We start from the raw sequence: 115343 nt of genomic DNA on the forward strand, positions 1-115343 counted from the left end.
GCTGTTTGTACATCATCGTTAGATACTACTGGAGCTCCAGTAATCGTTGTTAAACGTTCATTTGTCATAAGTAAGTTTCCCCCTAAATAAATTAATTTTGAAAAACTCTTCGTTAATAATCATAACAAATCTAAATCGGAATTGCTACTACATTATAATAATTCTTTTTAAGTAATGTTTATATTAAGATAACAATTATATATTGTGATAATTATTTGCTCTCTTAGTTTATTAAACTCATATGCCTTGTACCCGTAAGGATTATCCTATAAACATCTGTACTGGAAAGGTTTTTTTTCCAATGAAAGTGCAACAGTTTTGTTAATATTGAATGACTTCTGGGCGTTTCCACTATACTGGTATTGAAAATAGATTATTATAATTGAAAACGTTGTGTCTAATTATTGGTTGAATCCGCATCTTTTCTGTGACAACTGTTGAAAGCGGAAGAGATATTGAGTTCTATCCTATATAATGGTGGGCGAGTATATAGAAAGAAAGGAAATAACTATGCAATTAACGTTAACATTTATTATTTTAGCGCTGACAATCATACTATTTACAACAAATCGTTTTCGTGCAGACCTTGTTGCGATTATGGCGTTATTATCACTTGTTGTATTAAATATTTTAACGCCTCAGGAAGCATTGGCCGGATTTTCGAATTCGGTTGTTATTATGATTGCGGGGCTGTTTGTAGTTGGTGCAGGAATTTTACGTACGGGACTAGCTGGGATGGCAGGGAATTTACTATTAAAATGGTCGGGTGATAGTGAGTTACGGTTATTCATTTTGTTATTAATTATCGTAGCAACGGTTGGCGCATTTATGAGTAATACAGGAACGGTTGCACTCATGCTACCAATCGTTGTATCAATTGCGCTTAGTATTAAGATAAGTCCCTCGAAGTTTTTAATGCCGCTTTCCTATATTGCAAGTATGTCGGGATTGATGACATTAATTGCTTCGCCAACGAACTTAATCGCGTCTCAAACATTAGTAGATCATGGCTTTGAAAAGCTTGGTTTTTTTACGATTACACCAATTGGGATTGTAGCAACGATAACAGTCATCATTTATTTAGTTTTAGTGCGTAATACATTGATACCAAATGATGAAAAACGTTCACAATCTAATGAAGGTTATAAATTGTCACCCAAAAAACTTGCGAAAGAATATGATTTACAAGATAAACTTTTCCGCACGGTTGTAAGTGAGCAGTCAACAATTATGGATAAAAAGCTTGCTGATTTAAAATTACCAGCAACATACCATATTTACATTATGAAAATTAAGCGTGGTGCAGCGCAGGAAGGCATTAATTTGCGTCCGATGACCTATCAAGAGCTTGCAGGTCCTACAAGTGTGATTTACGCAGGGGATGAGCTATATGTTCAAGGATTAGCACAAGATGTTGAGCGCTTTGCACAGGATTTTGCGTTAACGATTCAACCGTATGAAGATAATGTAAGAGAATTGATTTCGAAAAATATTGGGGTAGCGGAAGTTCTGTTGACACCACAATCGCGTTTAATCGGTGAATCCGTAAGTAAAATTGGTTTCCGTGAAAAGTATAATCTCAATATTTTAGGAATTAACCGAAAAGGGGATTACTTGTTAAAAAATATGGCCGAGCAAAAATTGCGATTCGGGGATGCGATTTTAGTGCAAGGCACGTGGGATGAAATTGAACTGTTATCACGCGAAACACAGGATGTTGTTGTTGTTGGGCAGCCACGCGAACAGGCAGGTGCAGCAGCTGCGAGCGGAAAAGCACCGATTGCTGGTATGATTATGCTTTTAATGATTGGTTTGATGGTATTTGAAGTATTTGATGCGGTTATCGCAGTACTGATTGGCGCGGTATTAATGATTCTTACAGGCTGCCTACGAAACATGGATGATGCCTATGGTAAAATGAATTTTGAAAGTATTGTACTTGTAGCTGCAATGCTTCCAATGGCAACAGCGCTTGAAAATACAGGCGGAATGACCATTTTAGCAGACGGAATTATCCATTTACTTGGAGGTTTCGGTCCGTACGGGGTATTAATGGGTATCTATATATTAACCGTCGTCTTCGGTCAATTTGTTAGTAATACGGCAACGGCTGTATTATTTTCACCAATTGCGATTACAGCAGCACTAGCAATGGATGCAAACCCGTATACATTTATGATTGGCGTTGCAGCTGCGGCGAGTATGGCCTTTGCAACACCAATTGCTTCTCCGACAAACTCACTTGTATTAACTGCAGGTGGTTATAAGTTTATGGATTTTGTAAAAGTAGGCGTTCCACTACAAATCATTATGTTTATTGTCATGATGATTACAGTCCCATTATTATTTCCATTTTAACTTTTTAAAGCGAGTGTCCAAGCACCCGCTACACCGCCTCGGTTTTTCTGAGGCGGTTTTTTTGTTAAGGGAACTACAATTTGTAGTATCTTATATAATTTTTGTGCAAAATAATGTGTTGAATGGAGATGTTGGAAATGAAATTCCATCATTGAAGAATCATAAAAAAATTTGATATTTCTGTTTTAACTAAAGGGGCATATTAGCGCTTCCGTTCTTTTTCCATTCGGTAGCGATAAGGTGTGACATGATAATATTCACGAAAAACTTTAATAAAATAATTACTATCTGAAAAGCCCACTGATTCGGCAATCGTTCCAATGGGAATGGTTGTTTCAAGCAATAATTTAGCCGCCTGTTGTACACGAAATTGCTGTAAAAATTTTTTTAAAGGTACACCCAATTTTTTCGAAAATAAAGTGCTTAAATAATTGGCGTTAATATTTAAATGCTGCGCAATCATTGTTAAAGATAGCTCATTATTTTCATAAGACGACTCAATATATTCCACCGCCAGCTCCGCATAATTTGCAGATAAAGTTTGCTGCGAATCCAATTTAATTTGGATAAGCTGCTGCGTGAATAAAATAAATTCCTGCACAATCGCATATAAAATGGGATGCTCCAATATTAAGTGAAATAATGCACGATACTGTGTTTCCATTTTTGCTTGATGATGTAAATGATATTTCAACATAAAACGTCGGATTTGTGCAAGGATGCTTGTTAAATGAATACGCACTTCATCTTGTGAGTAATAGCAATTCGGTGCGGTCAATTTATATAAAAACTGCTTCACCGCAGTTAAATTGCCCTCCTCTAAAGAAGTAATCCAAAGTTGCTGTTCCTCGGGTGTGAGTAACGGATCCAAATACGATAAAGAAATAGATTGGGAAGTTAAAAAAACATGCTCATAACCTTTATAAAAGCGTTGTGTCAGTACTTGTTTTGCCTCAGTATACATGTCCCGTAAAGTGGCATCCGCTCCATCATAAATAGCGATATTTAGAAATTCCTCGGTCATCGTATACCATTCCCGTATAACTAAGCGTAAGTTTTTAATGAGTTGGGCTTGCTCCTGCCCTGAAATTAAACATATAATACGTTTTTGCAATGGAAATGCTGTGAGCTCTGAAAAAATAGGCGACTGCATAAGCCAATGATAAAGCTGTAAATTTGAATCGAAGTTAGAAGGCTCAATTAAAACGAATTTTGATTGTGCCGACTGAATAATTTGCGGCGAATTTAAAAACAAATCAACGTACATTTGGGCATCGGTTTGCATTGAATTAGTAAATGGGACGGTACTTTCGAGAGCTGGCAACGTCATCAATGTTGATTTTAATTGCTCTAAAGGAATCGGCTTCACAAATAATTGCTTTGCTTGCAATGAGATTGCTTTCATCGCGTGCTGAAAAATCGGCTGTGCGGTAAAACAAATAATGTGAAGTGCTCGATTTTTTAGTAGCTTCTCAACATGTGAAGTGACGAGTGCCACGTCGACCATAAGAATAGTTGGTTCAAATGAATGAAGCATTCGCTCTAAATCCATCGTATCTGTAATCCCCGAAAATTGCATACCACTTGAAAAATAATTTTTTAAATACCACTCAATGCCCTGTATTTCAGCTTGATCACGCTCCAATAATAAAATACGCATTAACTACATCCCACCTTATAAAAATACTATTTTATATAAAATTACTATTAATATTTAATAAATAACTCATTCCTATATAAATTTACTATAAAGACATGTTTTTTTCTATTTATTCTAAATAAAAAGAAATTTATAGTGTAGCAAAGGGGTGGAAAAATGACAAATTATCAACAGGAACAAAATCAAGAGCTTGGAAAAGTTGGAAAATCCGAATTGTCTTTATTTGTGAAAATGATTATTTGCAGTTTCATTGGTATTTTTAGTTTCTTTGTATCATTTGAATGGAATGGCAAAAAAACAATATTAGTTGACCACGTTGTAAGCGCTTTTTCTACGCATATGCCAACTCTAGTAAATGGTTATGTTTTAATTTTACTCGTGCTTGGTGCGTTCTATCCATTTGTCACTAAAAAATGGAAAACATCAGCTGTAACGATGGTGCTATCTATTTTTAAAATAGGTGGACTTGTAGCTGGGGTAATGCTTATTTTTGGCTTCGGTCCAGCTTGGTTATTTAATCCAGATATCGGTCCGTTTTTATTAGAAAAATTAATTAAGCCAGTTGGTTTAGTTATTCCAATTGGATCTGTATTTTTAGCCTTACTTGTTTGTTATGGATTGCTTGAGTTTATAGGGGTGCTCATGCAGCCGGTAATGAAGCCTGTTTTCAGAACACCAGGTCGCTCAGCGGTAGATGCGGTCGCTTCATTTGTAGGAAGTTATTCGGTAGGTTTAATTTTAACGAACCGAGTGTATAAAGAAGGAAAATATACAGCACGTGAAGCGGCAATTATTGCAACTGGTTTCTCTACGGTATCGGCAACATTTATGGTTGTTGTAGCGAAAACATTAGATTTAATGGAGCATTGGAATATGTTTTTCTGGGTAACGCTCGTTGTGACGTTTATCGTAACAGCCATTACAGCACGTATTTACCCGTTAAATAAAATTAAAAATGAATATTATGAAGATGCGACACCACAGCCAGAAAAAGTGGTGACGAAGGATCGCTTGAAAACGGCTTGGACAGAAGCGGTGGAGGGGGCAGCTGCCAATCCATCCTTAGGAAAGAACTTATATATTCATTTAAAAGATGGTTTGATCATGGCAATGGGTGTCATTCCTTCAATTCTATCGATTGGATTACTAGGCTTGGTTCTGGCTACTTATACGCCATTATTTGATTGGTTAGCATATCTTTTCGTGCCATTTACGTATCTATTGCAAGTTCCAGAGCCGATGTTAGCAGCAAAGGCAATGTCTGTATCAATTGCTGAAATGTTTTTACCAGCAGTAATTGTAGCGGGTGCTGATATGGTTACAAAGTTTATCATTGCGGTGATTTCGATTTCGGCAATTTTATTCTTCTCGGCGGTAATACCTGTAATTTTATCAACAGATATTCCATTAACGATTCGCCAAATGATTATTATTTGGTTTGAGCGTGTCGTATTAACACTTATCATCGTAACACCAATAGCATTTTTCTTATTTTAGAGCAGTAAATTGTGCTGAGAACAACATTATGTAATACGCCTGAGAAAAACTACCTTAGGGCGTAATTGAATAGTAATTTAAAAGGAGCGAATTAAGATGGTATTTAAAACAAATATTCGAGCACCAAGAGGAAATGAATTAACATGTAAAGGTTGGACGCAGGAAGCTGCGATGCGTATGTTAATGAACAACTTAGACCCGGAAGTTGCAGAAAATCCAGATGAGCTCGTTGTGTATGGCGGTATTGGGAAGGCGGCCCGTGATTGGGAAAGCTTCGATAAAATGATTGCTACATTAAAAGAATTAGAGAACGATGAAACAATGCTTGTCCAATCAGGAAAGCCGGTTGCGGTATTTAAAACACATGAAAATGCACCCCGCGTATTAATTGCGAACTCAAACTTAGTACCAGCATGGGCAAATTGGGATCACTTTTATGAATTAGAAGAACGCAACTTAATGATGTACGGCCAAATGACAGCGGGCTCATGGATTTATATCGGAGCACAAGGAATTTTACAAGGGACGTATTTAAGTTTTGTTGAAGCAGGGAAAAAGAAATTTGGTACAGCTGATTTACGTGGAAAGTTCATTTTAACAGGTGGTATGGGTGGTATGAGTGGTGCTCAACCACTAGCTGGAAAAATGGCGGGTGCAGTTATTTTAGTTGTAGAAGTAGATCGTACGCGCATCGAACGCAAAATTAAAGAGGGTTACTGTGATTATCTTGTTGAAACAGTGGATGAGGCGATTGCGCTTGTGAATAAGCTAACTGCTGCAAATGAACCGGCTTCGATTGGATTAGTAGGAAACTGTGCCGATGTAAACCGTGAATTATTAAACCGTGGCATAATCCCAGATTTCGTAACAGACCAAACTTCTGCGCATGACCCAATTAATGGATACGTTCCAAATGGTATGACGTTGGAGGAAGCGTTAAAGCTACGCAAATCAGATGTGAAAACATATGAGCGTCTTGCAAAAGAAACAATGGCAGAACATGTTCGCACAATGCTTGAATTCCAAGAAGCAGGCTCTGAAACATTCGATTACGGAAATAACATTCGTGCTTACGCAAAAGAAATGGGTGTAGAAAATGCCTTTGATTTCCCAGGTTTCGTACCAGCGTATATTCGTCCGTTATTCTGCGAAGGAAAAGGACCATTCCGATGGGCGGCATTATCGGGAGACCCTGAAGATATTTACAAAACAGATCAGCTTGCAAAAGAAATGTTTGCTGAGGATGAAGGTTTAGTGAATTGGATTGATATGGCGCAAAAAATGGTGAAGTGGCAAGGTTTACCGGCACGAATTTGCTGGTTAGGCTATGGCGATCGTCATCGTTTCGCATTAAAAGTAAATGAAATGGTTGCCAATGGCGAATTAAAAGCACCGATTGTTTTCGGTCGTGACCATTTAGATTCAGGTTCAGTTGCTTCACCAAACCGTGAAACAGAAGCGATGATGGACGGTTCAGACGCAGTATCAGATTGGCCGTTATTAAACGCATTAGTAAATACAGCAGGTGGCGCAAGCTGGGTAAGCTTACATCATGGTGGCGGTGTTGGTATGGGTTATTCTCAGCACGCAGGTCAAGTATTAGTAGCGGACGGCACACAATTAGCAGCAGATAAAATTAATCGCGTATTAGTAGCAGATCCAGGAATGGGCGTTGTACGTCACGCGGATGCAGGCTATGAAATCGCAATTCGTACAGCAAAAGAAAAAGGCGTTAATATGCCAATGTTAAAAGGATGATGAATCGTGGCAATTTTAATTAAAAATGCAAATGAAGTCATTACGATGCATTCGAATGTAGAAGGTCCTCGTCGAAAGGAACAGATGAATGAGCTGGGACTGCTGAAAGATGTTTGTGTGCTTTTAGATGGCGAGCAAATTGTCATGATTGCACCACTTGAAGAGCTTGAAGCAACATTTCCGCACTTAGTACAAAGTGCTGAAGTGATTGATGCAACAGGGAAAATTATTATGCCAGGTCTTGTAGATTGCCATACACATTTAGTGCATGGCGGTACGCGTGAGCATGAGTTAAATATGCGCCTTTCTGGAAAAACGTATATGGAAATAATGAATGCAGGTGGTGGCATTCATTACACAACGACAAAAACACGCGAAGCAAGCTTTGATGAACTGTATGAAAAAACGTACAATCATTTAAATGATTTTTTACGCTACGGTATTACAACGGTCGAGGCAAAGTCAGGCTACGGTCTTGATTGGGAAACGGAAAAAAGACAGTTAGAAGTAGCAAAAAAATTGCAAGATACACATGCGGTGGATGTTGTTTCGACCTTTATGGGTGCCCATGCAGTGCCAGCTGAGTATAAAGGGAATGAGGAAGCATTTGTTGAGCTAATCATAAATGACATGATTCCAAAAGTTGCTGAGCTAGGATTGGCGGAATTTAACGATGTGTTTTGTGAGAAGGGTGTTTTTACGCCAGAGCAATCACGCCGCATTTTAGAGGCTGGGAAAGCATATGGATTAACGCCGAAAATTCACGCGGATGAAATTGAACCGTATGAAGGTGCTGAATTAGCTGCTGAAGTAGGCGCTATTTCAGCGGAGCATTTACTCGTTGCTTCAGATGAAGGCATTGAGGCGATGGCGAAAGCCGGAACGATTGCCGTGCTATTACCGGGAACAGCGTTTTTCCTTCGCGCACCTTATGCAAGAGGACGCTTAATGGTGGACAGTGGTGTACCAGTTGCCATTTCGACTGATTTTAATCCGGGTTCTTCTCCTACGATTAGCTTGCCGTTCGTACAAAATTTAGCATGTATGAATATGGGCATGACGATGGAAGAAGTGCTTTGTGCGACAACGGTCAATTCAGCGTATGCGATCAATCGTGGGAACGAAATTGGCACGCTAGAGAATGGGAAAAAAGCGGACGTACTTATTTTAAATGTACCGAACTATAAGCAACTACAATATTTCTATGGCATGAATCATACGGATACTGTGATTAAAGCAGGGAGAGTGGTTGTGAAAGGTGGCCAACTACTGTGAGCGAGCTATTTGTAGCGCCAAGTGTGACGTGGAATCGCAAGTTGCATGAGGATATGAAGGTAAAAGACTGGATTGAGCCGAGTTTTGGGAATTTCCCGGCAGCTGTGGATGTTGTGTTAACTGGAATCCCATTATCACGTTCATCAATCAGTGCATCAGCAGCGTCCGAATACCCCGATTTTTTCCGTAAGGCGTGGCACTTATTTACAACCTATTCAATTGATGAAAACGTTGATTTTCGCGAAATGAAGGTGGTAGATGTAGGCGATGTGAAAATGCATGGCACGAATATTTTACAGTGCCATGCCAATATCGAAGCAGCAATGAAAAACGTGTTAAGTGAGTGCCCAAACAGTTTTTACGTGCAAATCGGAGGCGATCATTCCATAACTGCACCAATTGTTCGCGCATTTCAGGAGCATACGAACAAACGCATTGGCATTTTACAGTTTGATACCCATTTAGATTTACGTGCTACCGATTCAGATGGCCCAACAAACGGTACGCCAATCCGCCAGCTGCTTGATGCAGGTGTGGTGCGTGGTGAGGACGTTTACAATATTGGACTTCACGGCTTTTATAATGCACCGAGCTTAATTCGCGCGGCAGATCATTACGGCGTGAACCGTATAACATTAAAGGATTTTCGTCGTAAAGGTGCAAGTGTCTTAATTGCTGAAGTAATGGCCGAGCTTGCTACGAAGGTCGATATTGTCTATGTCACGGTTGACATGGATGTACTTGATATTACCTATGCACCAGGAGTTCCGGCATCTACACCAGGTGGTATGCGTACGGATGAGCTGTTTGATTTATTATTTGAGGTTGGGAAGTACGAACATGTATGTGGCATGGACTTTGTTTGTCTGGATCCTCACCGTGATTCGCGGGAGCAGCAAACTGTCAAGGCCGGGGTATATGCCTTTTTACAGGTGATGCTGTCGCGATTTATGCATGTAAAAAAATAATGGATTCAAGGGCTGTCCGGAAAGTTAGTTCAAGAGTAAGCTTCTTCAAATAAATTAATGTGAAGAGAAGGGGTGTTAAAAGTTAAATAGACTTATAACACCTCTTTTTTATTTGTTGATAAGCAGAAATTTTTGGATTTTTAGCAATGTCTAGGTACTTACGCTAGTTCCTCGTCCCATCAGCATGCCCCTTTAAAAGTGGTGGATCGTTTACTGAGTTTTGTATAATAATACTAATTTAACTGAAGAGGTGATATATCATGAGTTTACTATTAAAAAATGTCCGTCTTGAAACAGGATATCAGTTTGAAAATGAAGAAGTCATCAGAACAAATACCGAGCTAATGGATATTTTGATGGAAGATGGCGTTTTTAAAAAAATAGAAAAGCAAATAGAGCCATCAGAAAATGTGACAGTACTTGATGCAAAAGGTCGTTTATTATTACCATCATTAAAGGATATGCATATACATTTAGATAAAACGTATTACAGCGGGCCATGGAAAGCACCGACAATTGCTAAAAAGGGCATTTGGACACGTATTGAAGAAGAACAGCAGTTATTACCAAAGCAACTGCCCGTAATGGTTGATCGTGCACAAGCGATTATTGAACTCTTAATTAGTAATGGTCATACGCATATTCGAACACATTGTAATGTAGATCCACTAATCGGAACGAAACATGTTGAGTTGGTACTTGAGCTTTTAGAAAACTACCGAGATAAAATTACATACGAGTTAGTGGCATTTCCGCAGCACGGGTTATTGCACTCACAGGTGGAACAACAATTGCAGCAAGCGTTACAAATGGGCGCAACGCATATTGGGGGATTGGACCCAGCAACTGTCGATCAAGATATAAATCGCTCTCTCGAAACGATGGTCCGCTTAGCGCATGAGGCAGATAAAGGGATTGATATCCATCTACATGATGGCGGGACACTAGGGGAATATGAAATCCATCGTCTCATGGATTATTTAGAGCACTATCAGTTTAAAAATGAAGTAACAATTAGTCATGCCTTTGCATTGGCAGACATTTCGACAGCTTCATTAGAAAAATTAATGGAACGAATGAAGAAGCATCAAATTAATATTGCAACAACTGTGCCTTTTGGACAAAATCGCCCAACGATTCCAGTTTTCCACTTAACAAACAGTGGCATTGGTGTTGCCGTGGGACACGATAGCTTAACGGATCATTGGTCACCTTTTGGTTCAGGTGACACCGTTGATAAGCTGAAAATTTTAGCGGAGCGCTTTTATTGCAGTGACGAGCGCCGATTAGGACAGTGCTGGAAGTTTGGCTCTGGGAATATAACGCCGCTAAATGAGCAAGGTCTTCAGCAATGGCCAAAAATAGGTGATGAGGCAAATGCAGTGTTAGTTGAAGCAGTATGTAGTGCGCAAGTAATTGCACGTAATCGTCCAATTGAATACGTATTGTTTCGAGGGAATGTAACGTTTGAAAAACAGTAATTGTAGGGAGAGCTAAAAATAGCTCTCCTTTTGTTCGTTGATTGTATTAGTAATTTATTGGTAAAAATATGAAACTTAACCTTTTCCTTGACGTATATAGAAGGAGGAGGTGTGTGTATGTTTAAGCGTAAAATGTTGTTCTCGTTATTCGGAGCATTGATTATACATATCGCTTATGTTCTGATACAGCTATTAATTGGCATTATCCAAACGTTTTTCTATCAGCCTCAATTTGCACCGAACGATGTTGTATTGCAATCAGAGGTAGTGTTTGGGTTTATTATGCAGGGTACGCCACTAATATTACTCGGGAGTTATGTTATTGTCGCAGTCGTGTTGTTTACAATATTAAATACAAAGGAAGCATTAAAAAGAAAGGTGCGAGGTCATGATCGAAATTAACGGAAAATTTACCGACGCCAAAATTTATACGAATCGCCCACAGCAGGTAGCAATTGAGCAAATTGATGAGCTCGTAAATCAGTCGTTCATGTCGGGGACAAAGGTTCGTATTATGCCGGATTATCATGTTGGTAAGGGCTGTGTGGACAAGACGTGGATTTTGATAAAGCCTACAGTTCACATTATAAATAACTCGCAAATTTGAACAGCTTGATAAACCAATCAGTTTCCCGCTATACGAATGAATTTGAACACTTTTAGTCATGTATGAAAAATACATGTTTTAATTGCAAGCGTGTGCACTTGAGTTTCGCTAAAAAACAAGCCACAATAAGGTTTGAGGAGGCGTGACAATGACATTAGCGCTTACAGAACAACTTCAACAACGTATTGAATTTTTAACTTTATATAAACAAGAAACAAAGCAATCAGACACTTGGCTAAAACAGCGGATACAGCAGGCACAAGAACGGGATTTTTCATTAACAACCGATGAGCTCACATATGGTGCACGTGTTGCCTGGCGCAATAGCAATAAATGCATTGGCCGTTTATTTTGGAACAGTTTAACGGTGTTTGACCGCCGTGAATTACTAGAGCCTCAACAAATTTTTGAAGCACTAGTAACGCATATTGACTTCGCAACAAATGGCGGCAAAATCCGACCAGCGATTTCGGTGTTTGATCCGACGCGGGTGCGTATTTGGAATCATCAGCTTATTCGTTATGCGGGCTATGAAACGGAAGTAGGCATTATTGGTGATTCGGATTCACTCGATTTTACGAAAGTTTGCGAACAACTGGGCTGGCATGGGGAACGTACAAATTATGATGTACTACCACTTGTTATTCAAGTAGATGATAGTGTGCCGCAAGTTTTTGAAATTCCGAAAGAAGCTTTACTAGAAGTAACTATTACGCATCCTGATTATGATTTTAGTCAGCTGAACATGCAGTGGTATGCGGTTCCAATTATTTCGAACATGCGCTTTAACATTGCGGGTGTGGATTATCAGGCTGCACCATTTAACGGCTGGTACATGGGCACGGAAATCGGCGCACGTAATTTAGCAGATGATTACCGGTATAATTTTTTGCCGGATGTAGCACTAGTAATGGGGCTAGATACATCACGAAATGCATCATTATGGAAAGACCGCGCGTTAGTGGAACTCAATTTAGCGGTGCTCCATTCCTATAAACAAGCAGGAGTCAGTATTGTCGACCACCACACAGCCGCGCAGCAGTTCTTACTATTCCAACAGCAAGAACAGGAAAGTGAACGTGAAGTTACTGGTAACTGGGTATGGCTTGTGCCACCATTATCGCCTGCAACAACATCGATTTATCATCAACCAATCGACAACACATTAAAAAAACCAAATTATTTGTATCAAACACAGCCTTATTAAAAGAAGTCAGTGCAAAAAAAATGCACTGACTTCTTTTTTCATAAGGTTTTATAATAAACAATTTGAGCTGAGTTACTTTTTATTTAAGATTAATTGAATCAATTCTTCTCGATCGATTAAATATACATCGTTAATGTCTGCCAATTTTTCGGCTTGCTTAGTGAAGTGGGAGTTTGTAACAACCCAAGCTTCTGTTGCGTCGTACATTTTGACTGCACCGATAATTTCTTGTACAGCTTTCACACCAACAGTGCTTGAATAACGCTTTGCTTGTACTGCAATGATGTCATTACCATCTTTTAAAATCAAGTCTGCCCCATAATCACCACTTGTAGCGGTATAGTTCACTTTAAAGCCGCGACGTTTAAATAATTCCCCTAAAAAATATTCAAAGTTTTCACCGCTCATTTGGTCAACTTCCCGAATCCCTGATTTGCGAAGCTTGGCGGTTTTACGAGATTTGGCCCAAATTTTAAACCCAATATATAGCACGAAATAGCAAGCAATTCCATAACCTATACCTTCTAACGTGTTACTAAAATGCCAGCCAGCATATCCAGCGAGCGCAATGGGCATAAGCCGGAAAATGGGTATGCGCTTTTTATTTCGTCTTCTTTTTTTACGCAATGCAATTGTACTCCTTTAATTTACTTACGTTTAGTATAACATAAAAGGGTACATACGTTTGGTTATATGGTACGATTTTTTGCGCTTGTAAAGGAAGCAATAAATAATAGCAACGATGCCAGAACAAATAGCGCGAGCGGCACAAACCAACTATCCGTAACGTCGTGAACAAATCCAAATAACACTGGACCAATAGCCGCGACTAAATAGCCAAAACTTTGTGCAAAACCTGATAACTCGGCTGCTTCAAAGGCGGTATTAGTCCGCAGTGTAAACAGCATAAGTACAAGACCGAAAGAAGCACCACCTGCAAAGCCTAAGAAAATCATCCATACGACTGCAAGGCTTGTCCATTCGAATAATAGCCCACTAAAACCGATGAGGTAGCAAATTGTAAAGAAGACGACAATCGGACGTTGCGATTTCATTTTCTCTGCGATAATTGGAATAATGAATGTCATCGGAATTTGTGAAAACTGCATGATCGATACCATCCAACCAGCCGATGTCGCGTCTAAGCCCTGGCTAATAAATATTTCCGGAATCCATGCCGCACAACAGTAAAATATAAATGATTGAAAGCCCATCGCTACAGCAATTGCCCAAGCGAGTGGTTGTTGCCACATTTTTTTCTGCACAGTTTGTTCGGAAGGGGTGTGCATTTCTACTTTGGCATTACGTAAAAGCGGTAGCCAAATGATAAGTGTTAGTAACCCTAAAATAATGGAAAAGCTAAGGGCAATTTGCCAGCCAGCAGACTGAGCAATCGGAAAGCTTATTCCAGCCGCAATACCTGATGACATATTCATCGACACCGTATAAATACCGGTTAATAATCCAATATGTAATGGGAATTTTAATTTAAAATAACTCGGAATCAGTACATTACCAAAGGCAATTGCTACGCCAATTAATATTGTACCGAGTACGAGCAGTGACGTTACGCCAATCGAACGTAAAATAACGCCAGTACACAATAAAATTACCGAATAAAATAGTGTCCACTCCATGCCAAATTTTCGTGCAATACGCGGTGCAAATGGTGACACAACAGCAAAGGCTAATAGTGGAATCGTCGTTAGAAAGCCTGCTAGTACATTTGAAATTCCGAGTCCATCACGGATAAATGAGGTAATCGGACCAACAACAGTAATCGGTGCTCGTAATGTCGTTGCGAATAAAAAAATGGCGATTATAAAAAATAATAAAGCCTTGTTTGATAGTATTTTTTTGCTTTGATAATCTGCTTGTTCGGAATCCATAATCTAGCTCCTTCTTTAAATAATTTATATTATAACAACATATAACGTAAGGGTTAATTCTCTGAAAAATAAGAAAAATACTAATTCGTTGCGATCAAATAGTTGTTATGATAGACTATAAGTCGTTATTAAATTTAATAGATATACCTCATGAAAAAGTGAGGTAGAGGTCGCGACCATTATAATTAGTATAGCTGAGATTGAGGAGAATCGGTGAAGCTTTATGAAAGGAATGGTTGCCGAAGTGTTGTTTTTCTTCTTAAAAACAATGCTGGGGCTGTTTCCGATAAGGAACAGAACTGTCACATGTGTCGCGCATGTGTTGAGCTATCTTTCAAGTTTTGAGGTTTATAAAAGCCGTCACATAACTTGTGGCGGCTTTTCTTTTTATAAAAAAATCTAGAGTCGGTTTATTCGAGCCATAATAAATCGAAGGAAAACTAAATAAGGAGATTTTTTCATGAGTGAAGTTAAAATAGATCAGCTTGGCAAAAAAAATGAGCTGAAACGTAGTTTAAAAAGTCGTCATATTACAATGATTTCGCTAGGCGGAACAATCGGTACGGGGCTGTTTTTAGCTTCAGGTGGCGCAATTGCGCAAGCAGGTCCAGGTGGTGCGTTGCTAGCTTACGCATTAATCGGGATTATGGTGTACTTCTTAATGACATCACTAGGGGAGATGGCAGCATTCATGCCAACTTCAGGATCATTTAGTACGTACGCAACAAAATTCGTCGATCCGGCGTTAGGCTTTGCACTAGGCTGGAATTATTGGTACAACTGGGCAATTACGATTGCAGCTGAAATCGCAGCCGTTTCATTAATTATGAAATATTGGTTCCCAGATAGTTCATCATTAACATGGACAATATTATTTATCGTTGTCGTATTAACGTTTAACGTCTTATCCGTAAAAGCATACGGCGAGGCAGAATATTGGTTTGCGATGATTAAGGTTGTAACGGTTATTATTTTCATCATTGTCAGCTTCTTAATGATTTTCGGTCTATTAGGAGGAAATGATCCGGTAGGTTTCAAAAACTTCTTTGAAGGCGACGCACCGTTTAACGGCGGCTTCCTTGCAATGTTCGGTATTTTCTTAGCAGCAGGATTTAGCTTCCAAGGAACAGAAATGCTAGGAGTTACGGCTGGTGAAACAGATGATCCAGCAAAAAACATTCCAAAGGCAGTACGTTCAGTGTTCTGGCGTATTCTATTGTTCTACATTTTCGCCATTGGTGCGATTGGTTTATTAATTCCATATACGGATACACGTTTATTATCAGAAGATATTGCGACAAGTCCATTTACATTAGTATTTGAAAACCTAGGTGTCGCATTTGCAGCATCCGTGATGAACGCGATTATTTTAACAGCGATGCTTTCTGCTGGTAACTCGGGGTTATATGCAGCGAGTCGTATGTTATTCCAATTATCGGTTGATGGTAAAGCGCCTAAAATATTCCAAAAAGTAAATACGCGCGGTGTGCCAATTTATGCATTACTTGCAACATTAGCAGTAGGCTGTCTATCATTCTTAGCTTCATTCTTCGGGGATGGCGTTGTCTACATTTGGCTATTAAACGCTTCAGGTATGTCTGGCTTCATTGCTTGGTTAGGGATTGCAATTAGTCATTACCGTTTCCGTCGCGCATATGTCGCACAAGGCAATTCATTAAGCGATTTACCGTACGTATCGAAATTTTTCCCATTCGGTCCGCTATTCGCGTTCGCACTTTGTTTGATTGTCGTATTAGGTCAAAACTATATGGCATTTACAGGTGATACGATTGACTGGTACGGTGTCATTGTTTCGTATATTGGCTTACCATTATTCGCGTTATTGTGGTTAGGCTATAAAGTAAAATATAAAACGAAAATCGTGCCGTTAGATCAGTGTGATTTAACGCATAAATAAATCTAAAAGAAATCTCTTAACGGAGGTTTCTTTTTTTATTGAAATCTTTGAATGTTTTTACATTTAGTCACATAAAATTCTAAATGAAGATATTGGTAATGCTATAATAAAGGAGGGGGAGCTAATATGAATTTAGTAGACAAAGCAACACAATTTATTGCACTAAAATATGATGGGCAACGACGTACAGCCATGCAAATTCCGTATGTGACCCATTTATTTGGGGTAGCCCGAATGTTAAAAAACAATGGTTATCGTGATATTGTAGTTACAGCAGGGTTGTTACATGATATTCTAGAAGATAATTTAGCAAGTGATGCTGAATTAATCGAGCTTTTTGGTTCAGAGGTGCTAGAACTTGTAAAGGCAACTACCGAAATGTCAAAAAGCTATACATGGCAAACCCGTAAAGAATATGTAATAGCAACAATAAAAGATAAATCACCTGACGAGTTAGCGATTTTATTGGCAGAAAAAATACAGAATGTGAAATCTATTTTTGCAGAGTTAGAGCAATTTGGAGAAGGCCTATGGGAGAACTTCAATGCGCCAAAAGAGCGGCAAGAATGGTATTATAGAAGTATTATTAAACAAGTTGAAACCTACCATCCGAATGCGCTACTACTACCACAATTACAGCAAGCGGTAGATAAGCTATTCGTGAAGGTTGCTTATTAAGGAAGTGAAGAGACGGATGCCTATTTCAGTGGGGTTTTATAAAAAAATTTATCAATGGTTGATGGATGCACAAGGGCAAACGGTGAAGTTTAGACCCTTTTTAACAAAGGGCAATCCTTATAAATCACGCATTTTTTTAGTAAGTGCAAATGCAGTACCTCAGTTTCATGTAGAGGATGATGGTGAAAAGATCTTTGCAGAAGCCCTTATTAATCGTGCGTATTTAGAGGGTGAATATTTAGATGAACTAAAGTTAGCGCCGCGTGAATTTCAAGGTTCATTGCAATTTGAAGCTTGGCTAGAAAAACTTGGCGAATCGCTTATATATACGGCATTAAATGCGTATCAGTTAGATACACTTGATGATGCAAAGTGGGCAAAGCAAGAGGATATTGAAAATTATACTCGCGGTGAAGAAATATTCCATGAAGTATTAGAAGAATTTCAACCTGAGATTTTGATTTTACAAGGTACGACAGCGTTTAACCAATTCAAAAAGCAATTTGCTGAAAACCTTGTCATTTATAATCCAGCGATTACGAAAGTCCAGTTATTAGAAGAAGCTGGCCCATTTGCAGAAATGCATTTTGCGAGTGGTAAAAAGATGCTTGTGTTTGTTACACGAAGCATGAGCTACTTTGGACAAGACAGTGAGAAGTTTAAAAAGTTTAAAGAAAACTTAATAAAAATACTATGAATATACGCAAAAACCGAACATTAATATTCCAAAAACCGTATTTTTTATCAAATTTCCGAAAAATATGAATAATATTATTATTTAAAGGTTCTTGCAATTCGGTTTTCCCATGATTATAATTGGAACATTCATAAACTTAAATTTCATAACTTTACTCATATAATAGCAAGGATAGGCTTGCAAGTTTCTACCGATTTACCGTAAATAAATCGACTATGGGTAAGGCAGGTTTAACTAATGTATTTGTCCAATTATTTTCTAATATTTGAACCGTCATTCGTTATTACTTTTGAATCTACTCGAAAGTTCTTGCTTTACTCATTGATTGAGAAAGCAGGACTTTCGGGTTTTTTATTTGAGTTAAAATAAGGAGGAGCTCTTTAACATGGAACTGTTAAGAGAAAAAATTGAAAAAGAAGGCCAAGTACTTTCTGACACTGTATTAAAGGTAGACTCGTTTTTAAATCACCAAATTGACCCAATGCTAATGAAGGAAGTCGGCGAAGAGTTCGCAAATCGATTTTCAGACCAAGTTATCACAAAGGTGTTAACAATTGAATCTTCTGGTATTGCACCAGCTACGTTTTTAGGTTTAACAATTGGAGCACCAGTTGTATTCGCGCGTAAACGTAAATCATTAACACTAACAGATAACTTATACACTTCAAGCGTGCATTCATTCACTAAAAACGAAACGAATGAAATTTCGGTTTCGAAAAAGTTTTTATCAGCTGATGATAATGTTGTTATTATTGACGACTTTTTAGCAAACGGTGAAGCATTAAAAGGTCTAATGGATATTGTTAACCAAGCTGGCGCAACAGTCGTTGGTGCCGGAATTGTTATCGAAAAAGGCTTCCAACCAGGCGGTCAACTGATGCGCGACCAAGGCTTACGTATCGAATCATTAGCGAACATTAAATCATTAGCTAACGGTAAAGTTGAATTTTTTGATTAAGAAGTTTTGTATAAAAAAAAGTAAAATAGTTCAAGCGTGTTTTTAACTCAACATAGGGTACACATAAATTGGAGGAAAACTTTTTTTATGAATAACACAAAAGCAACGATGCTCGGAATTCAGCATCTATTAGCAATGTATGCAGGTGCCATTTTAGTACCATTAATTATCGGTGGTGCACTCGGTTTTGACTCTGCACAAATGACGTATTTAGTCGCAATTGATATTTTCATGTGTGGTGTTGCAACACTGCTACAAGTTTGGAAAGGTAAATTTATTGGGATTGGTTTACCGGTAGTATTAGGCTGTACGTTTACAGCTGTTAGCCCAATTATCGCCATCGGTACAGGTGGTAGCTTAGGTGATGTATATGGTGCGATTATCGCATCAGGTTTAATTGTTGTATTAATCGGTGGTTTATTTGGTAAATTAATTCCGTTTTTCCCACCAGTAGTAACGGGTTCGGTTGTAACAATTATCGGGATTAGCTTAATTCCAGTTGCGATTAACAATATGGGTGGCGGTCAAGGTGCACCTGATTTCGCATCTGGCTCTAATGTAGCATTAGCAATGATTACTTTAGTCATTATTTTAGTTGTTTACCGCTTCTCAGTAGGCTTCATTCGCGCAATTTCAATTTTACTTGGACTAATTGCTGGTACGATTATTGGTATCTTTATGGATAAGGTAGATTTCACACCAGTGGCTGATGCATCTTGGTTACACATGATGCAGCCATTCTACTTAGCAACACCAACATTTAGCGCTTCAGCGATTTTAACGATGACGTTAGTAGCGATGGTATCATTAGTAGAATCAACAGGTGTTTACTATGCGTTAAGTGATATTTGTAAAAAAGATTTAACTTCAAAGGATTTAGCAAAAGGGTACCGTGCTGAAGGGTTAGCTTCGATTATCGGTGGTATTTTCAACGCCTTCCCTTACACAACGTTCTCGCAAAACGTTGGTCTTCTCCAAATGTCTGGCGTGCGTGACCGCAAAGTGATTTACATTACAGGTGGGATGCTAGTTGCTTTAGGTTTCTTACCAAAATTAGCAGCCATTACAACAATCATTCCAACACCAGTACTTGGTGCGGCAATGTTAGCGATGTTCGGTATGGTAGTTACACAAGGTGTGAAAATGTTAGCACCAGAAATCGCAAAATCAATGGAAAATGCAATGGTAGCAGCACTTGCAGTTGGCTTAGGTGTCGGCGTAGCAAGCGTGCCAGGTGTATTTGCTAACGTAACACAGGGTATGCCTTCATGGTTATCGGAAGTCATTACAGTGATTACATCAAATGGTATCGTAGCAGGTGCGTTAACAGCAATCGTATTAAATATCTTATTTAACATGATTGGTCCTAAACGCCAAGATCCGATGCATGTAGAATAAAAACGAATCGTCTATTTAAACGGTGAAAATCGTCTAAATAGGCGATTTTTTTCGTTCAAAAATCCAGTTTGCTCAAGGGAGAAGGAATGGTTTTCTTAGGAGGCGAATGATAGGGAAAGGAGGTGGTGAGGTGGAGATGCTAATGGTATTTTTTATGGGTATTATTGGTGCAATTTTAGGCTCGTTTTTTAATGTTGTCGGATTGCGTATACCGGAAAAGGAATCGATTATTGCACCACCATCTAATTGTCCTAGCTGTGCGCATACGTTAAGTATTATTGATTTAATACCGGTGTTGTCTTATGGATTATTGCGCGGGAAATGTCGAGTTTGCGGTGTACGTATTTCGCCAATTTATCCGCTTGTCGAAGCAGCAACTGCGTTATTATTTGCTTTTGCGACATGGGAAATCGGATTGAAGTGGGAGTTATTAGTGGTACTATTGTTTATCTCATTACTAATGATTATTACCGTTTCAGATATCGCTTATATGCTCATTCCTGATAAAGTGTTGCTGTTCTTCTTGCCATTTTTTATAGTAGGACGAATATTGTCACCGTTAACGCCTTGGTGGGATAGTGTATTAGGTGCTACAATTGGCTTCTCACTCTTACTGTTCATTGCCGTTGTGTCGAAGGGTGGTATGGGTGGGGGAGATATTAAGCTGTTTTTGTTAATAGGTATTGTATTAGGGACGGTTAACACGTTATTAACACTGTTTTTAGCCGCGCTATTCGGCATTGTTTTTGGTGGGATCATGCACATTCATCGTAAACAGGGACGCAAAACGCCAATACCATTTGGACCAGCCATTGTTGTCGCTGCACTTGTTGTTTATTTTTACGGTGCGCAACTGATCCAAATTTACATAAAGCTATTTTTCAAGCTGTAAAAGCTTTTTGGGTACGTTTCTTACAGAGTATAGCCTGTCATTAATAATCACGAATAACTTGCTCGAGCGGATGATGCGCTAACAATTCCTTCGTCGCCATTTCTACCGCTTGTTCTTCTGAATCAGCCAAAATTAAAATTCGGTACTTATCAAAATCCTTGTAATACGCATCAGCCTCAATAATCGGAGAATCGGTTTCATTAGGGATTGTCACCACAATTTCATAACCATTTTCAATGAATTCAATTTTCTTCATAAAAACACACCCCTTCTATAAAAAAAGTATTTACCATTTGGCAAATGTTTATTAAACATTTGCTGGGAAAATATAAGCGGCAATTATTCAGAGTAAAAGTAGGTTTGGTCACCGTCATTAGTTAAAATGTACCTACGTATAGTATGCATATCACATTAAGTATACGGATAATCGTACGAAATTAGCGAAATCTATCATGCAAAAGAATTAGTGATTTTAGAGGCAATTTTAGAAAAATATATTGGGATTTTTAATGAGTTTCCTCGATATACTCCAATTTATTGGTTCGAAATAATATCGTAGAAAGTGTAATGATTTTCATCATATTTGAAGTATTCTTCTAAGTGAGTTGTATATAGAGTTCATTATCTTTGATATAATCATAATAATTGGAAATTTGCTTATAAGGGGGTGGCTAATTATGAATTTATTTTTGGATATGAAAACAATTATTCTATTACTTGGTATAGGCTACTTAATTACTTTAATTCTTATTGGTGCTTATGGGCATAATCATACAAAGGGTTTAACAGTTAGAACTTTTTTTTTAGCAAAATGCTTCCAGACCATAGCATGGTTTTGTATGATTTTTCGAGGAGATGTTCCCGACTTTCTATCCATCTCTTTTGCTAATTCGTTACTATTTATTGGAGCATCCTTAGAAGTTATAGCATTATTGTCTCTTCAAAATGCTTTCCGTCTAACGACCAAGATGATGATATATCTCGGTTTGACTCTACTCAGCATTATCGGTTTTCAACTCATTGTTCACTTTTCTAACCAGGAAAATCTACGGATTGCATATTTCTCCTTTGCTATCGTGGTAATCTTAATTCCCGTATATCGTATGGCTCTGGGGAAAACTTCCACGATACTTATGAGAATCATTGGTAGTCTATATCTCCTTGTTACCGCAGCTTTTTTAATCAGAGGAGTAACCGCTTTACTTTCAACTTCAGTTTCGACAAGCTTCTATAATCCTGGATTTTACCAATTGATTTCCTTACTAACTATTTATCTAGTTACGAATTTAGGCAATTTAGGTTTTATCCTGTTAATCAAGGAAAAAGCAGACCACGAGTTAATCCGTTTAGCTTGTTATGATGATTTAACAGGCACGTTGAACCGTAGAACCTTTACAGAAAAGGCGAATAAGTATCTTACTGTGTATTCTAAAAAAGGACAACCTCTATCCTATTTGCTTTTTGATATAGACAACTTTAAAACAATTAACGACACTTATGGGCATCACGTTGGTGACCAAGTACTGCAAGACTTGACTACACGAATTATGCTGCATTTGGGCAAAGAAGATTTGTTCGTACGTTATGGCGGTGATGAATTTGGAATACTAATCCCTGGTAAAGATGAAACCGATTCAAATGAGATTGCCGAGCAAATACTGCAGACACTTAATGGAGCTATCAGCCAAAGTCTTCCGGTGACATATACTATTAGTTTGGGTGTTCTCACCGTATATCCAGATAAGTACATGCAATTAGAAACACTATACACTACTTGCGACAAAGCCCTTTACAACGCAAAAAATAACGGCCGAAATGGTATTTTTCGAGGTCATATAGACATACATAATGCTGTTTCATAACTGGAAATTTGAACTTTAAAACCACCTAAAACATCGTCAAATCAACGTTCTAGGTGGTCTAATTTTATAAAACGCACCAAAGAGTCATTCCTTGGCACGCTCGTATCTAACTATTTCTTACTCTGCATTTGGGTAAATCATCGTTGCTGGGTCTACGTATTGATCGTATTGTTCTTCAGTTAATAAACCTGAAGCTAAAGCCGCTTCTTTTAATGTTGTTCCATCTTTGTGTGCTGTTTTCGCGATTTTTGCTGCGTTTTCGTAACCGATGTATGGATTTAATGCAGTAACAAGCATTAAAGAATTTTTTAAATTATTATCGAGTACTTCTGAATTTGGTTCAATACCAACTGCGCAGTTATCGTTGAAGCTTTGCATCGTATCTGCCAGTAAGCGAGCTGATTGTAAGAAGTTATAAATAATGACAGGTTTGAATACGTTTAATTCAAAGTTTCCTTGGGACGCAGCAAATCCGATTGCTGCATCATTTCCGAACACTTGGCAAGCGACCATTGTCATCGCCTCTGATTGCGTTGGATTCACTTTACCTGGCATGATGGATGAACCTGGCTCGTTTTCTGGGATGGTAATTTCGCCGATACCAGAACGTGGACCACTTGCTAACCAACGAACGTCATTTGCGATTTTCATTAAGTCAGCCGCTAACGCTTTTAACGCACCATGTGCAGTCGTTACTTCATCATGCGAAGTTAATGCGTGGAATTTGTTTTCAGCAGTAATGAAATTTTTCGCTGTATAAGTGGCGATTTCTTCAGCAACCATTGCACCGAATTTCGGGTGCGCGTTAATGCCTGTACCAACAGCTGTACCACCGATTGCTAATTCTTTCATGAAGTCGCTCGTTACCTGAATCATTTTTTCAGATTTCACAAGCATATGCGTCCATCCTGAAATTTCTTGACCTAACGTAAGTGGTGTCGCATCTTGTAAATGCGTACGACCGATTTTAATGATGTCTTTAAACGCTTCTTGCTTTTGTTGTAACGTTGCCTTTAATACGTTTAGTTTAGGTAATACTAAATCTTCTACCGCAATAACAGCCGCCACGTGAAGGGCAGTAGGGAATGTATCGTTTGAGCTTTGTGACATGTTGACATCATCGTTTGGATGTACCTTTTCTTCCGAGCCTTGCTCAGTTAAAAGTTGGTTAGCTCGGAATGACAGTACTTCGTTTACGTTCATGTTCGATTGTGTACCTGAACCAGTTTGCCAAACGACAAGAGGAAATTGATCATCGAGCTTACCTGCTAATACTTCATCAGCTGCCGTAACGATGGCCTTTGTTTTAACATCTGATAATTTGCCTAGTTTGTTGTTAGCGAGTGCACAAGAGCGCTTTAATATCGCAAAAGCATGAATAATTTCAATTGGCATTTTTTCTGTGCCAATTTTAAAATTTTCTAAACTGCGTTGTGTTTGTGCTTTCCAAAGCTTGTCTGCGGGTACTTTAATTTCACCCATTGTGTCTTTTTCAATACGATATTCCATTTTCAACAACTCCTTTTATATAGGTATGCCCAATATGTAGCTATGAAAAAATGGCAAATCTTGTGAGGAGATTTGCCACTTTTTCAGGAGAAAAGAATATGCTTCTTTTCGAAATATGAGTAAAGTAATTAATGAGTTTTCGAACCAGAACTGGGGGGAACGGTCTCGAAAGTTTGTTAACAACTAAGATGTCTTCCTTACAATGATAATGATAATCCTTATCAATTAGAAAGTCAACATTATTATTGAATTTTTTTAAAAAAGTTTTTAACATTAAACAACGTCTACCGTATCGAATTGTTATCGATGCATTAGACGTTGTTTAGACGAATATTCACGTAATTTGTCTCCTCATAATTAAATGATTTTCACATAAAAGTCGCGACCATTAGTTAATTCTAAAATCTCAGTTCCTTTTTTGCGTTTATAGTAGTCTGAAATAATAGTTGCTAGACCGCTATAGCCGTTTAAAAACGTCCCTTGTTTAATTTCCTTTGCAATGTTGTGGAACTCGAAGTATGCGATTACATCTTCGCTCATGCTGTTTAAAATATTCTCTATATCTAATAAAGGAATATGCACACCGCGTGTATAGCGACATTCGCGTTTGTACGTGTGGTGTTGAATGTTTACTGGTGTAGTTTCTGTAATCATCGTCATTTGATTCATAGAGTGTCCCCCTTAGATTGTATATATTTCTAAAAAAATTATACCAAAAAATGAAAAAATTAATTAGAAAATTATATTAATTTAGAATTTTGATAAAAATAATACTTTACCAATCTTCTCCGCGTTGCAAATCTTCAGCAACCATTTGCAAATCGTAGGCATTTATGATGAAAAGCTCGTAATCTTCGTGGATTTCTTGATACTTTTGCACAAGGCGATGCACGTATTTTGGGGAGCCTTCGTTTTCTTCATCGTATACGAGTAGGGTAGCATCGGTATTATCAATGATGAATTTATCCTTTTCGATAAATTGCCAAGGAGCTTCATAAGGACGCTTTGTCACGCTAGTCGTAAAATCGGCCTCACTTATTATATGCATGTAAGTTGCTTGTTTATGCTCATTCCAATTTTTTTCTTGCTCTAAAAATGGAGTAATAATAGAGTATTTGAGTTCGGGGTATTCTTTTTTTAATTCAATTACTACTTGAGCAGCCCATGTTTCAACACCTTGTTGGCCGCTAATGACGATCCATTCTAGCTCTTCCTCTAAAAAAAGGCGAAGTTGATTTTCAATAGCGGTTTTAATAATCACAACACCTGGATGCTTGTCATTGAAAATACCAAGCTCATGTGGTCGATAGCCTGTAATATAAAGTGATTTCATGTATATCCCTCCGAAAAAGTGAAAAGGGCTGTGCTGAAGTGTATCAGTACAACCCTGTTATGATGATAGTAAGAATTTCTTTTTTTCCTCGAGCTTATCCCGTATTAAGGGACAGTAAGACGCCCATTTCAAGCTGACAAATGAAAGCTAATGCTCGGTGGGAATGAGGAATACCCCCACCGATTAAAGTTTCACATTATCTGTACGAAGCAGGTTTTTTCCAAATAAGTGTTAATAAAATACCAAATACTAATACAACTGTAGCAAAGTAATATGGGTAGTTAATATCAATATCAAATAGGATTCCACCTAAAATGGGTCCGAAAATATTGGCAAGACTTGTAAACATGGAGTTCATACCACCAACAAAACCTTGCTCGTTGCCAGCAATTTTCGATAAATAACTCGTTACAGCTGGTCGGAATAAGTCAAAGCCAACAAATACGAAGCATGTTACGAGTAAGATTGCGAAATAAGAACTTACTGCCGTCATTAAAAATACTAAAATCGCAGATAAAATTAATGTATAACGAATGAGTTTAATTTCGCCCCATTTTTGTGCTAAACGGTCAAATAATGCAACTTGCGCAATCGCACCGAAAATGGCACTGCCTGTAATAATAATCGCGATATCCGTTGGTGTGAAGCCGAATTTATGGTCAACGAATAAGCTGAAGAATGATTCAAACGCCGCTAAGCCGAATGATGCGACGAAAATTAAAATGAAGGCAATGAAGTACATTGGTGCAAAAATTCGCTTAAAGCCTGACTTTTGGTCTGGTGCACTTTCAACATTTTCCGCATTACGCTGTGGTTCTCTCAGTAAAATAAATGACAAAATGGCAGCTGTTGTACCAAGTGCCCCTGCAAAATAGAATGGCACACGTGTACCAAAATCCGCTAAGAAGCCACCAATACCAGGTCCGATAATGAAGCCCGTACTAATTGCTGCACTCATATAACCAAGAGCTTTTGGTCGTGTTTCCATTGTCGTAATATCTGCAATAAACGCAGTAACGGCAGGCATAATAAATGCCGCACTAATCCCACCAAGAATACGAGAAATAAATAATACCTCAATCGTTTTCCCTAAACCGAATAAAAATTCCGAAAAACCGAAAATGAATAACCCTAAGACGATCATAATTTTTCGACCATATTTATCAACCGCTTTACCAGCAAGTGGTGAAACGATTAGCTGTGCAATCGCAAATGCAGCTGTTAAATAACCAACTGTTGTGCCGTTAATGCCTAACTCATTCATTAACGTTGGAAGTACTGGAATGACTAATCCGATCCCTAAAAAGGCGATGAATAAGTTTAAAAGCAGTAATCCTAACGTTACTTTGATTTCTTTCATAGCTGTTTTCTCCTTACTTATGTTGCTAGAAATTTCGTGTTTAACCCGCACTTTCTAACATAAACCCTATAGTTACTATAGAGTCAATGAAACAGCATTAAATTATTGTAAAAATTGTTAGGCAAGCTGTACCTTTAATTCAACGATAAATTTGTCCTCTTCATTTGGTGAATAATTAAGTGGCATAAAAATTTCATAGACGGTAGGCATAATTTGTAACTGCTCGCTCTCAATATAATTGTAGAGCTTGTCATATTGTGTTAAATACGCCTCACGCGTAAAGATAAAGGCGATACATACATAACGACCAGCTGGAATCATCTGTACATCCATATCGCTTGTTAAATGTGTAATATACCGATCTGTAAGCAGTGGCGTAAAAATATGGCTATAAAATAACGTATCTACATCATGGTACTGCTTATACGGATAAATACAGCCGTAACGACTACTTAAAAAGCTGTTTTCGGTTTCTAACGTCTTAATTAGAGAACTATAGTACACATTTGGTATATCAGAAACCGTGAGTCCCTTCGTTTGGATGGTTAATATACGCGAAGTTTCCTCAAATTTAATGTACACGGTATCCAATACATCGATCTCGAGCTGTTCTTGCATTTGTTTTTTCGTTTTATAGAGCGTTTGCTGAATCTCATGTAGGCGGCTCATGCGCTGTTCTATTACTTGTTCCTGCCGCTGTAAAAATGCAAGCAATTCATCAGGTGTAAACTGTTGTGCTGCTTTAATTTCATCTAGTGAGACGCCTATATATTTCAGTGATTTAATGATATCTAAATAGTAAATTTGAGAATCTTTATAATAGCGATAATTAGTTTCCGCATCGACATAAGATGGCTTAAATAAATCGATTTGGTCGTAATAGCGTAGTGTCTGAATCGAAATATTTGTCAGCTTGGCAACTTCACCGATTGAATAGTAGTTTTCTTCCATAATGTATGTACCCTCCAGTAATCGACGTAGTGTATAGCTCCACTATAGTCTTAACTTGATTCAGTGGGGGGTGAACCCCCACTGAATCAAGTTAAGCCCCGGCGGATGTCACAGATTTTTTAGAGGAGTTTTTCAAGTGAACTTGAAAACAATCTGGACGCAATTACGCCGAAGCGCAATTGATTTTAATTGTACAACTCTTGCGCTATCGGTACAGACTTTTTCTTACTATAATAATAGCCAATAATTAAAATAATAAGGGCAACGGTTACAGTTCCACCTGCAAAAAGTAACGGAGCCTTAAAGGTTACATAATACGTTTCAAGTCGGCCTGCAATGACAGGTCCAACAATTTGACCGAGTGCGTAAAATGTCGTTAACATCGATACTACGTAACCGCTTTGCTGAGGGTAAAGCTGACGTGCATAGCCAGTGGACATTGTGACAAGCCCAACGAATGTAAAGCCGTATAAAAATGCCGATAAAAGTACACTCCAAGCAGTTTGCGACAATACAGGCAGTAAAATACCGATAATTTGCATTGCATAGGCAAGTGCCATCATTGAAATGGTCGAAAAGCGCGACATTAAGTGCATCCAAACTGGAGCGGATGGGATAGCCGCAATACCAACAACAACCCAACTATAGCCCGCAAAGCTACGTAACGCCTCAATATTGTAAATGATATCGACTAAAAACGTCCCTGTAATGATGTAGCCAAGTCCCTCTAAACCATAAGCGATAATGAGCCACGGCATAAAGCCATACCAAATGGATGTTTGCTCACCTTTAGGAAGGGATGCTTGGTTTGGCACAGTCAAACGTCGCCATAAAAATACCGTTGTCACCAAAAAGATTGCTGATATCATACCAAGCCCGATCCATGAGCCTTGCCACTGGACACGTGCTTCAAAAAACGGTACAAGTAAACCAGAAAGCGCAATCCCAAAGCCAATACCACTAAATACATAACCACTCCAACGTGTCAGTAAGTGTGTAGCTAAATAATCCATTACAATGCTAGATGTCAAAACAAAAATAAAGCCGCTTGTGAGCCCCATAATTAATCGTAATACAATCCAAATTATGTAAGAATCAATGAACCCCATTAAAATAATTGATGTTACATTGATTACTACATTTAATAGTAGAAAATTCTTTTTAGCGCGGTAAATAAAGGCAGCTCCAAGTGCCCCGATAAAGTAACCTACATAATTACTCGATGCAAGCCAGCCACCTTGTGCAAATGATAAATTTTCATCTATGCGCATAAATGGCAACAAAGGTGTAAGAGCAAATCGGCTAATGCCCATCGCCACCACCAAAAACAAAATTCCGCCAACAATGACCCCCATATGTTGTCGATTCATGAAAATTCCCCCTTATCAAACAATCCTCTTTAACGAATTATAGCATTATTGAATTTGGTAATAATAGAAAGATTTAATGTATAAAAGAGAAAAAACCTAACTTTTCACCAAAAGTTAGGTTTCGATGTCATAAGCCAAATGAAAAAGCACATGAGTGCGATATATTTCCATGTTGCCACTTTGACCATATGAATATATGTATCTTTTGAAAAGTCGGCACTTTTTGCAAAGTTCCTTGCGGGTTTAAATGCGCTTGCCATAAAATAAAGAGATGCCGTCATCGCAATATAAGTCACGATTAACCACGAACTTCCCCATGACCAACCACTAAAATGAATGAGCATCAGTCCTGTTGGTACGACATAATGCCCACCGTGTGCAACAGCACGCAAAATACCTTGTAAGGCATTTACATAGCTCAATGCTTCAGCTTCAGGTGCTTTTTTCATGCGACTTAATAATGGGAAAATCGCAAATAGCGGACCGGTTGCAACGACCGCACTTACGACGTGTACAAATAATAGGAGTTTGTAAAGCAAATTCATCCCTCACTAAACAATAATTACAGTTAGTGTAACACGAATGAAAAAGGCAAGCTACGTCCCCTTAACGTAGCTTGTCTCTAAACCCTTATGAATGTGCAGGTTTGCTTTCTCCCACTTGTTGTGTTTGTTCTTTTGCACGCTGTTTTTTCATTTTGTTAACATCAGAACGTAGTAATAATGAAATACCGAATGAAATAGCGATTAAAACACTGAATACATAAAACACTGGTTCGTAGCTATTCGCTGCTTCATGAATCGTTGATACAATAATTGGACCAAAAATCCCGCCTAATGACCAAGTAGTTAGTAAGTACCCGTGGATAACACCAAGTTGTTTTGTACCAAATAAATCTGACGCAAAGGCTGGTAAGTTTGAGAATCCACCACCATAGCAACTAACAACTAAGAAAATAAATAGTTGGAATAATAGAACGTTTGTTGTGAATGGTAATGTAATGAACGCGATTAACTGAATGACAAAGAAGATAACAAATACATTTTGACGCCCAAAATAATCTGAAGCTGCCGCCCAAATTAAGCGACCACCACCGTTAAATAAGCCCATTAACCCAACCATTGTTGCCGCAGCTGCGACTGAAAGGCCTACGATTTCTTGTGCCATTGGTGAGGCAACTGAAATCATCATTAAACCAGAAGTTACATTAATTAAATGCATTGACCAAAGCATCCAAAACTGCTTTGTTTTTACTGCTTCACGAGCTGACATTTGCGCGATTTCTGTTGTTTTTACTTTACCTGAAGCAGTTGCTTCTTCTACATCACCCGGTTTTGGTGGGGCAATATATAAGGCACCTAGCATCATTAAAGTGAAGTAGCTAATCCCCAATACAAAATAGGTATTGGAAATACCAATAGAAGCCATTAAGCTAACAGCAACCGGTGCAGTAATTAACGAACCTGAACCAAATCCTAGAACAGCCATCCCTGTCGCTAAACCGCGACGATTTGGGAACCATTTTACGAGCGTTGATACTGGAGAAATATAACCAATCCCCATCCCGAGACCGCTTAATAATCCGTATGTTAGCCAATAAAGGACAACAGAGTCTGAAAGAATGGCAACTCCAGCACCAGCTTGACCAAGTCCGAATAAAACAGCCGCAACCATGGCAGCTTTGCGAGGCCCTAATTTTTCTACGATCCCACCAAATAATGCCGCGGAAAATCCGGCTAACCCCATCATGATTGTGAAAGCAATTGTAATTTGTGAAGCATCCCATCCAAGCTCTGTAGCAATTGGATTTTTATACACACTGTATGCATATGCTCCACCGATTGATAAATGAATAGAAATTGCTGATGCAGCAATCAACCAGCGATTCTTTTTCATGGAATTCCCCCTAATGCGTTTTATTTATCGTTTTGTACGATAATTTCTACCTGAAGTAGTTGTGTCGAAATGATGACTTTCCATGGCAATAACTTAACATCATTTTATTATGTTAGGCAAGTGAAATTTGAAAAATAAATTATGTCGAAAAAACATAAATATCTTTTTTGGAGAGTAAAAATTGTACTTTACGTTGTAGGTATTACGGGTTTTCCTTATGGATAAACCCTTTGTTTTCAACGTTTCTGAACATTTTTCGATAAAATAAAAATCGAGGATAAGAGTTTTTGAAATAATAATAAAAAATATAAAAAAATAAATTAAATTGTACTTAAATAATTAAAATAGCTTAGTTTTACTTATAAATTCTAAAATAACAACAAAAAAACTGCATGTTTAAATACTATTGTTTTAATAATATAACAGTTACTAATACACATAAAAATGAATGCTGAATATTATTATGCATTGGTAAATCAACGTTTTTAACGATAATCCACAAAAAAATAGCCATAGAAAATGAAATGTTTTTTTAAAAGGTGAAACTGTTTATAACAGTTTGATAAAAAGAGTATTTTTGAAGTTTCGATAAATAAATTTACTTTTTGTAGAAATTATTTTGTAGTTAGAAACAGTTGAATTGGTTGATTTTTGGGATTTTTAACTGGATTTAAATTGGTTTTTTAATGTAAACAACACTGGATTTATCTATTGAATAAATATGCTTTCGAGAAAAAGGAGGAAAAAAGAAAAAAATTGACGTTTGTTAGTCAGTTCTCTAAAGTCAAAATAGTAATAAGAAATGAGGTTGGTAAGATGAAACAATTAGATCCGAAACAACTAACAGAACGTGAAAATTATAAATTTTTGATTGGCTCGATTATTCCAAGACCAATTGCCTTCATAACATCAATGTCAGAAGGTGGCATAGTGAATGCTGCGCCATTTAGTTTTTTTAATATTGTATCGTCAAATCCCCCGATGATTTCGGTGAGTATTCAGCGAAAAGCTGGACAAATGAAGGACACAGCACGCAATATCAAACAAAACGGTCAATTTGTAGTGCATATTGTTGATCCAGACAATGTTGAGCAAGTGAATGAAACGGCTGCAAATATGCCCCCACATGAAAGTGAAGTGGAGCGCGCACAATTTACATTAGTGGAAAGTACAAAAATTGCCGTACCAGGTGTAAAAGAATCGAAAGTTCGCTTTGAATGTGAGCTAGAAACGGTATTAGAGCTTGGTGGCGACGAAAATAATGCCGGCTGTGACCTTATCATCGGCAAAGTATTGTACTATCATATAGAAGATGCCATTTACGAGGACGGAAAAATTGATCCTGAGGCATTAGCGGCGATTAGCCGTTTGGCGGGCAATGACTATGCAAAAATCGGAGAGCAATTCACGATTGAGCGCCCACAGTAATTATAGGAGGCAACACCATGTTAAAAATCCAATCAATTGAACTTTTTAATATCGAATTACCATTAATAGAGCCATTTATCGTTAGTTACGGCACCTATCCAAATATGCCGTCAATTATTGTGAAAATGACGACAGAATGTGGCTTAGTTGGATGGGGCGAGGCAGTTCCAGACGAACATGTAACAGGTGAATCATTAGAAGGTACATATGCAGTATTAAAGCATACGTTAGCGCCTGCTATGATCGGTGAAAACCCGATGAATTTTGAGCAAATTCATGCCAAAATGGATGCCTTAATTTATAGTGCTCCAGCAGCAAAGGCAGCAATTGATATTGCATGCTTTGATGTAGTCGGTAAAAAGCTAGGCGTACCGGCATATCAATTAACAGGCGGACGTTATCACGAAAAATTCCCAATTACGCACGTATTAAGTATTGGTACACCTGAAAAAATGGCTGATGAAGCAGCTGAACGTGTAAAAATGGGCTACAACTCATTTAAAATGAAGGTTGGCCGTGATGTGGCAAGTGATGTTGCACGTATTCAAGCAGTACGCGCGCAAGTGGGAGATGCAATTGCAATTCGTGTCGACGTGAACCAAGGTTGGGTGAATAGTTCGACAACAATGCAGGCGGTGCGTGAGCTAGAAAAATTAAATATTGACTGGCTAGAACAACCAGTGCGCGCTGATGACATTGACGGCATGGTTGAAATTAAAGCAAAAACATCCATTCCAGTAATGATTGATGAAGGCTTACGAGGCGTACGTGAAATGCGAGAAATTATCGCCAAACGTGCAGCCGATAAAGTTAACATTAAGCTAATGAAATGTGGTGGCATTTATCCAGCCATGAAATTAGCTCATATGGCAGAAATGGCTGGTATGGAATGTCAAATCGGTTCGATGGTTGAATCGTCAGTCGGCTCCGCTGCTGGTTTCCATGTGGCATTTTCGAATAAATCATTCACAAGTGTGGAGTTAACCGGACCATTAAAATTCTCAAAAGATATCGGGAATCTTCATTATGATGTGCCGTTTATCGAGTTAACTGAGCGTCCAGGTCTGGGTGTCGATGTTGATGAAGCGATTTTAGCCGAATTAACGCGTGAGCAATATGTGGTGCAGTAAATGATTGCTACAGGATATTTAGTGCAAGCTGTATATGAAGTCCATGTATTAACGGAAGCACATATTCCGCAATTGATGAAGCTGCAATTCGAAGTGGTGGATGCGCTTGAAAATAAGGCCATCTTGCAGCCGCTTGATGTAGGCGAGTTAGGCTTTATTTTACGTGGTAATGGTGTAATGATTGGGGTATTTGTCGAAGGGAAATTAATCGCATTCCGTGCCTTACTTCAGCCTGAACTGGATGACGAGCATTTAGGCTATGATATTGGCTTAACGACAGAAGCCGAGTTAAAAAAGGTGCTGTATCAGGAAATTTCGAATGTTCACCCAGATTATCGAGGGTTTGGTTTACAACGAACGATGGCGGATGTCATTATGCAGCAAATCGATTTATCGAAATTTACAGTTGTTTGTGCAACCGTGATGCCGGGCAATATTGCGAGCTTAAAGGATAAATTTTCGCAAGGGATGCATGTAGCAGCCTTGAAATATAAATACGGTGGGAAATTACGCTATGTGTTTATGAAGGATTTAGTGGGCAAGGAAAATGCTCTATGGCAAGAAGAAAAGTTCGTCGCGATGGATGAAACAGAAGAGCAACAACAATTATTAAAAGCAGGATTTGTTGGGCGAACAATGAAAAAAGATGGCGACAGCTGGCTTGTTCAATACGTGAAATAATAAAGGATGTGGCGAGATTTATTTTTTCGCCACATCCTTTATCGATTTACTAGACCTCATGTCGTGTGTTTGCTCCTTAAATATCGTTGTCATCAAAGCTGTCTAAATCGAAGAAATCGTCGTTGTCTTCGAATAAGTAAGATACATCATTTTCATCCGTTGTTAAGTATGTGTAGTTTGTCATATCATATCAGCTCCTTTTAATAACTATACAATAGTCAGAAAATTAAGTAAAGTCAAAAATCGTAAAGATTTTTTTGAATGATGGTTCATGAAAACGTTTTACATAAACGTTTTATCCTATTGGTTACGGTTACATTTTGCATAAAAAAATATTTAATAAAGCGTTTTCATACATATTTTCATACATAAATTGAGTGGAACAAAGTAGCTTTTCGCCACATAAATAGAAGAAATTATCGCCTTCGATAAATTATTCGGGTGACATTGCATATATATTTACTGGCTATACAAAATCATGATGAAAGAAAAAGCGTGCTGATGAAGGTGATTACGTAGAAAAAATACTGGGTGAAATTTCTATTAAAGTAAAATTATCTAATAATATGAAATAATATTCTGTTTTGTGTTAAGATATTGTTCAATAAATGAAATGTAGGGGATGGTCGCATGGAGCAACATGTTTTTGTATCTAAGTTAATTCCTCCAACACCAACTAATTACTATTTAAGAAAAGCAAATTTAATGAAGAAACTTACAGGTTGGCATCAAGCGAAATGTACAATTTTGCATAGTAGCGCAGGTTACGGAAAAACATCACTTATTAGCCAGTTTATCCAAGATAGCAATACATCCTGTGCGTGGTATCAAATTACTTCGGATGATGATTCGATTTTCCCTTTTTTAAGGCACTTTATTTATAGTGTTCAACAAAATTTCCCGTCATTTGGAGAAAATTTAAAAGGATGGGATTTGAACATAAAATTTCATAATGTAGAAGAATTACTTCAGCTTTCAAAACAACTAGTAAACGAGTTTCATAAAATTACAATACCGTTCATTATGGTGTTAGACGATTATCATCATGTATCGCATGTTTTTTCTATTAATTATGTAATGAATCAGTTGCTTCAATATTTACCACGGCAACATCATTTAATAGTGGCCTCGCGTAAAATGCCTGAATGGAGTTGCTTACTTCATTTAAGAATGAACAATCAGCTCATTGAGTGCTTTGAGCATGAATTTGTATTTTCCGAAGATGATGTGCAATTTTTATTCGAGACTTATTTTGAACGCAAGGTCTCGGACAAAGAATGTGAATTTGTTATGCAAATGACTGAGGGCTGGGCGATGGCGGTTATGTTACTTGCATATCAAGCAAAATATAGTCCTCAAAAATTAGTAGATATTGCACAAGGGAACGTTGTGAATTTTTTTGCTTATTTATCAGCAGAAGTATTTGAAAAATTGGATGAACAATTTCAGCAGGACTTGTTGAAAGTAGGCATTCATCAAGTAATCTCGCTAGAAGAATTGACCGAGTTATATGGGGCTGATTGGGTAAAGGGCTTGCAGGATAATCTGAAAAATTTAGCCTTTGTCATTCCATTAGCAGGTGGTACAAAGTATCGCTTCCATGCATTATTCCAGCATTTTTTACAGCAAAGATTACAAGAACATGCTCCGGCACTTTTTGAGCAATATCATGAAGAAGCTGCAAATTATTATGCAAGTCATCAGCAAGGAATACAAGCCGTTTCACATGCTGCCCAACTTAAAAATAAAACGTATTATGCAACACACTTATTACAGTTTTCGCAACAGTTTATTGAAGCAGGACAATTTGATTATTTACTTGATCGGTTAAAAGATTTGTCCCAGGATGAAAAAAACTATCAATTGCTGTTTTATGAAGGTGAGAGCCAGCGTTACCGAGCGCAATATGAAAAGGCGAAAAATGCCTATATGGAGTGCTTCCACAAAGCACAGTCTGAGCAGGATCTATTATATATGATGCGTGCCCAGTTTGGCTTAGCCAATATTTATTTGGATACATTACAGCCAGTTTTTGCTGAACACCACTTACAGCAAACAATCGAATTATTAATGCAAGTAGACGTAAGTGAGGAAGAAAGTCAGCAAATTAACAGCTATTATACGGAAAACTTGATTAATTTAGGGCGGGCAGGAGAAGCACAACGATGGAGTAATGGGCAAAATTTGAAGTTGAGCTTAAATAATATTGATGCGCGCATGTACTTACGTCAGGGGCAACTGGAACAAGCAAAGGAAATTTTACAACAACGTGTAGTGAAGCAATTTCGCTGGGAAGAGGCACATCGAACAACGGATTTATTGCTTGTACTCATTGATGTTTTAATGGGCGAAAATGAGCAAGCCTATGCCCGTATTATTGAAAGTGAGAAGGAACAATTAGTTGATATGCCATTCACACTTGCGATAATAAAGCTGAGAAAAGGTCTCGCGCTATTAAATATGGATGTGAAAGATTTGACCTTAGCAAAGCAGTGTTTAGACGAAACATTAGAATTAATGGGGCAAATTCACGTGAAGCGTGTAAAAGCAGAATGCTATATGGGTCTTGTATTATTTCATAGAGACAATGTAAATGAAGCGAAACGTTATGCCCAAATGGGTTTGAGAGAAACAGAAAAAGTGCAGGATTACTGGATGTCAGCGCTACTACTAACAGCTTTAACGAAAGTTTTAGTAGAAAACGAGCATTATGAAGAGGCGATTGAGACTGCGAAACAAGCACTTGCTTATTATACATGCAGCGAAGACAGCTATGGCCAAATGATTTGTTCGTTTTGGTTAGCTGTTTGTAATGAACAATTAGGTCGACGAACACAGGCAATTCAGGATTATGAAGTGTATTGGAATCTTTGCTCGGAAAAGTATCCTTACTTTATTAAAAGGCGCACTTTATTTGGTCCACAAAGGTCCTTGTTATTTATACGATTAGCGCAACGTCTAGAAAAGCAACATGAGCTTTTTGTAATGATGGCAGCAGAAAACGTTCCCAATACGCAACTACATTTAACGTTATTTGGACCCGTATCGATTCAACGAGAGCAACAGGTGGTTCATGATAAAGAATGGAAAAGAATGAAAGCAAAAGAATTGTTTTTATATCTGTACAGTTGTCGGGACCAATTTGTTACCAAACAACAGTTATGCGAAGTGATTTGGAATTATGATGAAGAAGCAATGGTAAGGGACTTTAAAGTAGTCTATAATGCTATGTTAAAAACACTAGAGCCAAATCGCTCAGCTCGCGAAGAAAGTCATTTTATTATTCGACGACAGCATCTTTACAAGCTAGATACGGCTTGGATTCAAAGTGACGTAGCATTATTTGAGTACTATATGCAAAAAGGGTTTGACGAGTCCATACCTAAAATTTCGAATGAATGGTTAAAGCTAGCGATACGCTTTGTTGACTCTCCATTTTGCTCAGATATTGATCGGGATTGGGTGAACACTTTACGGGTTTATTACGAAGAGCAAGCAATAAAAGTAATGGAACGTTTAGCTCAAAACTATGTAAGATTACAAAGTTTTACAGATGTAATTTACTATGCGAATCGAATGCGAACAATTGATGATGGCTATGAAGAAGCATATCGTTTACTGATTTTAGCTCATTATTATCTAGGGAATCGAAGAGAAGCGTTAAAAATTTATGACGAATGCGTAAAAGTATTAGATGAACAATATGAGCTACCTCCAATGGAAACGACCGAGCAACTATATGACCTTATTTTAAAAATGTAAGAAGCATCCCTTAAGTTACTTAAACTTAAGGGATGTTTTTTTTTGTAACTAATTTGTAACTAGGCATTGGTAAAGTATGCTAAAGCAGGAATTCATGCTGAAATTAATGCTAGGAGGGACAGTTAATGAAAAAGCATTTATGGTTAGTTTTTGCGGTATTATCTATGTTTTTATTAGTTGCGTGTAATAACGACTCAAATGAAAGCGCTTCAACGAGTACAGATTCAGGCGTACAAGGTGAAAGCGGTAAAGAAGAAGTTGTTTCAAGTGACCCAATTAAAGTAGGTGTTCTTGCTTCATTAACAGGTGCGCTTGAATCGTACGGCAAGCAAACGAAGAATGGTTTTGAACTGGGCCTAGAGTATGCAACAGGAGGCACGATGGAAGTTGAAGGGCGCAAAATTGAGGTTGTTTGGGAAGATACAGAAACAAAGCCAGAAGTAGCAGTTCAAAAAGCGACGAAGCTATTAGAGGATGATGCAGTTGATTTCTTAGTAGGTTCTTCAAGCTCAGGTGATACGTTAGCTGTTTTACCGTTAGCCGAAGAGTACGAAAAAATTATGATTGTTGAGCCAGCGGTTGCGGATAGTATTACAGGTTCAGAATTTAATCCATATATTTTCCGTACAGCACGTAACTCTTCACAAGATGCCTATGCAGCGGCAGCAGCCATTGCGGGAGAAGGCGTAAAAATTGCAACATTCGCACCAGACTATTCATTTGGTTTGGATGGGGTATCTGCATTCAAAACAGCAGCAGAAAAATTAGGGGCTGAAATTGTTTTAGAAGAATATGCAGACCCAGCAGCAACCGATTTCACGTCGAATTTACAAAAAATCATTGAAGCGAAACCAGATTTTTTATTTGTTGTTTGGGCAGGAGCGAACTCTCCGTGGAATCAAATTGCAGATTTAAAACTTCAAGAAAAGGGCATTAAAATTTCGACAGGTGCTCCGGATATTATCGCACTTCAGTTTATGGAGCCGTTAATTGGAATGGAAGGATTCACAGTTTATCACCATACATTACCAAATAATGATGTCAATGATTGGTTAGTAAAAGAGCACAAAGCGCGCTTTAATGGCGAAGTTCCTGATTTATTCACACCTGGTGGATTCTCAGCGGCTGTTGCGATTGTTGAGGCACTGAAAAAATCAGGCGGAGATGCGGATGGGAATGCATTAATTCCGTTAATGGAAGGTATGTCATTTGAAACGCCAAAAGGCACAATGACCTTCCGTAAAGAAGATCATCAAGCATTACAACCAATGTATTCCATTAAATTAGAAAAAGTAGCAGAGTTCGATTATCCAATTCCTGTGCTTATTCGTGAGTTATCACCGGAAGAAACAGAACCACCAATTATGAATTAATCTGCTTTGTCCCTAAAAACCCGTTTGGTGAAGGCTAATGCTCGGTTGGGGGATGAGGAAATTCCTCACCGAGCAAAGCTTCACTTTAAGAGAACAGATGACAGGGGTGTCATCTGTTCTTCTTAACTACCTTCAACTTGATTCAGCGGGGGTTCTAACCCCGGCTGAATCAAGTTGAAGCCCCCGGCGGATGTCACAGATTTTTAGAGGAGTTTTTCGAGAAAGCTCGAAAAAAATCTGGACGCAATTACGCCGAGGCGTAATTGATAAGCGGAAGGTAGTTAAGAAGAACAAGAAGGAGTGAGATGATGGAAGCTATTTTAAAGACAACGAATCTATCAATAAAATTCGGTGAACATAAGGCTGTAGACGGTGTGAATTTTGAAATGCCGGCTAAACATTTCAAATCGATTATTGGTCCTAATGGTGCAGGGAAGACGACCTTTTTTAACTTAATTAGTGGGGAGCTCGAACCTACAGAAGGCGATGTACTTTTAAAAGGGGCGTCATTAAAGAAAAAGTCCTCTGTTGAACGAACGCGCTTAGGGGTTGGTCGTTCATTTCAAATTACCAATGTATTTCCTAATTTAACTGTCTTAGAAAATGTACGTTTAGCAGTACAGTCAAAACGCAAAGTTCGCTTTGATATGTTCCGCCATTTTTTACAATACAAAAATATTACAGCAGAAGCGGAGCAAATTTTACAGCAAGTGCTCTTAACGGACAAAATGCATCAAGTAGCCAATCAACTATCACATGGTGAAAAACGCAAGCTAGAAATAGGGATGTTACTAGCATTAGATACAGAGATTTTACTATTAGATGAGCCAACTGCTGGCATGTCTTTAGAGGAAGTACCTGCCATTTTAGAGGTGATTCGTTCGATTAAAGAGCGCGGAGACAAAACAATTTTATTAATTGAACACAAAATGGATATGATTATCGATTTGTCGGATTCAATTATGGTGTTATTTAACGGTACATTGCTGGCAGATGGGACACCGAAAGAAATTATGGACAATGAAACGGTGCAACAAGCGTACTTAGGGGGACTTGCGTATGAATGATATTTTAAAGCTTGGACAGGTTGAAACCTATATTTCGCAATACCATATTTTACAGGGCATTTCGTTTGAGGCGAAGGTCGGGGCGGTATCGGTACTATTAGGTAGAAATGGCGCAGGGAAAACGACAACGCTTCGTACAATTATGGGATTAACGCCAGCTGCGAAAGGTTCGGTTATCTTTGATGGCAAGGATATTTCAAAGATGGCAACATACGAAATCGCTAATCATGGAATCGGTTATGTCCCAGAGAATCAAGGGATATTTGCAGAATTAACCGTTGAGGAAAATATGCGTGTAGCTGTTCGTAAGGAAACGGAATCCGTTATGCAAAAGCAAGATTATATATTAGAACTTTTCCCAGACTTAAAAAAGTTTTGGAAAAAGCATGGGGGTAATTTATCGGGTGGTCAAAAACAAATGCTGGCAATGGCCAGAGCATTCGTGAATGACAGCAAGCTATTACTCATCGATGAGCCATCTAAGGGATTAGCGCCAATCGTTATTGAAAAAGTAATGGAAGCAATTACAGAAATGAAAAAGCACACATCGATTTTACTTGTCGAGCAAAACTTTATGATGGCAAGCCGAATCGGTGATACGTATACACTGATTGATGATGGGCGAACGGTACAATCCGGTACTATGGAAATGTTGATTGAAGACGAACAATTGAAACGTAAATATTTAGGGATTGGTTAAAGGAGGAGTTGGCAATGGAGTTAATTATAAGTTTGACAATCAATGGTTTGGCAACAGGGATGCTTATTTTCTTATTAGCAGCAGGGCTAACGCTAATCTTTGGCTTAATGGATGTATTGAACTTTGCTCATGGCGGATTATTTGTGTGGGGCGCTTATACAGGGGTTTTCACTTATGCTTGGAGTGAAAGTTTTGTAGTAGGAATTATTGCAGCCATTTTAACAGGTCTTGTACTTGGCTTTGTTACTGAAAAGCTCATTATTACCCCGGTTTATGGAAATCACGTGCAACAAATTCTCATTACATTAGGTTTTATGCTGGTGCTTCAAGAAATGATTAAGGTTGTATTTGGTCCTAATGGTGTTCCAGTAAAAGTGCCGCCTTATTTAGCGGGAAGCTGGGAAATCGGTGAATTAACAATTATTAAGTACCGTGTATTTATTATTGTTGTGGGATTTGCTTTATTTGGTATTTTGCAATTTATTTTAAAACGTACAAAAGTGGGGTTAATTGTACGTGCGGGTGTTATGAATAAGGAAATGACACAAGCATTAGGGATCAATATTAAACGTGTCTTCCTACTTGTATTTATGTGCGGTGCAGCTCTTGCCGCTTTAGGGGGCATGCTGATGGCTCCTTATTCGGGAATTGTGTATGCCGAGATGGGAATGGAATACGCAATTTTAGGTTTCATTGTCGTTGTAATTGGCGGAATGGGAAGTTTTCAAGGTTCATTAATGGCAGCGATATTAGTTGGTCTTGCAGGAAGTTTTATGGCCTATTATGTACCATTTTTATCTGTTGCAGTGAACATGATTTTAATGGCAATCGTTTTAATTTTCCGTCCACAAGGCTTATTTTCGGTAGTGAAAGGGTGAGCATATGATAAAACAGCCGTCAATTTTATCAAAAACAAATTTATTTTATGCACTTGTAGTCGGGGTCATGATCGTATTGCCGATAGCAATGGACTCAAGAACATTAACGATTTTATTAACGCAGTTTTGTATTTTCGCTATTTTAGCGATGAGTTATGATATTTTACTTGGCTATACAGGAATTATTTCATTTGGTCATGCGATGTTTTTCGGGGTAGGAGCTTATTCAACAGCGATCATGCTAAGTGATTTTGGCCCTACTTTGGGGAGTTTTATGGCTTCGATTGCGGTAGGTATTGTGCTTTCGAGTTTAATTAGTATTGTCAGTGGCGCTCTTACATTACGCCTAAAAAATCACTTTTATGCGATGTTTACGTTGGCGATTTCGGGTTTATTTTTAGTCGTTGCAGAGAAATGGCGTACGGTAACGAAAGGAAATGATGGATTTACATTTCGTGCACCAGAATTTTTCCGTGAGCGTTTGTACTTCTATTTATTTGTATTAATTTGTTTAGTAATCGTCTTTATTTTACTGAAACGATTCGTTTCTTCTCCATTTGGAAAGGTACTTGTAGCAATTAGGGAAAATGAACAGCGTACACGCTCTTTAGGATTTAAAACGCTCGGTTATAAAATTATTGCTTCTGTTGTAGCGGGTGCAGTAGCAAGTTTAGCTGGTTCCTTGTATGCTGTGTCATTACGTTTTGTGAATACAAGTGTAATGACGATGGATATTACGTTGGACGCACTTATGATGACGATAATCGGAGGTGTCGGAACATTAATTGGACCGATTATTGGTGCGGGTGTCATTGAATTTGCACAGCATTATTTATCAGGACTTGCAAGGGATTATCCAATTTTCGAACGATGGATTATTTTCTTCGGAATTTTATACATTTTAGCAGTGATTTTCTTCCCACGAGGCATTGTTGGTACGGTTTATATGAAGTATCAAGAGTGGAGTGTGAAGAGAGGTCGTAAATCTGCAACTTTAAAATTTGTGGAAGAGAAGGAGTGACATCCATGATTGGAATTACGGGGATTGGTGTGCACTTACCAGAAGGGCGTATGACAGGGGAAGAAATTTCAAAACTTGCAGGTATTCCTAAAATTGTCGTTGAAACGAAGATGGGGATTATCGAAAAAGTTGTCGCTGGACCAAATGATCATCCTGTTGAAATGAGTATTAAAGCTGCACGTGATGCCATTTTCGAAGCACAAATAGATGCAAAAGAAATTGATGTCATTATTTATATTGGTGAGGAACATAAAGAATATCCACTTTGGACAGCAGCAATAAAAATTCAAGAAGAAGTTGGTGCTGCTAATGCATGGGCATTTGATGTGCAGTTGAGATGTGGTACTGCCATCATGGCGATGAAGGTTGCTAAAAGCTTGATGCAGGCAGATGAATCAATTCGTACGGTGTTATTGGCTGGTGGTTATCGCAATCATGATTTTATAGATTACAAAAATGAGCGAACTCGTTTTATGTTTAATTTAGGTGCAGGTGCAGGTGCGATGGTTTTGCAAAGGAATGCTGGAGGTCATGAAGTACTAGAAACAGAACTCATTACAGATGGCTCTTTTTCGGAAGATGTTGTCGTACCTGTCGGGGGAACGAAACAACCATTAACGTCAGAGCATTTACAACAAGGTGAATATATTTTAGATGTGTTAGATCCTGAAGGGATGAAACTTCGATTAGAGCAAAAGTCACTTGAGAACTTTTTAAAGGTAATTCGACGTTCTTTAGAGAAAAGTGGATATAGCGAGCGAGATTTGAGTTATGTGGCCATGTTGCATATGAAAAAATCTGCGCATGATTATGTCTTAGAAGAACTTGGTTTAACGGGAGCGCATTCGATTTATTTATCGCATTACGGCCATATTGGTCAAATCGATCAAATACTATCACTCTATCTTGCTAGAGAAGCGGGAGCACTTCAACAAGGCAGCATCGTTTCCTTAGTAAGTGCAGGTATTGGTTATGCATGGGGAGCAATTACTATAAAATGGGGGGCTTAAGTATGAATCAATTAGATAATTTACACAAGGTAGCATTATCAAATGGTGAAACGTTATCCTATCGCAAACGTGATGGTGGCGATGAAGTGGTTGTACTAATTCATGGTAATATGACATCTTCAAAGCATTGGGATATATTGATGGAATCGCTGGATGAACGCTTTACAATCTATGCAGTTGATATGCGTGGATTTGGCGAATCGACTTACAATCAGCGTATAACGTCAATTAAAGATTTTAGTGAAGATATAAAGCTATGGGTGGATGCGTTACAACTGAATCATTTCACAATAATTGGTTGGTCGACAGGTGGTAATGTAGCGATGCAGTTTTGTGCAGACTATCCAAATTACAGTAAAAATCTCGTGCTTTTTGCATCAGGTTCGACACGCGGCTATCCGTTTTATAGCTCAAATCCTGATGGTACACCAAACTTAAAAGACCGTTTCATGACGATTGAGCAAATTGAACAAGACCAAGTTAAAACGATTCCAATGCAACAAATGTATGATACAAAAAATCGTGACGCTTTAAAGTTTGTTTGGAATAGCGTGATTTATACGCACAATCAACCAGATGAAGCTCGCTACGAACAGTATGTAGACGATATGCTGACGCAACGTAACTTAGCCGACGTGTATCATGCATTAAATACGTTTAATATAAGTGCAGTTGACAATGAAGTAGCAAAGGGGACAAATCAAGTATGCACCATTCAAGTTCCGACTTTAGTTTTATATGGTGACCGAGATTTTGTTGTAATCGAGGCAATGACAAATGAGATTATCGAAGATTTTGAGGGACGAGCGCAAGTAAAAAAACTACAAAACTGTGGGCATTCACCGCTAATCGATTGTTTAGATGAAACGAAAGAAATAATTGAGCAATTTATTTTATTGTAAAAGGGGTTGAAATTATGCGGTTAGAAAATAAAGTAGCCATCATAACAGGCGGTGCAGGTGGAATTGGCTATGCAGCTGTGAAGCGGTTTTTAGAAGAAGGGGCAAAAGTAGCGATTGTTGATTATGATCAAGCGTTAGGTGAAAAAGTCGCAGCCGAACTAGGAGACAATGTAGCCTTTTTCGCAGTCGATGTCTCCGTTTTAGCGCAAGTTCAGGAAATGGTACAACAAGTTGTGGCGCGATTTGGAAAGATTGATATTTTAGTCAATAATGCTGGTATTACGCGTGACGCAACCCTTGTAAAAATGAACGAAGAAGACTTTGATAAAGTGATTCAAATCAACTTAAATGGAGTATATTATTGTACGCAATCTGTAGCACCATATCTGATTGCACAAGGGTCAGGTAAAATTATAAGTACATCTTCGGTAAGCGGTGTTTACGGGAATTTTGGTCAAACCAACTATGCAGCAACAAAGGCCGCAATTATAGGGATGACAAAAACTTGGGCGAAGGAGCTTGGGCGTAAAGGGATTAATGTTAATGCAGTAGCACCAGGTTTTACCGCTACGCCTATGGTTGAAAAGATGCCAGAAAAGGTATTGCAGCAAATGCAAGGAATTACAAGCCTACAACGTTTAGGGAAACCTGAAGATATTGCAAATGCCTATTTATTTTTAGCATCGGAAGAATCAAATTATATTACAGGTCATGTATTGCACGTAGATGGTGGCATCATGATGTAAAAGGCGGGAAGGCTTATGCAACAACTAGATTTTTGGATTGCCAAACGAGCGCGCCAAACACCGAATAAGAAAGCTTTAATTCAAATTGAAACGGGTGAAACGTGGACATATGAACAGCTCATGCGGTACGCAAACGGTTGGAGTACATGGTTTTCTCACAATTCATTTCAAAAAGGGGATCGAATAGCGGTATTACTAGAAAATTCCATACAAAGTTTTGCTATTTTATTTGCTTGTCGAATGAGTGAGCTTATTTATGTCCCGTTGAATACAAAATTATCGAATATGGAGCTAGGCATTGTACTGGAAGATTGTACACCAGTACAAATGATTTGTGATGGTGTTCATGAAGTGCGTGCCAAGTTGCTAATGCCAGGGAGTACTTTTCGAGTGGAGCAGTGCGAACCAGTACAAGCCTTCTCCTATGAATGGCGAGATGAGCCAACATTACCTTGGCTAATGATTTACACAGGTGGAACAACAGGGAAATCGAAAGGCGTTGTACTATCGTATGAAGCGGTAACTGCTAATGCCATTAATACGATTGTTAGCTGGGGAATAAATGACCAAGATTGTACACTAAATTATATGCCTTTATTTCATACTGGTGGGATTAATGCCTTATCATTACCGATTTTTCTTGCGGGGGGGACAGTTGTAATCGGTCAAAAATTTGATCCAGAGCGTGCTGTTCGTGCGCTTGATGGCTACAAAACAACGATTTCACTATTTGTACCAACGATGTACCAATTGATGACAGATACAACTTATTTTAAGGAATCGAGTTTCCCGACGGTAAAAGTGTTTTTGTCTGGTGGCGCACCGTGTCCTAAACCGATATATGAGCGTTTTAAAAAACAGGGATTGTTATTTAAAGAGGGGTACGGCTTAACAGAGGCTGGACCAAATAATTTTGTCATTGATGCAGAAGTAGCTATGCTAAAAAAAGGTGCAATTGGTAAAGGGATGTTGTTTAACGACGTACAAATTATGAATGATGCGGGAGAAATATGTGCTCAAGGTGAGGTTGGGGAGCTTTGTTTAAAAGGAAGTCATATTTTCTCAAAGTATTGGAATAACGAGGCAGAAACAAAAAAAGCATTTCATAATGGTTGGTTAAAGACAGGTGATTTAGCAAAAGTGGACGAAGATGGTGATTTTCGTATCGTCGGTCGAAAAAAAGAAATGATTATTACCGGTGGAGAAAATGTTTATCCTCAAGAAGTTGAAGAATGTCTAATTACAGAGCAAGGCGTCGATGAAGTATCAGTTATTGGTGTACCGAATGAAAAGTGGGGCGAGTGTGTTGTAGCATTTGTTGTATCGAAGCAGCCATCCAAACAGCTTGAACAAACATTGAAATGGGCATGTAAAGAGCGTCTGGCAAATTATAAAGTACCAAAGCAATTTTATTTTTTATCAGAACTCCCGAAAACTGTAGTTGGTAAGATTGATAAAAAGCAATTGGTCTCCTACGCAAAAGATAAAATGAAAATAGAATAGTTAGAAGAGAAACGTACAAAGGGGGTGTCCGAGAAGTGATTCTGGGACACCCCCTTTGCGCCGAGGATGGAGGCCAGCACGATGCTGGTCATGAATGCGTTGTCACACGATGTGACGGTTTTAGCATTCGTTCCTATTTCGACCACCGCAGAAGCACCGCCAGCAGCGGATAATTAATACACGAACGAAGCACTGCGCGAGAAGTATTTACTTTTCGCGCAGCCCCTTTGTGTTGAAGGAAACTATAAATAATTGCCTTTAAAGTTTATATAAAGTTTATATTCCGTTTTTATAATAGGAATGTAAATTTAAAGGAGGACAATTATGAATAAATTACTACAGCTGATTACGGACTGGGTATCAACGAAGCGTGGTGCTTGGATTACGTTAATCATTTGGCTTGTTCTAATGATCGGTTTAAGCACTGGTCCAAAGCTAGGTGACTATAAAACATCAAATTTCCAATCACTGCCTGATGATTCGCAGTCAATTATCGCAGAAAATAAATTATCCGAATACTTCCCGAACGATCAAGGGACACCAGGGATTCTTGTTTTCCATAATGAAAACGGCGAAATTAATTCCAAAAGTGTAGCAGCTATTTTAAATGCAATCATTGCAGAGGACATTGAAGGTATTGATCAAATTGTAGATATATCAAAACTTCCACCACAAGCATTAGGAGGTTTCACATCAAAAGACAAATCTACAATGATTGTGCCAATGACGCTTGAAAAAGGACTTGGTAATGCAGCTTATGAAGAAATAAATGATCATGCTTCAAAAGTAGGGAACGAGGCAGCTGAAGTAACAGGCGATACGAAATTTTACATTACAGGTCCAGCAGGGATTGCCGGTGATACGATTAAGCTGTTTGAACAAGCAGACTTTCAGTTATTATTCGCAACAATCTTTATTATTTTAATATTATTAATCGTAATTTACCGTTCACCACTACTTGCGATTATTCCATTATTAGCAACAGTAATTGTTTACCAAGTAGCAAACCAAACGATTGCATTAATGGGTGCAGCGGGCTTAGAAATTAACAACTCCACGACATCCATTATGAGTATTTTATTATTCGCAGCAGTAATCGATTACTCACTTTTTGTATTCTCACGCTATCGTGAAGAGTTAAACCGTTATGCCGATAAATACGAGGCGATGAAGCATGCGATGCGTGCAACAGGAGAGCCAGTATTCTTTGCAGGTGGTACGGTATTAGCGGCTATGTTAATTTTATTCTTCGCTGATTTCCGTGATTATCAAAACTTTGCGCCAATTTTTGGGATGGCAGTATTTATCATCATGCTTGGATCGGTAACATTAGTACCGGCATTATTTGCACTATTTGGTCGAAAAGCATTCTGGCCAAAAGTACCGAAATTTGGTGAAGTAAAAGAAGTTAAACATGGTATTTGGGGTCCAATAGCGAAGTTTGTGGTCAACAAGCCGTATGTTTCAGGTGGTTTAGTTTTAGTCTTTATGTTGATTACGTCTCTGAATGTGCTTAACCTAAAGTACGAATTTGATACGGTAAAGTCATTCCCGGAAGAATTACCTTCACGTGTTGGATACGAAATCGTCGAATCCCGTTTTGACAAAGGAGAGCTTGCGCCAACGTCATTACTTGTGGAAAGTAAAGAAGCCATTACAGAAGAACAACAACAGGCTTTAACAGCAAGCTTATTAGCAGATGATACACTCGCATCAGTACGTCCATCAGCAGTGTCTGAAGATGGTACAAAAGTGAAGTTATCACTGGCATTTGATTTAAATCCGTATTCTCCAGAAGCGATTGAAAAGCTAGAGGAAATGCGTGAAAATAGTGCCGATTATTTAAAAGAAGCAGGCATTGAAGGCGAGCTATTATTTGCTGGTACAACAGCAAAATTAGTGGATGAGCGTAACGTCAATAACGCCGACATATACAAAATTGTTCTACTAGAAACATTATTAATTTTAGTGCTGTTATTCGTGTTAACACGCTCTTGGAAAATGCCTATTTATATGATGGCAACCATTTTAGTATCATACTTATCTGCATTAGGTTTAGGTTTGTTCTTAGTTGATGTTTTATTCGGCTATGATGCAATTAGTACACGTGTACCAGTATATGCGTTCATTTTCTTAGTGGCGCTTGGTATCGACTACAACATTATTTTAGTATCGCGCTTTATCGAAGAACGCAAAACACGTGCGGTGAAAGAAGCACTTGAAATTGCGATTCGCAATACAGGTGGGGTGATTTCATCAGCGGGTGTTATTTTAGCAGCAACATTTGCGGCACTAATGACAATGCCAATTGCCGATCTATTCGTATTCGGCTTCATGGTAGCAGTCGGCATTATTATCGACACCTTCCTAGTGCGCGGCATGCTATTACCGATGCTGATTTTAACATTTGAAAAAGATAAGAAATAACAGATAATAGGAAGAGGTATCGAGCAAATCGATGCCTCTTTTTAAAATATATAAGCAGGTGAACACATGCAAATTTTAGTGGTAGATGATGATGCATTTATTCGTAAATTAATTGGCATTCATCTTAGGAAAGAAGGCTACACAGCACATTTTGCAAGTGATGGGATAGAGGCACTGATATTGCTTTCAGAACATGATTTTGATTTAGCAATCGTTGATGTGATGATGCCAAAAATGGACGGTATTCAATTGACAAAGCGTTTGACTGAGCAGGAGATACCTGTGTTGATGCTAACTGCAAAAGCAACATTAGATGATAAAGAAAAAGGGTTTTTAGCAGGAGCCGATGATTATATGATCAAACCGTTCGAACCAAAAGAACTATTGTTTCGAGTGCGTGCCATATTACGCCGCTTTCAAAAAATGGGGCGTGGCATAACAAAAATTGCTAATATGATGATTGACCGCCAAACATTTGAAGTAAATGTAGGTGAGCAGGGGTTAATGTTACCGTTAAAAGAATTTGAATTATTAAGTATTTTATGTAGCCGCCCGGATGTCGTATTTTCACGCAATCAGCTAATGGAGCAAGTGTGGGGCTACGATTATGATGGAGATGATTTTACGTTAACAACGCATATTAAGCGGCTGCGTACACGTTTAGAAGAAGTAAACGCGAATGTGAAAATTCAAACGGTGCGAGGCATTGGCTATAAAATCGAGGAAATCAAATGAAAACATTGTATAAGCAATATATTGTCGTCACACTAGTGGTCATTGCAGCAAGTATTACACTGTCAATGCTGTTTCTTGGGCAAATTTATAATGCACAAATTCGTCCTGATACGGATAAGGAAAACTTTGAAGTGGCGCAAGAAGTAAAGCAAATCTTAAATGCTATGCCAGAGGAAAGCTATAATGAGTATTTCCGGTCAATTGCCAAGTTAGGATATCAAGTAACGATTGTAAATGAAGCGGGGAAAACCACACATTATGGGACAGCGTTTAAAAAAAATGATTTAAATAGAGCGATGAGTGCAATTATCGGTACAGAAAATGTGTATCATGGCATTCAAGGTTATAAGGAAAACTTTTTCTTTATGAACTATTTTGCTAATGATGTACAAAATACGATTGGTGTTTCAATTTTATTAAGTGGAGAGCCGCATGCGCTATTTATTCGTCAAGATAATGCGACGCTATTTTCAGAAATGCACTTTTTAATCGTTGGTTTTATTATTATTAGTGCCATTATTATTTTGGGAACGATGATTTTTTTAGCCCGTCAGCTTGTGCTACCATTAAAGCAATTACAGCACGCAACTGAACAAATAGCGCAGGAAAATTATGATATCCAGATAAATATCGCGCGTGATGATGAGCTAGGCATGCTTGCAACGCAGTTTCAAAAAATGGCAAAGCGCCTAGCAGAAAATGACCAAACGAAAAAGGACTTTATCAATAATGTGTCGCATGATTTTCAGTCACCACTTTTAAACATTCAAGGCTATGCCAATGTGTTAAAAGACTCGGATAATACGGAAGAGGAACGTATTCAATATTTAGAAATTATTGAGCAGGAAACGAAACGATTATCAGCGCTGACAAAACAGCTACTATTATTAAGCTCGCTTGATCAAAAAAACTTACCGATTGATAAAAAGCATTTCGCGCTTGATCAGCAGTTGAAAGAACGTTTATTTTCAAAGCGCTGGAAGCTAGATGACCGCCAAATGGAGCTTATTTATGAGTTGGAGCCAGTTGAAATTTATGCGGATGAACATTTATTTGAGCAGGTGTGGGACAATTTATTGTCAAACGCGATTCGTTATAGTGAGGAGCGCGGCAAAATTATTGTGACATGTAGTAAAAAAGAGGATACTGTGCAAGTAGTCATTCAGGATTATGGCATTGGTATTCCAGAAGAAGCATTGGAAAAGGTTAAGGAACGTTTTTACCGTGTAGACCGCTCACGTTCGAATCAAAGCAGTGGGTTGGGTCTCGCGATTGTGACAGAAATTGTGAAGCGCCATGAAGGGGAATTGTTAATTGAAAGTGAGCTTGGTAAAGGAACGAAGGTAACGATACGGTTATCATGAAGAGTAGTGGGATTGGGTCTGTCCAAAAAGTAAATACTTTTTGGACAGTGTCTGCTAGTAATACGGATAATGCTAAAAACGTCACTTCCTATAAAAATAAAATCATGAACAATATCGTGCTGAGCTCAATTCCAGGCGCAAAGAAATCGTCTAAAAATGAACTTTTCAGACGGTATTTTTTTATGCCATTTTTGCTTCTGTTAATGTTGGTAACGCTTCGATTGCTCCGACTTTTTCGCATACTTTTGCACCAACACGATTTGCAAATTCGATAATCGATACCCACTCAGCTTGCGAGATTTCTGTCGTGTCACGCAGAGCTAGCTCATACAATACCGCGCCAACAAACGCATCGCCAGCTCCGGTTGCATCGATTGCATTTACTGAAATGGAAGGAACTACTGTAATCACACCATTTTGAATGTAAATTGTACCCTCTGCACCTTGTGTAATGGCAATTGCTTTATCTTCGAATTGAGTAGCCCAATTTAACGCTTCCTTAAAATTTTCCGTACGGGCGAATAATAGTAGTTCCTCGCTACTCATTTTAATAAAATGCGCGGCGTCGATAAAAGGTGCACATTTTTCGATAAATCGCTCAGTGTCACCCTTCCATAAATTTGTGCGGTAATTCGGATCAAATGAAATAAAATGATTTTGCATAATTAATGTTTGCATCAACTGCTCGTATGTTTTACTAAATGGGTCACTAAGCAGTGCGGTTGCAGAACCGAAATGAATAATATCCATGTCCATTAGCTTTTGTAAATATAAGTCTTCAATGCGTAGCAGCTCGTCAGCACCACGATTAAAAATAAAGTCGCGCTCACCATCCATTTCACGAGAGACAAAAGCAAGAGTTGTTGGTGCAGAAGGATCTAAAATGAGTTGTTCTGTACAGACACCGGCATTTTGCAGTGTTTGCTGTAAAAAGTGGCCAAAAGCATCATCGCCAACTTTACCGCAAAAGAAAGCGTTACCACCAAATTTGGCAATCGCTGCTGCGACATTTGCTGGAGCGCCACCTGCTTGTTTTTCGAAAGTTGTTGCTTCTATAAGAGACTGTTGGATTTCAGTCGTAAAAAAATCGATTAGTAATTCACCGATGCAAAGAATTTTCTTCAAAAGAGAGTCCTCCTAAATTCCATAGTTCTTTAAATTTTGGCATAGATATGCCAAAAATAAAAACAATTACGTTGAAATTGAAGTGAAAAATGTATAAAAATTACAATTATGTGTCGGTTAATTATTAGGTTTTTACCCTTTGGAATACAAAAAAACACTTTCACAAAAAGGTGAAAGCGTTTAAAAGTTAAATATTAGCTAGCATACTTATGTAAGCAGCCACATTGCCGTAGTTATTATAGAAAGTTTTAAACCACCACTCCTCAAAGTGGGTGTTCGCAAATGCTATCCTGTCTATCCCAGAGTCAAAAGAGTCCGGGCACGCCATTCCAACATCGATGTAAAACTCCCTGTATAAGTATAAAGGTTAAAACTTAATATTCGTACGTACAACGTAGCCTTATTGTTATCATATAGTATCATTTTGTACATTGCAATAAAGTATGTTTTCGAAAAAAAGTCAAATAATTTGAATGGTCTTATTGTATATCATCTAGAGTGATTTTTGCATTTGATTGAAAATGTAGGCTATATCTACGTTCATAATAAATTGGCGCATCGCCTTCTTTTTTACCGTCACGGTTGTCGAATTTTTCGTCCATATAGACAAATACAGAGTCGTAACGAATGCCGTCTGCGTTGAGTGTTTTTGAATATCCTGAACATGATTAAAAAACGTCTCTTTAGATTAGCCTTTATACAAAGGAAATTCAATTGTTATCGATGGGGCAACAGGGACATCTACAGTTGGTGACCAATCAGCTTGTGAAAATTGTTTTGGAACGGAGCAACACAATTTCTTTCAATGGTGGTTCTATTTGCTCGATTTTTGTTAGGAGCCGTTTAGCTTCGTCTTTTAGCTCGATTAATTGCTCTGTCGTAAATAAAGGCAACGTTGGCTGTGCTTCAATTTTCGTGAGTAAGTTCTTTTCATAGTGCTTTTTGCGATAGTGTTTTTTTAATAAATTGTTCGCTATTTTAAATAGCCATGTCGAAAGGGTAGCCTCTCCACGATATGTATGAATGGACTTTGTTGCTTCGTAAAAAACATCCTGAGTTAGATCTTCAGCGATGGCTGAGTAGGACGTTTTTATGAAAAAGTAAGCGTCAGTTTTGGCTGAAGATCTGTATAAATTTGCGCTAACGCATTCACTCAGTTCACCTCTCAAAATGTTCTTCAATAGTAAAGTACCTTCAACTTAGGATTCGTTATAAAAAAAGTCAAAATAAAAAAGCCTTCCTGCCGTTTCGGAAGCCTTTGTCGTTAATCTGTATGTTGTTTTAAGATGTTTTCTGTTAGCTTTGCAATATCTATAATTGTTTTTTCGGCGACTGCATCCGCTAAAATTTCGTTGCGGAAGTATTGTACGCTTGTCGGTAAATCAATTAGTAGCAGTTTGGATAATGCTACTTGGTACATATGAACAAACTCTTTATCTGTATTGCCACGCTTTAATTCAGCGAAGGATTCGTAAAACTGATCGAGCTTATCAGCAAATTCGAGTAAACGGCCTTCGATCGTGCCATCCTTGCCTTCTTTCATACGCTCAAAGAAAATGTCCTGTAAGTCTTCCGGAATTTCTTCAATAATGAATTTCTCCATCATCTTTTCTTCAACATGAGAAAGCATTTGCTTTAACTCAACGCTTGCATGTTTGACCGGCGTTTTAATATCGCCAATGAACACTTCGGCAAAATCGTGGTTAATTGTTTTTTCGTATAATGACTTCCAATCAATGTTGTTGCCTGCACGTTCCTCAAGTGTCGCGAAAAACATCGCATATTGTGAAACTTTCCACGAATGAGCTGCTACGTTATGTTCTTCAAATTTAAAGCGTCCTGGACAGCGAATAATGCGCTCAAGGTCGTTTAAACTTGTAAAAAATGTGTGGATTCCTATAATTATCACTCCTTTAATTTGGTTAACTTTATTTTACTCCTTGTTATACCCGAAAAACGAATTTTTAAAAGTTCTTAAAAAAACTTTAACAATCCATTTACAAAGGGAATATTCGAGTCGGAATTCCAATCACAATAGGAGCAACCTCCTTAAGAAGATTATTACTACTTGAGACGAGCACTGTCCAAAAAGGAAGTACTTCTGGACAGCCTCTCCTATAGAGCTTAAACTTGGACGTCAATTACCTGTCCCTTGTAAGGGTGGGCTGCAGGTGCAGCTTGTTGCTGAGGAATATCTTCCATCATTTCAATGACACCGGCTGCGCCAGTAGTCATGGCTTTGTCTAAAATGCTCATTTGCAAAGTTTGTTGTAGTGACGCAAGTTGAGAAGTCATCATCGTATTAATGTCCATTATTATCCCCTCCTTTTTCTTTTTATCGACATATTCATTAAAAATTCGAACGCTTCTTGATGTGTTTGTCATGTAATGGCAAATAAATTGCCAATTTTTATCGAAAAATACCATTATTGACGGTTAAAATGCAGAAAACTTGCTAATGATGATAGTAAAAATGTGATATTTATCCATTGATTTTGCAAAGTTTTTGTAATGCGCAGTTTATAAAGTCGTTATATAACGGCAATCTAGATACGGTAATGTGGGAGCACAGTTTAACTTGCCTCTGTAGTTGATGCAAGTTAAAGCCATGGCGGTTCTCACAGGTTTTTGAAGGAGCAATTCATTTCAAGCTAACTCAAAAAATCTGGTTAAGAGTTAGTCAAGGCGTATTTGATAAGGGTGTCGAATTTACTTACAAGAAATTGGAGGAACAGTAAATTGAAGAATAAAAAGATGATTGCATTAACATTAGCTGGAGCATTAACCTTCTGGGGATTTGTCGCGAAAGGAGCTTCGGCAGAACCATACACAATTCAATCGGGTGATACACTGTATTCGATTAGTCAGCAATTCAATACAACCATTGCATCGATAATGGAAGTTAATCATTTAAAGAGTGATTTAATATATGCTGATGACACGATAGAAATTGGCTTGGACACGGAGTTATACCTTATAGAACCAGGTGATACATTATTTCGAATAGCTGCAGACCACAATGTATCTGTCGAACAGTTGCAAGAATGGAATGACCTAAGTTCAGATTTAATTTATGCAGGTGATACAATTTCAGTTTCAGGTTCAACGGAAGAGGTCCTCGCAGTAATAGCGGATCAATCAAGTGATGCGGATTCAAATGCAACAGAAACAGATTCATCTGATCGCGTTGAAACAATAGAAGAAACATCTGCGCCAACATCAAATGTCGAACGGACAATGACAGTTGAAGCGACTGCCTATACAGCTTATTGTGATGGCTGCTCAGGTACAACAGCGAACGGTACAAATTTACGTGCTAACCCAAATTTAAAAGTAATCGCAGTTGATCCACGTGTCATTCCATTAGGTACAAAAGTATGGGTTGAAGGCTACGGGGAAGCAGTAGCAGCGGATACAGGTGGTGCGATCAAAGGCAATAAAATCGACGTGTTTATACCAAATTTAGATGGTGCTTATGAATGGGGGCGCCGTACAGTAACAATCAAAATTTTAGACTAATAATTAGTGGACATGTATATTGAATGAAATAACATGTTCATAACAATTAAGAAGTGTCGTTTTCTAATTTGGAAAACGGCATTTTTTTATGGACTCGATGTGCATAACTTTTTACTAATTTGAAATACTAATGCAAAAGGAGTGACGATATGCGGAAAGTATGGATTATTAGTAGTGTGATGTTATTAGTGGGTTGTAATTATTTTCAATCCGAAAAAGTTCCAGTAAGCGCTCCGCAAGCTCTATCAGCAAAAGCGTTGATGTACAATACAAAAAATGAATTGGTTGGCGAAATTGCGCTGAAAGAAACCGAAAAAGGTGTGGAATTAACAGCGGTTATAAATAATTTAACGCCAGGAGAACATGGCATTCACTTACATGAAACTGGTAAATGTGAAGCACCCACTTTTGAAACGGCTGGTGCTCATTTTAATCCAACGAAAAAACAACATGGCATTAATAACCCATTAGGACCACATAAGGGAGATTTACCGAATTTAGAGGTTGATGAAACAGGGCAGGTGCAATTAAATTTCATAACTGCCGATTTTACATTGGAAAAAGGCCAACAAACGTCAATTTTTGATGAAGATGGTACGTCAATTATTATTCATGAAAAGAGAGATGATTATAAAACAGACCCTTCAGGAAATTCAGGCGCGCGAATTGTATGTGGGGAAATAGAGTGAACTGCATTCCATAGGGAGTGCAGTTTTTTTGTGATGCTATATTAAATATTGTGGATGTCTTGAAAGTAAACATTTGATAACTTCATGCGAAAATAGTGATTCTGAAAATGATTTATACAAAAATTATGCGAAATTTTATCGCAGAAATGTAATTTTGTAAAGGTGTTAATAGTATTTTTATGAAAATAACAGAAATAAAAAGGTTTTAAGAGCTATGTATTAATTATCATAATATAAAAATATTTCTAATATTATTGACTTTTGAATAAATATGTATGTAAAATGAATCCATGATTAAGTAAAAGGGGGAATTTTTACATGTTCAAATCTAAAAATATACTATTCATGTTTATTTTAAGCGCTTTCATTTTAGTGCTAGCGGCATGTGGTGGAGATGATAAATCTTCAACAGATTCTGGTACTTCAGATTCAGGTACAGATAAAGAAACAGCTGGAACTGATTATAGCGGTGAGTTTTTAAGTATTTTAACAGGTGGTACACAAGGAACTTACTACCCGTTAGGTGGTACATTCGCTGATTTAATTACTTCAGAAACAGGTGCTAAAGTAACAGCTGAGGTTTCACAAGCATCTGCTGCCAATATGACAGCACTTGACGCAGGTGAAGGCGATGTAGCATTCGTACAAACAGACATCGCGTACTATGCAACAAACGGTACAATGATGTTTGATGGTAAAAAAATTGATTCAATTTCTGCATTAGGGGCGTTATATCCAGAAACAATTCAATTAGTAACATTAGCAGATTCAGGCATTAAAACTTATGCAGACTTAAAAGGTAAAAAGGTTTCTGTAGGTGCACCAGGTTCTGGAACATTTGCAAACGCAGAACAATTATTAGAAATACATGGTTTATCAATGGATGATATTAAAGCGCAGAACTTAGATTTCGGTGAATCAACAGACGGTATTCAATCTGGTCAAATTGATGCAGCATTCATTACAGCAGGTTATCCAACAAGTGCTGTAGAAGCATTAAACGCAACAAATGGTGTATACATTGTGCCGGTTGAAGCTGACAAAGCAGAAGAGTTAATCGCGAAATATCCATACTATGCAGTGGATAACATTCCAGCAGGCACATATGGCTTAGAAGCAGATACACCAGCTGTATCAGTAGGCGCGATGTTAGCAGTTAAGAAGGATTTACCAGAAGACTTAGTTTATGCAATGACAAAGGCGATTTATGATAATACAGATAAAATCAGCCATGCAAAAGGCGCGTTAATTAAAGCAGAAACGGGCTTAGATGGAATCGGTATTGATGTTCACCCAGGTGCACAAAAATACTTTGATGAAGTGAAGTAGTATCGGAAAGAGGCCTCTGGTGCAGTTTGCTCAGAGGTCTTTTTAGTGAATAAGAAAGTAATATTTCTAATAAAATCCATCTACAAAGAGACAACATTTCGCGCTATTTGCCGCGAAATATGTTTTTTAAATGCACACAGAGGTCTTGAATTCGCAGGTGATCGCAATGAAGAAGTGGCTTGTCATTATATTTGTATTAATTAGTGTAATAATCTGTTTTATTCCATATGAGCGGAGTATAACATTTACACAGACACGTACAGAACAGCCTGTTATGTATTATTTGCCGCTGAATGATGCATTCGATTTCCAAATAGTATTTACGCATTCTATTCATTTAACAGATGTAATAGAAAGCTATCGAGTGTTAACGAATAATGAACTACAGCTATTGTCAATGCAATATGAGGACGTAGCAATCGGAATGCCGAGTTCAGCAGAAGAGGGCCAAACATTAACGTATGAAAAAGGCCGATACACACTGCGTTATGATGATGCCAAATTAAAGGATTTTACGTTACATGTTGGTGATGTAGATTATAAATTAAATTTGCAGCATAAAGATGAAGTAATTGCACTAAAAGAAAAACTAACACGTGGGAAATCCTACGTACTTAAAATTAAGAAATTATCATTTTATCAAAAAATGAAGGGAGTCGAATTAAATGAATCAAAATAAAGAGCAACATCAACAAATGGATCAGATGGAAACGTTGACACTCGAACAACAGCAAGAGCTACTTGAAAAGTTCGATATCGAATCGAATCAGCGTAATCCACAAAATTTTATGAAGTATATTATTTATTTTGGACTACTTGCATTTACATTATTCCAATTATACACAGCAATTTTTGGACAGTTTCCAGCACAAATTCAGCGTACTGTGCATTTAGGCTTTGCATTAACGTTTGTCTTTTTACTATTTCCAGCTAGTCGCAAGTTATCAAAAAAGTCGATTGCGATTTATGATTATATCCTTGCAGCAATTGCTATTTTTATAGGGGCTTATTGGGTAATCAACTATGAGCGTTTAGTTCAAAGCTTAGGAAAGCTTGATACGATGGACTTTTATGTAGGGCTATTAGCTGTTGTTTTAGTATTAGAAGCAGCTCGTCGTGCGGTAGGTTTACCGATAGCAATTATTGCGGGATTGTTTTTACTGTATGCCTTTTATGGACCGTACATGCCTGACTTTATGGCGCACCGTGGTCAAAGTTTAGATGGAATTGTGAACTTAATGTATTACTCAACAGATGGTATTTTAGGAACACCACTTGCGGTATCAGCTACATACATTTTTGCCTTTCTTTTATTTGGTGCCTTCCTTGTAAAAACGGGAGTAGGTGAATACTTTAATGATTTAGCAATTTCGGTTGCGGGTAAGCTTGTTGGTGGACCTGCAAAAGTAGCTATTTTTTCATCTGCATTACAAGGTACGATTTCAGGAAGCTCAGTAGCAAACGTAGTAACTTCAGGTGCTTATACGATTCCGTTAATGAAACGTTTAGGTTATGAGAAAAACTTCGCGGGGGCGGTAGAAGCTTCATCATCTACTGGTGGTCAGTTAATGCCACCAATTATGGGTGCAGCGGCATTCTTAATGGTTGAATTTATCGGGCGTGGTGTATCATATTGGGATATCGCAAAAGCGGCAGCGATTCCGGCTGTATTATACTTTGCGGGTATTTGGATTATGACACACTTCGAAGCGAAACGTTTAGGTTTACGTGGTTTAACCGATGAAGAAATGCCAGATCGTAAGCTTATTTTAAAGAAACTTTATTTATTAATTCCAATTGCATTGATTATCGTGATTATGATGTTCGGTGTACCAGTTATTCACTCAGCATTATACGGAATTTTAGCGTGTATCATTGTAGGGATTATTAATCCAGACGTAAAATTTGGTTTTAAAGAAATTATTGATGCGATGGTAGAAGGTGCACGTACTGCTGTTCCAGTAGCAGCTGCGACTGCGTGTGCAGGTATTATTGTAGGTGTTGTTGTAAAAACGGGCTTAGGTTTATCGTTGGCAAACAGTTTAGTGAAATTAGCAGGCGGTAGCATTTTAATTACGTTATTCTTCGTAATGATTGCATCACTTATTCTAGGGATGGGTGCACCAACAACGGCCAACTATGTTATTACATCAACAATTGCAGCACCAGCAATTATTGCGTTACTTGCACCGGATGTTCCAGCAAGTGTAGCGCCGATTGTTGTTGTATTATCGGCACATTTCTTTGTATTCTATTTTGGTATTATTGCGGATATTACACCGCCTGTTGCACTCGCCGCCTTCTCTGCAGCTGCTATTTCAGGAGGCGATCCAATCAAAACAGGGATTCATTCGGCGAAGTTAGCTATTGCTGCTTTCATTATTCCATATATGATTGTCTTTTCACCAGCGTTGTTAATGATTGACGTAACAATTTGGCAGATTATATGGGTAGTATTTACGGCGATGATGGGTATGCTTGCAATCGGTGCAGGGGTTATTGGTTATTGGTATCGTTCAATTAATTGGTTAGAGCGTATCATTTTACTCGCAGCCGGCTTAGCGATGATTTACCCAGAATCATTATCAGATACAATTGGTTTAATCGTCTTTGGGATTATGTTTGTGATTCAATGGATGACGAAAAATAAAGGTGACGAACCAAAAGTGGCAATTTCGTAAACAAAAGCTACATTGAGAGAGTGCAATCTCTTAATGTAGCTTTTTTGATTTCTAATTAAGAAGTTTTTGTGGATTGTTCTCTAAATGAGATAGGTTATATAGTTTTTAAGGATCAATTGAGTTTAATGATTGAATTTCATTTCATTTTACTTTATTATTTAAAATAATTAAAAATTCAAACAATTGAAGGGGTGAATGAAAATGAAACAAGCAGCATTGTTAAATTCAACGTTAGAAACCTATTTATTGGATGAGGATTTTGAGTTTGAAGCGCTAGAGCTAGAGGAAACAGAGCAAGTTGAACAGCGTACACAATATCCAAGCGGCTTCTTTTCGGGCCTATAAGGAGTATATAGGCATGATACAACTAAATTTAACGTAGCAGCACTTGTCATAAACAGAGTGCTGCTTTTATTATGCCTATTATTAGGCAACAATAATGCGGCATACGAAGTTTTTGCTGTATACTAAATATAACAAAATTAATTCGAGGTGCAATTCATGTTGGCAGTAAAATCGAGTGAGCAAATGATTTTTGATTGGTTTCAGTATTTCCATGCAAATCCGGAAATTAGCTGGAAAGAAGTGAATACAACAGCGCGACTAGCGGAAATTTTGAGCGAAATGGGTGTTTCAATAAAACGTTTTGATGATGTGACTGGCTTAGTCGCAGAAATTGGTACAGGTAAAGATGTAATTGCGGTTCGTGCGGATATTGATGCACTTTGGCAAGAGGTAGACGGTGTTATGAAAGCTAACCATTCTTGTGGGCATGATGCGAATATTTCAATGGTATTAGGTGCGCTTCACGCATTAAAAGATGAAGTATTAACAAAACGTATTCGCTTTATTTTTCAACCAGCGGAAGAAACAGGCGGTGGTGCGCTAGCGATGATTGAGCGCGGTGTTATGCAAGATGTGACTCATTTATTTGGTGTGCATTTACGTCCACAAGAGGAGTTGCCACTTGGTAAAATCGCACCGGCAATTTATCACGGGGCCGCTGCATTTTTAGGTGGTACGATTTCAGGAGCAGATGCGCATGGGGCTCGCCCACATCAAGGCAATAATGCCATAGAGGTAGTTGTGGCGATTCAACAAATGCTTAAAAACATTCATATTGATCCGTTTGAAGTGTATTCGGCAAAATTAACGAAAATTGTTGCTGATGGGGGCAGTGTAAACATTATTCCAGGTAACGCAAGCTTCTCAATCGATGTACGTGCGCAAAAAAATGAAATATTAGCGCAAGTACAGCAATATATAGATAGAGGGCTGAAGCAAATCGCAGGGATGTTCCACATTGATATTGAATGGGATTGGCAAGACGTGACACCGGGTGCGGAAGTGTCAATAGAAGCGGCGGCAGTAGCCGAGCGTGCTATTGTTGAATCGTTAGGTGAGTCGTATTTAGCACCAGCAGTTGTAACGCCTGGTAGTGATGATTTCCACTTCTATACAATCAAGAACCCGCAGTTAAAAGCGACGATGATCGGCGTAGGAGCAAACTTAGAGCCAGGATTACATCACCCTAAAATGACATTCAATGCCCAAGCTTTATTAGACGGGGCTAAAGCAGTAGCCGCAACATTAAAAATGATGGCAACAAAATAATAGATACGTTAATGGAGTTGTGTAAAACGAAATAACCTTTTACACAGTGCGTCCCATATTTATTTAAAATCCGATTTAAGCAGCTTTTCGTGGTGGTTACAAGTAAAAAACGAATGCTAAAAACGTCACGTCCTGTGACTACTCATTCATGACCACCTTTTTACTAGCATAATTCTTCAGAGCAAAGTGAGTGTCCCAAAAGTGATTCTGGGACACTCACTTTATTATTTAATCGGACAAAAGCCACAAGCCATTAAGCCAGGGATATCTTTTGAGAAGCAGCAGCTTTTACGAACTGGTTGATTTATTAGCGCAGATGGACTTTTGCCACCTGTGTAATTTAAGAATAATGATTTATCTGAGAAGTAACGCCATACATTTTTTTCTTCTAACATATCTAAATCCTCAAATGCACGGTCTGCCAAAGCCGGCTTGGCAAGTAATGTGTGGAAATGCCACAGCATATAACCAAAAATATTTTCCCACAATATTAAAGGAGAAATTGATGTCGTTTTGCGTAATTGCCCGATGACTACGGACGTTTTATATAAAACATCTGACATAACACGCTCACGTTCATCATCTTCTACATAGCGAAAATCATTTGGATTGATGTACATGCCGAGCGTATGTATGCCGAATTCAGGAACCATTGCAAAACGTAAATCTTCGGGCTTTCCATCCCAAACTTCATCGTAGGTTGTGAGCATATAAAACTGCATTGCCACAAACATACCGTAGCGACGACCAAAATGAGAAATCGCCGCTGCCTCTGTTGCAGCATTTGTAATACCCATCATTAAATTAAGAAAATCTGTTAAATAAAAATCTTTATGCAAATTCGCTAATGTAAAAAGCGGACGCTGCGGTTCTTCGGTAAAAATACTATATGAATTTAATTGACGTACTTGATCGTATGAAAGTGCAGGCACTAAAATCACCTTTTCTAAAATTAGTTAACCTTACTATAACATTTCTCTTCACAAACGCGTGAAAAAACGTTAAACTAAATAAAACATATAAGAAAGGTTGGTTTTGTATGCCGAAACCGATTTCGATTCCGCGACCTTTAGTTCGTGTCAATCAATGGACCATTTTTATTTCGGTTGTTTTAACATGGATTACAGGGCAGTACTGGCTTTTAACGATTCCTTTAGTGGCTAATCTACTTGGTGTTTTAACTGGATTTAATCCGATTATGCGTATTGCCAAGCTTTTTTTAACGAAGGAAATAAAATCATATATTCCAGAAGATATCGGGCAACAAAAATTTAATGCAACAATTGCCTGTGTATGTTTAGCGGGTGGGCTATTAGGATTTTTGCTAGATATATCAGTAATAGCTTATAGTTTTACCATTATGGTAGGACTTGCGTCATTTATTGCAATTCTAGGTTTTTGTATTGGGTGCTTCCTTCATTTTCAACTGAAGCAATTTCAATATCGTAACTTCTTAAAAAATTCTTAAAAAAGTATAGAAATTGTATTGACAGTGATAGTGATAATCATTATCATATAAGGTATAGCAAGAGCTTATTTGTAATTCAGTACAAGTAAGTCCTGAGCTAACCTACTTTTCTCCAGGAGTAAGTTAGCTTAGGTATAACATTCTAAACCCCCTCATTTAGAGTGTAGTTTGACTTTGTTCAGACTTGAGTTTTTCACCCTTTATATTTTTCTTCAAAGTTGTACTTCCTGTTTGGAAGACCTTTTCCCGTATCTTGCATAGATGCGGGATTTTTTATTATGACTAGCTTCGTGCTAGCCTCCATCATCGGCGAAATGGGTCTACCCCAGAATTACTTCTCGGGCAGACCCGTTTTTGTGATAGCGAGCTGTTTTTTACTTTCGAGTATTGTATGGTAACTATGTAGTAACATCCCGATAATAATGACTGTTAAGCCCGCTAATGCAATTGGCTGTGGTAAAGGTACGCTTAGTAATACCATTTCTCCAATCATCGCAAATAGCACTTCAGTTGATTGCGTTGCTTCAACGGCTGCCAGTTTGCCTTGGTTATGTCGTACACGGTCCGTCGCAATGAAAAACAATACCGTCGCAATAACACCTGAAGACACTGCAACGAGTAATGATTGAAATACTTGGTTGGAAGAGGGGACACCTACTGTCAACAATGCATAAATTGCAAGAATAATCCAAGCAGGAAGCGAAGCAATGGTCATACCAAGTACTCGCTGAAACGGATCTACACGTCCGCCACACAGTTCCATCATTTTACGATTCCCTAGAGGATAAGCAAAAGCCGCAACGACAACCGGTAAAATTCCAAGGAGTAGACTTTTGGTTGAAACGCTTTGTGCTTGTGGTATTTGAATCATTAAAATACCGATTAAAATAATGCTCGAGATGCCAAGTGAAATGAGCGGGATTTTGGCACGAATGGATTGACCAGCAATGACTGTTACAAAAAGTGGGGCAAGTAGCACACCAGCCACAATCGTAAATTGCCATGTACCTGATACGAGCCATCCCGGTCCAAACGCTGCTGCGAACGTTAGTGGTGCGTAAAATAGTACGAAACCAACAAAACTCCAAATCACCCAAGCCCATGGATGTTGCTTCATCTCAGAAGTCATGATACGAAAACCATTATTTCCACGTATTGCGACGATAGCAATTAAAAACGGTAGCATAAAGAAATACCGTAGTGAGGAGCTCCATAACCAACTGCCACCCTCAAGCTCCATCGAATGATTTAATACGAATGTTACAGCAAAAAACAGTGCTGCTAAAATCCCGATTAATATTTCCTTCATACTGCACCTCGCTTCATATTGTGAATTTTCTGATAATATTGTATAAAAAAACGGAGTGAAAATAAAGTCTAAAAAATTTTTTAGACTTTATTTTTGCGCCGAGGAGAGTAAAATACATATTTTACTCCCCGCAGAAGCACCTTATTTAATTGTTTGCCGATACAAAGCAGTATTCGGGTTTTCGTTTTTAGTTACGTTTCTCGAATAACTGAACGATTTCGATAATAACCTCTGTTGCTTTTTCCATCGTTTCGCCCGATACGAACTCATATTTTCCGTGCATGTTTTCGCCACCAGCGAAGATGTTTGGTGTTGGCAAGCCCATGTAAGAAAGTTGTGACCCGTCTGTTCCGCCACGGATTGGTTCAACAATTGGCGTAATATCAAATTTCGCAAATGCCTCTTTTACGATATCCACGATTTCCATAACTGGCTCGATTTTTTCACCCATATTGTAATATTGGTCGTCAATTTGTACTGTAATCGTGTCTTCACCGTATTTTGCTTGCATATCTTGACCGACTTTTGCCATGTATGCTTTTTTCTCTTCGAATTTCGCGCGGTCATGGTCACGGATAATGTAAGACATTGTTGATTCTTCAATGCCTCCATCAAAATGCATTAAGTGAATGAACCCTTCGTAGCCATCTGTTTTTTCAGGAACCGCATCTTTTGGCATTGCGTTTTGGAATTCGATAGCTTTTGTAATTGAGTTTACCATTTTGTCTTTTGCAGAGCCTGGGTGAATGTTAGTGCCACGTGTTGTTACTTTTACGCCTGCCGCATTGAAGCTTTCGAATTGTAACTCACCAAGTGGGCCGCCATCCATTGTATACGCATAGTCAGCGCCAAACTGTGCTACGTCGAATTTGTGTGGGCCACGACCGATTTCTTCATCTGGTGTGAAGGCAACACGAATTTTACCATGTTTAATTTCAGGATTGTTCACTAGGAACTCCATTGCTGTCATAATTTCAGCAATACCGGCTTTGTCGTCTGCACCTAACAATGTATTGCCGTCTGTTGTGATTAACGTTAGGCCTACATAATTTTTTAAATTTGGGAAGTAGTCAGGTGACATCACCAAACCATTTTTTAATGTAATTGCTTCACCGTCATAGTTGTCGATACGTTGAGGCTGAACGTTTGTACCAGTGTAATCTGTTGTTGTATCAACATGCGCTAAAAAGCCGATTGTTGGTACGTTTTTATCTGTGTTTGCTTCTAATGTTGCGAAAAGGTAACCGTTTTCATCTAATGTAATGTCTGTTAAACCGATTTCAGCTAATTCATCTTTTAAAACATGTAATAAATCAAATTGTTTCATTGTTGATGGTGTAGTTTCTGAGTTGAAATCTGATTGTGTGTCGATTTTTGCATAGCGTACTAAGCGCTCAATAACTTTTTCTTTCATATGAAAAAGGCCTCCTAAATAGATAGTACTTTTATTGTACACTCTTTATTTCGGTTTTTGAACTATTTTGAAATATTGTGAAATACTTAGCATGAACAAAAATTGTGCGCCGTAATAAGTAAACATAATTAGTTCATGTGAATATGGAACGGCGAACATAAATTTGTTGATTGCTAAAATAGAATCCGACGTAATAAACAGTAGTGCGCCGGCAATCGCCAAAGAACTACCTGTTCGAAACGATGTCCACCCCATCATTAAAATGACCAACATGTATGCGACAACGGCAATTGCCAAAACAGTATCACCATTTTTAAAGATAGAACCAGCGATCCAGGTAAGCATGAAAAGTCCATACGCGCCTAAAAGGATTTTTACGTAAGTTGGTGTTGTACTGACGCCGGTTGATCGAAAGGCAAAGATATAAAAAACATGCCCAATTAAGAAAAAGCTAAGCCCGATAATAAACCACTGCAACGTATAGTCGCCAATCGCACAAAAGATGAGCCCAATTGAGATGAGCCAATAATAAGGCGTTTTCAATGGTACTTTTGTAGAAAAGGCAAGACCAATAAGCAGTACCATCGGAATGAGTTTAAATACCATTTTTAATGAGGCGTCGATTGATTCAAAAAAGAATACATAATAGAAGCCAAAGCCTAAAAAAAATAAAATAAGTAGTTTTCTTGTCATATTTTTCCCCCTGGAATTCCTGATTTTCTATTGTTTATGAATCTTTTTTTTCGGTTATTCGTAAATAGTACATAGAGAGGATGATTTAGATGGGACAATTATTTTTGATAACCGCGATTGGCTCACTAGCAATGACGCTACTATTAGTGCCGTTTTCGAAAAAAATTCGCAATAAAGAATTATCGACTAAAGTAGTTTCTATTAGTACAGTAATTGTATTTATTGTAAGTTTTATTTCGCTTTTTGTAACTGTTTATATTTCAAAAATTGATTTATCGTGGACAATTTTTTTATATTTGTTGCCTGTAGTGGCACTATGCGGTGCAATTATTGCAGTTGGTATAGAACAAAAAGTGAAATCGTTTTTTGTTTTAGTGGGAATTATCGGCATAGGCTATTTAGTTTCAGCGCCATTTTTAAATGCGGAAGACAAATACAATTCGGCTGAAATGGAAGAACAAACGGAAATTGCACCGTTTGATGAAACGAAAACTCCAGCGAGTGTACCACCACAATTTGTGAAAAATAAAATGAAAAAAGCGTTTGGTCAAGTGCCAAATACAAGTTATTACGAGTTAGGGAATTTACAAATTCAAAAGGTAAATGGTGCGTATGTTTATATTGCGCCGGTTGAATTTTCTGGTTTCTTTAAATGGTTCAACGGTAAAACAACACCGGGTTACTTCACGATGAGCGCGACGGATTCTAGTGATAATCCAAAGTTTGTTAAACAAGAGATGAGCTATATTCCGTCAGCATTTTTAAACAAAAACTTAGAGCGTCATATGCGTTTACAGTATCCATCATTAATTTTCAATGGTGATCCACAACTTGAAATTGATGAGGGCGGTAAACCTTACTACATCCGTTCTTATGGTGAATTTATTTCAGCCCGTAACGGTTTTGATGTAAAAGGGGTTGTATTAGTAGATGCTGCGTCAGGTAATACAGAAAAACTTGCATTAGCAGATGTGCCGGAATTTATTGATGGCGCGGTATCACCAGAAACAGTCAGCCTACAAAATAGTTACTACGGGAATTATGTGCATGGTTTCTGGAATAGCTTAGTTGGCAAAAAAGATGTAAAAGTTCCAAGTGATGAAGGAACAGAGGCAAATGTAAGCCCAATCTTTATGGAAGACGGCGAAATGTACTATTTCACGGATTTCACAAGCCCAAAAGAGGGCGTTGATTCGATGCTTGGCTATGCGCTGACAAATGCCCGAACAGGTCAAGCAACATATTATACAGGTAACTTAGAGGAGTCCTACATGGATTCACAGGGAGCGCTTGATATTATCGAGAAGAAGTTCGTGGAAAAAGAATGGGAAGGCGAAATGCCGATTCTCTATAATTTCTATGGTGAAGCGAGCTGGTTATCAGCTGTATTAGATGCGAATGGATTCTTACAAAACTATTTCATTGTATCAGCTGCAAATCCTGAAATTTCAGCGTATGGTACGACACCAAATGAAGCTTTAAAGCTGTATAAAACAGCGCTTAGCCGCGGTGGCAGTACAGTCGATGGTACGTCAAATGCAGAAGAAGCAAAGGCAACGGTTGAAGTAGTACGTGTATATAAAGAACGTGTGGGGGATTTCACCATTGTGTCATTTCTAACGAAAACAGGTGAAAACTTCATCGTTAGCTCAGAAGTCTCACCATTTGCGATTTATTTACAAGAGGGCGATAAAGTAGCAATCACCTACGCAAAAACAGGTGAGGACTTCCAACCTGTAAAAGTATTGCAAATTGAAGGATTATAACAAAAAGGAGAACGCAATTTTAGCGTTCTCCTTTTATTTTTTCAAAATCCATAATATGATCAAGCATTTTCGTGCGACGCATTTCGATATGTTCGTTTGAATATAGCGTAATTTTCAGGAACTTTTGACGTTGTTCTTCCAAAATACTACGGGCATTTTTATACAATTCGGCAGGCTCACGATCTAAAATATATTTTAAATGGAAGAGTTGCATTAGTGCCACTTCAGGGTCTTCTAAATTGCATACAAATTTGATGTTCCAAACATGTGTATGTGAAATATATTGATTCACATAACCAGTTGCTGCTTCGTATTTGATTTCGTCGATGTGTGGTGCGAGCTGCTGGTGGACGTCTTTTAGTGCTGTATTAATATCGACAATTTGTAAGGATAGCTTGCGTACAGATTTTAAATGCTGACGCTCCATTGATTTCGCTACAAAACTTGAATTCATTTGAAATCCTCCCGTCAGTTTGTAAGAATATTGTATCAATAAAAAGAGAAAAAGTTTTAGGTACAATAGATTGAATTATTTACTTAAATTTCATATTTTCTATAAGGCGCTATATAAAAAGAACGATAGAAACCCTTTTATTAGAATAATTTAACTTGCATCAGCAAATTCTTTTTGTACCAAAAACGAAGCGTCAGGTACACAAGTCCTCTACTTTTGGTTCAAAGTTATGAATGTAGTCGAGCATTTTTACTTCTCGTAATTTTAGCTGCTCATCAGAGTAAAGTGTAATACGACGAAACTTATGAGTTAACTCCTCTAAATTAGAGCGGATTGATTGATGTAGGTGAGCAGGCTCGGAAGCTAAAATGAATTTCAAATGGAAGAGTTGCATTAGGGCTACTTCAGGATTTTCTAGATTATTAGCAAATTTCAGATCCCAAATATGTGTATGCGAGATATATTGGTTTGCATAGGATGTGATGGCTTCGTATCTCGTCTCATCAATATGTGGTGCGATATGATCGTGCAGTACTTTTAAATTTTCATTAAGAGTAGCGATTTGTAAAGGATATCTGCGGATAGTTTTTAAATGTGATTTTGATGTAATACTGATGCCCATTATAAATCACTCCCTTATTATTATATGAAAGATGCTTCGTGTAATAGATAGATTGTTATATATAATGTTGGATGCATTATGTATATAAATAACTATGATTTTTGGTTCTATTGTAATGTTGCTATTATATGCATTTATTAAAATAGAATCAATCCTTTAAGAAATAAAAAAAGATACACCGTTTCATGTTGAAAGGGTGTACCCAAAAAATATTATTTCCAAGTGAAGCCTTTTGACGCTAAGAATTCTTTAATGAATGGGCGTTTTTGATCAATTAAGAAATCAGCCATTTGTTTTGTCCATGTTGCCATTTTTTGATTTGATGAACGACTTGCATAGTAGTTTTCCATCGTTGCATCGTATTCAGCAAGTAGTGTGTCGTATTTTTCAACGTCATAGCTATTTTCGTGAAGTACAGCATCTACTGGTAAACGTGGTTTTGTTTCGTTACGTTTTGTTGGCGTACCAATCGTCATTGCAAATAGAGGGAAAACATATTCTGGTAAGTTGAATAGCTCGCTAATTTCTTTTGGGTTTGTACGTGCACCCCCGATGTAGCAAATGCCGTAGCCTAATGCTTCAGCTGCCACAACAAAGTTTTGCGCGAATAATGATACGTCCGCAACCCCAACAAGTACGTTTTCAGCAGAATCTGCTACGATGTCGACACCGTGCATTTTACCTGCAACTTGCAAGCGTTTAAAGTCTACGCAAAATAGGAACGATGCACCAGCTGTTCCGAATTGAAATTCATTTTTTGATAGTTCGCCGAGTTTTTTCTTTTTGTCTTCGTCTGTTACCCAAATGACGCTATATGCTTGAACAAAGTGTGAGCTTGCTGCCATTTGAGCTGTTTCGATTAAATCGATAACGGTTTCCTTTGAAATTTGCTCGCCTGTATATTTACGAACAGATGAGTGACTGCGTAATAATTCTCTAGTTTCCACGTGAACATCTCCCTTGTATGTAATATTAGAAAGATACATTATGCATGATATTGGCGCATGAATGTTGTTCTTTCGTATGTCGCTAATACGACAAAAAGCTTAAAGGAATTTTCCTTTAAGCCTATTTTAGTCAATTTTAAGGTTGAAGTCGATTACAACAACCCGATCCATTTCCAGTAAGTCGCACTGAAAATTAAAATTAAGATGAAGCCGAAAATTGTTAACGGAAGCCCTGATTTTAAGAAATCCTTCGTTGTAAACGTCCCTGTACCGTAAGCCAGCATGTTTTGCGGCGCACTTACTGGTAATAAGAAACCGAAGCAAATAACGAATTGTTGAATAATAACGAAGCCAATTTGGTTTTCAACAGGCATTGGTAAACTCAATGCTAATGCGATAAATACCGGAATTAACGCAGAAGCTAAACTGGTTGCTGAGGCGAAACCTAAGTGAATAATAATGTTAAACACTGTAACTAATGCGATCGTTGCTAAAATTGGCATTGTATCTAAGCCTAGTGAACCGAAAATTGTATCTGACAGCCAAGCAGCACCTTTTGTATTTAATAACGTAGAGCCTAAAGAAATACCTACTGCGAATACGATTAATGTACCCCAGTCAATGCGGCTAGAGGCTTCCTGCCAGTTGAATACACCTACTTTAGGAGTTAATAAAAAGGCAATCGCGACAATCGTAATTGTTGTTGTATCGAATGGGTGTAGCTTTCCTTCAGTAGACCAGAAGAATAGTAAAACTAAAGTTGTAATAATTAATGTGATTTCTTTACGTTTTAGTGGTCCAAGTTCCACTAACTGTTGGCGGATAACGTCTTTCCCACTTGCGATATTGTCTGTTTCAGGTTTGATTAGTTTAATCATAACGAAGAATAACACAACCGACATGATAGCGGAGAATGGCGCGGCATACATGAACCATTCGCTCCATGTAATATCGACACCGAATTCAGATTTAATGAAGCCCAGTGCAACTAAGTTTTGCGCAGCTGCCGTTTTAATCCCAATGTTCCAAATTGAAACGGCTTGTGTTGCTGTGATAACTAATAGTGCAGCAAGCTTACTTTCCTTTGTTAAGCCGAATGCTGCTACAATTCCTAATAAAATTGGAACAACTGCACCAGCACGAGCTGTAGCACTCGGTACTACGAATGCTAATGCAATCGCTACTAAAATTGCACCAAATACTAACGCATTTGTTTTCGTGCCAACCATTGATAAAATCCACAGCGCGATACGTTTATGTAAGTTTGTAATTTGCATAGCGGCTGCTAAGAATAGCGCAACCCCTACTAATGCTACAGCAGAGTTACTAAATCCACCTAAAGCCAGTTTAAGTGCATTACTTGTCCCCATTTGAACAGATGGATCTTCCATACTTGGCGCTAAGCCTAGTAATACAGCGATTAGTGCTAAAATCATCGCGGAACTTACTGGGTATGACACCGCCTCGGTTACCCATAAAATAACGGCAAATGCTAAAATAGCTAAAGCACGTTGACCTACAACTGGTAAGTCCCCCCCGTTTGGAATTAGCACAATGATGATGAGCGCAGCAAATGCTAATGCAATCCAAAATGGTTTTAAATTACGTTTTTGCTCAGTGTTGTTTGCCCCTTTTTCTGTTACTGTTGCCATATAAATTGCCTCCTTTTATTATATTTATTTTCCATAAAATAATAATTTTTCGACCAAGAAAATTTCTTGGCATAAAGACATGACAATGCAACTTTTATAAACATATTAGTGTTAGATTAATAAGAATGCTGTAAACAAAAGTGTTTGTCATCTTTAATTATAGCGATATTTTACAGTTGGTATTGTTAATATTTGGTGAATTTAATTATTTTAAAATAAGTATATATTCTCCTAATTAACAATTCTGAATAGCAAATTAGGTGTGTTAATTAGAAAATATTTGAAATTAATAGCGAGAGAGTGAAGCGTTATGAAATGAACAAAATATAAAAATCAGAAAATTTATAAATTTTGTGTTGACGAATGGAATTACTCTGTCTTATACTGTGAAACAACGATGGAACATAAATCACATAACTCTTATCAAGAGCGGCTGAGGGAATAGGCCCTATGAAAGCCCAGCAACCAGTGAGTGATGAACTGACTAAGGTGCTACGTCCTACAAAATGAACAATCATTTTGACAGATAAGAGGAGGTTAATTTGCTCATTTGCAACCCCTCTTCTTAACTGAAGAGGGGTTTTTTACTTTTAAACCCCTCCTCAAAATACACCGATTTCACCATCGAAATTATTTTAGGAGGTATTGTAATGACAAGCTTACGACCAGAAACATTATTATTACACGGAGGCCAAAAGCCAGATCCTGTAACAGGTGCAATTGCTGTACCGGTTTATCGTACAACGGCTTATGCATTCAAAGACACAGCTCATGCGCAACGTCTTTTTGCATTAGAAGAGCCAGGTAACATTTACTCTCGTATTATGAACCCAACAGTAGGTGCGTTTGAAGAGCGTGTAGCGTTATTAGAAGGCGGAGCAGCGGCAGTAGCACTTTCATCTGGTGCAGCAGCAGTAGCGTTTTCCATTTTAAATTTAGCTGGTGCGGGTGATGAAATCGTTGCAGCGGGCTCACTTTACGGAGGTACGTATAATTTATTTGCAACAACATTACCTCGCTACGGGATTACAGTGAAGTTTGTCGATGAATCAGACCCAGAAAACTTCCGTGCAGCTATTACAGAAAAAACAAAAGCGGTATACGCAGAAATTATCGGTAATCCAAGTTTAAAAGTATTAGATATTGAAGCAGTAGCAAATATTGCACACGAAAACGGTCTACCATTATTAATCGATAGCACATTTGCTTCGCCATATGGTAGTAATCCAATTGAGTTTGGCGCGGATGTTGTCATTCATTCGGCAACAAAATGGATTGGTGGTCACGGTACAACAATTGGTGGAATTGTTGTTGATGCGGGTAAATTTGACTGGACGCAAGGGAAACACCCAGGTTATACAGAGCCTGATACATCTTATCACGGAATTCGTTATGGAATTGACACAGCAGCGGCTGCATTTGCGACAAAGCTTCGTGTACAATTACTGCGCGATTTTGGTCCAACCTTATCAGCAGACGCGGCATTCAACTTCTTACAAGGACTAGAAACGCTTCATTTGCGTATTGTCCGTCATAACGAAAACACGCAAAAAGTAGCCGAGTACTTAAAAAACCACCCATTTGTGGAATATGTAAATTACAATGGCTTCGAAGATTTTGCTACGCATGATTTAGCGAAGAAATATTTAAAAAATGGCTTCGGCTCAATCATTACATTCGGCATTAAAGGTGGACGTGAAGCAGGGCGCCAAGTGATTGATAACGTAGAATTATTCTCACACGTAGCAAACGTAGGGGATGCACGTTCATTAATTATTCACCCAGCAAGTACAACACATCAGCAGCTATCTGCTGAAGAATTAAAAATCGCTGGCGTATCAGAGGAGCTCATTCGCTTATCAATCGGTCTAGAAGCAGCAGAAGATATTATCGCAGATTTAGAGCAAGCGTTAGCAAAGGTAGCAGTAGCTGTAAACGCTTAATAATCGATAGCCCATTTACTTCGCCATATTAATAGTAGAAACTCGCTTGTTATTTCCCATTCGAAAAACAAGCGAATTTTCAAAAAAATCAATCCCTACTAACTTAATAAGTTTTATTGACAACTCTAAAACCAAGTAATACAATAGGAATAAATATAATTGTTAATTTGGAAATTAAAAGAAAAGGAGTTGTTTAATATGGGAAAAGTATTTAGTGCACAAAACGTTGCTGCTTACATAATCTATGAATTAAATGAAGTAAAGGAATTCGTGAACGCTTGTTCAATCCAACAAATTTTGGCGGATGTAGATTCGATGTGGCAAAGCGTTTTTGGGCATCATGCTTTTTCAGAAACAACTCACGATTTTCAAAAATCCGGCTATACTGTAAAAGAAGTAGCAGATGAATATATAGAACATGGTAAAGCACATATTTTAGCGCCAGCGAAAGAATGGTTTTTAAAATATGGCGAGTTCCAATTAGTGCAACGCCCATATGCAATGCCTAATTTTTCGATTAAAGAGGAGATCGTTATGCGTAAAATTTTATCTGCTTATCGTTTACGTACTTACAATTTCGTAAACGTTGCAGTTTAACTTGATACAGTGGGGTTCAAACCCCGACTGAATAGGGGAACTCAGGCTAAGAACGCCGCGTCGTGCGGCAATGCCTAAGTGACCAACATCGTGTTGGCCCAAGCCCCGGCGGATGTCACAGATTTTTTAGAGGAGTTTTTCAAGTGAACTTGAAAAAAATCTGGACGCAATTACGCCTAGGCGTAATTGATAATATCCCTAAGACATTGGTAGGTCCCCCTTACCAATGTTTTTTTATTACTAGTATGAAATAAGATTTGAATGATTAATGACTTTTTAGAGAAAACAAATGTCTTTCTAGGAGAGATTTTTCTTGTTTTCATGTATTATATAGGATAGAATTTCTTTAAGAAAAATTATTTGAATTATTCGTTAATATAGTGTGTTTTTTGAATTTGGAGGAGAAAGGCAATGGCAACAATCAAGGCAGCCATCTTAGGATTTGGCACAGTAGGTCAAGGGATTTATCATATATTAAATGAAAAGAGGCAGGAGCTCCGCGAAAAGTTAGGTGTTGAGCTAGAGGTAGCGAAAATTTTAGTAACAGACGCTAGCCGTGAACGCGTACCAGGCACAAAGCATTTAATGACAGAATCAATGGACGAGGTTTTAGCAGAGAAGGGCCTACAAGTTGTGTTCGAGGCGATTGTCAATGAAGAGCCAGCATACGGTTATTTAAAACGTGCTGTGGAAGCAAAATGCCATGTCATTACAGCCAACAAAGTAATGTTTGCAAAGCGCGGAGAAGAATTAGAGGCTTTAGCAAAAGCAAATGGTGTGTTCGTAGGATTCGAAGCATCAGTAGCTGGCGGGGTGCCGATTATTAAAACGATGAAAAATATTCTACTTGTAAACGATGTTAGTCGCGTACAAGGGATTTTAAATGGTACGACAAACTACATTTTAACCAAAATGCGTGCAGAGGGCTGGGGCTTTGAAAACGCGCTAAAAGAAGCACAACGCTTAGGTTATGCAGAGGCTGATCCATTTAACGATGTTTCAGGTCAAGATGCATTCAAAAAACTGATGATTTTATCGAGCTTAGCGTTCGGCGAGCAGCCAAATTGGGCAGATGTTGAAGTTATCGGGATTGATACGATCTCATTAGAGCAAGTAGCAGAGGCAACGGCAAAAGGTTTACGCTACCGCCATGTTGCTGAAGTGGAAAAGTTAGAAGATGGCACAATTCAAGCAAAAGTTGCGCCGCTACTAGTGGATAAAAATCACCCGCTTTACCCGGTGGACGACGTGTTTAACGCCGTAGCGATGGAAACAAATTATATTGGGACATTATCAATCACTGGTCCAGGTGCAGGTATGTATCCAACAGCGAGTGTGATGGTAGAGGACTACGCGGAAATCATCGGTAAGCGTGCGGGATTTACCGTAACGATTTAACTTCCTTCAGAAAAAGCGAGTTAAGAGCGTGGTATAATTGATTTAGAAAAGCGAACTCAATGGCGAGTTCGCTTTTTTCATATGTCTATTAGTCCTCGTCTTTTACATCCATATCTTCAGGAATCGGTGTATTGCGCCAAATCTCAATCTCTTCTTTAATGCGTTCTAATTGTTCGTGGTATGTGTCAAACTGAGCGCTATTAATTAAAAAGTTTTCACCATCATGAACAGCTTTAATGCGCCCTTCGTAAATATATTTCATAATTTGATACTCGGGCATACCGATATCCTTTGCTGTTGCTTCAATTGATTTATACATGTGATGGTCGCCTCCTTTTAATTGCTGTTATTATTCATTATAATCGCATTTTAAACAATCTGCATCTGGATGCGTTTTTTAGATAAAATGTGTTTAGAATAAATATAAAATCTTAAGAATTTCTTCAGAATTTCCATAGCCAGTTGTTAAGAACTGTACCATATTATTAAAGTATAAGAAAAAGTGGAGAGGTGAGCTTGATGAGTCAACTAACGGTGCTTGTAACGGATGATGATAAAGATATTCGTGACGGTATTGAAATTTATTTGAAAAATGAAGGTTATCATGTATTAAAGGCAGCAGATGGGCTAGAGGCAATCGAGCTATTGGAAAAAAACGAAGTCCATTTAATTATTTTAGATATTATGATGCCAAAAATGGACGGGATTACGGCGACCTTTAAAATTCGAGCAGAGCGTAATATTCCGATTATTATGTTGAGTGCAAAGGTCGAGCAGACGGACAAAATTCACGGTCTATCGGTTGGGGCGGATGATTATATTACAAAACCATTCCATCCATTAGAACTAATGGCGCGTGTGAAATCTCAGCTTCGTCGCTATGTAGATTTAGGGACATTTGGTGAAACACAAGGTGTCGAAGGGCTTGAGCTTGATGTAGCGGCACGTGAGGTGAAAGTAGACGGAGAGCCAGTGAAGCTAACACCGACGGAATATAAAATTACCGAGCTGCTATTAAAAAATGCAGGCCGTGTTTTTTCAATCGGTGAAATTTATGAGCTTGTGTGGAATGAGCCAGCGTATAATGCCGAAAATATTGTGGCCGTACATATCCGAAAAATCCGCGAAAAAATCGAAGCCAATCCGAAAAATCCACGCTATTTAAAAGTCGTGTGGGGCTTAGGTTATAAAATTGAAAAATAAGGGATTGTCTTGGATTGGCGGAATTGCGGCGATTATTGGCGTGTATTATCTCGGCTCGTATTTAATTGATTATTTAACGGAACGCTTCGTACCATTAGTGAAGCAGTTTCTATACTTTTTATAAGGAGGAATGGAAATGAACAACAAAAAATCCCATCTCCAGCTTTTTCTTATGTTTATTGTGGTGTTTGCGATTTTAGTAATATTAGTACAAGGAAATAATTATTTTGGAAAAGACTACTTTGAATCCAATTCATTTGATTCAGAAGCTGAGCAGTTTGCTTACAATGTGGCCCGCTATGAAATAAATCCGTTAACAAAAGAAGATTTTGCAGAGGTTTTAACGGTAACGAAGGATGATATTGCACATTATCGTACGTATTATGGATCATTGGCACAGCAAATTCAAAATATTAAAGACCAATATGCAGAGGACATTAATAACGCGCAAGATGAGGATGTATTACAGGCATTAAAATCAGAGCGTGACGCAAAAATTGAAGATGTTCAAAAAAACTTTGAAGATGATGCTTATGTATCCGAAAAAATTAAAGCATTGAAAGAACAAGTTGTGAATGAAATTTTAGCTGACAATAAGCGAAATCATCAAGCGTTTTTTGCAGAAAATAAGCAATTTGCTTATGAGCTACATGATGACAAGTACGATTTAACGTTTAAAAAGAATGATGTAAAAGCAGCTTCTGTCTTTAAAAAAACAATTTCGAATAATGATTTAGGTACACATGAGGAATCGATTAATTTATACGAATATGAGCAAATCGGCTTTTTAGATAAAACGTATACGATTGAAAAAGATTTTTCGACTATTACAGGTAGTGTAACGATTCCAAAATCAATGCTGTCTAAAACGCATTTTGGGAATGATTTGCGAGCATTTACAATTACAAAATATATATACTATAGCATAATTATTGCGGGAATCGTGAGCTTTATACTGCTAGTAAAGGTATTTAATAGCCGTCCGGAAACTTTGTTTGACAGAGAGAACAGCCTACGTGATGTTTTAAATCGTTTGCCTATGGATATTGCATCAGTTCTTGTATTATTCGTTGTATATCTTACGCTAATGCTTATGAGTAGTATGACGCATATCGGACAATCCATCGGTTATTATTTCCAAGGTGAAAATTATTTTAACGTTGTTGAAAATATGATTAACTTAGCGGTTGTCTACGGGATGTTTGTCTTAAGTGTTTACATTATTGTTTGGACGTGGGCACGTTTTAAAAGGTTTAAAAGTGTAGAGAAGCTGTGGGAAAATATGTTTTTATCTAAGCTAGTGAAAGTATGTATCGAATTGTTTGAAAATCGTTCGATGGGCATACAATCCCTTATTTTATTAATGGTTATTTTCCTTGGTGGCTTTGGGTTTGCTGTGTTTGTAATGAGCGGTACGTTTGAGGTATTCCTCTTCTATATGTTCCTGTTTGTTGTATTTTTCATTCCGGCGCTGTATATTTTCTTGCGTCGTATTGGCTACCTAAACCGAATTATGAAACATACAGACGATATGGCGCATGGTCGCTTAACGGATAATTTAAAGGTAAAAGGGAAGTCACCTTTAGCAAAGCATGCGGAAAATTTAAATGGTCTACGTGAAGGGGTTCGCACAAGTTTAAATGAGCAGGCAAAGAGCGAGCGTCTAAAAACTGAGCTGATTACAAATGTCAGTCATGATTTACGGACACCGTTAACATCGATCATTACGTATACCGATTTGCTTAAAAATCCCGATATTACAGAGGAAGAACGTCAAAAGTATATCGAAATATTAGATGCGAAATCGGGTCGGTTAAAAACATTGATTGAAGATTTGTTTGAAGTGTCGAAAATGGCAAGTGGCAATATCGAAATTTCGAAACAACGTATTGATCTTGTACAACTATTGCAGCAGGCTGTGGGCGAGCATGAAGAGGAGTTTGCAACATCGAATTTAGATTTACGTGTTGCCATTAGTGAACAACCAATTTATGCCTATGTAGATGGTCAAAAATGGTGGCGTGTTATTGATAATTTAATCGTCAATGCCCGTAAGTATTCATTAGAAGGTACGCGTGTATATGTGAATTTAAAAGTGAACAATGGCAATGCCGAGTTAACCGTGAAAAATGTGGCGAAATACGAGCTGAATGAAGATGCAGGGGAATTAATCGAGCGCTTTAAACGTGCCGATACGTCGCGTCACACAGAAGGTTCGGGATTAGGACTAGCCATTGCCCAATCCATTGTAGACTTACATGGTGGTCAATTAGATATTGCTGTGGATGGCGATTTATTTAAGGTGACAGTGTTTGTACGCGCGGAGAAATAAGAAGGGAGCTACAGTAGGGGAAACCTTATTGTAGCTTTTTTAATACAGTCTTTTCTTCATTTATAGTAAAATAGCAGTTAACTAAAAATGACAACAATGATGGAGGCAAACATTATGCGGATATTATTTGGTATTATTGCCATAGTGATTTATAGTGGTATCACAGTTTATCTTGGCTTGAATTTGCGCGCATGGCTTTTATCGATTGAGGTATACCGCTGGCCATATTTATTTTGGGGTTTCTTATTTTTAATTTCTTTTGGCTTTATAATTGGGAAAATGCATAAAGTGTTAACACCGTTTAGTGTACTTGGTAGCTACTGGATGTTCTTTTTAGAATATGGCTTGATGCTATGTATTATGGCAAATCTTGTAGTCTTATTTACACCGCTTTCTGTAAAAGTTGTTGGTACGGGTGCAATTGGACTTCTTCTTGTTTTGCTGATTATTGGTACATATTTTGCGTATACACCGGTTGTGCGTCATGCGACAATAGAAATGGATAAACCGGGTGAAGACATGCGCGTTGTGATGGCGTCGGATTTTCATTTAGGCTTGTTATCAGGAAAGAGGCATTTAGAAAAATTTGTTGATTTATCTAATGAGCAACAGCCTGATTTAGTGCTGCTTGCAGGGGATATTGTTGATGATAGCCCGCAGCGATTTATTAATACAGGTATGGGGGACGTCATGAAAAATTTGCAGTCCACATACGGTGTTTATGGGGTGCTTGGCAATCATGAACATTATGGCAAAGAAATCGCAGCATTTAGACAGGCAATGCAGGATGCGCATGTGCAAATTTTAGTAGATGAAACTATTTTGATTGCAAACCGTTTGTATTTAACGGGGCGTGAAGACGTAACAAATAAAAAGCGTCTGCCAATCAGTGCTTTGCAACCGGACGAAAAAGAGTTACCATGGCTTATGATGAATCATACGCCAAATGATTTAGATGAACCAGCAAATGCAGGGGTAGACCTCCACGTATCAGGTCATACACATAAAGGGCAAATGTGGCCAAATCATTATATTACACAAAAGGTATTTGAGCTCGATTATGGCTATCGTCAAAAGGTAGATATGCATGCACTTGTGTCAAGTGGCTTTGGTTTTTGGGGACCACCAACACGTATTGGCAGTCAATCTGAATTGTGGGTAATTGATATTACATTTAGTAAGTAATTTATGGGGAAAAGGAGACTTCTTGATGGAGTGGTTTGAGTTATTAAAGGCGTTAATATTAGGGTTTGTAGAGGGGATGACAGAATTTGCCCCAGTTTCGTCAACAGGACATATGATTATTGTCGATGATATGTGGCTACAAACGAAGGAATTTTTAGGTTCGGGCTCTGCGAATACATTTAAGATTGTTATTCAGCTCGGTTCGATTTTAGCAGTTGTTGTCGTGATGTGGAAACGTATTTTAAGTTTAGTAGGTTTGTATAAAATTGAAGGGCAACAATCGAAGCGTTTTAATTTAGGGCATGTGTTAGTGGGGATTATTCCTGCAGGTGTCTTTGGTGTCCTGTTTGAAGATTTTATCGATGAAAATTTATTTAGTATTAATACGGTCATTATCGGTTTGATTATCGGAGCAATTTTTATGATTATTGCCGACAAGTTTGGTCCAAAAAAGCCAGCCATTACATCGTTGGATGATATTTCGTATAGTAAAGCTTTAAAAATTGGCTTAATTCAATGTTTGTCATTGTGGCCAGGTTTTTCTCGTTCGGGCTCAACGATTTCAGGTGGTGTTTTACTAGGATTAGATCATAAAACAGCGGCTGATTTTACATTTATTATGGCTGTACCAATTATGGCAGGGGCAAGTGGCCTATCACTTATTAAAAACTGGGATCAAATCAATATCGACCATTTATCATTTTATGTAGTGGGCTTCATTAGTGCGTTTATCTTTGCGCTTCTTTCGATTAAGTTTTTCTTAAAACTTATTTCAAAAGTAAAGCTAATGCCATTTGCTATTTACCGAATTGTATTAGCTTTAGTACTGATTTTTGTTCTATTTGTATAATTTTTAAGTTACGTCAAATTTTTGTAAAAAATTTGACGTCTTTTTTATGTCCAATTACCAGGTTTTATTGTAAAAAATGGATATATAGCCTATATTAAGTTATAAAATGATTAAAAATATATGAAAAAAGAGGGGTGAAATAGTGTTTTCTTTTAAGAAAAAATCTACTGTTGCAAAATATGAAGAAGTAGACTTTCAGAATGTAGGCATCTTTATTACTGATCCAGATCGACTTGCTCAAATGCAAATTATTGGATTAAATATGGAAGATTTAAAATTATTAAGAACAATTAAACCTTTTGTAGAAGTACGAATTTTAGAAGTGGTACAGGCGTTTTATTCAACGATAGAAGCAGTTCCTCATTTTAGAGAAATTATTAGCCAAAATAGTACGTCCGAACGTTTGCGCCAAACGCTGCGTCACCATATTGTTGAAATGCTGGAAGGCAGAATTGATGACCATTATTTAGAAAATAGACGTAAAGTATCGCTCATGCATGTGCGAATTGGGCTTTCGACAAAGTGGTATTTAGCTTCTTTTCAAAAGCTAGAGGCTAGTTTACGCCGAATTGTCTATTCTCTTGAACTGAATTCTGAACAAAAGCAAAAAATGATTGATGCCATTGGGCGTGCATGTAATTTTGAGCAACAGCTTGTATTGGAAGAATATGAGCTTGTTTCAGCCGCGATTCAACAGCAGCAACAAGAACAAATTAAACAAGAAGTGAAATCGATTGTCGGGGATATTTCACGAGATTTAGAGCGTCAATCACGCGATACGAATGACACCGTATTTACGATGATTGATAATACGAAAACAGTCGATCATTATGTACATAACAGTATCGAGGCGGCAACCGATACAAAAATTGCTTCTAAAGAAGGTTATGAACAGATGTTATTAATCACGAAGCAGTCTAATGAAATTAATGAAAAAACCGTCGAAATGTCGCGCATGGTGGAAGCGTTGAACAATTCTTCGACAGAAATTTATGCAGTAATTGAAATTGTGAAAGGGATTGCTGGCCAAACGAACTTACTAGCATTGAATTCTGCTATTGAAGCAGCACGTGCAGGCGAGCATGGTAAAGGTTTTGCGGTCGTTGCCGATGAAGTTCGGAAGCTAGCCGATCAAACGAAAACATCTGTAGAACAAATTGCCGGGTTAATTGCCATTTCGGGTAATGTTACAAATGAAGTAGTCGTAGCGATTCATCACATTCAAGAACTTGTACAAAACGGTATCTCACAAAATGAGCACTCATTAATTGCATTCGATAAAATTTCTACTGCTGTCGATTTAACAATTAATGATTTTGAACATGTTGGCAAACAAGTACGCGAATTGAAGCATATTGTTGAAACGATTGGAGAATCAACAAAATCCCTTGAACACGCCGCGAGTAAGCTAGAGGAAACCATTCAAACATTATAGTTTGGATAAAGTAAAAGCACGGAAACTATTACAATTTGTAATAGTTTCCGTGCTTTTTTTGTATTATATTATTTGTTGAACAGATCAAATAGTCCGCCGATACCGCCTTCACCTGAGTTTTGGCCACCACCGCCTTTTGATACTGGAGCAGCAGCGAATACACGGCTTGCTAAACGGCTAAATGGCAATGATTGTACCCAAACTGTACCAGGGCCAGATAATGTAGCGAAGAATAAACCTTCACCGCCAAATAGCGCTGTTTTAACGCCACTTACCATTTCGATTTCATAGCGAACGTCTTGCGTCATTGCGACTAAGCAACCTGTATCGATACGTAATGTTTCACCTGGCTGTAATTGACGTTCATAAATGGCACCGCCTGCGTGTACAAAAGCCATACCATCGCCTTCAAGCTTTTGCATGATGAAGCCCTCACCACCAAAGAATCCTGTGCCTAATTTTTTCTGTAGCTCTATTCCGACAGATACACCCTTTGCCGCAGCTAAAAAGGCATCCTTTTGACAGATAATTTTTCCACCAAATTTACTTAAATCCATTGGAATGATTTTACCTGGATAAGGCGCAGCAAAATAAACTTTACGCTTATCGTTCCCTTCATTTGTAAACGTCGTCATAAACAAGCTTTCGCCTGTAATTAAACGTTTACCCGCACCAAGTAATTTTCCCATAATACCTGAGCCTTGATTGCTAGAAGCGTCACCAAAAACAGTTTCCATGCGGATACGGTCATCCATCATCATTAAACTGCCTGCTTCAGCAATTACCGTTTCCTGTGGATCTAATTCAACCTCAACGAACTGCATGTCATCTCCGTGCAATACAAAATCAATTTCGTGGTTTTTCATGTTTTTTGTCTCCTTTAAATAAACTATCTTTATAATGTTACGTTTCATTTTACAAGAGGTTTCAAAAAAATATATTCTACTAACTAATTTTTTATGAATTTAATCCATATTGTAACTTAATATGAATTGTTTTTGAGAGAAAAAAGGGATAAGAGAGAAAATGTCGAATAATAAAAGAGAAATATGAATTTGTGAGGTGGAGAAATGGAACTGTTAAATTTTATTGGTGGTCAGTGGATACAAAATACAACATTACAAGCAATGCCAGTCATCAACCCAGCGAATGGGGAACAGTTAGGAACGGTCCCGCTTTCAACTAAAGAGCAAGTAGATTTAGCCGTACAAAAAGCAAAGGCTGCACAAAAAGAGTGGGCACTTATTCCAGCCCCAAAGCGTGCGGATTATTTATATGAAATCGCGTTTAAATTAAAGGAGAACAAAGAGCATTTAGCGCAAATGCTCACAAAAGAAATGGGGAAATTGATCGAAGAAGCGCGCGGTGAGGTACAAGAAGGGATTGATATGGCGCTTTATATGGCAGCGGAAGGTAGGCGTTTATTTGGTGAAACGGTTCCTTCTGAGTTGCCAAATAAATTTGCGATGAGCGTACGTGCACCAATTGGGGTAGCAGGGCTCATTACACCGTGGAATTTTCCAATTGCCATCGCGACGTGGAAGGCATTCCCTGCACTTGTTGCGGGCAATACGGTTGTGTGGAAGCCGTCAAACGAAACTCCATTTATGGCATACGAGCTAGCCAAAATTTGTGAGGAAGTCGGGTTGCCAGCGGGTGTGTTAAATATTGTATTTGGCTCAGGACCTACTGTTGGAACGGCGATGATTGAGCATCCAGATATTCGCATTATATCCTTTACGGGCTCTACTGCTACAGGAAGTAAGGTGGCAGAGCTTGGAGGCAAGCATTTAAAGAAAGTGTCGCTTGAAATGGGTGGCAAAAATGCAGTCATTGTGATGGATGATGCGGATTTAGATTTGGCACTGGAAGGCATTTTATGGAGTGCTTTCGGTACAGCGGGTCAGCGTTGTACAGCATGTAGCCGTGTTATTGTGCATAAAGATGTAAAACAAGAGCTTGAACAGCGTTTGGTAGCGTTAACAAAAAACTTACTTGTCGGTGATGGCTTAAATCCAGCAACAAAGGTAGGGCCAGTCATCAATAAAGCGGCGCTCGAAAAAATTAATCATTATGTTCAAATTGGTAAGCAACAAGGAGCAACATTACTTACAGGTGGCGACATTTTAAGTGAGGGTGACCTCGCAAATGGCTATTATTTTGCACCGACAATTTTTACGAATGTAGAAGCTACGAGTATATTAGCGCAGGAAGAAATTTTTGGTCCGGTAATTAGTATTATTGAAGTGGCGAGTTTAGAAGAAGCGATTGACGTGAACAACGGGGTGAAGTTTGGTTTATCTAGCTCGATCTTCTCGCAAAATGTCAACACAATTTTTAAGGCACAGCAGTTACTTGATACGGGGATTGTCTATGTTAATGCTGGAACGACCGGCGCTGAAATTCATTTGCCGTTTGGTGGCACAAAGGGTACGGGGAATGGACATCGTGACTCAGGTCAGGCAGCACTTGATGTTTACACAGAATGGAAAAGTATATACGTAGATTACAGTGGTAAATTACAACGCGCACAAATCGATAACAATGCATGAACTCCGCAATAGCGGGTGTCATAGATTACATTTACTTATTATACAAACAAAGGGGATGTTTATATGAAGGTAGTAGTGTTAGGTGCAGGTTTGATGGGGAAAGAAGTTGCACGCGATTTAGTGAACAGTGAAGATGTCGAAAAAGTTTATTTAGCGGATGTATCTATCGAAAAAGCACAGGAGTTCGTGGATACACTTGGCTCAAATAAAGTAGAAGTCATACAGTTGGATGCAGATTGTGATAAGGACCTGCGTGTGGTGATGGCGCGCGGCAATATTGTAGTCAATGCCCTTTTCTATGCGTTCAATGAGCGAGTGGCACGTGCAGCAATCGATGTAGGGGTGCATGCGGTTGATTTAGGTGGACATATTGGCGGTGTTACGGAGGCTATTTTACAGTTAAATGACGAAGCAGCGGCTAAAGGGATTACGATTGTTCCAGATTTAGGAGTAGCGCCAGGCATGATCAATATTTTAGCGGGTTACGGAGCGACAAAAATAGATAAAGTGCATTCAATTAAGTTATATGTAGGGGGCATTCCGACAGCGCCGAAGCCACCACTACATTATACACGCGTATTTTCATTAGATGGTGTATTTGATCACTACACGGAGCCTTCAAAAATGATTCAAAAAGGCGTGCTGTCAGAGGTGCAATCATTGACAGGCATTGAGCCAATTTATTTTGATGAATTCGGTGTTTTAGAAGCTTTCTATACATCAGGTGGCATTTCAACTTTATATAAAACATTCCCGAATGTAAAAACATTAGAATACAAAACGATTCGCTATAAAGGGCATGCTGAAAAGTTCCAGCTGCTTGCAGAATTAGGACTTTTAGATAAAACCAATGTTGTTGAAGCGGGTGGACGCGAAGTAAGTGTTCGTGAAGTGACACGCGAAGCGATAAAGAAAAAATTGGACATAGGTGAGCAGGTTGACGCGGTTTTATTACGTGCGATTATTTCTGGTGAGAAATCAGAAGAGCAAATTACGTATGAATATGAAATGGTTGTGCGCAAAGATTTAGAGAATAACGTGACAGCAATGGCGCGAGCAACGGCAAATACGATTTCAGTTGTCGCGCAAATGATTGGTAAGGGTACGATTACCGAGCGCGGTGTATTTGCACCAGAAACAGTTGTACCAGGCAGTGAGTTCATTCAGGAGATGGCTAAGCGTGGTGTCGATATTAAGGAAACATCACACCGTTCATCAATGATTGTGAAATGGTAGGAGTGATCGTATGAACTTCGAATATACAGCAGAACAAACGCTTTTACGAAAAACAGTCCGTCAATTTGTTGATGCCGAAATCATACCGCATATTGCAAGGTGGGATGCACAAGGTGGCTTTGATCAAGCCGTTTGGAAGCGTTTAGCGGAACTAGGGTTTATGGGAGTATGTGTACCTGAAAAGTACGGCGGTGCAGGGATGGATTACAACTCGCTAGCAATTGTATGTGAAGAGCTAGAGCGAGGGGATACGGCGTTTCGTACAGCCGTTTCCGTGCATATCGGGTTAAATAGTATGACGCTCATGCAATGGGGGACAGAAGCACAAAAGCAAAATTATTTAACCCCACAGGCAAAAGGTGAAAAAATCGGTGCGTTTGGTTTAACGGAGCCTGGAGCGGGTTCAGACGTAGCGGCAATGAGCTCTTATGCGAAGCGTGAAGGCGATTACTACATTTTAAATGGTCAAAAAACATGGATTTCACTTTGTGATGTGGCCGATCATTTTATCGTCTTTGCTTATACTGATAAAGAAAAGCTACACCACGGTATTTCGGCTTTTATCGTTGAACGTGAGTGGGCAGGCTTTAGCTCGAAGGCCATTAAAGGGAAGTATGGAATTCGTGCGGGAAATACGGGAGAATTATTTTTCGAAGACGTAAAAATTCCTGCAGAAAATTTGCTCGGTGAAGAAGGGGAAGGCTTCAAAATTGCAATGTCAGCACTGGATAACGGACGATTTACGGTAGCTGCCGGCGCGGTTGGCTTAATGCAGGCTTGTCTTGAGGCAAGTGTGAAATATTGCAAGGAACGCGAAACATTCGGCAAGCCCATTGGTGAGCACCAACTTGTAGGGCAAATGTTAGCGAAAATGGAAGCAGGCTATGAAATGAGCCGCTTACTTGTATATCGCGTTGGAGAATTAAAAAATACAGGTGTGCGAAACACGCGCGAAACATCGCTTGCAAAATGGCAGGCATGTGACTTTGCAAACAAAGCTGCAGACGATGCTATGCAAATTCACGGGGCATATGGTTATTCCGATGATTATCCGGTCGCACGTTATTTACGTAACTCGAAAGCACCGGTTATTTATGAAGGAACACGTGAAATTCATACGATAATGCAGGCGGATTATGTACTGGGTAAGCGCGAAGATAAAAAGTTGCGCTGTATGCTACCGAGTTGGCCATTTGAATAATTATTTTGCAAAAAACGAGGTGAAATAATAAATTTCTCTCGTTTTTCTTTTGGGGAAAATATTTTATGGAAAATAATAAATATTCTGTAACTTATTTATTGTTGGCGAGTCTAATTGAATATAGCCAGTTATAAAAAGGGAGGGTTAACAATGAAAAAGGGCAAGATTTTAGGGATTGCATTAACTTTATTGGCGATCGTTGGGTTATCATCATTATTTTATTTTACAAAGGATACGGCATATGCAAATGGCGTTATTTTTGAAGGTGAATCGTATACAATACAGCTTGAAACAGCACTGACCAATGACAGTGTAACAAACGGGACAGTAACGGTAACAGACGCTGCTGGAAAAGTAGTACAGGCGAAATTAAAGCTTGATGACACGGCAAAAATGTTGACGGTAGAAAATTTAAAAGCTGGACAATACAAAGTGATTATTAAGAAAAATGCTTATGCAAAAGCAACAAAGTTAATTAGTGAACAGAGCATTCCGCTAGATGTGATTCAAAAGGTGAGTACATTGAAAACAGAAGCGGATTTAAAGGCTTATTTTAAAGCATATATCGCAGCAGAAAATACGATGTATCAAGGGCGTGAAGAAGAAATGGCCCAAGAATCTTCAGGTGTCGCAAACGAAAACAGTTCAAGCGATAAAGTAAGCGCAGATTCGAACTACTCAACAACAAACAACCAAGTGGAAGGTATTGAAGAAGGCGATATTTCGATTACAGATGGTAAAAATATTTACACAATCGTTGATAACAAAATTATGATTGTGGATGCGAAATCATTAAAAATGGTGAAGCGTTTAACGGTTGGTAAAGATATTTATCCAACACATTTAATGCTGCATAACGAGATCTTAATTGTTGGCTATACAACTTATGTGCAAATACAGCGAGAGGATTATTTTGATTCGAAATCAATATCAAAAGTGGCGTTTTATGATGTGAAAGATGCAGCAAACCCAACGCTTGTGCGTGAGGTAGGGCAAGATGGGGACATTACGAATATTCGTAAATTAGGTAACTATTTATATGTAGTTTCAAGTAAAACGCCAAACTATTGGATGCTGACAGAAAACCCAGATGTAGAATTACGCCCAGCAATGTATGATGGTGGCAAAGAAAAGCTAATATCGGTTGACCAAATAAAGCTTTTACCGGAGAGCAATCAACCGAGCTATTTAATCGTTTCGGCAATAGATGTAAGGAATGTCAAATCGAATGAATGGAAAACAGCGAGCTTTTTAGGGAACAGCGGACAAATGTACATGTCTGAAAGCGCGATTTACATTGCGTCGATGAATTATCGATTCTGGCCAGTAGTTGATATGATGTCAGATACTACAGATTCATCAATTGTACCTGTACAAAGCGAAAATGAAACGACAATTTATAAAATTGCTCTTGATAAAACAAACATTGGTATGGCAACAGAAGGTAAAGTAAAAGGTTCAGTTTTAAATCAGTTTTCAATGGATGAGCATAACGGTTATATCCGCATTGCAACGACAGAGGGCAATGCTTGGGGGGCTGAAGCAAACTCAAAAAATCATCTATTCATTTTAGATGGAAACTTAAAGCAAGTAGGCGCGGTTCATGATCTAGCACCAGGGGAACGTATTTATTCTGCACGCTTCATCGGTGATAAGGCATATTTAGTAACGTTTAAAGAAACGGACCCACTATTTGTGATTGATACAAAAAACCCAAAGGCGCCTAAAGTGTTAGGTGAGCTAAAAATTCCAGGTTTCAGTAACTATTTACACCCAATCGACGAAAACCATTTACTTGGTATCGGCTATGACACGGAGGTACGTATGGAGGAAGGTTCAAAAGAGCCGATCGTGTTAACAAAAGGCATGAAATTAAGCTTATTTGATGTGTCTGACTTGAAAAATCCGAAAGAAAAGCAAGCTGTGGTCATCGGAGGACGCGGCACATATTCACCAGTGCAATACGACCATAAAGCGCTATTTAGAGACCCACGTAATAATTTTTACGGTTTCCCAGTAACAGTCTACTCAGAGACGGATGAACAAGACCGCCTAAAATACGAGGGAACTGGTGCACAAATTTATAAAGTAACAGCTTCGGGTATTGATTTAGTGGCGAACTTATTGGAGCAAGCGCGACCAGGTGAGCAATATGAAGATGCATACCATGCCGTACAGCGTTTACTTTATGTAGAGGATGAGTTGTACGCTGTATCTCGCTCGAAAGTTACAAGTTATAACGGTAAAACATTTAAAAAGCAACAAACGCTTGGATTTTAATTTACGCTGTGTTAGGGCAAAACGCTCTAACACAGCTTTTTTTCATTTATTGGGCTTGTTGGCTCCATTTCTTAAGAAATTCTTCATTTTTGTCATGCAAAAATATTAAGATTTAGTCTTTACACTGTAACTATAAAGGAGTGTAGAGCAATGATTGAAGTGAAGAATGTCCAACATACGTTTTTAATTGGTAAAAAAGGTAAGGAAAAGCGCGTTCCTGTATTGCGCAATGTTTCATTTGATATTCCAACAGGCGATATTATAGCAGTAGTAGGGAAAAGTGGTTCGGGGAAATCGACGTTGCTGCAAATTTTGGCAGGGTTTATGAAGCCTGAATATGGTTCGATTTGTGTCAATGGTCAGGAAGTTGCTGCGTTTACAGAGGCACAAAGCGCGGCGTTCCGTTTGAAAAATTTCGGCTTTATTTTTCAAAATTTCCAACTTATGCCGAGTTTAACGGCGTTTGAAAATATTGAACTACCACTAAAATTACAAGGCTTAAGTCCGGCAATTCGCAAAAGTCGTGTTGAGGAAATTATGGGGCGTGTTGGGTTAGGGGAAGTGAGTGACCATTTTCCAAATGAATTATCTGGTGGTCAACAACAACGTGTCAGTATTGCGCGTGCATTAGTAACGAAAGCGCCGATTTTGCTTGCTGATGAGCCAACAGGAAGCTTGGATTCAGAGACGGAGCAAGAGATTTTAGCGTTGATACAACAGCTTAATCGTGAATTGAATTTAACATTTGTCATTATTACGCATGATGAGGAAGTGGCGAACATTGCCGACCAACGTTATCGTATGCATGACGGAGCGTTAGTGAAAGAAGGTGTCACTCATGCGATTTAGTGACCAACTTGATTTTGTTATGCAGCATATTAAGAAAAATAAGTTGCGTGTTTTTATGACTGTGTTAGCTGCAACGATGGGCTGTGCGTTTTTAATCGTACTTGCATCTGTAGGCTTTGGTTTACAGGCATCGATTGAAAAGGATATTTTATCGAATGATAGTGTGACGAAAATTGAAGTGCAAAGCAGCCAATCGCAGTTTACCGAGGAAGAAATTGCAGAAATTCAAGCAGTAGAACATGTACAAACCGTGTTAAAAACAACAGATGTGAATGCAGAAGCGCAAAGCTATTTTGAAGATCGTGATACATTAGGAAGTTTACATCTAACGAATTTTAACGATTTACAACAAGTATTAGATGATTTATCGGCAGGTGTATATCCAACAAATGAGAACGAAATTTTAGTAGGCTATCATTTCGCACAAACGCTGTTAAATGACGCTGATCGTAAAGTAATAGAAGAAAAATCACTGGAAGCACAGGCAAATGGCGATTATTATAACGGTTCTGAAGAAGGCTATAAAGAGTCACTTCTAGGTAAGGAAATCGAAGTGGCCTTCCGTTCTTATGAGGATATGTCGAAACAAACAGAGCGTAAATCGTTCAAGATTGTCGGTGTACTTGCAAAGCCTACTTATGAATGGGCGATTGACAATAAAATTTACGTATCCGATGCGTTGGCACCAACTTTAGAAGAGATGTTGGTTCAATCGTTCCCAGATCAACAAGAAGCGCTTTATTTTGATCGTTTTGAAATTTATGCAACGAGTTTAGAATATGTGAAGCCGATATTAGAGGAATTACGTGATAAAGGCTTTGGTGTCTTTTCGGTAACGGAGCAATTAGAGGAGCTAAATGTATTTTTCTTAGTATTAAAAGCGGGACTTATTTTTGTCGGGACAATTGCGGTATTAATTGCATCGATTGGAATTTTCAATACGATGACAATGGCTGTAACCGAGCGTACGCGTGAAATTGGGGTATTAAAAGCAATTGGCGCAAGTCCGAAGCTGATTCAGCGATTATTCTTAATGGAAAGCACATTTATTGGTGTGATTGGAACAGTCATTGCAGTAGCCATTTCTTACGCGGTGAGCTTTGCGTCAAATGCATTGCTACCAGTAGTATTGAAGGCGGCAACGGGTGAGGAAAGCTTTGATGGCATTCAATTTTCTGCCATACCTTGGCAACTTGTTGTCATTGCGGCTGCTATTAGCATCGGGGTAGCTATTATTTCAGGTGTGCGCCCTGCACGAAAGGCGACAAAAATTGAAGTGATGCAGGCATTGCGCCAAGAGGTATGATATAAAATGAGGTATCCGAGATCGAATTCTTGGGTACCTCATTTTTCAATTGGCTAATCAAAATTAATACGTACACAACTTGATGTGCAAGGGATTATCGTACAAGCATTTCACACATAATAATGACTAGAGGGCAACTTTCACCACTTGGAAAGTTGCCCTTTCATTATCAATTACGCTTCGGCGTAATTGTGTCCAGATTTTTTCGAGTTTGCTCGAAAAACTCCTCTAAAAATCTGTGACATCCGCCGGGGCTTTATTTGCTTCAGTCGAGGTTTGAACCTTCACTGAAGCAAGTTAAGAATAGTTCAGTACTTCAGAAACGGTTACAAATTCGTAGCCTTCACTTTGTAAATATTGCAGCACGGGTTCAAGTCCATCTGCTGTAGATTGGTGGATATCGTGCATTAATACAATGGCATTATTATGTAGTGTTTTTTGAATCATCGGTAGTAGCTTTGTTGGGTCGCGATGCTTCCAGTCAAGCGTATCAATCGTCCAGTTGACCGATTTACGTTGAATGAGTGCTCGGACGGAATCATTAGTCGCACCATATGGCGGACGGAAAAAGGCTGAAGGCTGACCGATTGCTGCTTTGATGGCTTGCTCGGTAGATTCATATTCCTTTTTAATGGCCGCGGCTGGCATCTTAGTAAGTACGGGGTGCGTCCATGTATGATTACCAATTTCGTGCCCGGCATCACGAACTTCACGTGCTAGGTTTGGATAACACTGGACACGGCTACCGAGCATGAAAAATGTAGCTTTGGCATTATACTTTTCTAACAGCTCCAAAATTTGCTTCGTTACCTCAGGGTGTGGCCCATCATCAAAAGTTAAAGCAATTCGTTTGTGTGCTGCATCCGTATTTTGCTTTGGTGCAGTAGAGCTCTCTGTTTCCATAGCAATTTGGAAGTCTGATGCAAGTAATGGATTAATCGATGATAAAGGAATTTCTACAGTAGGTAAACCAGCTGTAGCATTAGCAATTTCACCTTCATCGAAATAGAGAACAAGGGCGTTTTCTTTTAATGCAAAGCGCTCAAATAAATCCCATTTTGGCTGTGTAGCAGCTACAAGTTTGTCTTTGTTAAGGGCATCCTTGAACTCTGGATTTTTTGCCATTTGTGATTGTACATGATTGGCGAAGGTTTTTAAGCTAGCTTCATCTTGATTTAGCAATGTCTGCATATTAAAAATTTCGCCTGCTTTATTGTCGATTAAAAAGGTCATGATGGTTGTTTCGTGTTCGGTATTACTTAAAATTGTTTTGTTTGTAAGTACAAATGAATAATAATGTTGATGTGCAAATGTTTGTAAGCTAATATTCAGCTCACCTGTTAATTCGTGAACGTTTTGTTGTAGGCGCATCATACTAATATAGTAATCTTTTGCGTCGTTTATATAAGATAAAATGGTATCGTTGAGCGTTTCGTATTCGGTTAATGGGTATTGAATAGCAAAGGGCATTTTTGCGTCATTTGAAACGTCTGTGACAATGCGCACACCCGGAAAGCTGGATTGTTCTTCAGAAATAGTGGATGAGGTAGTATCGGAGGAAAGACCATCTTCCGCTTGAAAAATAGGTTGATCATTTAAAACAGTTAAATAAATAATAGCTGAGCCGAGCAAGGTGATCATGGAGACAAGTAGTAAATCAATCCAAATACCACGGCGTTTACGGTAAGGGGTTTTCATTTTGTATCGGAGTCCTTTCGAATTTATAGAGCAATGATTAGTTAAATTAAAGTTGGATTTAAAGTGTAAATATGTTAGAAAAAGCATCGTTATGTGAGCATAAAATGTCCCAAAAAAGACTATGATTTTGATGAAGCTTCAAGTAATATGAGCTAAGAAGTGAAAAGGAGGTCCATCTTCTATGAATGCTGAACATAATGAAATGGCGATTGAATGCTTTTTATTAGCAGGTCGCATCATGATGGAAAGTGGCGCAGAAACGTATCGTGTTGAAGATACGATGTTAAGAATGGCACGATCTCAAAATATGATGGACGCACAAAGCTATGTAACGCCAACAGGGATTATTTTCTCACTTGGAAAAACGCAACCTACAAGAATTACATCGATTTCAACAAGGATTACAGATTTACACAGAATTGTACTTGTTAACAATGTTTCCCGTAAACTTACATCTCAAATCATAACATTAGAACAGGCTTATGACGAGTTAAAGAAGATAGAAACGACGAATTATTTTTTACCGATTATTATTCAAGTATTAACAGCGAGTATTGCAAGTAGCTGTTTCCTCTTAATGTTTAAAGGGGTATTAACAGATATTCCGGCGGCGTTTGTGGCAGGTGGGTTAGGGCTATATATTGTAACCGTCATTCACCAAATCACGCGTGTTAAGTTTTTCTCAGAATTTATGGCAGCATTGGCTGTAGGTGTTGTCGCATCGATGGCGGTGCATTTTGGTCTAGGTACGCAGGTGGATAAAATTATTATCGGCTCAGTCATGCCGCTTGTACCAGGGCTACTAATTACCAATGCGGTGCGTGATTTAATGGCAGGGCATTTTACAGCAGGTATGGCGAAAGGTGCAGAGGCGTTTTTAACGGCTTTTGCGATTGGTTCGGGGATTGCATTTGTTCTATCCTTCTAAATAAAGGGGTTTTTCTATGATCGATAGTCTATGGTTTCAAATGATTATTAGCTTTTTTGCGACAGCTTGTTTTGGTGTCATTTTTAATGCCCCAACAAAGGCCATTCCAGCATGTGGACTAGTTGGAGCGATTGGTTGGGGAATTTACTATTTATTGTTTAACTACGGTATAGATGAAGTCCGTGCGTCGTTCATTGGGGCGTTTATAGTATCATTAGTTGCGCATTTTGCGGCGCGGAAGTTCCGTATGCCAATGATTGTCTTTAGTGTATCGGGCATTATTCCGCTTGTGCCAGGAAGCGTTGCGTACAATACAATGCGTAATATTATGGAACTTGACTATATGACGGGTCTACAAAATGGTATGCGCGCGTTTATGATTTCAGGGGCGATTGCCATGGGGTTAGTATTTGCGGAAGTGATTATGCAAATTATTTTACGTTCAATGCGTGAAGGCAAAACATCAATTGATTCATTTTTCAAAGCGAAAAAAAGAAGCTCAAAAAGCTAGGGAATCTAGGCTTTTTGAGCTTTTTCGATTAAAACAAATCCGAAACTTCACTGCTTGTTACGGGTTTGCTAATGTAGTAGCCTTGTACAATGTCACAGCCGAAGTTTGTTAGAAGTAGTTGTTGGTCTTCTGTTTCAACACCTTCTGCGACAACGGTTAAGTTCATTGACTTGCCGAGCTGAACCATACCATTTACAAGTTGCTGTGTTTTTTCGGATTTTAATGCGCGTGTAAACGTTTGGTCAATTTTTACGATAGAAATTGGCAATAGCTGCATGTAGCGGAATGAACCGTAGCCTGTGCCGAAATCGTCTAGCGCGAATACGATCCCTTCGTTTTCGAGTGTACGCATTTGCTTAATGATGCCTTTTTCGGCTTCCGCTTCAAGCGCAAATTTTTCAGTAATTTCAATTTGTATTAAGTTTGCAGGACAGCCTGTGCGCTCAAGCGTTTCTAAAATTGATTTTGCCATGTTTTTGTCGCGGAATTCACGAACAGAGGAGTTGATGCTTACTTTCAATTCGTGGCCCGCATTTTTCCATGCGACTGCTTGTTCACATGCGCGTTCAAGCATGAGTGAACCGATATTGTTGATAAGCCCTGTTTCTTCGGCGATTGGAATTAACTCGTCTGGTGATACAACCCCGATTTCTTCATCATCCCAACGTACAAGCGCCTCAACTGCAATAATTTCTCCAGATTTTACATCTAACTGTGGCTGATAAAGAACATGTAGATTTTTTTGATCTAGTGCCTGTAGTAAACGCTTTTCAACGATCGATTTTCGGTTTAACGCTGCGTGTAATGATTTTGATAATGAAAGAATGCTATCGCCACCTGCTTCACGTACAGACGCAATCGTAGCAAGTGAGGCTTTCATTAATTGTGAAAATGTTGTTTGGTCTTCTGGGTAGCGTGTAATACCACCACTTAATGATAATGGTACCGCGACATTGTCATTATAAATTGGATTCTGCTGTAAGTAGGTTAAGAAACCTTGTGTAAACCATTCAGGTAATGGTGTAATGACTACGAATTCGTTTTCATTAATACGAGCCATTGTGCTGTCTTGGAAATACAATTTCATGCGCTTTGTAAATTCAACAACTAGAGATGTACCCTCTAAATCATTGTGTAAATCTTTAATTGTGTAGAATTTGTCGATGCTTAAATACACGAATGAAAAATGGCGCCCTTCGTCAATCATTTCGGTAATAACTTGTGCTAAACGGTGAACGTTTATCATGCCTGTTTCTGTATCGATATAGGCGATTTTTTCGAGTTGGAATTGTACCGTCTTGTCTTTAGTTATATCGCGCTCAATAAAGATAAATTGATTTTCGTTGGGTGTTGGTCCGAATAGCGGAATGGCTGTTAGGTAAACCCAATAAAGCTGCTCATCTTTCGTGATTTTCTGGACATCACCTTGCCAAATTTGTCCGTCTTGTAATGTATTCCAAATGACTTGTGTTACTTTTTCGGATTCCTCAGATGACGGGAATAGCTGCCAAAACGTTTTCCCAATGACGCGCTTAGGTGTCCAATGACTTGTTTTTAAAAATTGTTGGTTTGTTTCTATGATAAAGCCGTCTTGATCGAGTGTTATTGTCATAAATGAATTGTGAATACCATTTTTTAAGTCTACTAAATGCTGGTGTTCGGCGTTTACTGAGGCAATTTCGTCAGTGGGTACGCATAATACATAAATGGCCTCTTGACTATCGAGTGTTATAGGTTTTGTGTATAGCGTGACAAATTGGACTGTTTGGTGTTTAGTTGTTATCTCAATATCTTGTAAGCAAAGTGGTACGGTGCTTGATAGAATAGATTCAATCACATCATTCTCGATTTCTGAAAAAAGCGTGTCTTCAACAGATTTCTTTTTTAGTTTCTCTATATCTACTGTTGAATAGTCAAAATGCTCCAGATTACCTTTGGCGATTGTTCCATTAGGTAATAGAATGAAGGTAGGAAAAGGAGTAACTAGAAATGTGTCAATTTCTGTTGAATAGAGTTGCTCTTTTGTCATATATCATTTCTCCTTAATTCGTAAAATAATACTATTATTATAAATAAAAAATGCCCATTAGTCATTAATTAAAAACGTTATTTGTAATAAATGGGAGGTCTTATAGTATTATTCTACCTGTCTTTTTATTAACGTAAAATTAGTGATGATAGTGAATTGATTTTTCATTAGTAACTAGAAGTCAATTATAATGTGGGATTAGTACTTTAGGTAATAATTTTATTATATTTCGTGATGTAAATAGTAGTAAAGCTGTTTTGATTTTATTTTTGAAAAACAAGTAAAATGTCTCAAATGCTTTCGATTGTAACAATCAAATGGCTAATTTTTTTCGAAAATTAGGGGTATACGATTGCTATATTCTAAAAATATGAAATAAATCGTAGTAAAAGTTTTCTGGAGTTGCGTTACAACGGTAGCTTTACTAAAATAAGAGCATTATGAATTAGTAGGAATTGGAGTAGAAAGAATGAATTTATCGGCAATTACAGTGTCGCTTCCACTAGATGAAGAAACGTTTGAAGAACTGCACCATTTATGTGAAGTCGCAGAGTGTGACGGGCACGTTTACAATCAGGTGATGAATTTACCAATCGCGCGTAGCTATGAATCACGTGGTTTTTATGTGCTTGTTTATGATGATGACAAAAACGAGCTTATTGGTGCGGGAACGGCTATTGATTTAATGGGCTTAAATACGTACGAGTGGTCCATTTTAGTGGCGCCAATGTATCGCCAACTGGGTGTAGGGAGTGCGATTTTTAATGTGTTAAAGGACGGGATGGCTACACGTGAAAGTGAGGGCGAACTAGCTTTAACAATAGAAGGTGCTCATTTTGGCAAAGAGTTTTTAAGTAAGCTAGGCTACTTATATAGTTTTTCCGAGGCGACTTTAGAAGCAAGAGCAGAAGTATTGCAGCAACCGGGAGCAGTAACGCTTCGTCCGTTTATGCAAAAGGATACAGAGGCGCTTGTTGCCATTTTTAGCGAGGCTTTTGGCGATATGCGTGAGGAATCGTTAGAGCTCATTGATTTCAATACCACAACAGAAGGACTTGTGATGTGGACAGCGGAATTTGCCGATGAGGTAGTTGGGACGGTGACGACGCGTAAAGAGGGTGAAGTCGAGTGGGTTACAGCGTTTGCTGTCGCACCAAATAAGCAGGGGCAAGGAATCGGTACGCAAATCCTAAACATCGTCAAAGATTATGCAATTCGCAACGGTGAAAAAACGATTTTATTAGATGTAGAAATTGATAACGCTGGTGCACTACGGGTGTATGAAAAAGCGGGCTTCATGAAATCGATGCAGCTAGACTATTATATTTGTTTAGATATGTAATACGTGTTTAAACGGAGCTGCGTGCGAATAAAACATAACGGATTTTTCGGGGAATCAACGTTAGAACAACACAACTCGCGCTAATTTCACGCGAGTTGTGTTTTTTTATAGCGTTTACATCAAAAAGGCTTCTTTTGAAGGACCAATTAAATAGAGCTCATGCATTGCGCGGGTTAGAGCGACATATAGGAGCTTGCGGTCAATTGGATTGTCGTAATATGGTACATCAAATGACGCGATAATGACGGCATCAAACTCGAGCCCTTTTGCTAAATGGCTTGGCACAACGAGTAGCTTTTGCTGATCAATCGCTGAATTTTCGTCCAATATTTGCGCGGGAAAATCGGCTTTTTCAAGCTGTTTAACGATCGATTTTGCTTCTTTCGTCGTTTTGCAAATGAGTGCAATGGAATGATGGTTGTTCGCTTTAATTTGCTCGACGATTTGGTTGATTGTATGGACTTGTAACGCTTGTTGCGCGATAAACTCAGGGGGCTTGCCGTGACGAACAACAGGCTCGACAAGTGGTAAGTCCTCCTCCATTTGTAGTAGGATTTCATTGGCTACTTGCATAATTTCAATCGTTGTTCGGTAACTTTTTTGCAGTGTAGCATAGGTTGCGCGTGGGAATAAATCGAGCACGGGCTGCCAATCGGTTAATGAACGGTAGCTATGGATTCCTTGTGCTAAATCGCCAACCATTGTAAACATATCTGTTTCAAGCCCTGCCTTTAATGCTGCAAGCTGGAAGTAGCTGTAGTCCTGTACCTCATCAATGAATACGACACGCATTTTCCATGGATCCTCTATACCTTTTACCTTTGCCTGTAAATAATAAAGTGAGGCTAAATCTTCTAATGCCCAGCTTTCCTTTTTATGTGCTTGTAGGAAGCTTTCTGTTTCATTTTGGTCCCATTCAGGTGCAATTTCGTATAGTAATTCACGGTTCGTCACGATATCGCGGTATAGTGTCTTCACTTTTGCCTTTGTGAATTTCTTCATATAACGACTTGCCGTTGTTTTGGCCTCTTGTTTGATTTTTGGGATGCGTACATCGCGTTCGTCGATCATTTTGGTTACGGTAAGTCGGCGTTTTTCTGCGTCGCGCATGCCGTTTAGTGCTCGACCAATTGCTTCCTCATAACGCGCGTTTAATTTTGTTAATACGGCGGTTGTTTTCCGCTTTACCTCGGTTTGGATTATCTTTTTGATTCGTTCAAGGCGTTTTTCGATCGGCATATATTGAAATTCGACTAAAAACAACTTTTTCAAATGCTCGCCTTTCATAATACGATATTTTTCGATAAAGACATCATCAAAAAGTGTGGCCAATTGTTCTTCATACCGCTGTAAATAGCGCTGCATCATCAGTTCGTAAAAGGGGCTACCCTTCATTTTAGAAATGTGCAAATCATCGAAATTGGTAGTGATGTTCTCGACGATTTTTTCAAGCTGTTCATTTGGATTTGTGAGCTTTAGCTTCAGATGTAAGGCGTTTTGTACATAATCGGCATAGGTGGTTTGGCATATTTTATCGACGCCGAGCTCTGGTAGCACATCCCCAATGTATTCGATAAATAAATTATTCGGTGCTAGAATCATGAGCTGCTCGGCATTAAAATGTTCGCCCATTGTATATAAAAAATACGAAATTCGGTGAAGGGCAATAGTTGTTTTTCCTGAACCAGCCGCCCCTTGTACGAGAATTGGTTGGCGGAGGTGCGCACGAATAATTTCATTTTGCTCCTTTTGAATAGTCGATACGATTTCGGTTAAACGTACATCTGCCTTACCTTCGAGTGCTTCTTGTAACAATTCGTCGTTTGTTGTTAAATCAACGTCTCGGTAATCGAGAAGCTCGGCTTGCTCAATTTTGTATTGGCGTTTGGCGAATAGATGCCCAGCCTGTTCGTCGCCTCGTACATCATACGTTAATTCACCTAGTCGTCCATCATAATACACGTTTGCGACTGGAGAACGCCAATCGACGATAATCGGCTCATGTGTTTCGCTATGAAATAGAGATGTTTTACCGATATAAAGAAATTCCTCCGGCTCACCTTCACGCTGAAAATGGATGCGCGCGAAATACGGCTTTTGACGAATTGCCTCTAAGCCTTCCTTTTGATCGCGTGCTAATTCGAAAAAGCGCGTGTTCATTAGAATATTTAAGAAACTATCACTCGAGTCAAGATATTCCACGTTTGACATCGCTGTTTTAATGTTAGCCTGTGCATTTTCAATATCGCTTTTGGAGCTATGTAAAATGCGGTCCATATACGCAACAGTGTCATTAAGTCGCTTTTGCTCCTGCTTGAAATCCTTTAGCTGCAAATGTTGTTCCATCGTTTGTCGTTCCCCCAATCACCTTATAAAGTCAGACTATTATCGTAACAAAAATATGGATAGATATTCAAGTAAAGTTCTAAAAATGGATTGTGATTTCAATGATGGTTTGTATGAAAAGTTATTTTAGAGGTAAAAGAATTAAGGGTATTAACAAAATTTATGAGAAGTAATCGGGATTTCATTTACATTTCATTTTACTTTTGTAAACTATCTCGTATTAAGGTAAGCTAGATTTATATAATAAGCGCTAGTGTGTAACAAAATTAGCATACAATTTTTTGGGGGTTACTAATGAATAAGCAGTTAGACGAAGTTCAATACGCGCGTGCATTTGCGATGTTTGCCGTATTGTTTGTGCATTTTAGTTCGACAGGTTTAGGGGGGGTTACTCCTGAATCAAGTACGTTTTATATATACTCGGCATTCAATACATTAGGGAAGATTGGGGTGCCCGTATTTTTCTTTTTAAGTGGTTTGGTGCTGCTATATAGCTATAATAAAAGGCCGTTTACAAAGGAAACAATTCTTCAATTTTATAAGAAGCGTTTGAAATATATAATTGTTCCTTATATCGTCATTTCGACTTTTTATTTTGTGGTAAGTACAGTAAAGTATAGTAGTTTTACATCTGTACCAGCATTTTTGACGGATTTAGGTGAAGCGTTATTATGGGGGAAAGCCTATACGCATTTGTATTTCTTATTTGTACTTTTACAGTTTTATTTAATTTTCCCGTTCATATTGTATTTCTTTAAGAAAGTGAAGGTTCGTGTTTCAGTTGTACTAATTGTTTCGCTTGCTTTGCAGTTTACTTGGTTTTATGTGAACAAAAATTATATACAAGTGGAAGCGCGTGGTTCGTACTTTATGTCGTATTTACCGTTCTTTTTAGTAGGTGCTGCGATGGGGGCTAATTATGCGCAATTAGATCAATGGTGGCAAACGAACCGAAAAAAAATGACTGCATTTATTGTGACACTGTTTGCAATTGCAGCTGTCAGTTTGATTGTTGTGGACATCTGGACACGTGCGGGTACATTGGTTAACTATTTACCGTCTACCCCGTATCGTTCGTATATTTTTGATGGACTATGGGTACTTTTAGGGCTAGCGGGTAGCTTGTTTACGTTATGGTTAGGGAAAGTGGTGATGGCAGTGGACTATGCGCCATTACAGCATTTCTTAAATCGATTAGCTCAATTGTCGTTTGGTATTTATTTGATTCATCCGTTTTTCTTAATCTATTTCCGCGATTGGCTACCAAATTCAACACCGCTTGTATTCCATGGTTGGCAGTTGTTTACCGCATTTGCGATTACCGGCATTTGTTGGGTACTGACGAGTTGGTTAAGTAAGTGGAAAGCTAGTTGGATTATTATCGGTAAATAAACGAAAAGCCTGCTACATGCTCGAATCGAGTTGTAGTAGGCTTTTTATTAATAACAAGACATCATTTCGCGCGAATTGGCACGAAATGTGTATGTCTAATGGCTAACTTTGTAGAATAGGGGGTTTACCATTTTGCAACATGCTCCTCGATACAACCAAGCATTTGCTGGATGTGTAGTGTTGTGCCGTCTTCAAGTCGAATGATGCCGTCATAATAGCCGACCATTTGATGCACGGATGACAAAATGACTCTCGCGTTAGTATTTGCGACGCGTTCGAAAAAGGGTGTGAATGTTAAATTAATTTGGTCACTAAATTTCGAACGAATTGTCCATGGATTCATAAAGTTCGAGCGGTCATATTCGAAGCGTACATCTTCGTGAATTTTAGTCATAATTCCATCAATAAAAATGGCGTTTTCCGTCATGCCGGTGCCGTCTGTCCATTGTCCTCCAAAGTTTAAGCCGATGCGTTGACCGCGAACAAGTTGTGATGCCATTCCCCAATTCCAAGTTGACTCACGTGGCCAAATACCACGTCCGTAATCGAGTACGGCGAAGCTTTCTTCAGGAGAAAAGGTAAAGCGGCGTCCACCAATTTTCACGATGCCAGACGTTGGCAATGTATGATGCTTTGCCGTAAATTGAAATGTTTGGCGATTCCACGGGATGACGACATTTAAGGATTCATCATCTTGTGGATGCTCAATCGTTAATTCGGCATGCAAGTGCTCGCCATCAAAATTCGGTGAAATGACCGTTAAATGTGTTACGCCGTTGTAGTAAGTTAGCTGGATAGTTATTTCACTAGTTTTGTAGCTGACGGTTTCTAATACTTGTGTCGGCATTTTTACTTTTGCGCCAAGTGGTATCACGATTGTTTTTTCGAAATAGCGCTGTGTTTCGTATTCAAGGAAATAGACGAAGCAAACCGCAGCGTAATCTAAATGGCTAATCGTTGCGGAAAATAAGATTTCCTCGCCATAAACACACCAATAATTCCACTTTTTCTTACGCATAAAATGGCCAGATAAATTGCAATCAATAATTGGCTGTCGTGCAAATCCAATTGCCTCTGGATTTAAATTCCCTTTTTTATCGCAAAGAGCTGTTGGAAGTACTATTTCTCTTTCTGCGTGCTGCCTCATATAAACTCCCCCTACACAAAGAAAATACCATTGAACTCAGGGCACAATGTTTCGACCGAGCCCAGAAAGTGTCCTTAAAATGATTGTATCAAACATTTAAGAAAACGGGGGATTTTTACACTTCTTTCATATAACGCACATATTCGAAAAAACATTGTCATACGTTGTAAAAAAAGAAATGAGGCCAAATGCAAATGCTTTACTATAATCGCCAAGCTGCGGTCGATTATGCAAATTTTTGGTGGGATAAATACAATCCAAGATTTCCAACGTTTGAGGTGGATTGTACAAACTTCATATCGCAATGCCTCTATGCAGGGGGAGCACCGATGCGCGGCTTTTCGGATCGTGCGCAAGGCTGGTGGATGATTGGTAATCCTGAGCGCTGGAGCTATAGCTGGTCGGTAGCACACTCACTGCGATGGTATTTAGAAACCTCGAAAAAAGGGCTTATAGCAACTCGTGTTTATTCGATTGATGAGCTTGAGATAGGCGATGTTATTTTCTATGATTTTGCAGGGGATGGAAGGATTGACCATAGTACGATTATTACGCGGATTGACAATGGCATTCCGTATGTTAATGCGCACACAATGAATAGCAAAAATCGACATTATGCGTATGAGGATTCTTCGGCCTATACCCCTCTAATCGAGTATTATTTCTTTCACATTAGCGATACGTTTCCCTTATAAACTCACTATATAATAATGATAAATGATGATAAGATAGAGCTAGTATACGAAGGAGGATATGTCGATGACAGTATCAGTAAAACAAGCCATTTTAGAGCGCCGTTCAATTAAAAAATTTAATGGACAACTTGTTGGAAAACAAGCGGTTCTACAAATTTTAGATGATGCAAAATGGGCACCAAATCACGGCAACCGTCAGCCTTGGCGAGTTGTTGTAGCAACTGATGAAAAATTAGCTCAAGTACATGAGTTATTACGCGATTTAGCGATTCCAAAATGGCAGGAGCTTTCAGAGGAAACGCTTGCTGCGCAAATGCAAAAATTCACACTTGCGGGGGCTTATGCTTTTGTATTAGTAACAGAAGATATGCGTCAAAAAGAGCGTCTAGAAGATTATGCAGCGGTCTCTTGTTACTTACAAAACGCACAGTTACTAGCTTGGGAACAAGAAATCGGTACATGCTGGAAAACGCCAGGCTTCTTAGATAACCCAAAATTCCGCGAAGCATTACAAGCAAAAGAAAATGAACGTGTCATTGCGATGTTCCAATTCGGTTATTTCGATGAAGCAACACCAGCAAAGCCACGTAAAGAATTAGCTGATTTCGTTACCGAATTCGGCGCATAAAATCAAAATGGAATTCGTAAAATGCTACGAATTCCATTTTTTTATTTTTAACTTAATTCAGCAAATTCTTATTGTAAGAAAAGTTGGTATCTTTTTTGTAGTGGGAAAATTGTAATACAAAACTTTTGGAGGGATGTATATGTTTCGAAATGAACCAAAACAAACGGTTGATGTCGTCTATACAAAACAAGAATTGCTCAATAAACTCCAGGAATTACGTAAACCACGAGAAATGGTAGACAGCAATAAAATTTATATTGTAACGAAAAATGTAAATGAGTTTCATACGTTATCGAGGGATAGTCAAATTGAGTTGGTAACGACACATGGAATCGGTAGTTTTATAAAAACATTATTGACGAAAGAAACGCCAATCGAAAATGTATTACGTCGCATGAATTTATCGCATAATGAGCGGATTGAGTACGAGGCTGTTATTCGTAGTGGTGGAATGGTGCTTGTCTCGGGAACAGATCCATTCAATGAAGGAGAGTGGACAGGTCACACGCTGACGAAATGGATTACAAATCGCTCAAATTCATCGAATATAATTTTGCATGATGTAAAAAAAGAGCGCGTCGTTCCGTATGAGTCAAAGCCGCAATTGTACTTTTTGCCTTCGAAGGGTGTAGCAGGTGATTTTGGTCCTGCAGATGAAGTTTTAGCGTCTTCAAATGCCGAAGTGCCACTACGAGACAATCAACGCCTCGTTCGCGATCCAAAAACACAAGAATTAGGCGTTTATCAAGGGCCACATAAATAGCATAACGTGAAGCTTTGCTCGGTGGGGGTCCTTATCATCCACCAATCAAGGTTTTAGGGACAGTGAGTCGCCAACTTAGCTAGCTCATACCATTTGCTAGCCTGAAGTGGGCTTCTTATTGTCCCTTAATGCGAGATAAAGTGTGGAACCGAGCCATTGGAATAATCATGTGCTCGGTTTTAAATGTCTAAAGAAGGTAAAATCATACAATTTGTAGAATATTGTCTCATTAAAGAGGTGAATTGTTATGGATAAAGTCATTGGTTCGGTGCAGGAGGCTGTTCAGCAAATAGAGCATGGTGCAGTGCTGTTAGTTGGTGGATTTGGGCTTTGTGGCATTCCTGAAAATCTAATTCAAGCGCTAAAAGACAAAGGTGTAAAAGATTTAACTGTTGTGAGTAATAACTGCGGTGTAGATGATTTTGGATTAGGTGTGCTACTTGAACAAAAACAAATCTCAAAAATGATTGCTTCGTATGTAGGGGAAAACAAAATGTTCGAGCAACAGTTTTTAAGTGGAGAATTAGAGGTAGAGCTAACACCCCAAGGCACTTTGGCAGAGCGTATTCGTGCTGGTGGGGCTGGGATTCCAGCATTTTATACGGCTACGGGGGTTGGAACGCCCATCGCACAAGGAAAAGAAACGAAGCAATTTGATGGCAAAACGTATTTATTAGAACGCGCGATTACAGGAGATTTTGCATTAGTGAAAGCATGGAAGGCGGATAGAGCAGGGAATTTAGTGTTTCGTAAAACATCACGTAATTTCAACCCGCTTGTAGCAACTGCGGGGCGAGTGACGATTGTTGAAGTGGAAGAGCTTGTGGAAATCGGCGAGCTTGATCCGGATGAAATTCATTTACCGGGAATTTATGTACAACACATTGTGCATAGCCCGTCCTTTGAGAAACGTATTGAACGTCGCACGATAAGGGAGGAGAGCTAGTGGACGCTCGAAAAAAAATTATTCAACGTGCTGTTCAAGAAATTCAAAATGGGATGTATGTCAATTTAGGCATTGGCATGCCAACGTTAATTGCGAATGAAATTCCAGCCCATTATGATGTGATGCTGCAATCTGAAAATGGATTATTAGGCATTGGCCCGTACCCAACAGAACAGGGAATCGACGCGGATTTAATTAATGCGGGAAAGGAAACGGTAACTGTAAAAAAAGGAGCTGCATTTTTTGATAGCGCCGAAAGCTTTGCAATGATTCGTGGAGGTCATATTGATGTCGCGATTTTAGGCGGTATGGAAGTTTCGCAAAAGGGTGATTTAGCCAATTGGATGATTCCCGGTAAAGTCGTAAAGGGGATGGGCGGTGCGATGGATTTAGTCGTCGGTGCGAAAAAGGTCATTGTCATTATGGAGCATGCAAATAAGTACGGGGAATCCAAAGTGAAGCATGAATGTACGCTCCCACTAACTGGGCTGGGGGTTGTTCATCGACTGATTACTGATTTAGCGGTGTTTGATTTTGAGGGTGGTGTCATGCGGCTTGTTGAATTGCAGGATGGTGTGACGCTTGATGAAGTAAGGGAAAAGACGGAAGCACAGTTTGAAGTTAAATGATAATCGGGATAAGTCGCTGGAATTTTGGCGGCTTTATTGATTTCTGACGACTTAATAAAAGCAACTTTTCGGTCTAAAGATCAGGAATAATGAACTACGACTAACTGCTACTAGTTGAGGTCTTCTCCATATGCTTTGGGTGATATGGGTTTAGTGAATTTTTATTCATGTTCATTCAGTGGAAATAGTGGTTGTGAATTTTCTTTATATTTAAAAACTACATAAATTCACAACAATTACTTCTTTTATTAATAGTATATTCATATATTATGAATAAAATAATGCATAAAAAATTTTGAAAATTCCAAATTTACGTTTTGCTGTTGAATATTTATGCACGACAAGTTAAAATGAATTATCGCTTATTTGATAATCATTAAATTAGTTATCAAAAAGTTGCAAATTATATTGTGAGGTCCTATCAAATGGCAAATTGGTTAGATTTATATAAAGAAATGGGCGATTATTTAGCGCCAAGTATGGCAAAGGATCATCCAAATCTTCCGGTAGTTAAAGAAGAAGGTTGCTATTACTGGGGAGCGGATGGCAAGAAATATTTAGATTTTACATCAGGTATTGCTGTGACAAACACAGGTCACCGTCATCCAAAAGTTGTGCAAGCAATTAAAGACGCAGCAGATGAATTAGTGCATGGGCCATCAGGCGTGATTATGTACGAATCGATTTTAAAATTATCGGAAGAGCTTGGCGAAGTGTTACCAGGTGATTTAGGTTGCTTCTTCTTTGCGAACAGTGGTACGGAGGCAATTGAAGGCTCATTAAAATTAGCGAAATTCGTAACGGAGCGTCCATATGTGATTTCATTTACAGGTTGTTTCCATGGTCGTTCGATGGGTGCGCTTGGTGTGACAACTTCAAAAGCGAAATATCGTAAATTTTTACAGCCATCGCATCTTTCATACCAAATTCCGTATGCAGATGTAAAAGCTGCTCCAGTGGGTGTGGATGCCGAAAGCTATGTTGTAGAAAAACTTGAAAAAGATTTCAAACAGCTATTCAAGCACCAAGTAACACCTGAAGAAGTAGCGGCGGTAATTTTAGAACCTGTTTTAGGTGAAGGTGGCTATATCATCCCACCAAAAGCTTGGGTGAAAAAAATCCGTGAAATTTGTGACCAACATGGCATCTTATTAATTTTTGATGAAGTACAAACTGGCTTTGGTCGTACAGGTGAATGGTTCGCTGCACAATACTTTGATGTAACGCCGGACATTATGGCGATTGCTAAAGGCATTGCATCAGGCTTACCACTTTCAGCTACAGTTGCGTCAAAACAATTAATGCAAAAATGGCCGATTGGTTCACATGGTACAACATTCGGTGGCAACCCAATCGCCTGTTCTGTAGCACGTACAACATTAGAAATATTCCACGAAGAAAACTTAGTAGAAAATTCTCGCGAAGTCGGTGCATATGCCCGCGAACAATTGTTAAAAATGAAAGAAAAATATTCAATTATTAGCGACGTGCGTTCAGCTGGTTTAATGATTGGAATTGAATTATCAGACCCAACTACAGGTGAGGTTTCTGGTGAAGCAGTCGGGAAAGTATTAGATTACGCACTTGAAGAAGGTGTGCTGTTCTATCTATGTGGTAATGAAGGCGAAGTTATTCGTATGATCCCACCACTTACAGTAACAAAACAACAAATTGACGACGGCTTACAAATGTTAGACAAAGCCATCGAACGATATTTACAAGAACAACTAATAAAAGGAGAGAAATAACATGAACAAAAAGTGGCTATTAGCAATTTTAACAACACTTGTCATTGCAGTATTAGCAGCATGTGGTACTTCAAAAGACGACAAAGAAACATCTGGTAGTGCAGGTGAAGGTTCAACAGACAGCAAGAAAACATTAATCGTAGGTACATCAGCAGACTACGCACCATTCGAATACGTAGACACTGCAACAAGTGATGAAATTATCGGTTTCGATATCGATTTAATCAAAACAGTTGGTGACAAATTAGGCTATGAAATCGAAGTACAAAACATGGACTTCAACTCACTTATTACAGCATTACAAGCGAAAAAATTTGACGTAGTTATCTCTGGTATGACACCAACAGCAGATCGTGACAAAGTGGTAGACTTCTCAGTTCCTTACTATGAAACAGAGCAATATTTAATTTTCGATAAAGAAAAAGGCTACACAACTCCAGCTGATGTTGCTGGTGGTGTTGTAGGTGCGCAAGTTTCTTCTATCCAAGAAGATTTAGCGAAAGTATTAGGGGAAGAACATGGATTTAAAGTAGAAAGCCGTAACTTAATTCCTGAGTTAATCCAAGAGTTAAAAACAGGGCGTTTTGATGCAGCAGTAATCGAAAATATCGTTTCTGAAAACTACTTAGCAAAAAATGATGATTTAGCAGCCTTCCCAATCGAAGTAGAAGAGCCAGATTATAAATCAATCGTATTCCAAGAAGGTAGCGAATTAAAAGCGGAGTTCGACAAAGTCATTGAAGAGTTAACTGCTGACGGTACAATTGAAGAATTAAAGAAAAAATGGTTTGTTGTTGAATAATAGCAAGTAACAACCAAGAGGCACGTACTTTAGCTTGGTCTGGAAGAAAAATTAACGTCATTCAGCTGTTAGCGTTGAATGACGTTTCTCACGTTTTTTTAGAGAGAAAGACCGATAATGGATTTCTCTGCTAAAACAAATTCAATTAAAGAAAGGAGGGCTACGATGTTCAACTTTGATGCAGTCGTACCCTCTATCCCGTATATTTTTGAGGGGATAGGTATTACATTACAAATCGTTGTCGGCGCGACGATTATGGGGTTAGTTTTAGGTATTTTATTAGCATTATGTAAAATCGGTAATGTGACGCCACTTCGTTGGTTTGCGAGCTTTTATACTTCGATTTTCCGAGGAACACCGTTAGTTCTTCAATTAATGATAATTTACTATGCGGTTCCGCAAGTGTTAGATATTAAAATTGAACCAATTCCAGCGGCGATTATTGCATTCGGTTTAAACTCAGGGGCGTATATTTCTGAAATTATTCGTGCTGGTATTAACGCAGTGGATAAAGGACAAATGGAAGCTGCGAAAGCACTGGGGATTCCATATGCAAAAATGATGAAAGACATCATTTTGCCGCAAGCAATGAAAAATATTTTACCATCGTTAATGAATGAATTTATTACGTTAAATAAAGAATCAGCCATCGTTACGGTAATCGGGGCAATGGACATTATGCGCCGTGCGTACGTTGTCGGTGGTTCGACGTTTACGTACTTAGAGCCGTTACTAATTGCGGGCTTAATCTACTATGTAATGACATTGATATTATCATTCCTTGGCAGAACGCTAGAAAAGAGGATGAAACGCAGTGATTAAAATTGATAATCTGAAAAAATCATATGGCAAAAATGAAGTATTAAAGGGCATTTCAACTGAAATCAGTGAAAAAGAAGTAATTGCCATCATCGGTCCTTCAGGTTCAGGGAAATCAACGTTTTTACGCTGCATTAACCGCTTAGAAGAACCAACTGAAGGCGTAATTACAATTGCGGGTGTAGAAGTAACAGACAAAAACGTTATGAAGGTGCGCGAGGATTTAGGCATGGTGTTTCAGCACTTCCACCTCTTCCCACACAAAACGGTTTTAGAAAACTTAACATACGCACCCATTAACGTAAAAGGCGTGGCAAAGGACCAAGCTGTGAAATCAGCTGAAGAGCTGTTAACAAAGGTTGGGCTTTACGACAAGCGTAACGAGTATCCGAATCGTTTATCGGGTGGTCAAAAGCAACGTGTGGCCATAGCGCGAGCACTAGCGATGAACCCAACAGCGATTCTATTCGATGAGCCAACAAGTGCGCTTGACCCAGAAATGGTTAAAGAGGTTTTAGAGGTTATGAAATCTCTTGCTAAAGAGGGAATGACGATGCTAATTGTAACGCATGAAATGGGCTTTGCACGTGAAGTAGCAGACCGCGTCCTGTTTTTAGATGGTGGCTATTTAGTGGAAGAAGCATCTCCGAAAGAATTCTTCTCATCGCCAAAAACAGAGCGAGCAAAAGCGTTTTTAGAGAAAGTTTTATAATGATCGTAGACACACCCGTAGGAGAGAACTTGCGGGTGGTTTTTTGTTTTAAAAAACGAAGGCCTAGTTTAGGACCTTCGTTAAACTATTATTTCGGATACGTCTGGCATACACGCCCAACTTGCCCATCTGTTAAGCGTACTTTAATGCCATGTGGGTGAAAGCTGCTGTTTGTTAGGAGGTCTTTTACTGTGCCACGCGTTGTGTTGCCGGTGCGTTGATCTTTCTTTAAGACGATATCTACCTCTAAGCCAGCGTAAACATCGCTGCGATTTTTTCCGTTCATGTTCTTTGCTCCTTCATGCTCGTATGTTTTCCTAGTATAGCATGAACGTTCCATGAAGCGAAAAAGGTCCAGCTTATTTCGGCAAATGGTTTAAAAAATTCGCATAGCAAAAACCGTGCACATCTTCCTCACGATAATATTTCAGTAGCTCATTTACTAAATTTTGATGCATGCCGGCATGTTCCAACCCTGGAATTTTGCTAGAGATGCCATCAAAGTCAGATCCAAGCCCAATTAAATGCTTACCGCCAAGGGAGCTAATATGGTCGATATGCTTGATTAACTCACTCATATCCGCTTGCTCTGTGCCATTCACAAATTCAGGGAAGTAAACAACATGCATCGGCGCGCTTTTCGTAATCATTGCGCGGATTTGCTCGTCGGTTAAATTGCGTTCATGGTTGCATACAGATGTAGCATTTGAATGGGAGGCGATGACATAATCCGCATGCTCGAGCACATGCCAAAAGCTTTGTTCATGTAAGTGCGTCACATCGGTGAAAATGTTATGTGTATTATTGAGCTGAATAATTTCACGGCCAAAATCCGTTACACCGCGTCCTAACTTACTATATAAACCATCCGCTGCTTCGTTTGCAAAATTCCACGTTAAGCCAATCGCAAGTACACCAAACTTGTAGAATTCATGCCAAAATTTGATGTTACCACCAAAGAAATCAACACCTTCAATTGTTAAAAATGCCCCGATTTGACCGGGCTGCAATGTATGGAAATCGTGCCATTGCTTCATGTGCACCATTTTCGGATGCGCCTCAATGAGCTGCTGAAAATATTCCGCTTGTTTATAAGCAGACTGAATTTTCCCCAGTGGTGATAAATCCGGGTTCACATAGATGGCAAATGCTTGTGCCATCACATTGCCAGCTTGTAATTTTTCGTAATTAACGTCTAATGTTGGCGCATTCGTAAAGCTATCGTTTCGTTGGAATAAACGAAGTAGGGCATCACAATGTAAATCGATAATTGGTATTGCCATTTGAGCTCACCATCCCGTTGAATTTTCCTTCATTATAATGAATATGAAAATAATTCCCAAAATATTTTCAAATAAAAATGCCTCACGCTAGATGGAGTTTCTAACGTGAGGCATGTGATTAAGCGTGATGCAGCCCGGCGAAAATGCCGCCTTTTGCAACAAGCTCCTCGTATGTGCCTTGCTCCTCGATGCCATTTGGTGTGACAACGAAAATATAATCAGCATCGCGAATTGTCGCTAAGCGGTGCGCGATAATAAGCGTTGTACGATTTTTGGCTAAATCATTTAGAGATTGCTGAATGATGCGCTCGGTCGCTGTATCTAAAGCAGAGGTTGCTTCATCTAAAATTAAGATTGGTGGATTTTTTAAGAACATACGTGCAATTGCGAGACGTTGCTTTTGTCCACCTGATAATTTCAGCCCGCGTTCACCGATTTGGGTTTCGAAGCCATCTGGCAAGTTTTCGATGAATTCGAGTAAGTTAGCTTGCTCGGCTGCGGCTTTAATTTCGTTAAAGTTAGCGCCAAGTTTACCGTACTCAATATTTTCACGAATGGTGCCGGTAAAGAGGAACACATCTTGCTGCACTGTCCCAATTTGCTTACGTAGAGAGCTTTGCGTTAAATCGCGGATATCGTGCCCGTCGATTGTAATCGAGCCTTCTGTTACATCATAGAAGCGCGGAATAAGTGAGCTGATCGTTGTTTTCCCTGAACCCGATGGACCCACAAAGGCAATCGTTTTGCCGGCTTCAACATGGAATGAAAGATTGTTTAATACTTGTTTACTATCTGCGTAGTTGAAGCTAACTTCGTTGAAGGCGATATTTCCATGTAAATGGTTCACTTCAATGGCATTTGGACGGTCTACAATGGTTGGCTCTAGGTCAATTAAATCGCAGAAGCGTTTAAAGCCCGCCATGCCTTTAGGATACATTTCAAGCAACGCACTAATTTTGTCGATTGGTTTTATGAGTACATTCGTAAAGAGAATAAAGCTCGCAAACTCACCATACGTTAGCTGCTT

103 protein-coding genes, 1 other RNA gene and 3 riboswitches (2 of these 107 running past the window's edge) are annotated in these 115343 nt (G+C 38.5%); of the genes, 69 read left to right on the top strand and 35 right to left on the bottom strand.

Annotation, left to right across the window (positions count from 1 at the left end):
* Positions 1-68, bottom strand: partial view of a catalase gene (locus O7776_RS01165; RefSeq protein ID WP_274308836.1) — the start only. It extends 1423 nt beyond the left edge of the window; 68 of the gene's 1491 nt are visible here — the first part of the coding sequence; it begins with the start codon at positions 66-68; its stop codon lies off the left edge, out of view.
* 442 nt (positions 69-510) lie between these two features.
* Between O7776_RS01165 and O7776_RS01170 the strand changes: the two genes are divergently transcribed.
* Positions 511-2358 (top strand): SLC13 family permease, encoded by a 1848-nt coding sequence (locus O7776_RS01170; RefSeq protein ID WP_274308837.1) that lies wholly within the window; start codon positions 511-513, stop codon positions 2356-2358.
* A 202-nt stretch (positions 2359-2560) separates the two neighbouring features.
* Here O7776_RS01170 and O7776_RS01175 read toward each other — a convergent pair whose 3' ends face one another.
* A complete protein-coding gene (locus O7776_RS01175) occupies positions 2561-4018 on the bottom strand; it encodes a response regulator transcription factor (RefSeq protein ID WP_274308838.1) in 1458 nt (485 codons plus the stop codon).
* Positions 4019-4174: 156 nt separating this feature from the next.
* Here O7776_RS01175 and O7776_RS01180 point away from each other — a divergent pair, with 156 nt between their 5' ends.
* The 8 genes from O7776_RS01180 to O7776_RS01215 all read left to right on the top strand — a co-directional run bounded on the left by O7776_RS01180 (position 4175) and on the right by O7776_RS01215 (position 12811).
* Positions 4175-5515, top strand: coding sequence for a YjiH family protein (locus O7776_RS01180; RefSeq protein WP_274308839.1), 1341 nt, complete (start codon positions 4175-4177; stop codon positions 5513-5515).
* A 96-nt stretch (positions 5516-5611) separates the two neighbouring features.
* Complete coding sequence (hutU, locus tag O7776_RS01185; RefSeq protein ID WP_420802144.1) at positions 5612-7273, top strand: urocanate hydratase; 1662 nt, start codon at positions 5612-5614, stop codon at positions 7271-7273.
* A 3-nt stretch (positions 7274-7276) separates the two neighbouring features.
* Complete coding sequence (gene hutI, locus O7776_RS01190) at positions 7277-8548, top strand: imidazolonepropionase (RefSeq protein WP_274310427.1); 1272 nt, start codon at positions 7277-7279, stop codon at positions 8546-8548.
* The gene (locus O7776_RS01195) at positions 8545-9516 is read left to right on the top strand and encodes an agmatinase family protein (protein WP_274308840.1); all 972 of its coding nucleotides are present in this window, start codon (positions 8545-8547) and stop codon (positions 9514-9516) included. The genes hutI and O7776_RS01195 overlap by 4 nt, the downstream gene beginning before the upstream one ends.
* A 260-nt stretch (positions 9517-9776) precedes the next feature.
* On the top strand, positions 9777-10997 hold the full coding sequence (locus tag O7776_RS01200; protein WP_337999452.1) for an amidohydrolase: 1221 nt from the start codon (positions 9777-9779) through the stop codon (positions 10995-10997).
* A 117-nt stretch (positions 10998-11114) separates the two neighbouring features.
* Positions 11115-11399 carry a hypothetical protein gene (locus tag O7776_RS01205; RefSeq protein ID WP_274308841.1) on the top strand — a complete coding sequence of 95 codons (285 nt, stop codon included), beginning with the start codon at positions 11115-11117 and terminating at the stop codon, positions 11397-11399.
* Positions 11386-11604 carry a hypothetical protein gene (locus tag O7776_RS01210; protein ID WP_274308842.1) on the top strand — a complete coding sequence of 73 codons (219 nt, stop codon included), beginning with the start codon at positions 11386-11388 and terminating at the stop codon, positions 11602-11604. The genes O7776_RS01205 and O7776_RS01210 overlap by 14 nt, the downstream gene beginning before the upstream one ends.
* Before the next feature lie 148 nt (positions 11605-11752).
* Positions 11753-12811 (top strand): nitric oxide synthase oxygenase, encoded by a 1059-nt coding sequence (locus O7776_RS01215; RefSeq protein ID WP_274308843.1) that lies wholly within the window; start codon positions 11753-11755, stop codon positions 12809-12811.
* 72 nt (positions 12812-12883) lie between these two features.
* On the opposite strand, the gene O7776_RS01220 is transcribed toward O7776_RS01215, so the two are convergent.
* Both O7776_RS01220 and O7776_RS01225 read right to left on the bottom strand, forming a co-directional pair.
* Positions 12884-13438, bottom strand: coding sequence for a restriction endonuclease (locus tag O7776_RS01220; RefSeq protein ID WP_274308844.1), 555 nt, complete (start codon positions 13436-13438; stop codon positions 12884-12886).
* 62 nt (positions 13439-13500) lie between these two features.
* Complete coding sequence (locus O7776_RS01225; RefSeq protein ID WP_274308845.1) at positions 13501-14700, bottom strand: CynX/NimT family MFS transporter; 1200 nt, start codon at positions 14698-14700, stop codon at positions 13501-13503.
* A 156-nt stretch (positions 14701-14856) separates the two neighbouring features.
* Positions 14857-15038: riboswitch (Lysine riboswitch) on the top strand.
* A 122-nt stretch (positions 15039-15160) separates the two neighbouring features.
* On the opposite strand from O7776_RS01225, the gene O7776_RS01230 reads away from it, so the two are divergent.
* The 6 genes from O7776_RS01230 to O7776_RS01255 all read left to right on the top strand — a co-directional run bounded on the left by O7776_RS01230 (position 15161) and on the right by O7776_RS01255 (position 21241).
* Positions 15161-16618, top strand: coding sequence for an amino acid permease (locus O7776_RS01230; RefSeq protein ID WP_274308846.1), 1458 nt, complete (start codon positions 15161-15163; stop codon positions 16616-16618).
* Between the two features lie 126 nt (positions 16619-16744).
* Positions 16745-17296, top strand: coding sequence for an HD domain-containing protein (locus O7776_RS01235; RefSeq protein ID WP_274308847.1), 552 nt, complete (start codon positions 16745-16747; stop codon positions 17294-17296).
* Between the two features lie 16 nt (positions 17297-17312).
* Positions 17313-17993, top strand: coding sequence for an RNA 2'-phosphotransferase (locus O7776_RS01240; protein ID WP_274308848.1), 681 nt, complete (start codon positions 17313-17315; stop codon positions 17991-17993).
* Positions 17994-18128: 135 nt separating this feature from the next.
* A riboswitch (purine riboswitch) is annotated at positions 18129-18229 on the top strand.
* A 149-nt stretch (positions 18230-18378) separates the two neighbouring features.
* Positions 18379-18951 carry a xanthine phosphoribosyltransferase gene (locus tag O7776_RS01245; RefSeq protein ID WP_274308849.1) on the top strand — a complete coding sequence of 191 codons (573 nt, stop codon included), beginning with the start codon at positions 18379-18381 and terminating at the stop codon, positions 18949-18951.
* Between the two features lie 87 nt (positions 18952-19038).
* Positions 19039-20349 carry a nucleobase:cation symporter-2 family protein gene (locus tag O7776_RS01250; RefSeq protein ID WP_274308850.1) on the top strand — a complete coding sequence of 437 codons (1311 nt, stop codon included), beginning with the start codon at positions 19039-19041 and terminating at the stop codon, positions 20347-20349.
* 130 nt (positions 20350-20479) lie between these two features.
* On the top strand, positions 20480-21241 hold the full coding sequence (locus O7776_RS01255; protein ID WP_274308851.1) for a prepilin peptidase: 762 nt from the start codon (positions 20480-20482) through the stop codon (positions 21239-21241).
* A gap of 40 nt (positions 21242-21281) precedes the next feature.
* Here the strand turns inward: O7776_RS01255 and O7776_RS01260 are convergent, their stop codons facing one another.
* Positions 21282-21497, bottom strand: a complete 216-nt coding sequence (locus O7776_RS01260) for a hypothetical protein (protein ID WP_274308852.1) — start codon at positions 21495-21497, stop codon at positions 21282-21284.
* A 421-nt stretch (positions 21498-21918) separates the two neighbouring features.
* Between O7776_RS01260 and O7776_RS01265 the strand changes: the two genes are divergently transcribed.
* Entirely contained in the window at positions 21919-23103 is a 1185-nt protein-coding gene (locus O7776_RS01265) for a GGDEF domain-containing protein (RefSeq protein WP_274308853.1), read from the top strand.
* A gap of 117 nt (positions 23104-23220) precedes the next feature.
* Here O7776_RS01265 and fumC read toward each other — a convergent pair whose 3' ends face one another.
* The 8 genes from fumC to O7776_RS01305 form a co-directional block, all read right to left on the bottom strand.
* Positions 23221-24612, bottom strand: a complete 1392-nt coding sequence (gene fumC, locus O7776_RS01270; protein WP_274308854.1) for a class II fumarate hydratase — start codon at positions 24610-24612, stop codon at positions 23221-23223.
* 357 nt (positions 24613-24969) lie between these two features.
* Positions 24970-25281, bottom strand: a complete 312-nt coding sequence (locus O7776_RS01275) for a hypothetical protein (RefSeq protein WP_274308855.1) — start codon at positions 25279-25281, stop codon at positions 24970-24972.
* Between the two features lie 106 nt (positions 25282-25387).
* Positions 25388-25945: an SLOG family protein gene (locus O7776_RS01280; protein ID WP_274308856.1), complete on the bottom strand. Its 558-nt coding sequence runs from the start codon at positions 25943-25945 to the stop codon at positions 25388-25390.
* Between the two features lie 196 nt (positions 25946-26141).
* Positions 26142-27305: an MFS transporter gene (locus O7776_RS01285; protein ID WP_274308858.1), complete on the bottom strand. Its 1164-nt coding sequence runs from the start codon at positions 27303-27305 to the stop codon at positions 26142-26144.
* A 117-nt stretch (positions 27306-27422) separates the two neighbouring features.
* On the bottom strand, positions 27423-28256 hold the full coding sequence (locus O7776_RS01290) for a MerR family transcriptional regulator (protein WP_274308859.1): 834 nt from the start codon (positions 28254-28256) through the stop codon (positions 27423-27425).
* Positions 28257-28441: 185 nt separating this feature from the next.
* Positions 28442-29626: a YbfB/YjiJ family MFS transporter gene (locus tag O7776_RS01295; protein WP_274308860.1), complete on the bottom strand. Its 1185-nt coding sequence runs from the start codon at positions 29624-29626 to the stop codon at positions 28442-28444.
* A 104-nt stretch (positions 29627-29730) separates the two neighbouring features.
* A complete protein-coding gene (locus O7776_RS01300; RefSeq protein ID WP_274308861.1) occupies positions 29731-30165 on the bottom strand; it encodes a DUF2269 family protein in 435 nt (144 codons plus the stop codon).
* 91 nt (positions 30166-30256) lie between these two features.
* The gene (locus tag O7776_RS01305) at positions 30257-31522 is read right to left on the bottom strand and encodes an L-lactate MFS transporter (protein ID WP_274308862.1); all 1266 of its coding nucleotides are present in this window, start codon (positions 31520-31522) and stop codon (positions 30257-30259) included.
* Positions 31523-32338: 816 nt separating this feature from the next.
* On the opposite strand from O7776_RS01305, the gene O7776_RS01310 reads away from it, so the two are divergent.
* The 16 genes from O7776_RS01310 to O7776_RS01385 all read left to right on the top strand — a co-directional run bounded on the left by O7776_RS01310 (position 32339) and on the right by O7776_RS01385 (position 52249).
* Positions 32339-32950 (top strand): flavin reductase family protein, encoded by a 612-nt coding sequence (locus tag O7776_RS01310; RefSeq protein ID WP_274308863.1) that lies wholly within the window; start codon positions 32339-32341, stop codon positions 32948-32950.
* Between the two features lie 17 nt (positions 32951-32967).
* Positions 32968-34080 carry a mandelate racemase/muconate lactonizing enzyme family protein gene (locus tag O7776_RS01315; RefSeq protein ID WP_274308864.1) on the top strand — a complete coding sequence of 371 codons (1113 nt, stop codon included), beginning with the start codon at positions 32968-32970 and terminating at the stop codon, positions 34078-34080.
* The gene (locus tag O7776_RS01320; protein ID WP_274308865.1) at positions 34081-34761 is read left to right on the top strand and encodes a GNAT family N-acetyltransferase; all 681 of its coding nucleotides are present in this window, start codon (positions 34081-34083) and stop codon (positions 34759-34761) included.
* 630 nt (positions 34762-35391) lie between these two features.
* Entirely contained in the window at positions 35392-38523 is a 3132-nt protein-coding gene (locus O7776_RS01325) for an AfsR/SARP family transcriptional regulator (protein ID WP_274308866.1), read from the top strand.
* 125 nt (positions 38524-38648) lie between these two features.
* Positions 38649-39896, top strand: coding sequence for a substrate-binding domain-containing protein (locus O7776_RS01330; RefSeq protein ID WP_274308867.1), 1248 nt, complete (start codon positions 38649-38651; stop codon positions 39894-39896).
* A gap of 308 nt (positions 39897-40204) precedes the next feature.
* Entirely contained in the window at positions 40205-40963 is a 759-nt protein-coding gene (locus O7776_RS01335; RefSeq protein ID WP_274308868.1) for an ABC transporter ATP-binding protein, read from the top strand.
* Complete coding sequence (locus O7776_RS01340) at positions 40956-41663, top strand: ABC transporter ATP-binding protein (protein WP_274308869.1); 708 nt, start codon at positions 40956-40958, stop codon at positions 41661-41663. Before O7776_RS01335 ends, O7776_RS01340 begins: the two co-directional genes overlap by 8 nt.
* Before the next feature lie 14 nt (positions 41664-41677).
* Positions 41678-42541, top strand: a complete 864-nt coding sequence (locus tag O7776_RS01345) for a branched-chain amino acid ABC transporter permease (RefSeq protein ID WP_274308870.1) — start codon at positions 41678-41680, stop codon at positions 42539-42541.
* Positions 42542-42545: 4 nt separating this feature from the next.
* The gene (locus tag O7776_RS01350; protein WP_274308871.1) at positions 42546-43562 is read left to right on the top strand and encodes a branched-chain amino acid ABC transporter permease; all 1017 of its coding nucleotides are present in this window, start codon (positions 42546-42548) and stop codon (positions 43560-43562) included.
* Between the two features lie 5 nt (positions 43563-43567).
* The gene (locus tag O7776_RS01355; protein WP_274308872.1) at positions 43568-44572 is read left to right on the top strand and encodes a 3-oxoacyl-ACP synthase; all 1005 of its coding nucleotides are present in this window, start codon (positions 43568-43570) and stop codon (positions 44570-44572) included.
* Between the two features lie 2 nt (positions 44573-44574).
* Positions 44575-45474 carry an intracellular short-chain-length polyhydroxyalkanoate depolymerase gene (gene phaZ / locus O7776_RS01360; protein ID WP_274308873.1) on the top strand — a complete coding sequence of 300 codons (900 nt, stop codon included), beginning with the start codon at positions 44575-44577 and terminating at the stop codon, positions 45472-45474.
* 14 nt (positions 45475-45488) lie between these two features.
* Positions 45489-46220, top strand: a complete 732-nt coding sequence (locus tag O7776_RS01365; RefSeq protein WP_274308874.1) for a glucose 1-dehydrogenase — start codon at positions 45489-45491, stop codon at positions 46218-46220.
* 15 nt (positions 46221-46235) lie between these two features.
* Positions 46236-47723 carry a class I adenylate-forming enzyme family protein gene (locus O7776_RS01370; RefSeq protein ID WP_274308875.1) on the top strand — a complete coding sequence of 496 codons (1488 nt, stop codon included), beginning with the start codon at positions 46236-46238 and terminating at the stop codon, positions 47721-47723.
* A 324-nt stretch (positions 47724-48047) separates the two neighbouring features.
* Positions 48048-50150, top strand: a complete 2103-nt coding sequence (locus tag O7776_RS01375) for an MMPL family transporter (RefSeq protein ID WP_274308876.1) — start codon at positions 48048-48050, stop codon at positions 50148-50150.
* Between the two features lie 66 nt (positions 50151-50216).
* Positions 50217-50885 (top strand): response regulator transcription factor, encoded by a 669-nt coding sequence (locus O7776_RS01380; RefSeq protein WP_274308877.1) that lies wholly within the window; start codon positions 50217-50219, stop codon positions 50883-50885.
* A complete protein-coding gene (locus O7776_RS01385; protein WP_274308878.1) occupies positions 50882-52249 on the top strand; it encodes a sensor histidine kinase in 1368 nt (455 codons plus the stop codon). Before O7776_RS01380 ends, O7776_RS01385 begins: the two co-directional genes overlap by 4 nt.
* A 180-nt stretch (positions 52250-52429) precedes the next feature.
* Here O7776_RS01385 and O7776_RS01390 read toward each other — a convergent pair whose 3' ends face one another.
* The 5 genes from O7776_RS01390 to O7776_RS01410 form a co-directional block, all read right to left on the bottom strand.
* Positions 52430-53374: a carbohydrate kinase family protein gene (locus O7776_RS01390; RefSeq protein WP_274308879.1), complete on the bottom strand. Its 945-nt coding sequence runs from the start codon at positions 53372-53374 to the stop codon at positions 52430-52432.
* A gap of 212 nt (positions 53375-53586) precedes the next feature.
* A non-coding RNA gene (gene ssrS / locus O7776_RS01395) (6S RNA) lies at positions 53587-53778 on the bottom strand.
* 354 nt (positions 53779-54132) lie between these two features.
* Positions 54133-54555 (bottom strand): RNA polymerase sigma factor, encoded by a 423-nt coding sequence (locus O7776_RS01400; RefSeq protein WP_274308880.1) that lies wholly within the window; start codon positions 54553-54555, stop codon positions 54133-54135.
* Between the two features lie 83 nt (positions 54556-54638).
* Positions 54639-55283: a YfbR-like 5'-deoxynucleotidase gene (locus tag O7776_RS01405; protein WP_274308881.1), complete on the bottom strand. Its 645-nt coding sequence runs from the start codon at positions 55281-55283 to the stop codon at positions 54639-54641.
* Between the two features lie 215 nt (positions 55284-55498).
* Entirely contained in the window at positions 55499-55687 is a 189-nt protein-coding gene (locus O7776_RS01410; protein WP_274308882.1) for a putative motility protein, read from the bottom strand.
* A 426-nt stretch (positions 55688-56113) separates the two neighbouring features.
* On the opposite strand from O7776_RS01410, the gene O7776_RS01415 reads away from it, so the two are divergent.
* The 7 genes from O7776_RS01415 (at position 56114) to O7776_RS01445 (ending at position 63206) form a co-directional block, all read left to right on the top strand.
* The gene (locus O7776_RS01415; protein WP_274308883.1) at positions 56114-56893 is read left to right on the top strand and encodes a LysM peptidoglycan-binding and 3D domain-containing protein; all 780 of its coding nucleotides are present in this window, start codon (positions 56114-56116) and stop codon (positions 56891-56893) included.
* A gap of 149 nt (positions 56894-57042) precedes the next feature.
* On the top strand, positions 57043-57582 hold the full coding sequence (locus O7776_RS01420) for a superoxide dismutase family protein (protein ID WP_274308884.1): 540 nt from the start codon (positions 57043-57045) through the stop codon (positions 57580-57582).
* Positions 57583-57900: 318 nt separating this feature from the next.
* Entirely contained in the window at positions 57901-58911 is a 1011-nt protein-coding gene (locus O7776_RS01425; RefSeq protein ID WP_274308885.1) for a TAXI family TRAP transporter solute-binding subunit, read from the top strand.
* Positions 58912-59077: 166 nt separating this feature from the next.
* Positions 59078-59590 carry a DUF1850 domain-containing protein gene (locus O7776_RS01430; protein WP_274308886.1) on the top strand — a complete coding sequence of 171 codons (513 nt, stop codon included), beginning with the start codon at positions 59078-59080 and terminating at the stop codon, positions 59588-59590.
* Entirely contained in the window at positions 59577-61592 is a 2016-nt protein-coding gene (locus tag O7776_RS01435; protein WP_274308887.1) for a TRAP transporter permease, read from the top strand. Before O7776_RS01430 ends, O7776_RS01435 begins: the two co-directional genes overlap by 14 nt.
* Positions 61593-61793: 201 nt before the next feature.
* Positions 61794-61937 (top strand): hypothetical protein, encoded by a 144-nt coding sequence (locus O7776_RS01440; protein ID WP_274308888.1) that lies wholly within the window; start codon positions 61794-61796, stop codon positions 61935-61937.
* A gap of 156 nt (positions 61938-62093) precedes the next feature.
* Entirely contained in the window at positions 62094-63206 is a 1113-nt protein-coding gene (locus O7776_RS01445; protein WP_241367360.1) for an amidohydrolase, read from the top strand.
* A 224-nt stretch (positions 63207-63430) separates the two neighbouring features.
* Here O7776_RS01445 and O7776_RS01450 read toward each other — a convergent pair whose 3' ends face one another.
* The gene (locus O7776_RS01450) at positions 63431-64138 is read right to left on the bottom strand and encodes a Fe-S oxidoreductase (RefSeq protein WP_274308889.1); all 708 of its coding nucleotides are present in this window, start codon (positions 64136-64138) and stop codon (positions 63431-63433) included.
* Between the two features lie 107 nt (positions 64139-64245).
* On the opposite strand from O7776_RS01450, the gene O7776_RS01455 reads away from it, so the two are divergent.
* Positions 64246-64674, top strand: coding sequence for a DUF4395 domain-containing protein (locus O7776_RS01455; RefSeq protein ID WP_274308890.1), 429 nt, complete (start codon positions 64246-64248; stop codon positions 64672-64674).
* Positions 64675-65005: 331 nt separating this feature from the next.
* Here O7776_RS01455 and O7776_RS01460 read toward each other — a convergent pair whose 3' ends face one another.
* From O7776_RS01460 to O7776_RS01470, 3 genes are all read right to left on the bottom strand, one after another.
* Complete coding sequence (locus O7776_RS01460; RefSeq protein ID WP_274308891.1) at positions 65006-65983, bottom strand: DMT family transporter; 978 nt, start codon at positions 65981-65983, stop codon at positions 65006-65008.
* A gap of 187 nt (positions 65984-66170) precedes the next feature.
* Positions 66171-67397, bottom strand: a complete 1227-nt coding sequence (gene pepT / locus O7776_RS01465; protein ID WP_274308892.1) for a peptidase T — start codon at positions 67395-67397, stop codon at positions 66171-66173.
* Between the two features lie 45 nt (positions 67398-67442).
* Positions 67443-68090, bottom strand: coding sequence for a lysoplasmalogenase (locus O7776_RS01470; protein WP_274308893.1), 648 nt, complete (start codon positions 68088-68090; stop codon positions 67443-67445).
* 89 nt (positions 68091-68179) lie between these two features.
* Between O7776_RS01470 and O7776_RS01475 the strand changes: the two genes are divergently transcribed.
* Positions 68180-69856 (top strand): hypothetical protein, encoded by a 1677-nt coding sequence (locus tag O7776_RS01475; protein WP_274308894.1) that lies wholly within the window; start codon positions 68180-68182, stop codon positions 69854-69856.
* A 19-nt stretch (positions 69857-69875) separates the two neighbouring features.
* Here the strand turns inward: O7776_RS01475 and O7776_RS01480 are convergent, their stop codons facing one another.
* The 4 genes from O7776_RS01480 to O7776_RS01495 form a co-directional block, all read right to left on the bottom strand.
* Positions 69876-70310: a hypothetical protein gene (locus O7776_RS01480; RefSeq protein WP_274308895.1), complete on the bottom strand. Its 435-nt coding sequence runs from the start codon at positions 70308-70310 to the stop codon at positions 69876-69878.
* A gap of 193 nt (positions 70311-70503) precedes the next feature.
* Entirely contained in the window at positions 70504-70932 is a 429-nt protein-coding gene (locus O7776_RS01485) for a hypothetical protein (RefSeq protein ID WP_274308896.1), read from the bottom strand.
* A 212-nt stretch (positions 70933-71144) separates the two neighbouring features.
* Complete coding sequence (nfsA, locus tag O7776_RS01490) at positions 71145-71879, bottom strand: oxygen-insensitive NADPH nitroreductase (RefSeq protein ID WP_274308897.1); 735 nt, start codon at positions 71877-71879, stop codon at positions 71145-71147.
* A gap of 152 nt (positions 71880-72031) precedes the next feature.
* Positions 72032-73531, bottom strand: coding sequence for a DASS family sodium-coupled anion symporter (locus O7776_RS01495; protein WP_274308898.1), 1500 nt, complete (start codon positions 73529-73531; stop codon positions 72032-72034).
* Positions 73532-73948: 417 nt separating this feature from the next.
* Positions 73949-74064: riboswitch (SAM riboswitch) on the top strand.
* Positions 74065-74181: 117 nt separating this feature from the next.
* Between O7776_RS01495 and O7776_RS01500 the strand changes: the two genes are divergently transcribed.
* From O7776_RS01500 to O7776_RS01510, 3 genes are all read left to right on the top strand, one after another.
* Positions 74182-75474 (top strand): O-acetylhomoserine aminocarboxypropyltransferase/cysteine synthase family protein, encoded by a 1293-nt coding sequence (locus tag O7776_RS01500; RefSeq protein ID WP_274308899.1) that lies wholly within the window; start codon positions 74182-74184, stop codon positions 75472-75474.
* Positions 75475-75672: 198 nt separating this feature from the next.
* Entirely contained in the window at positions 75673-76071 is a 399-nt protein-coding gene (locus O7776_RS01505) for a hypothetical protein (protein WP_274308900.1), read from the top strand.
* A gap of 411 nt (positions 76072-76482) precedes the next feature.
* Positions 76483-77469, top strand: a complete 987-nt coding sequence (locus O7776_RS01510) for a homoserine dehydrogenase (RefSeq protein WP_274308901.1) — start codon at positions 76483-76485, stop codon at positions 77467-77469.
* Positions 77470-77557: 88 nt separating this feature from the next.
* On the opposite strand, the gene O7776_RS01515 is transcribed toward O7776_RS01510, so the two are convergent.
* The gene (locus tag O7776_RS01515; RefSeq protein WP_274308902.1) at positions 77558-77788 is read right to left on the bottom strand and encodes a DNA-binding protein; all 231 of its coding nucleotides are present in this window, start codon (positions 77786-77788) and stop codon (positions 77558-77560) included.
* A 200-nt stretch (positions 77789-77988) separates the two neighbouring features.
* On the opposite strand from O7776_RS01515, the gene O7776_RS01520 reads away from it, so the two are divergent.
* From O7776_RS01520 to O7776_RS01545, 6 genes are all read left to right on the top strand, one after another.
* On the top strand, positions 77989-78672 hold the full coding sequence (locus O7776_RS01520; protein WP_241368635.1) for a response regulator transcription factor: 684 nt from the start codon (positions 77989-77991) through the stop codon (positions 78670-78672).
* Positions 78662-78796, top strand: coding sequence for a hypothetical protein (locus O7776_RS01525; RefSeq protein WP_255731147.1), 135 nt, complete (start codon positions 78662-78664; stop codon positions 78794-78796). The genes O7776_RS01520 and O7776_RS01525 overlap by 11 nt, the downstream gene beginning before the upstream one ends.
* Positions 78797-78808: 12 nt before the next feature.
* A complete protein-coding gene (locus O7776_RS01530; RefSeq protein ID WP_274308903.1) occupies positions 78809-81004 on the top strand; it encodes a sensor histidine kinase in 2196 nt (731 codons plus the stop codon).
* Between the two features lie 114 nt (positions 81005-81118).
* Positions 81119-82189, top strand: a complete 1071-nt coding sequence (locus tag O7776_RS01535) for a metallophosphoesterase (protein WP_274308904.1) — start codon at positions 81119-81121, stop codon at positions 82187-82189.
* A 25-nt stretch (positions 82190-82214) separates the two neighbouring features.
* Positions 82215-83039: an undecaprenyl-diphosphate phosphatase gene (locus O7776_RS01540; RefSeq protein ID WP_274308905.1), complete on the top strand. Its 825-nt coding sequence runs from the start codon at positions 82215-82217 to the stop codon at positions 83037-83039.
* A gap of 142 nt (positions 83040-83181) precedes the next feature.
* The gene (locus tag O7776_RS01545; protein ID WP_274308906.1) at positions 83182-84474 is read left to right on the top strand and encodes a globin-coupled sensor protein; all 1293 of its coding nucleotides are present in this window, start codon (positions 83182-83184) and stop codon (positions 84472-84474) included.
* 68 nt (positions 84475-84542) lie between these two features.
* On the opposite strand, the gene O7776_RS01550 is transcribed toward O7776_RS01545, so the two are convergent.
* A complete protein-coding gene (locus tag O7776_RS01550; protein ID WP_274308907.1) occupies positions 84543-85340 on the bottom strand; it encodes a TIGR00266 family protein in 798 nt (265 codons plus the stop codon).
* Between the two features lie 204 nt (positions 85341-85544).
* Here O7776_RS01550 and O7776_RS01555 point away from each other — a divergent pair, with 204 nt between their 5' ends.
* The 6 genes from O7776_RS01555 to O7776_RS01580 all read left to right on the top strand — a co-directional run bounded on the left by O7776_RS01555 (position 85545) and on the right by O7776_RS01580 (position 93898).
* Positions 85545-87026: an aldehyde dehydrogenase family protein gene (locus O7776_RS01555; RefSeq protein WP_274308908.1), complete on the top strand. Its 1482-nt coding sequence runs from the start codon at positions 85545-85547 to the stop codon at positions 87024-87026.
* Between the two features lie 63 nt (positions 87027-87089).
* Complete coding sequence (locus tag O7776_RS01560) at positions 87090-88262, top strand: saccharopine dehydrogenase family protein (protein ID WP_274308909.1); 1173 nt, start codon at positions 87090-87092, stop codon at positions 88260-88262.
* Positions 88263-88272: 10 nt separating this feature from the next.
* Positions 88273-89463 carry an acyl-CoA dehydrogenase family protein gene (locus O7776_RS01565; protein ID WP_274308910.1) on the top strand — a complete coding sequence of 397 codons (1191 nt, stop codon included), beginning with the start codon at positions 88273-88275 and terminating at the stop codon, positions 89461-89463.
* 150 nt (positions 89464-89613) lie between these two features.
* Positions 89614-91743, top strand: a complete 2130-nt coding sequence (locus O7776_RS01570) for a beta-propeller domain-containing protein (protein WP_274308911.1) — start codon at positions 89614-89616, stop codon at positions 91741-91743.
* Positions 91744-91893: 150 nt separating this feature from the next.
* Entirely contained in the window at positions 91894-92592 is a 699-nt protein-coding gene (locus tag O7776_RS01575; RefSeq protein ID WP_274308912.1) for an ABC transporter ATP-binding protein, read from the top strand.
* Positions 92582-93898: an ABC transporter permease gene (locus tag O7776_RS01580; RefSeq protein ID WP_274308913.1), complete on the top strand. Its 1317-nt coding sequence runs from the start codon at positions 92582-92584 to the stop codon at positions 93896-93898. The genes O7776_RS01575 and O7776_RS01580 overlap by 11 nt, the downstream gene beginning before the upstream one ends.
* Before the next feature lie 297 nt (positions 93899-94195).
* Here O7776_RS01580 and O7776_RS01585 read toward each other — a convergent pair whose 3' ends face one another.
* On the bottom strand, positions 94196-95596 hold the full coding sequence (locus O7776_RS01585; protein WP_274308914.1) for a polysaccharide deacetylase family protein: 1401 nt from the start codon (positions 95594-95596) through the stop codon (positions 94196-94198).
* Positions 95597-95777: 181 nt separating this feature from the next.
* Between O7776_RS01585 and O7776_RS01590 the strand changes: the two genes are divergently transcribed.
* Positions 95778-96524 carry a threonine/serine exporter family protein gene (locus tag O7776_RS01590; protein WP_274308915.1) on the top strand — a complete coding sequence of 249 codons (747 nt, stop codon included), beginning with the start codon at positions 95778-95780 and terminating at the stop codon, positions 96522-96524.
* Positions 96525-96540: 16 nt separating this feature from the next.
* Positions 96541-97035: a threonine/serine exporter family protein gene (locus tag O7776_RS01595; RefSeq protein WP_241367388.1), complete on the top strand. Its 495-nt coding sequence runs from the start codon at positions 96541-96543 to the stop codon at positions 97033-97035.
* A 28-nt stretch (positions 97036-97063) separates the two neighbouring features.
* Here the strand turns inward: O7776_RS01595 and O7776_RS01600 are convergent, their stop codons facing one another.
* On the bottom strand, positions 97064-99064 hold the full coding sequence (locus O7776_RS01600; RefSeq protein ID WP_274308916.1) for a bifunctional diguanylate cyclase/phosphodiesterase: 2001 nt from the start codon (positions 99062-99064) through the stop codon (positions 97064-97066).
* Between the two features lie 469 nt (positions 99065-99533).
* On the opposite strand from O7776_RS01600, the gene O7776_RS01605 reads away from it, so the two are divergent.
* Positions 99534-100406 carry a GNAT family N-acetyltransferase gene (locus O7776_RS01605; RefSeq protein WP_274308917.1) on the top strand — a complete coding sequence of 291 codons (873 nt, stop codon included), beginning with the start codon at positions 99534-99536 and terminating at the stop codon, positions 100404-100406.
* 114 nt (positions 100407-100520) lie between these two features.
* Here O7776_RS01605 and helD read toward each other — a convergent pair whose 3' ends face one another.
* A complete protein-coding gene (helD, locus tag O7776_RS01610; RefSeq protein ID WP_274308918.1) occupies positions 100521-102752 on the bottom strand; it encodes an RNA polymerase recycling motor HelD in 2232 nt (743 codons plus the stop codon).
* A 294-nt stretch (positions 102753-103046) separates the two neighbouring features.
* Between helD and O7776_RS01615 the strand changes: the two genes are divergently transcribed.
* The gene (locus O7776_RS01615) at positions 103047-104144 is read left to right on the top strand and encodes an acyltransferase (RefSeq protein ID WP_274308919.1); all 1098 of its coding nucleotides are present in this window, start codon (positions 103047-103049) and stop codon (positions 104142-104144) included.
* 124 nt (positions 104145-104268) lie between these two features.
* On the opposite strand, the gene O7776_RS01620 is transcribed toward O7776_RS01615, so the two are convergent.
* Positions 104269-105291: a DUF2804 domain-containing protein gene (locus tag O7776_RS01620; protein WP_274308920.1), complete on the bottom strand. Its 1023-nt coding sequence runs from the start codon at positions 105289-105291 to the stop codon at positions 104269-104271.
* A 194-nt stretch (positions 105292-105485) separates the two neighbouring features.
* Here O7776_RS01620 and O7776_RS01625 point away from each other — a divergent pair, with 194 nt between their 5' ends.
* From O7776_RS01625 to O7776_RS01665, 9 genes are all read left to right on the top strand, one after another.
* Positions 105486-105986: an amidase domain-containing protein gene (locus O7776_RS01625; RefSeq protein ID WP_274308921.1), complete on the top strand. Its 501-nt coding sequence runs from the start codon at positions 105486-105488 to the stop codon at positions 105984-105986.
* Positions 105987-106050: 64 nt separating this feature from the next.
* Positions 106051-106614, top strand: a complete 564-nt coding sequence (locus O7776_RS01630) for a nitroreductase family protein (RefSeq protein WP_274308922.1) — start codon at positions 106051-106053, stop codon at positions 106612-106614.
* Between the two features lie 139 nt (positions 106615-106753).
* Positions 106754-107377: a general stress protein gene (locus tag O7776_RS01635; protein ID WP_274308923.1), complete on the top strand. Its 624-nt coding sequence runs from the start codon at positions 106754-106756 to the stop codon at positions 107375-107377.
* Positions 107378-107624: 247 nt separating this feature from the next.
* Entirely contained in the window at positions 107625-108323 is a 699-nt protein-coding gene (locus O7776_RS01640; RefSeq protein ID WP_274308924.1) for a CoA transferase subunit A, read from the top strand.
* Positions 108323-108952, top strand: coding sequence for a 3-oxoacid CoA-transferase subunit B (locus O7776_RS01645; protein WP_274308925.1), 630 nt, complete (start codon positions 108323-108325; stop codon positions 108950-108952). The genes O7776_RS01640 and O7776_RS01645 overlap by 1 nt, the downstream gene beginning before the upstream one ends.
* 425 nt (positions 108953-109377) lie before the next feature.
* Positions 109378-110700 (top strand): aspartate aminotransferase family protein, encoded by a 1323-nt coding sequence (locus tag O7776_RS01650; protein ID WP_274308926.1) that lies wholly within the window; start codon positions 109378-109380, stop codon positions 110698-110700.
* A 1-nt stretch (position 110701) separates the two neighbouring features.
* Positions 110702-111502, top strand: a complete 801-nt coding sequence (locus O7776_RS01655) for a transporter substrate-binding domain-containing protein (RefSeq protein WP_274308927.1) — start codon at positions 110702-110704, stop codon at positions 111500-111502.
* Positions 111503-111667: 165 nt separating this feature from the next.
* Positions 111668-112324 (top strand): amino acid ABC transporter permease, encoded by a 657-nt coding sequence (locus O7776_RS01660; protein WP_274308928.1) that lies wholly within the window; start codon positions 111668-111670, stop codon positions 112322-112324.
* Complete coding sequence (locus O7776_RS01665; protein ID WP_274308929.1) at positions 112317-113033, top strand: amino acid ABC transporter ATP-binding protein; 717 nt, start codon at positions 112317-112319, stop codon at positions 113031-113033. Before O7776_RS01660 ends, O7776_RS01665 begins: the two co-directional genes overlap by 8 nt.
* 88 nt (positions 113034-113121) lie before the next feature.
* Here O7776_RS01665 and O7776_RS01670 read toward each other — a convergent pair whose 3' ends face one another.
* The 3 genes from O7776_RS01670 to O7776_RS01680 all read right to left on the bottom strand — a co-directional run.
* The gene (locus O7776_RS01670) at positions 113122-113319 is read right to left on the bottom strand and encodes a YwbE family protein (RefSeq protein ID WP_241367403.1); all 198 of its coding nucleotides are present in this window, start codon (positions 113317-113319) and stop codon (positions 113122-113124) included.
* 73 nt (positions 113320-113392) lie between these two features.
* A complete protein-coding gene (locus O7776_RS01675) occupies positions 113393-114316 on the bottom strand; it encodes a dipeptidase (protein ID WP_274308930.1) in 924 nt (307 codons plus the stop codon).
* Positions 114317-114434: 118 nt separating this feature from the next.
* On the bottom strand, positions 114435-115343 hold the 3' portion of the coding sequence (locus O7776_RS01680; protein WP_274308931.1) for an ABC transporter ATP-binding protein. The gene runs 795 nt beyond the window's last position; only the last 909 of its 1704 coding nucleotides appear in the window; its start codon lies beyond the right edge, outside the window — the gene reads right to left on this strand; its stop codon occupies positions 114435-114437.

The sequence above is a fragment of the Solibacillus daqui genome, from assembly GCF_028747805.1.
In the GTDB taxonomy this organism is placed as follows: Bacteria; Bacillota; Bacilli; order Bacillales_A; family Planococcaceae; genus Solibacillus; species Solibacillus daqui.

Bases quoted from the DNA above. Each gene is read 5' to 3' on its own strand.
- O7776_RS01170 (WP_274308837.1), top strand. From the start codon at position 511: ATGCAATTAACGTTAACATTTATTATTTTAGCGCTGACAATCATACTA.
- O7776_RS01175 (WP_274308838.1), bottom strand. From the start codon at position 4,018: ATGCGTATTTTATTATTGGAGCGTGATCAAGCTGAAATACAGGGCATT.
- O7776_RS01180 (WP_274308839.1), top strand. From the start codon at position 4,175: ATGACAAATTATCAACAGGAACAAAATCAAGAGCTTGGAAAAGTTGGA.
- hutU (WP_420802144.1), top strand. From the start codon at position 5,612: ATGGTATTTAAAACAAATATTCGAGCACCAAGAGGAAATGAATTAACA.
- O7776_RS01200 (WP_337999452.1), top strand. From the start codon at position 9,777: ATGAGTTTACTATTAAAAAATGTCCGTCTTGAAACAGGATATCAGTTT.
- O7776_RS01205 (WP_274308841.1), top strand. From the start codon at position 11,115: ATGTTTAAGCGTAAAATGTTGTTCTCGTTATTCGGAGCATTGATTATA.
- O7776_RS01210 (WP_274308842.1), top strand. From the start codon at position 11,386: ATGATCGAAATTAACGGAAAATTTACCGACGCCAAAATTTATACGAAT.
- O7776_RS01215 (WP_274308843.1), top strand. From the start codon at position 11,753: ATGACATTAGCGCTTACAGAACAACTTCAACAACGTATTGAATTTTTA.
- O7776_RS01225 (WP_274308845.1), bottom strand. From the start codon at position 14,700: ATGGATTCCGAACAAGCAGATTATCAAAGCAAAAAAATACTATCAAAC.
- O7776_RS01230 (WP_274308846.1), top strand. From the start codon at position 15,161: ATGAGTGAAGTTAAAATAGATCAGCTTGGCAAAAAAAATGAGCTGAAA.
- O7776_RS01235 (WP_274308847.1), top strand. From the start codon at position 16,745: ATGAATTTAGTAGACAAAGCAACACAATTTATTGCACTAAAATATGAT.
- O7776_RS01240 (WP_274308848.1), top strand. From the start codon at position 17,313: ATGCCTATTTCAGTGGGGTTTTATAAAAAAATTTATCAATGGTTGATG.
- O7776_RS01245 (WP_274308849.1), top strand. From the start codon at position 18,379: ATGGAACTGTTAAGAGAAAAAATTGAAAAAGAAGGCCAAGTACTTTCT.
- O7776_RS01250 (WP_274308850.1), top strand. From the start codon at position 19,039: ATGAATAACACAAAAGCAACGATGCTCGGAATTCAGCATCTATTAGCA.
- O7776_RS01260 (WP_274308852.1), bottom strand. From the start codon at position 21,497: ATGAAGAAAATTGAATTCATTGAAAATGGTTATGAAATTGTGGTGACA.
- O7776_RS01265 (WP_274308853.1), top strand. From the start codon at position 21,919: ATGAATTTATTTTTGGATATGAAAACAATTATTCTATTACTTGGTATA.
- fumC (WP_274308854.1), bottom strand. From the start codon at position 24,612: ATGGAATATCGTATTGAAAAAGACACAATGGGTGAAATTAAAGTACCC.
- O7776_RS01275 (WP_274308855.1), bottom strand. From the start codon at position 25,281: ATGAATCAAATGACGATGATTACAGAAACTACACCAGTAAACATTCAA.
- O7776_RS01280 (WP_274308856.1), bottom strand. From the start codon at position 25,945: ATGAAATCACTTTATATTACAGGCTATCGACCACATGAGCTTGGTATT.
- O7776_RS01285 (WP_274308858.1), bottom strand. From the start codon at position 27,305: ATGAAAGAAATCAAAGTAACGTTAGGATTACTGCTTTTAAACTTATTC.
- O7776_RS01290 (WP_274308859.1), bottom strand. From the start codon at position 28,256: ATGGAAGAAAACTACTATTCAATCGGTGAAGTTGCCAAGCTGACAAAT.
- O7776_RS01295 (WP_274308860.1), bottom strand. From the start codon at position 29,626: ATGAATCGACAACATATGGGGGTCATTGTTGGCGGAATTTTGTTTTTG.
- O7776_RS01305 (WP_274308862.1), bottom strand. From the start codon at position 31,522: ATGAAAAAGAATCGCTGGTTGATTGCTGCATCAGCAATTTCTATTCAT.
- O7776_RS01310 (WP_274308863.1), top strand. From the start codon at position 32,339: ATGAAACAATTAGATCCGAAACAACTAACAGAACGTGAAAATTATAAA.
- O7776_RS01315 (WP_274308864.1), top strand. From the start codon at position 32,968: ATGTTAAAAATCCAATCAATTGAACTTTTTAATATCGAATTACCATTA.
- O7776_RS01320 (WP_274308865.1), top strand. From the start codon at position 34,081: ATGATTGCTACAGGATATTTAGTGCAAGCTGTATATGAAGTCCATGTA.
- O7776_RS01325 (WP_274308866.1), top strand. From the start codon at position 35,392: ATGGAGCAACATGTTTTTGTATCTAAGTTAATTCCTCCAACACCAACT.
- O7776_RS01330 (WP_274308867.1), top strand. From the start codon at position 38,649: ATGAAAAAGCATTTATGGTTAGTTTTTGCGGTATTATCTATGTTTTTA.
- O7776_RS01335 (WP_274308868.1), top strand. From the start codon at position 40,205: ATGGAAGCTATTTTAAAGACAACGAATCTATCAATAAAATTCGGTGAA.
- O7776_RS01340 (WP_274308869.1), top strand. From the start codon at position 40,956: ATGAATGATATTTTAAAGCTTGGACAGGTTGAAACCTATATTTCGCAA.
- O7776_RS01345 (WP_274308870.1), top strand. From the start codon at position 41,678: ATGGAGTTAATTATAAGTTTGACAATCAATGGTTTGGCAACAGGGATG.
- O7776_RS01350 (WP_274308871.1), top strand. From the start codon at position 42,546: ATGATAAAACAGCCGTCAATTTTATCAAAAACAAATTTATTTTATGCA.
- O7776_RS01355 (WP_274308872.1), top strand. From the start codon at position 43,568: ATGATTGGAATTACGGGGATTGGTGTGCACTTACCAGAAGGGCGTATG.
- phaZ (WP_274308873.1), top strand. From the start codon at position 44,575: ATGAATCAATTAGATAATTTACACAAGGTAGCATTATCAAATGGTGAA.
- O7776_RS01365 (WP_274308874.1), top strand. From the start codon at position 45,489: ATGCGGTTAGAAAATAAAGTAGCCATCATAACAGGCGGTGCAGGTGGA.
- O7776_RS01370 (WP_274308875.1), top strand. From the start codon at position 46,236: ATGCAACAACTAGATTTTTGGATTGCCAAACGAGCGCGCCAAACACCG.
- O7776_RS01375 (WP_274308876.1), top strand. From the start codon at position 48,048: ATGAATAAATTACTACAGCTGATTACGGACTGGGTATCAACGAAGCGT.
- O7776_RS01380 (WP_274308877.1), top strand. From the start codon at position 50,217: ATGCAAATTTTAGTGGTAGATGATGATGCATTTATTCGTAAATTAATT.
- O7776_RS01385 (WP_274308878.1), top strand. From the start codon at position 50,882: ATGAAAACATTGTATAAGCAATATATTGTCGTCACACTAGTGGTCATT.
- O7776_RS01410 (WP_274308882.1), bottom strand. From the start codon at position 55,687: ATGGACATTAATACGATGATGACTTCTCAACTTGCGTCACTACAACAA.
- O7776_RS01420 (WP_274308884.1), top strand. From the start codon at position 57,043: ATGCGGAAAGTATGGATTATTAGTAGTGTGATGTTATTAGTGGGTTGT.
- O7776_RS01425 (WP_274308885.1), top strand. From the start codon at position 57,901: ATGTTCAAATCTAAAAATATACTATTCATGTTTATTTTAAGCGCTTTC.
- O7776_RS01430 (WP_274308886.1), top strand. From the start codon at position 59,078: ATGAAGAAGTGGCTTGTCATTATATTTGTATTAATTAGTGTAATAATC.
- O7776_RS01435 (WP_274308887.1), top strand. From the start codon at position 59,577: ATGAATCAAAATAAAGAGCAACATCAACAAATGGATCAGATGGAAACG.
- O7776_RS01440 (WP_274308888.1), top strand. From the start codon at position 61,794: ATGAAACAAGCAGCATTGTTAAATTCAACGTTAGAAACCTATTTATTG.
- O7776_RS01445 (WP_241367360.1), top strand. From the start codon at position 62,094: ATGTTGGCAGTAAAATCGAGTGAGCAAATGATTTTTGATTGGTTTCAG.
- O7776_RS01455 (WP_274308890.1), top strand. From the start codon at position 64,246: ATGCCGAAACCGATTTCGATTCCGCGACCTTTAGTTCGTGTCAATCAA.
- O7776_RS01460 (WP_274308891.1), bottom strand. From the start codon at position 65,983: ATGAAGGAAATATTAATCGGGATTTTAGCAGCACTGTTTTTTGCTGTA.
- pepT (WP_274308892.1), bottom strand. From the start codon at position 67,397: ATGAAAGAAAAAGTTATTGAGCGCTTAGTACGCTATGCAAAAATCGAC.
- O7776_RS01470 (WP_274308893.1), bottom strand. From the start codon at position 68,090: ATGACAAGAAAACTACTTATTTTATTTTTTTTAGGCTTTGGCTTCTAT.
- O7776_RS01475 (WP_274308894.1), top strand. From the start codon at position 68,180: ATGGGACAATTATTTTTGATAACCGCGATTGGCTCACTAGCAATGACG.
- O7776_RS01480 (WP_274308895.1), bottom strand. From the start codon at position 70,310: ATGAATTCAAGTTTTGTAGCGAAATCAATGGAGCGTCAGCATTTAAAA.
- O7776_RS01485 (WP_274308896.1), bottom strand. From the start codon at position 70,932: ATGGGCATCAGTATTACATCAAAATCACATTTAAAAACTATCCGCAGA.
- O7776_RS01495 (WP_274308898.1), bottom strand. From the start codon at position 73,531: ATGGCAACAGTAACAGAAAAAGGGGCAAACAACACTGAGCAAAAACGT.
- O7776_RS01500 (WP_274308899.1), top strand. From the start codon at position 74,182: ATGACAAGCTTACGACCAGAAACATTATTATTACACGGAGGCCAAAAG.
- O7776_RS01505 (WP_274308900.1), top strand. From the start codon at position 75,673: ATGGGAAAAGTATTTAGTGCACAAAACGTTGCTGCTTACATAATCTAT.
- O7776_RS01510 (WP_274308901.1), top strand. From the start codon at position 76,483: ATGGCAACAATCAAGGCAGCCATCTTAGGATTTGGCACAGTAGGTCAA.
- O7776_RS01515 (WP_274308902.1), bottom strand. From the start codon at position 77,788: ATGTATAAATCAATTGAAGCAACAGCAAAGGATATCGGTATGCCCGAG.
- O7776_RS01520 (WP_241368635.1), top strand. From the start codon at position 77,989: ATGAGTCAACTAACGGTGCTTGTAACGGATGATGATAAAGATATTCGT.
- O7776_RS01530 (WP_274308903.1), top strand. From the start codon at position 78,809: ATGAACAACAAAAAATCCCATCTCCAGCTTTTTCTTATGTTTATTGTG.
- O7776_RS01535 (WP_274308904.1), top strand. From the start codon at position 81,119: ATGCGGATATTATTTGGTATTATTGCCATAGTGATTTATAGTGGTATC.
- O7776_RS01540 (WP_274308905.1), top strand. From the start codon at position 82,215: ATGGAGTGGTTTGAGTTATTAAAGGCGTTAATATTAGGGTTTGTAGAG.
- O7776_RS01550 (WP_274308907.1), bottom strand. From the start codon at position 85,340: ATGAAAAACCACGAAATTGATTTTGTATTGCACGGAGATGACATGCAG.
- O7776_RS01555 (WP_274308908.1), top strand. From the start codon at position 85,545: ATGGAACTGTTAAATTTTATTGGTGGTCAGTGGATACAAAATACAACA.
- O7776_RS01560 (WP_274308909.1), top strand. From the start codon at position 87,090: ATGAAGGTAGTAGTGTTAGGTGCAGGTTTGATGGGGAAAGAAGTTGCA.
- O7776_RS01565 (WP_274308910.1), top strand. From the start codon at position 88,273: ATGAACTTCGAATATACAGCAGAACAAACGCTTTTACGAAAAACAGTC.
- O7776_RS01570 (WP_274308911.1), top strand. From the start codon at position 89,614: ATGAAAAAGGGCAAGATTTTAGGGATTGCATTAACTTTATTGGCGATC.
- O7776_RS01575 (WP_274308912.1), top strand. From the start codon at position 91,894: ATGATTGAAGTGAAGAATGTCCAACATACGTTTTTAATTGGTAAAAAA.
- O7776_RS01580 (WP_274308913.1), top strand. From the start codon at position 92,582: ATGCGATTTAGTGACCAACTTGATTTTGTTATGCAGCATATTAAGAAA.
- O7776_RS01585 (WP_274308914.1), bottom strand. From the start codon at position 95,596: ATGAAAACCCCTTACCGTAAACGCCGTGGTATTTGGATTGATTTACTA.
- O7776_RS01590 (WP_274308915.1), top strand. From the start codon at position 95,778: ATGAATGCTGAACATAATGAAATGGCGATTGAATGCTTTTTATTAGCA.
- O7776_RS01595 (WP_241367388.1), top strand. From the start codon at position 96,541: ATGATCGATAGTCTATGGTTTCAAATGATTATTAGCTTTTTTGCGACA.
- O7776_RS01600 (WP_274308916.1), bottom strand. From the start codon at position 99,064: ATGACAAAAGAGCAACTCTATTCAACAGAAATTGACACATTTCTAGTT.
- O7776_RS01605 (WP_274308917.1), top strand. From the start codon at position 99,534: ATGAATTTATCGGCAATTACAGTGTCGCTTCCACTAGATGAAGAAACG.
- helD (WP_274308918.1), bottom strand. From the start codon at position 102,752: ATGGAACAACATTTGCAGCTAAAGGATTTCAAGCAGGAGCAAAAGCGA.
- O7776_RS01615 (WP_274308919.1), top strand. From the start codon at position 103,047: ATGAATAAGCAGTTAGACGAAGTTCAATACGCGCGTGCATTTGCGATG.
- O7776_RS01620 (WP_274308920.1), bottom strand. From the start codon at position 105,291: ATGAGGCAGCACGCAGAAAGAGAAATAGTACTTCCAACAGCTCTTTGC.
- O7776_RS01625 (WP_274308921.1), top strand. From the start codon at position 105,486: ATGCTTTACTATAATCGCCAAGCTGCGGTCGATTATGCAAATTTTTGG.
- O7776_RS01630 (WP_274308922.1), top strand. From the start codon at position 106,051: ATGACAGTATCAGTAAAACAAGCCATTTTAGAGCGCCGTTCAATTAAA.
- O7776_RS01635 (WP_274308923.1), top strand. From the start codon at position 106,754: ATGTTTCGAAATGAACCAAAACAAACGGTTGATGTCGTCTATACAAAA.
- O7776_RS01640 (WP_274308924.1), top strand. From the start codon at position 107,625: ATGGATAAAGTCATTGGTTCGGTGCAGGAGGCTGTTCAGCAAATAGAG.
- O7776_RS01650 (WP_274308926.1), top strand. From the start codon at position 109,378: ATGGCAAATTGGTTAGATTTATATAAAGAAATGGGCGATTATTTAGCG.
- O7776_RS01655 (WP_274308927.1), top strand. From the start codon at position 110,702: ATGAACAAAAAGTGGCTATTAGCAATTTTAACAACACTTGTCATTGCA.
- O7776_RS01660 (WP_274308928.1), top strand. From the start codon at position 111,668: ATGTTCAACTTTGATGCAGTCGTACCCTCTATCCCGTATATTTTTGAG.
- O7776_RS01670 (WP_241367403.1), bottom strand. From the start codon at position 113,319: ATGAACGGAAAAAATCGCAGCGATGTTTACGCTGGCTTAGAGGTAGAT.
- O7776_RS01675 (WP_274308930.1), bottom strand. From the start codon at position 114,316: ATGGCAATACCAATTATCGATTTACATTGTGATGCCCTACTTCGTTTA.